The following is a 114,681-nucleotide window of genomic DNA, read 5'->3' as shown; positions in this document are numbered from 1 at the left end:
ATCATCAGCGGCATGATCGCTGGTATCCAGCGTAAAACAGCAACCGAGTTTTCGTTTTTCCTGGCCATGCCCACCATGCTGGCGGCTACAGTCTACGATCTATACCGTAACAGTGCTGCGCTCGACAGCACGCAGATGACTGCCATTGCCGTGGGCTTTGTGGCTGCTTTTGTGAGTGCGCTGATTGTGGTGCGTGCCGTACTGCGTTTTGTGTCCCGTCGTACCTACCGACCTTTTGCCTGGTATCGGATAGCACTGGGTATTGTGGTGATGGTCTGGCTGCTGGCGCGCTGATTAATTGCTTGCGCCTTGCCTTTTCGCCTGGATATGATCCAGTAAACATTCAGGGCTTGGGCTGTGTCGGTAGAAAGTGCAGGCCGGTGGCGTCGATGGCCAGCCATCCGCCACGGTGCGTATCGCCGTGATCGTAGTCCCAGTCAGGCAGCACGTAACGGCTGCGCGCCCGGCCGCCAACATTCTGGTGGTGAACTTGAGGCCTATGGGTGTGGCCATGAACCATGACTACAGCATCGCAACTTGAAAATGCCTGCTCAATGGCCGATGGCGTTACGTCCATGATGCTTGCGGATTTATAGCGATTGGATGCCTTGCTGCGTTGACGCGCCAGATTGGCAATGCGTTCCCGGAGCGGCAAGCTCAGACTCAGAAACAGCCATTGCACGGCCGGGCAACGTACTATGCGGCGAAAGCGCTGGTAGTTGCGATCATCCACACAGTACTCATCACCATGGGAAAGCAGTATTTCGCCGGCATCGGTGCCCAGACATACCTGGTCAGGCAGCAACTGTGCCCCGAGGTGTGTGGTAAGGGTTTTGCTCAGCAGGAAGTCGCGATTGCCTCGCCCCAGCCACAAGGGTATTTTTTCAGCCACTCGCTGAAACCTGGCCAAGGTGTCGGCCAGCCAGGGTGGGGGCGATGTCAATGCGAAATCATCGCCTATCCATGCATCGAAGATGTCGCCGCATAAAATCAAGGCATCCGCCTGAGCGCATGCCTGATCCAGAAATGCATGGAAAGCCTTGGCGGTGGCCGGAGTGTTGGGCCCCAGATGGATATCCGAGGCAATCCAGACCGTTCCGGCGATTGGTAGCTTATTCAACAACCGTGGCTTTCTCGATTATTACGTTTTCAAGCGGCACGTCTTGATGAAAGCCCTTGTTGCCGGTTTTGACCGCTTTGATCTGGTCGACGACCTCAGTGCCTTCGACTACCTTGCCGAACACGGCATAGCCCCAGCCATTAGGCGTGGGGGATGTGAAATTCAGGAAATCGTTGTCAGCCACATTGATGAAGAATTGCGCTGTGGCCGAATGAGGATCGGATGTCCGGGCCATAGCGAGGGTGTAGCGGTCGTTTTTAAGGCCATTGTTGGCTTCGTTCTCGACAGGCGCATGGGTTTGTTTTTGCTTCATGTCGGCATCAAAACCGCCGCCTTGTACCATGAAGTTATTGATGACGCGATGAAAAACGGTACCGTCGTAAAAGCCTTCCTTGACGTAAGTCAGGAAGCTTTCAACAGTCTTGGGTGCTTTTTCGGCATTCAGTTCGATCAGGATTACGCCCTGGCTGGTTTGAAGACTGACGCGAGGATTTGTGCTCATGGATGTACCTTCTGTGGAGTTGGATGAGGCGGCTTGTGCGGCGCTGCCCAGGCATAGGGCGAGCGATGTTGCGCAAGCAATGCTGAAAACACGCAGCGTTGAGCTGAACGTGTTTGAAAAGAGGGAGGTAAAAGACATAGGAGTCCTGTGACGGAAAGTTTGCAACGAGTAGCGAGTTTATTGCGACAGGATGTCGCGTGTCTGTTGGACTCTGGCCTTTGCCTGGCTTGAACCTAGCCGAGAGGCTTCCCCGAATGAGCGCTGTGCCAGCATGAGCTGGACTTCTCCCAGGTTTTCCCTGGCCGTGGCGTAATTCGGGTTGGCCGACAGCGACATCTGCAGGGCTTCGTAGGCCATATCGAGCTGACCTTGCTTGACGTACAGGGCAGCCAGGTTGTTCCAGGGTTCTGGGAGCTCTGGATAGACCGTGGTCATGTGCTGATAGCTGCCGATGGCCTCGGTGTTGCGGCCCAGAGCAGCCAGCGCCCGACCATGCAGGAACATCAATTGCACATCAGTGCCCATGCCACCTTTCTCTTCGAGCTGTGCCGTGCGCTTTTCGATGACTTCCAGTGCTTCCTGGCTTTGGCCCTGGTCCAGCATGTCGCGGATGCGGTCGGTGATTTGCGAGGACGACAATGGAATGTCGGTGTCTATGCTGGGGGTCAGGGCCTCAAGTAGCCTGGCCAGCCCCTTCCAGCCTTTTTCTTCAGCGGGCTGGTCGTGGAAAAGCTTACCGTTACTGTCGGCTTTTTGGGTGGGCGGCACCACTACCTGCAGCCCCGCTGTGATGTCGCTGGCCCGGTGCTGGTCTGGACCTGCGTTCAGCGAGGCGTTAAGATCAACGTGCGGTACAAGACCGGGCACAGATGTTTGTGCCCCTGCTACTTGTATCGATAGCCCGCCGGCAAAAAGGGCAATCATTAATGCGGGACAAGAAATTCGAAACACAGATTTTGCACCTATACGTAAAGGGTGTGTTGCTGGCGGCTTGCTATACTTATCGACCACCATTTTAGCCTTGCTTGCCGTTTTACGCCGAGCAGGCAGTTGACGGGTACCTTGTTTGCAGGGTTCGCCATCGACATTGACCGACAGATATTATTCATACATGCTGCACATTTATAACACTCTTTCCCGTGCCAAAGAGCCGCTGAAAACCGTAGAACCCGGTCTTGTCCGCATGTATGTGTGCGGCATGACGGTTTACGATTTCTGTCATTTGGGGCATGCGCGAATGCTGGTCAGCTTTGACGTGGTGCAGCGTTGGCTGCGGGCTAGTGGCTATCGGGTCAAGTACGTGCGCAATATTACCGACATCGACGACAAAATCATACGTCGTGCGGTGCAGAATGGGCAGCGCATGAGCGAAGTCACGTCATTTTTCATCGATGCCATGCACGCCGATGAGCGTGCTCTGGGGGTGGCTTCACCCGACTTCGAGCCACGTGCCACCGAGCATGTGGGCGAAATGCTGGGCATTATCAAATGCCTCGAACAAAATGGCCTGGCCTACCAATCCGACGATGGCGACGTCAACTACGCAGTGCGTGACTTTCCAGGTTATGGCAAGCTGTCCGGCAAGTCGCTTGACGACCTGAGGGCGGGCGAACGTGTGGCCGTTTCTTCCGGCAAGCGTGACCCTCTGGATTTCGTTTTATGGAAGGCGGCAAAAAGCGACGAGCCTGACGAATCCAAGTGGCCATCCAGCTACGGAGTGGGCAGGCCCGGCTGGCATATAGAGTGCTCGGCCATGAGCCGCGCCTTGCTTGGTTTACCTCTGGATATTCACGGCGGCGGTCCCGACCTGAAGTTTCCACATCACGAAAATGAAATTGCCCAGAGCGAAGGGGCATTCGGCGGTACCCTGGCATCCATCTGGATGCATTGCGGTCCCCTCATGGTCGATTCAGACAAGATGTCCAAGTCTTTGGGCAACTTCCGCACCATACGCGCAACCATTTCGGCCGATGCAAACCTGCCCGACGATCAGTCCAGCTATGGTGCGAATCCGCGCGAAGCCGAGATGCTGCGTTTCTTTATCGTTCGCAACCACTACCGCAGTCAGCAGAACTATGCGCCTGACAATCTGTTCGATGCGCAGAATGCGCTCGACCGCCTTTACCAGACCTTGCACAACGTGCCGGCCGAGGCGGTCCGGATCGACTGGAGCCACCCGGCAGCGCAGGCGTTCCGCGCGGCAATGGACGATGACTTCAATACATCGGGTGCCGTGGCTGCCCTGTTTGAGCTCTCATCTGAAGCAAATCGCAACGGTTCGGGTCGTTCGTCAGGTTTGATGCGCGCGCTGGGGGCGCTGCTCGGACTCCTGCAGTCTGATCCCGCCACCTACTTGCAGTCGCCTACCCGTTATCAACCCGGCAGTGGTAGTGTGCAGGCAGTCTTTACCAGCGAACAGATAGAAACCTTGATCAATGACCGGGCACTTGCCAAGCAAGCGCGCAACTTTGCACAGGCTGACCAGATACGCAAGACGCTGCAAGAAGGCGGTATCGAGCTTGAGGACAAGGCTGGCGGCGTCACGCAGTGGCGTCGGGTCTGAGAGGGGTGGAAAATGTCTGACAGTCGCTCAAGTACCTCACAAGACAAGCCAGAATACTGGGATCAGGCCTCGACCGAGCTCATGGCGCGGGACCGTATTCTGAAGAAGCTGATCCCCCAGCATAAAACCGAATGGCTGGCCCCCTCGGCCACGCCGTTTGTAACCCTGGCGCGTGCTGTGGTGGGGCATCAGATCTCAGTCAAGGCGGCCGATGCCATGTGGCAGCGTTTTACCGATGCCTGCGGTCGCACGCCAACACCCCAATGCATCATTAAGTTGGCTGAAACCGATATTCAGCAGTCAGGCCTGTCCAAGCGCAAGGCCGAATACATTCTTGACCTGGCCGTGCACTTTGCCGAAAAAAAGGTCAGGCCAGCCGCCTGGCGCACCATGACGGATGAAGCGGTTATTGCCGATTTGTGTGCCATTCGCGGAATTGGCCGCTGGACGGCTGAGATGTTTCTTATTTTCAACCTGCAGCGTCCCGACGTGCTTCCGCTCGACGACGCGAGTCTGATCAAGGCAATTTCGTTACACTACTTCAGCGGCGAGCCTGTTTCGCGCTTCGAGGCACGAGAGGTCGCACAGGCCTGGATGCCATGGCGCACAGTCGCTACCTGGTATTTGTGGCGCAGCCTTGACCCGGCTTCTGTGCAGTACTAAAACAGTGAATGCCCTAATCTGGAAAACTAGCTCTTATGCGTAATACCTTCCTGGAATTTGAACAACCCCTTGCCGAGCTCGAGAACAAAATCGAGGAATTGCGCTATGTGCAAACCGATTCTGCTGTCGATATTTCGGAAGAAGTGGGGCGCTTGCAGCAAAAAAACCAGGCTCTTGCCAAAAGCATTTATGCCAAACTGACGCCGTGGCAGACGGCATTGGTGGCACGTCATCCGCAACGGCCTTATACCCTGGACTACGTACGCGAGATATTTACCGATTTCCATGAGTTGCATGGCGACCGCATGTATGCCGACGATCTGTCCATTGTGGGGGGATTGGCCCGGTTCAATGGCACACCCTGCATGGTGGTGGGCCACCAGAAGGGACGTGACACCAAAGAGCGAGCCATGCGTAACTTTGGCATGCCTCGTCCCGAAGGCTATCGCAAAGCTTTGCGCCTGATGCGTCTGGCCGAAAAATTCCGGATTCCAGTCTTTACCTTTGTCGATACGCCCGGTGCATACCCAGGTATTGGTGCCGAGGAGCGTGGACAGTCGGAAGCCATCGGCCACAATCTTTATGCCATGGCCGAGCTTAAGGTGCCTGTAGTTACAACTATTATTGGCGAAGGCGGATCGGGTGGCGCATTGGCCATTGCTGTCGGCGATGTCGTCATGATGCTGCAGTATTCCACCTACGCGGTCATTTCTCCCGAAGGTTGTGCCTCCATCCTGTGGCGTAGCGCCGACAAGGCGTCAGTGGCGGCTGAAGCACTGGCCATTACCGCGCCGCGTCTGAAAGAACTGGGCCTGATAGACCGCATCGTCAATGAACCCGTTGGTGGGGCCCATCGCGATCCCGTTGTCATGGCACGCCAGCTCAGCCGTGCTTTGTCCGATTCATTGCGTCAAGTCTCGGGCATGACCTCCGAGCAACTGATCGAACATCGGCTGCAGCGATTGATGTCCTACGGCCGCTTCCAGGAAGTACGCTAGGGCGCCGGCCCTGCCGGTTCAGGGCACCAAGGTCCATGCTTTCCCCAACTTTCTGGCAGGGTTTTGGTTCGCCCAGCTTGTCCAAAGCCATTGTTGAAGCCATAGCCGCCTTGCCAGCGGCTCCTCGGCGGATTGGCATAGGGCTTAGTGGTGGTGCCGATTCAGCTATGCTGGCGGTACATGCAGCCCTGTACGCCCGCCGTGCAAACATCGAACTGCATTGTTTTCATATACATCATGGCCTGCAGGTGCCAGCTGATGGCTGGCAGGCTCATGTGCACGATCTGGCCCAGATGCTGCAAATTTCGTGTCACACCCGATTCATTCAGGTTGATGTATCGGGTGGTGATGGTATGGAGTCGGCTGCACGGGAAATGCGCTATGCCGCCCTGTACGAGCTGGCTGACCTGGTGGGGTTGAACCATATACTGTTGGCTCATCATCAGAATGATCAGGCCGAAACGGTTTTGCTACGGCTGCTCCGGGGTGCCGGCCCTGCAGGGCTTGCTGCTATGGCACCAGTGATGCAGCGTCAGGGACTGAGCTATATGCGCCCATGGCTGGGTGTTGAGCGCACATTGATTTTGCAGCAGGCTGACGACTTTGCCCATTTGACTGGCTGGGAGCCCGTCAGCGACCCCAGCAACGCTGATGACCAATATACCCGGGCAGCGCTGCGCGAACGCCTGACTCCCGAGCTGAATGAACGTTGGCCCGGATGGCAGGGCATATTGGCGCGTCATGCGCGTCAGAGTGCCGAGGCTGCGGAGCTTCTGCATGAGCTGGCTGAGCAGGACTTTGCCGGCCTGGAGCCTTCGCCCGACATGCACAGCTTTTCATTGCTATGCTGGCGTGCGCTATCAACCGCAAGACAGGCCTTGGTGTTGCGCTACTGGTTTGGGCAGCAAGGCTTGCGCATGCCGACAGACGCTCGTTTGCAAGACCTGATGCGTCAGCTGCGAGGCTTGCATGCTTTGGGCCATGATCGGCATATGCGTGTCAAGCATGGCCAAGTGTGGATCCGATGCGTCAAGGGCCGAGTCTTTGTCGAGCCGGCAGCGTAGCGTATAGGGCTCGGGTGCATGGACCAGGCAGGTAGGGCGTTCAAGCCTGTTTTGATTGTGGAAAAACGTTAAAATAGTCTGTTTTGTCTGTCCTTCCCCTTAAAAACAGAGTAGAAGATGTCCCTGATTGTTCATAAGTACGGTGGCACGTCGATGGGCTCGGTCGAGCGTATCCAGAACGTGGCGCGTCGCGTCGCCAAATGGCATGCCGCCGGCCACCAAGTGGTCGTCGTTCCGTCGGCCATGTCCGGCGAAACCAACCGCCTGCTGGGCTTGGCAAAAGAAATTTCGCCTCAACCCGACTCCCGCGAGCTCGATATGCTGGCCTCCACCGGAGAGCAGGCGAGCAGCGCCCTGTTGGCCATGGCATTGTTGGCAGAAGGTGTTGCCGCACGCAGCTTTACCGGATGGCAGGTGCCGGTGCGCACGGACTCTTCCTATACTAAGGCCCGCATACAGTCCATTGATGATGCCCGCATACAGGCCGAACTCGATTCAGGCCGGGTGGTCATAGTTACCGGGTTCCAGGGCATCGATGACGAGGGCAATATCACGACCCTGGGGCGTGGTGGTTCAGATACATCTGCCGTGGCCATTGCCGCAGCGGTCAAAGCCGACGAATGTCTTATTTTCACTGACGTTGATGGCGTTTATACAACTGACCCACGCGTAGTACCCGAAGCGCGTCGCATGAATGTCGTTTCCTTCGAGGAAATGCTGGAAATGGCGTCGCTGGGCTCCAAAGTACTGCAAATTCGCGCAGTGGAGTTTGCCGGTAAATATCAAGTGCCTGTGCGTGTTCTGTCGTCATTGACCGACCCTTTAATACCGCTCGAAGAAGAAATGGTTTCGGGCACACTTATTACTTTCGAGGAAGATCAGAAAATGGAAGCTGCCGTTGTTTCAGGCATCGCCTTCAGCCGCGACGAAGCCAAACTTACCTTGCTGACCGTACCCGACACCCCGGGTGTGGCCTATTCTATTCTGGGCCCGGTTGCAGCCGCCAATATTGACGTCGATATGATTCTGCAGAACCAGTCCGTCAAAGGCACCACCGACTTCTCTTTCACAGTCAATCGTAACGACTTTACCCGCACACTAGACTTGCTGAACAATCAAATTGGCCCAGCAGTTGGTGCCGGCGAGGTCGTGTCCGATGATAAAGTCTGCAAGGTGTCGATTGTAGGCATAGGCATGCGCAGCCATGTGGGCGTCGCCAGCCTGATGTTCCGTACTTTGTCGGAAGAGGGCATTAATATCCAGATGATCAGCACCAGCGAAATCAAGACTTCGGTCATCATCAATGACAAGTACATGGAGCTGGCCGTGCGTGCCCTGCATAAGGCTTTTGAACTGGATCAGGACAAAACTCAGGCTTGATATGGTTTTATCGGCTGCTGGGCTTCACAGTAAAGCTATGTTTTTGGCTCGGCTTTGGGGCCAGGCTGCAAAGCAGGTTTTTATCGTGCTAGAATAGCGGCCTGTTTCCGGAGACGTGGCCGAGAGGTTGAAGGTACTCCCCTGCTAAGGGAGCATACGGCTTATACCCGTATCGAGGGTTCGAATCCCTCCGTCTCCGCCAACTAGCTGTATACAGCAGTTGATATCAGTATAGAAACCCGCATGTTTAGGCATTGCGGGTTTTTTTTTACTGTCTGTGCGTGGTGGGATATGGGCATATACCGCTAAGGTGGGCGGGCTCTTAAGGATTGACGATGCCGCTACCAATACCTATGCATCAAATAAAAAAGGCCTGGCCCGATCTGAACTGCACCCCAAAAGTTGGACATCAATCCAACCTTTGGGGTGTTTTTCATGGCGAAGCATGATGTGCGATTCAAAGTTGAAGTGGTCAGGCAATATCTTTCGGGGGGTAGTGGCTATCAAGAAGTCGCGACGACCTACGAGGTTGAATGCTCTCAACTGCGTCGTTGGGTGGCGAGCTACAGACTGCACGGTGTGGCGGGGCTAGAAAAAAAGTACAGCGCTTACAGTGCCGAGTTCAAACTGGAGGTTTTGCAGCGCATAGAGCGCGAGGGCTTGTCTGATCGCCAGGCCTTGGCGCTGTACGACATTCGCAATTCAGGGGACATTGGAAAGTGGCGTCGTCAGTATGATGGAGGCGGACTCGGGGCATTAGGACCCCGGCGCAAAGGTAGATCTCCGATGGCCCCAAAACCTCCTGCCAAGGCATCTCCACCCAATGAGCCGCGCACGCAGAAAGAGCTGCAGGAAGAGCTGGCGTACTTGCGCGCGGAGAATGCTTACCTAAAAAAATTGAAGGCCTTATCCGACGCGGAGCGGATCGCAGCGCTGGTGAAAAAGCGCAAGTGATCCAAGGATTAAGGCCAGCCTATCCGCTGAATCTGCTGTTGCGGGTCGCAGGGCTGTCGCGCAGTACGTTCTACTACCATGTCAAAGCGCTGAGTGCACCGGATAAGTACGCCGGCATCATATCGAAGATTCGCGCACTTCATGATCATCACAAGGGCCGCTATGGTTATCGGCGTATCACGGCGGCATTACGCCAGGCAGGGGAACTCATCAACCACAAAGCGGTACAGCGCTTGATGCGAAAGCTCGGTTTGCAGTCGGTGGTGCGACCCAAGAGATATCGCTCTTATCGGGGAGCGGTGGGACGGATTGCGCCTGACTTACTTCAGCGCCAGTTCCAGGCGCAGCGCCCCAATCAAAAATGGGTGACAGACGTGACAGAGTTCCGAGTCAACGGCCAGAAGCTGTACCTATCGCCGGTAATGGACCTGTATAACGGCGAAATCGTGGCATGGCAGACGGAACGGCGCCCTGTACTGCGTTTGGTGACCGCAATGCTTCAAACCGCCTTATCCCGGCTTAAGCCTTCAGAGAAACCGCTACTGCATTCTGATCAAGGCTGGCAATATCAACAAGGCAGCTATCGGAAACTGCTGCAGGATCGGGCTATCATGCAAAGTATGTCCAGAAAAGGCAACTGCCTAGACAATGCTGCAATGGAAAGCTTCTTCGGCACACTGAAGTCCGAGTTCTTCTACCTGAACCGCTTCGATAGTATTGAGCAGCTACAAGCTGGCATCCGGCAATACATTCATTACTACAATCACGAACGTATCAAGCTCAAACTAAAAGGCCTGAGTCCGGTGCAATTCCGAACTCAGGCCTTAAGCCCTTAACCTTTAACTGTCCAACTTTTTGGGGTCAGTTCACAATTCCGAACTCAGGCCTTAAGCCCTTAACCTTTAACTGTCCAACTTTTTGGGGTCAGTTCACATATGACCGGCCAGGCCTTTTTCGCTTCACTGCCCTTGGGTTTTGGGCTTAGTGAAACTTAAGCGGCTTTTTTCAGCGACTTCTTCAGCGCTTTGATCTTGCTCTCGTGCTTTTCTACTTTGGATTGACGAGCTTTGATTTTCTGCTTGATGGATTTAACGTTCTTGGACATGTTGCTTTCCTTACTTTAGCGGCCTACTCAGTGGATTTATGCTTTTTGATAAATGCACGAATAAATAGCCTGATTTCACGAGCGGCTGTGGTGTCCAGTTCTTCGCATACCTGTAGGAACTGTTCGCGCTCGGCGGTGCTGATGCGTATCAGCAGCTGACTATCTTTTTTATTGGGCTTCGCTTTAATGGGTTTATCGGACATTCTGAATACTCAAAAAATTGGAGCTCAAACTCAAAAGATATATGCATTGTATATGCATTTGATATATAAGAAAAGGCATGTACGTCTTGAACGGCATTCTTTGATGACGAGGGTCATAGGGTGTGGCCTTTCGTAAAGGAACACATCATGCACGGGATGATGTTGGGTATGCGGCATTTAAAAGCCGCACCCTATGCGTTGGTAGCCTAATCAGTATCGAATTACAGCGCCAGGCGAGATCGGGCTGCGGCGTAACCTTCTTTCAGGCGCGCGACGATTTCGCTGGTGTCGGGAAGGTCGTCGATTTGCCCTACGCCTTGTCCGGCACCCCAGATGTCCTTCCAAGCTTTCGCCTTGGAGCGGCCATCAGAAAAATTCATTTGAGGCGCATCGCCCTCAGGCAGATTGTCTGGATCCAGTCCTGCACGCACGATGCTTTCGCGCACGTAGTTGCCATGTACACCCGAAAAATAATTACTGTAAATAATGTCGGCTGCAGTCGAGTTCAGCAGTGACTGTTTGTATTCGTCGCTGGCGTTGGCTTCTTGGCTGGCAATGAAGCGCGTGCCGATGTATGCAAGGTCGGCGCCCATGGCCTGAGCCGCCAGAATGCCGTCACCCGAAACGATGGCGCCCGACAATGCTAGCGGGCCTTTGAAGCGCTTGCGTACTTCGCCCACCAAAGCCAGGGGCGACATCCTGCCAGCATGTCCGCCTGCGCCCGCCGCTACGAGAATCAGACCGTCGACGCCGGCATCAATCGCCTTTTGGGCGTGGCGCAGGTTGATGACATCATGCAGGATGATGCCGCCGTAGGAATGGACTTCGTCGATGACTTCACGCACAGGCGCACGCAGGGACGTGATGAGAATGGGCACCTTATGCTTGACGCAGGTCGCCACGTCGCGTTCCAGACGCCCATTCGAGTTGTGCACGATCTGGTTGACCGCCAGCGGCCCGACGATTGCATCCGGATTATCGCGACGATACTGGTTCAATTCTTCGTTGATCTGAGTCAGCCATTCGTCCAGAAGCTCCGGCTGGCGTGCATTCAGTGCAGGAAAGGAGCCGACGATTCCGGCCTTGCATTGCGCCAGGGCCAGCTCGGGATAGCTGACGGTAAACATGGGCGCCGATACAACGGGCAGGGATAAATTCTGCAGAATGGCTGGGAGATGCGAAACAGACATGGAGACTCCGAGTAAATCGATTGATGCGAGCGTACTGATTGCTTGCCGCCGTTTTTATGCGGCACAACAGCGATAGTCTTCAGGCCTGATGGTACAGTGCTTCAAGCTGCGTCAGATGGTAATCGGTGTTACCCAGCAAGTAGTCCGCATAAGTCAGCCGCTTGAAATAATCACCTACTTCCAGCTCGTCGGTCATGCCAATGCCGCCATGCAGCTGCACTGCATTCTGTCCTACATAGCGGCCGGTTTCGGCGATGGATACTTTGGCCGAGGACAGTTGACGGCGGCGTTCGGACGGGTCAGCTTCGCCCAACGCGGCTGCCGCCACATAGGCCATCGAGGCCGCCAGTTCCTGGCGCACCAGCATATCGGCCAGGCGATGCTGCAGGGCCTGAAAGTCAGCCAGTGGACGACCGAACTGTTGGCGCGTCTTCAAGTAGTCGACCGTGATCTCGATCAGGCGCTGCATGGCGCCGGCCGCGTGGGCGCACAGAGCGGCAATGCCATAGTCTATGGCGGCAGCCAGCGCTGCGTTGGCCTCCTGGCCCTGGGCGATCAAGGCTGTTTCGGGCAGCGCCACGTCGTCCAGCGCTATCGTGGCGCAGCGGTCGCCATCGATGGTAGGGTAGTCTTTTAGGGATACGCTGGCCGTGTCTGCCGGTATCCAGAACAAGGCCATGGTGCCATCCAGCACGGCGCTGACGATCAGATGCGTGGCACGCACGCCTTGCCAGACGAGTTTCTTGCTTCCGTTCAAGGTAAAGCCGCCTGCGGCAGCGACGGCCTGGGTAACCGATGGGGTGAGTCCGTTGCATTGGTCGCCTTCCAGGTAGGCCACCGTAGCTATCCATTCACCCGTCACCATACGCGGCAGGCATTCGGCCTGGATGGTGTCGTTGCCGCTGCTCAGCAGGGCTGTAGTTGCCATGACGGTGCTGGGAATCACGGGCTCGGACACCAGGCCGCGCCCGAGTTCGAGTTGGATCGCTGCCATGGTGGCGGGCGATTCGCCGAAGCCGTCGTATTGTTCGGGAACCAACAGGCCTGCTATGCCCAGGTCAACCAGTGCCTGCCAGGCATCGCGGTCCAGTTCGGGCTGGCGCGCCCGCTTGCGCCGCTGTTCGAAACCCCATTGTTCGACCACCAGCCTGCGCAGGCTATCGGTCAGCATGCGCTGTTCTTCGTTGTAGGTGAAATCCATTGTCGCCGTCCGTAAAATAAGAGATTAGCTGCGCGAATGCACTACGCACTAAGCATCATTTTGGCAATGATGCTTTTTTGCACTTCGCTGGTGCCGCCATAAATACTGGTCTTGCGCATGTCGAAGTAGCCTGCTGATGCTGCTGCCGCAAATGTAGGCCCTGGTCCAGCAAAGTCAGCATCGGGCTCCATCCATTCAGGATCGTAAGGCCAGGCATCCAGGCCCATGACTTCCATTTGCAGCATGGCCAGATCTTGCTGAATTTCAGAACCGCGTATCTTCAGGATGGAGGCTTGCGGCCCCGGCCCTTGCTCGTTGTTGGCCGCTACCCGCAGCAACAACATTTCAAGTGCGAGAATGTCGATCTCGATGCGGATGATTTTTTCTTTCAGCCGGGTATTTTGATCGGCAGGCTTGCCGTCCATCAGGGTGGTGGCAGCCAGATGCCTGAGTACCTGGAGTTCCCGATGGCAGTGGCCAATGCCTGCAATGCCAGTGCGCTCGTGGCCCAGCAAATATTTGGCGTAGGTCCAGCCTTCATTTTCCTGACCCACCAGGTTCTCGAAGGGCACCTTGACCTCATCCAGCCAGACTTCATTGACATCAACGCCGCCGTCCAGCGTCCGGATGGGCCGGACCGTGACGCCTGGCTGACGTAAGTCAATCAACAGCATGGAGATGCCCCGTTGCGGCTTGACGTCGGGATCGGTGCGGGCCAGGCAGAACATCCAGTCGGCGTACTGCCCCAGGGTCGTCCAGGTTTTCTGGCCGCTGACCACATAGCCGTCGGCGGTCTTGACAGCCCTTGTCTTGAGCGAGGCGAGGTCTGAGCCTGAGCCAGGTTCGGAATAACCCTGGCACCACCAGTCTTCAACCGTGAGCATGCGTGGCAGAAAACGCTCCTGGAGCGCCTTGCTGCCGTACTTCATGAGCACCGGACCTATCATGCTTAGCCCAAACGGCAGCAGGCGTGGGGCTCCGCCCTTGAGGCACTCAATCTCGAAGATGAGTCGATACAGTGGCCCCCAGCCGGTACCGCCGAACTCGGTGGGCCAGGTTGGTGCGCCCCATCCTTTCTTGGCTAATATGCGGTGCCAGCGTATGTAGTCGGTATTAATTAAGCGTTGGTGCTTGAGGACCTTTGTGCGAATGTCGGCAGGAAGTTCGGCCTGTACAAAGTCCCTGACCTCTTGGCGGAATGCCTTCTCTTTATCGTTCCACGTCAAATCCATTGCTCTGCTCCTGGTTTTTTTTCCACTTTAACCATGCGTCCGACGCATGACAATCTTGCTTTTTAAAACCCCTGGTTCATGAACGACGAACGGTTTTCTGTCTGGTGTGCTCGTGTTTTCGAGTTGAGATGTATGGCCTCGTCAGGTGAGCCTAGGGTAGTGGGCTAAACATCAGCAAAAGGGCGTGTTAATCAAAACAGAATTGCCAAGTCCGATATTTGCAACGAGACTAAAAAAAACAAATAAACATCTATGTCCGCCACCACCGCCTCGCAAAAAATCATGAAGTTCATCCATGAAATCCCGCAGCAGCAGGCCGAACGCCAGCCTGATGCCATCTGCCTGTATCCGGAAGCAGCCGAGCCCATACGCTACGGCCAGCTCTGGCAACACATCGTGGATGCCGCCGACTGGATGCGATCACTGGGTGTATCGAGTGGCCACAAGGTGATGATCGTGGGGGAAAACTGTCCCGAAATGATCGTCATGCTGTTTGCCTGCAGTACCCTGGGTGCCTGGCCGATTAGTGTCAACGCACGCCTGAGCTCGCGCGAAATCGAGACCATTGCCCGGCACAGCGATCCCACACTTACATTCTTTACGGCACGATGTTCTGACGCAGCCAGTGCCCACGCCGAGACCTACGCGGCACAAGCCTGCGAATCCAGGGCTTTTCCGGCCGGGAACAGGGCTGCCCTGCAAAACCCCACCACACCACCTGAGGCGGCCGAGCTAGCTCAAGCGGTGGCGACGCTGGTCTATACGTCGGGCACCACCGGCGCGCCCAAAGGGGTCATGGTCACCCACAAGGGCTTGCTGCATTTCGCAGCTGTGTCGGCCATGTCTCGCCGCATGCAGGCTCATGACATTGCTTACGCAGCCTTGCCTGTGTCGCATATTTTTGGCATTGCCACGGTATTGATGGCCACTTTTCAAGCTGGTGCCAGCCTGGTACTGCGCGCGAAGTTTGACGTGAGTGATGTCCTGGGTTCGCTTGCCGACCCAGGAATCAGCATTCTGCAAGGGGTGCCTACCATGTTCGTGCGTGTGCTGTCGGCAACTACCGGCCAAGGTCCCATTACCGCACCCGCGTTGCGCTATGTGTATACCGGCGGCGCCGCCATGGACATGGCCCTGAAAGCCAAGGTTGAAGCGTTATTCAATCTACCCTTGCACCACGGCTATGGCATTACCGAATACGCGGGTTCGATGTTCATTACCGATATCGACCATCCGCGCCGCGATAGCGCCACCGGCCATGCCGTGGAAGGTGTCGAGCTGCAGATCGTCCTGGATGGCGTACCCGTCACGCAGCCGGGCGACAAAGGCGACATTCTCATACGCGGGCCAGGTACCATGCTGGGCTACTACCGCAACCCCGAACAAACGGCAAAGGCTCTGTTGCCTGGTGGCTGGCTTCATACCGGCGACATCGGTTACGTGGATGCCGACGGCGCTCTGTTCATTACCGGCCGGTCAAAAGACCTGATCATACGGTCCGGTTTCAATGTATACCCACAGGAAGTAGAAGCCGTCATCAACGCTTTTCCAGGAATACGACTGTCGGCGGTGGTGGGCAAACCGCAAGACGATGGCAACGAAGAAGTGATCGCCTTTTACGAACCCGATGCCGGGCAGTCCATAGACTTGCCTGCGCTGGCCCAGTATTTGGTTGATCATCTTGCTCCGTACAAGCGTCCAGCCAGAATGATTGCGATCAAGCAGATCCCGACAACCATGAGCGGAAAGATACAGAAGAATCCCTTAAGGGCTCAACTCTTGAAGGCACCATAAGCGTCTTCAAGGAGGGCTCGTCAACCAAGCAGCAACAATAACAGGAGGCAAACAAGCCCATGCAACTCAAAAAACTATTGCTGTTGACAGCAGGCATCATGGCGGCAGCCAGCGTGCACGCTCAGGCAACATGGCCGGCACAACCTATCAAACTGGTGGTGGGTTATTCGCCTGGCGGTCCCGTAGACACCAGCGCCAGGACTTTCGCCAAATATCTAAGCGATGAGCTGAAGCAGTCAGTGGTCGTGGAGAACCGCACCGGAGCCAGTGGCATGATCGCCGCCGAATCGGTGTCGCGCGCGACACCTGACGGTTACACGCTGAACTTCGTGGCCAGCCCTACGCTGACCATCACCCCGATCGTTCAGAAAAAGCCAATGGATCACGACAAGGACTTTTCCTATATCGGAAACATTGTCGACTACACCAATGTGCTGGTGGTCAATAACGATGTTCCCGTCAAGAGCGTGCAGGAGTTGGTCGAATACGCCAAGAAGAACCCCAATGCCGTCACCTTCGGGTCGGCCGGGGTCGGTGCATCGAACCATTTGTCGGCCGAGCTGCTCAAGCAGAAGACCGGTACCGAAATGCTGCACGTACCATATCGGGGCAACTCGCCGGCCATGGTGGATGTGATCGGTGGCAAGATCACCTTCATGTTCGACATTACCAGCACGGCCAAGAACTATATCGACAGTGGCAAAGTGCGTGCGCTGGCCGTGACCTCGCGTGAGCGTAATGCAGGCCTGCCCGACGTGCCTTCCATGATCGAAGCTGGCGTTGACGACTACGCCGTGACTGGCTGGTATGCCTTGATCGGCCCGGCCGAGTTGCCAGCTGACGTGGTCAACCGCTTGCACGATGCGTTAAAGAGCATTACCAGTAATGCCGATTTTGTAAAAAATATGAAAAATGGTGGCTACACCATAGACTTGTCCGACGGTGAAGAACTCAAGGCCCGCGTCAAGCGTGAGTACGCCATGTGGGACGAGGTGATCGAAAAAGGGAATATTCTGAAAAAATAGACCTGATCTTGACGCCTGAATATGTTCAGGCGTCAAGAGAAATAAGGCCTGGATCCGGTATTGAGTCGGATCCAGGCCTTTTAGCGTGAGTTGACCGTGTTATTTCCTGCCCTGCAATCCCAGCTCTTCCAGGATTTGATCCGTATGCTGTCCGAGCAATGGCGGCGCCATGCGGTACTGGATGGGTGTGTCGGAATAGCGGATGGGATTGGCTGTGCTGGGGGCAGTGCCTGCTACCGGGTGAGGCAGGGTTTTCCAGATTTCACGGGATTTGACTTGTTCGTTGTCAAAAACCTGCTGGATGTTGTTGATGGGTCCGCTGGGCACACCGGCTTTCTGGAGGGACGAAATCCAGTCATCACGCGTGCGCGTTTTCATGATGGCTTCCAGTTCCTTGATCAGCGCCACGCGATGGGTCAGTCGCTGCCGGTTAGTGACGTAATCAGGGTTGTCGGCCAGGTCGGGGCGGCCCATGACCTGGCAGTACGCGCGGTATTGTGAGTCGTTGCCGGTGGCCACGATCAGGTGGCCGTCGCTGGCCGCGAAAACCTGGTATGGCACCACATTCTGGTGCGCATTGCCGGCACGTTCGGGCGCCACGCCCGACGTCATGTAGTTCAGATTCTGGTTGGCCAGCATGGCCACATGGCAATCGAGCAAGGCTACATCAATGTGCTGGCCCAGGCCGCTGCGATGGCGTTCCTGCAAGGCACCCAGCACGGCCACCGTGGCGTACATGCCGGTGAACAGGTCGGTAACGGCTACACCCGCTTTTTGCGGCCCGCCGCCGGGCAGATCGTCACGCTCGCCGGTGATGCTCATGAGGCCACCCATGCCCTGGATCATGAAGTCGTAGCCGGGTAGTGGTGCCATGGGGCCGGTTTGGCCAAAGCCGGTGATCGAGCAGTAGATCAGCTTGGGGTTGATAGCCTTGATGGATTCATAATCCAGACCGTATTTTTTCAGGCCGCCAAATTTGAAGTTCTCAATCAGGATATCGCTTTGCTTTGCAATGTCGCGGATGAGTTCCGCGCCCTCGGGGCTGGCGATATCGATGGTGATGGAGCGCTTGTTGCGATTGGTGCTCAAGTAATAGGCCGCTTCGCTGGTGTCGTTGCCGTCGGCATCCTTCAGAAAGGGAGGGCCCCAACCACGGGTATCATCGCCCATGCCGGGGCGTTCGACCTTGATGACATCCGCACCCAGGTCAGCCAGATTCTGGCTGCACCATGGTCCAGCCAATACTCGGGATAAATCCAATACCCTGATACCGTCCAGGGGGGCCTTGCGTTCACTCACTGTTTTATTCCTGCTATTCCATTACCTAACACCACGATGCCGCGTTCAACGGCTCGTGCCTGAAACTGTACGGTACTGTCGGCGCCCGTCCACATTTCGACCGCTAGTGTTTCACCTGGGTAAAACGGGGCGGAAAAGCGTGTGTTCAGGAATAGCAGCCGGTCGGGATCGTAACCGCACAAGGTTTTAACAATAGCATGTGCGGCGACGCCGTATGTGCACAGCCCGTGCAGGATGGGCTGCGGATAACCTGCCTGCTGTGCGATGACAGGGTCGGCGTGCAGGGGATTCGGGTCGGCGTTCAGGCGATACAGCAATGCGGCCTGCGGCAAGGTCGGCAATTCGCACACGTAGTTGGGCGCGGTAGTCGGTACTTTGGGCAAAGCTTCTGGCGGTACATCGCCTTGCCCAAAGCCGCCGTCGGCGCGACAGAAAGTGGTTTGCTCCACCGTCGCCAGCAGGGCGTTGTTGGCAGCGTTATAGATCTTACGTTCGACAATCACCAGAGCGCCTTTATCGGCTCCCTTGTCAATCACATGCGACACGCGGGTGCGGCCTATGATCTCGCCTGCCGGGGGCAGGGCCTGGTGAAAACGCATGCGCTGTTCGCCATGCACCAGCTTGACCCAAGTGATGCCGGCCTTTGGGTTTTGCATCCAGAAGCCCGGATAGCCAAGCACAGCGGCCATGGACGGAAAGACCTTGAGACCTGCTTCGTAGACGAAAGGCAGTTGTAAGGGATCCAGCGGATCCTGACCTAGCCCGATACTCAGGGCATACAGAATGCTGTCCTTGTCTGTGTAGGTTTGACGGACATCGTCGAAAGTCCAGTTCTTAATCAGCTGGTAGTCCAGTGCCATGGTCTTTCCTTCAGTGCTTAGATGGGATCCCAGCCGATGACTTCGGGCGAGCGTTCGAGCTTGAAGAAGCTGTTCTGCATGGCGGGAATAGCGATCTCGGCAATGCTCTCGGGTGTCCAGCCGTCAGACATGTGTACGGAACGCACAGGGCGTGGCTGGCTGAAAAGCATGATTTCGTTGGCCCGTACGGAAAAGATCTGTGCAGTCACGGCTGCTGCAGCGTCGCTGCCCAGGTAGACGACCAGCGGCGCGATCTTGCCTGCTTCCATTTTTTGCAGCTTCAGGACCCGTGCTTTTTCTTCAGGTGTTTCAGCAGGAATGGAACTGGTCATGCTGGTCCAGGCGAAGGGTGCAATGCAATTGGAGCGCACGTTGAAACGCGACATGTCGAGTGCAATGGACTTGGACAGTCCCACGATGCCCATCTTGGCGGCCGAGTAATTGGATTGGCCGAAGTTGCCAATAAGTCCGGAGGTGGACGTCATGTGCACGTAGGCGCCTGACTCTTGCTCGCGGAAAAACGGTGCAGCCGCACGGCTGACATAGAACGAACCGTTCAGGTGTACGTCCAGGACCTGGGTCCATTCCTCTTCGTTCATTTTGTGGAAGAGGCGATCGCGCAGGTTACCGGCATTGTTGACAATGATGTCGATCTTGCCGAAGGTGTCAACGGCGTTCTGGACAATGTTGTTGGCGCTGACGCGCGTGGCAACGCTATCGATATTGGCAACAGCCTGGCCACCTGCGGCCTTGATCTCGTCCACCACCTTCTGGGCGTGTTCGGCGCTGATGTCGTTGACGACGACGCTGGCACCCGATGCAGCCAGTCCCAGGGCGATGCCCTTGCCGATACCACCTCCTGCGCCGGTCACAACGGCGACTTTACCTTTGACTGATTCACTCATGTTTGACTCCATATTTTTTTGCGATGTGGTTGGCACCGACATAGCGGTGAAAACAGGCCTGTTGGACGCATGGACGCTAGCGACCCGTAAAGCGCGGCGGGCGCTTCTCGCCGAAGGCATGCATGCCTTCCAGGTAGTCGTCTGTATAGCCCAATTCCCGTTGCAGGTCGCGTTCGATATTGATTTGCGCTTCGAGCGAATGATCGCCTGACTCATACAGCGCCTGCTTGGTGGCTGCAAAAGCGCGGGTGGCACCATCGGCCAGGTGGCGATGTACCGATTCAATGGTGGCGTCGAGTTCTTCGTTGGGAATGCAGCGCCAGATCAGTCCCCATTGCGCGGCTGTTTCCGCCGTAACAGGCTCGGCAAACAGAGCGGCACCCATGGCACGCTGCATGCCTACCAGACGCGGCCAGAAATAAGTACCGCCCGCATCGGGTAGCAAGCCTATTTTGGCGAATGCCTGGATGAACTTGGCCGACTTCACGGCGATGACGATATCGCAGGCCAGCGCTACACTTGCGCCCGCTCCGGCAGCGACACCATTGACGATGCAGACTACCGGTACAGGCAAGGCACGCAAGCGCAGCACCAGGGAGCGGTAGTTTTTGTCTATGCCTTCGGCCAGGTCGCGTCGCTGTCCCGGCGGCAAAGGTTTGCGTTCGGATAGGTCCTGGCCGGCACAGAAGCCGCGACCTGTACCGGTAAGGATGACGCCTCGTAAGTCATTGCGCGACTCGAGGAAGGACAGCGCTGCCTTAAGGTCGTCATGCATGATCTGCGTGAAGCTATTCAGGGTATTGGGGCGATTCAACACAATATGGCCGACGCCTTCCTGATAGTTGAATTGAATATGCTGGTAAACGTGAGACATGTTCCCGCCTTTTGCTTCAAGAGCCATAAGCTTAGCGCCTGTCCGTCCGGCGTACCATTAATTACATCAAAAGCGGGGCCTAAGCAAAACAAAATTGCCAAAATTCCAGTTTGCAGGGGACACTGGGGCAAACCCATTAAAAATTCGAGACCCGATATGCTTTCTTCACAAACCAGCCTCGCTGCCGACGCCACGTCGACCGGCGCGGATCTTTACTATCGCAATCAGTTGGACCAGGGCACCTTTCTGATCCAGCGCTGCGCCAGCTGTGAACGCAGCATCTTCTATCCACGCATGATTTGCCCGCACTGCGGTTCCGACCAACTCAAGTGGTTTGCACCGACCGGGCGCGGCACGGTCTATTCCACCACGGTGGTCAGGCGCAAGCCTGAACAGGGCGGTGATTACAACGTGGCGCTGATTGATCTGGAAGAGGGCGTACGCATGATGAGCCGTGTAGAAGGCGTAGCGCCGACCGATGTCACCATCGGCATGCCTGTACAAGCCCAGGTTGCCGACAGCGACGAAGGCAAGCTGGTGGTCTTCAATCCGACAAAGGCATGAGAATGATAGACAAGCGACTTCGAGGCGCCACCGCCATTGCGGGGGTGGGTCACGCCGGTATTGGTTTTGCCACCGGCTATACAGAAATGGAAATTCTGGTCCAGGCGGCCCACCGTGCTGTGACGGATGCAGGCCTGACCATGCAGGACATCGACGGAATTGCAACGGCCAGCGTGGCTGCCACAATGTGGGTCATGCCCGTCATTGAGCATCTGGGCATCAAGCCCACCTTTATCGAAAGCACCATGCTGGGCGGCTCCAGTTTTGTCGCCCACTTGCTGCCAGCCATACACGCGCTGGAGTCGGGCCAGTGCAATGCCGTGCTGGTGTGCTATGGCAGTACGCAACGCACATCCACGCTGAGCCGCGCCGAGATCGGCGCCGTGCGACGTAAACTGGATCCGCAACCTTACGAAATACCGTACAACCCGTTGAATCCGTTGAGCTCGTATGCTTTGGCGGCTGCGCGTCATATGTATCAGTATGGCACCACTCGTGAACAGTTGGCTGAGGTCGCCGTGGCGGCCCGTAAATGGGCGCAACTGAATCCCGAAGCGCTGATGCGCGACCCGCTATCCATAGACGAGGTGTTGTCGGCCCGCATGGTGTCCGACCCGCTGACTACGCGAGACTGCTGCCTGGTCAACGACGGGGCCGGTGCATTCGTGCTGGTCCGCGCAGACCGCGCCAAGTCGCTCAAGCAAAAGCCTGTCTATGTGCTGGGCAATTCGACTGCTGTCTGGAACCGCCAGATTTCTTCCATGGGCGATCTGACCGTGACGGCGGCCCAACAATCTGGCCAACTAGCCTACGACATGGCACAAGTGACACCGGCCGACATCGATGTGGTCGAAGTTTATGATGCATTCACCATCAATACCCTGCTGTTTCTGGAAGACCTGGGCTTTTGCAAAAAGGGCGAAGCCGGAGACTTTGTGAGTAATGGCGGTATTGCCCCGGGTGGCCACCTGCCGGTCAATACCAATGGGGGTGGTCTGTCTTGCGTGCATCCCGGCATGTACGGAATTTTTATCCTGATCGAGGCTGTGCGACAGTTGCGCGGCGAATGCGGCGAACGACAGGTCCAGGGCGCCGAGCTGGCTCTGGTGAACGGTAACGGCGGCACCTTATCGAGCCAGTCCACCGCTATTCTGGGAACGGAGGCCACGCTGTAGTTTGGCCGAAATGAGCCGCTGCTTGAGCATTTTGACTATATCCTTGACCTTCCAACGATGGTAAGGATTAAGCTGTCTCCATATCGAATCAATTACTGGATATAGGAGCATGAACATGCCAAGCATAGATAAGATGCCGGCCAGCGCCATCGAGCTGGAAGTCGATGGCATGAGCTGTGCCTCGTGTGTGGGTCGTGTCGAGAAGGCACTCAAGGCTGTGCCTGGTGTGACGGAAGCTACGGTGAATCTGGCGACAGAACGCGCTTTCGTCAGCGGTGTGGCTGGCATCGAAGCACTCGTGGCGGCCATCGGAAAGGCCGGTTACGACGCTCATACCATTAATACAGGTGTACAGGCCGACGACGAGGCGAGCAGCAAGAAGGACGCGGAACGGGCAGAGCTCAAGCGCGACCTCTTCCTGGCTATTGTGTTGGCGCTGCCGGTGTTTGTGCTGGAAATGGGTTCGCACATGATCCCGGGCATGCACGAATGGATTGAAGCGACCATTGGCATGCAGAACAGCTGGTATGTGCAGTTTGTACTCACTATGCTGGTTCTGGCTATTCCGGGGCGCCGTTTCTACCAAAAGGGCTTTCCCGCCCTGGTGCGTCTCGCACCGGATATGAATTCGCTTGTTGCAGTCGGTACGGCCGCTGCGTTTGGCTATTCAGTGGTCGCGACTTTTGCGCCTGGCCTGCTCCCCGATGGTACGGTGAATGTTTATTACGAAGCCGCCGCGGTCATTGTGGCGCTGATCTTGCTTGGGCGCTTTCTGGAGGCGCGAGCCAAGGGCCGTACCTCCGAGGCCATCAAACGTCTGATCAAGTTGCAGGCAAAAGTTGCGCACATCGTGCGTGACGGCAATATTGTCGACATTCCAATCAATGAGGTCGCCTTGGGCGATATCGTTGAGGTGCGTCCTGGCGAGCGGGTACCGATCGACGGTGAAGTGACCGATGGCCGCAGCTTTGTCGATGAATCCATGCTCACAGGTGAGCCCATTCCTGTCGAAAAAAAGGCGGGCAGTGCTGTGGTCGGCGGAACTGTCAATCAGAAGGGCGCACTCACGCTGCGAGCTACCGCCGTGGGGGGGCAGACCATGCTGGCTCAGATCATTCGCCTGGTTGAGCAGGCCCAGGGCTCCAAGCTGCCGATCCAGGCGGTGGTCGACAAAGTCACGCTGTGGTTCGTGCCGGCAGTCATGCTGGCTGCCTTGCTGACCTTTCTGGTGTGGCTGGTTTTTGGGCCATCACCGGCACTGAGCTTTGCACTGGTCAACGCGGTGGCTGTGCTCATCATCGCTTGTCCTTGTGCCATGGGCCTGGCTACCCCGACCTCCATCATGGTCGGAACGGGCAGGGGCGCTGAAATGGGTGTGTTGTTTCGCAAAGGCGAGGCCTTGCAATTGCTCAAGGACGCCAAGGTTGTAGCCGTCGACAAGACCGGCACATTGACTGAAGGCCGTCCGGTACTGACAGATCTGGAGATGGCTGACGGCTTTGAGCGTAGCCAGGTGCTGGCCGCCGTGGCGACGGTGGAGTCGCGTTCGGAACACCCTATTGCCCGGGCAGTGGTCGAGGCGGCCGAGGCAGAGGGCATTGTCCTGCCTTCCATGACAGATTTCGACTCCGTGACCGGCATGGGCGTGCGTGCGACGGTTGAGGGCGTTCGCGTGCAGGTCGGTGCAGACCGCTATATGCGTGAATTGGGCATCGATATTGACGTGTTTTCTAGCACTGCCGCGCGTTTGGGCGACGAAGGAAAGTCGCCGCTATACGCAGCTATTGATGGCAGATTGGCCGCCATTATTGCGGTGGCCGACCCAATCAAGGCCAGCACTCCTGGTGCCATTCAGGCACTCCACCAATTGGGCCTGAAAGTGGCCATGATTACCGGCGACAATGCACGCACGGCGCAGGCTATTGCCCGGCAACTGGGCATCGACGAAGTGGTGGCCGAGGTTCTACCTGAAGGCAAGGTAGAGGCGGTGCGTCGGCTGAAAGCCACTTACGGTCAGTTGGCTTTTGTTGGCGACGGTATCAATGACGCGCCCGCATTGGCCGAGGCCGATGTCGGTCTGGCGATCGGCAGTGGTACCGACGTGGCAGTGGAGTCCGCCGATGTTGTGCTGATGTCGGGTAACTTGCAGGGCATACCCAACGCGATCGCGCTGTCCCAGGCGACCCTGGGTAATATTCGTCAGAACCTCTTCTGGGCGTTTGCCTACAACACCGCCCTCATTCCTGTGGCGGCTGGTGTGTTGTACCCAGCGTGGGGAGTACTGCTGTCGCCGATCTTTGCTGCGGGTGCCATGGCTTTGTCCAGTGTGTTTGTATTGGGTAATGCACTACGTCTACGCCGCTTCCAGCCGCCGCTGGCGACGTCTGACAGTGTTCATATGGCGGGTTAGGCTCTGGCCCGGATAATCGCCAGAACTGTTATTAATTGTAAATTTTCCAGCTGAAAACTCTTTCTTCGAACCTGCTCCCGATAAACTTCGGCATGACAGAATTGGAGGGGAGGCTCTATGTCACTTACAAAACGCTGCAGTGCTGAATTTTTTGGGACTTTTTGGTTGGTGTTTGGTGGTTGCGGCAGCGCTATTTTTGCCGCCGCCTTTCCTGAGCTTGGTATTGGCTTTATGGGGGTGGCGCTTGCCTTTGGTCTGACTTTGTTGACCATGTGCTATGCCATCGGCCATATCTCGGGCTGTCATATCAACCCGGCTGTGACGTTCGGCCTGGTTGCCGGGGGGCGCTTTCCCGGCCGCGAACTTGTACCTTATGTCATTGCTCAGGTGCTGGGCGGTATTGCTGCAGGGGCTGTCTTGTACCTTATTGCCAGTGGCAAGATGGGTTTTGATGCAAGTAGCGGCTTTGCCTCGAATGGTTATGGCGAGCATTCGCCAGATCATTATTCGCTGATGGCCGCCTTGATTGCCGAAGTGGTGCTGACTGCGTTCTTTTTGCTCATTATCATGGGTGCTACACATAAACGCGGCCACGCCGGGCTGGCGGGCGTGGCCATAGGCCTGTCGCTTACCTTGATTCACCTGATCAGCATTCCCATCACCAACACTTCCGTGAACCCCGCACGCTCGACTGCGGTTGCGCTGTTTCAAGGCAGCTGGGCAGTGGAGCAGTTGTGGCTGTTCTGGCTGGCCCCCATTGTAGGTGGCATTATCGGTGCAGTGACTTATCGCGCACTGCTCGCGAACGAAGACTAAGTGCTGGGTGATCGTGCACTGGCTCAGCCAGCCAGTGCGCGATCCAGGAAGTCCAGCCTGTCTTGCCCCCAGAAAGATTCGCCTTGGTACACATACCAGGGCGCGCCAAAAACCTGCAGCTCGGTCGCTTGCTGCGTGTATTGTTCATACAGTTCGGCGCCGGCCTGGCGTCCGGCATGGAGCGCAGCACCATCCAGGCCCACCTCATTGGCTATCTGAATCAGTGTGCCGGAGTCTGCGATGTCCTGGTTCTCAGCCCACACCGCAGCCAACAGCCTGCCTGACAGTGACAAGGCTTGCGGGATATCGCCTGCCTGGATAGTGGCCGCGATCATCAGGGACGCATGGGTGTCGTCCACAGGAAAGAACTTGGGATGTATATTGAGCGGCAGCTTCAGGTATTGAGACCAGCGTGTCAATTCCTGGATGCGGTAAGCCTGGCGCTGTGGTGCGCGCTTCTCTAAAGGCAGCCCACCCGACAGCGGAAATATTTTGCCTAGATTGGTTGGTTTGGGTTCTATGTTTGCCCCATGGCGTTTAGCCATCGACAGCAATCTTTCATGCCCAAGATAAGTCCAGGGTGATTTGGGAGAAAAGTAGTACTGAATGGTCTTCATGGCAGTTGCCCTCTTGTATGATCGAAAGTGTTCACTGTACTCTGTTAGCTTGATCGTTGTCTGGCGGTAACAAGGCAAGATTTTTGTATTCCTGACACTCATCTCCAAGGAGTAACCATGAAGCGAAAAATTTCCATCACACCACGCAATTTACTGACTGCTTTCGTCATTGCAACAAGTGGTCTGGCACTGACAGCGTGCACTACAACCTTGCCGCGCGACCAGAAAAGCCGTGCAGAAACTATTGAAGACATCAACACCCGCTCAGACGCCGCCGTAAAACGGCTATACGAAGTAGCGCCAGGTTCGCGTGAGCTCGTTTCGCAGGCAGCGGGTGTGCTGATTTTTCCGAAGGTGCTCGGCGCCAGCGTGCTCATCGGTGCGGAGCACGGCGATGGTGTGCTTAGGGTCAAGGGCAAAAACCAGGGCTACTACACCACATCCAGCGGCTCAGTTGGCTTGAAACTGGGTGCGCAGTCCAAGGCCATTATTTTCGTCTTCAAGACGCAAGAAGCGCTGGACAAATTCCTGGCCAGCAACGGCTGGACTGCTGGCGTTGATGCCACGGTTGCCGTCGCCAATATTAGTGCTACTGGCTCTGTTGATTTGAACACGCTGAATGAACCTGTGGTCGGTTTCGTCATGACGAATGCCGGCTTGATGGCAGGAGTTTCTCTGGAAGGCACCAAGGTTCAGCGTCTTGAGGAAAGCAGTACAAAAATGCCGGCTCAAGACAATTAGCCTGGAGTCGTGTAGTCATATGTAGCGTTCGCAAAACAAGATATTAAATACTGTAATAAAAAGAACGTGTCATATTCGCTACTTGCAGCCTGCCTAGAATTTCATCACTTTTGCAAGAGCCCCGTCGATGACGGGGCTCTTGATGACTGCTATACAGATGAGATCCGATGGCTGCGCTTGCTGACCTATTCAACACCTTCGCTACGTCTTCGTCCTGCGGCGAGAACCTGGAATACAGCCCTGAATTCCTGGCTTTGCAACAGGCAGTAGCAGGAAAGCCTGAGCAGCAATTCGGCTCAACCATTATTCCCGAACAGGCGCCCGACTGGGCTTTGATCGAGCGTGAAGCCGCTGAACTGAGCGAGCGGACCTGTGATATCAGAATAATTGTGCTGCTGACGCAAGCCTGGACCGAGCTGAAGGGCTTGCCAGGCTTTGCCGACGGCATTCAGCTATTGGCTACTGTGCTGGATCGCCACTGGGATCATGTATACCCACTATTGCTTCTCGATGGCGAGCACGATCCCATGCCTCGCATGAATGCCCTGGTGGCATTGGGGGATAAGCAAGGTGCGGCCCGCAGCGTCCGCTCGGCGTCACTGTTGCATGGAGCGCATGGGCAGATGTCGGTGCGGGAGGCCGAGGCTTTGCTGGAAGGCAGCAAGACGCAGTCCGAAACCTATCCGGGTGGGCGTCCTCGACTGGTGGAGGCTTTGCGCCATGCACGTCTGCTTGAGGCGCCAGAACTGCTGGCTGTGACGCAGGCGCTGGCCGGATTGCAGGCTATTGAAGATACCGTGACATTCCGCATCGGTTCAGAGTGGGTGCCTGATTTCATGAGTGTGCGGCGCACTCTAGCCATGATTGCCAGCGTGACGGAAGCAGCTGTGGAAGCGATACAGCCGGATGCCGCGCCCTCGTCAGGTTCGGACATGGACTCGGGGTCTGTCGATGCTGCAGAGCTGCAAGACAGCGCAGGTATGCGATCGGTCGCGGTGGGCGCCTGGCGCGAGGCCGTGATTCAAACAAGGGACGATGCACTGCTGGCACTTGAAAAAGCATCGCTCTATTTCGAGCGCTACGAGCCCAGCCACCCGGCGCCTTTCCTGATTCGACGGGCACAGCAGACCATACCCCTGGATTTTTACGAAATGCTGAAGAACCTTGCCCCTCAGGGCCTGGATCAGTTCGAGGCTTGGGTGCCTAAAAGCGGTGCGGAATGACGGAGCTACCTGATTCCGGTACGAGTTTAATTAATGACCCTGCTCAAGGAGTGTTGCATGGCGACCAATAAAAGTGGACAGAAATTTGTAGCGCGTAACAGGGCGCCACGCGTACAGATCGAGTACGACGTTGAAATTTACGGTGCGGAGCGCACCATCAATTTGCCGTTCGTCATGGGTGTCATGGCGGACTTGGCGGGCAAGTCGACGGAGCCGCAACCCGAGGTGGCCGAGCGCAAGTTCATGGATGTCGATATCGATAATTTCGATGACCGCATGAAGGCCATCAAGCCGCGAGTGGCATTCCATGTGCCCAATACGCTCACCGGTGACGGCCAATTGGCAGTGGACATTGAATTCAACAGTATCAATGATTTTTCTCCCGCAACGGTAGCGAACAAGGTGGATGCCTTGAAGAGTCTGCTGGATGCCCGTACAGAGCTGGCCAACTTGCTGACTTATATGGATGGCAAGACCGGTGCCGAAGAGCTGATAGGCAAAGTGCTGGAAAATCCGGCCTTGATGGGTGCCCTCGCCGCAGCCCCAAAGCCGCGCTCCGAGGAGACCGGTGAACATAGTGACGGCGATTGCGCCGCTAACCAGGCTTGATACGGAGCCCGTTTCATGAACACACAAACCCAGAATACCGCCTTGCTGGAATTGCCGGAAGATCAATACCTTGAGCAGGCCGATGGCTTGTCGGCCCTGCTGCAGAAAGAGTTCAAGCCGAAAACGGATCAGGCAAAAGAAGCTGTCGAGCATGCTGTCAAGACACTGGCGCAGCAGGCCCTGGAGCATTCGGTGACCATGTCTTCCGATGCCTACCAGTCGATTCAGGCGATTATTGCCGAGATAGACCACAAGCTGTCCGAGCAAGTGAATCAGATATTGCACCATGAGCAGTTCCAGCAGCTCGAAGGCGCCTGGCGTGGCCTGCATTACCTGGTCAACAACAGCGAAACCGATGAGATGCTGAAGATCCGGGCGATGTGCATTACCAAAAAGGAATTGGGACGCACGCTCAAGCGCCATAAGGGCGTGGGCTGGGACCAAAGCCCCATATTCAAGCGCGTCTACGAAGAAGAGTATGGTCAGTTTGGTGGCGAACCTTTGGGCTGCCTGGTGGGTGATTATTACTTCGACCACAGTCCGCAGGATATCGAACTGCTGGGTGAGATTTCCAGGATATCCGCTGCGGCGCATTGTCCCTTTATCTCCGGAGCATCGCCCGATGTCATGCAAATGGATTCCTGGCAGGAGCTGGCCAACCCGCGTGACCTGACCAATATATTCACCAATACTGAATATGCGGCCTGGCGTAGCCTGCGTGAGTCAGAGGACTCCCGCTACGTGGGTCTGGCCATGCCTCGCTTTTTGTCCCGGCTGCCTTATGGTGCGCGCACCAATCCGGTGGATGAGTTCGACTTTGAAGAGGAGACCGACGGAGCTAGTCACGATCGTTATACCTGGTCGAATTCAGCGTATGCGATGGCGGCCAATATCAATCGCTCGTTCAAAGAGTTCGGCTGGTGCACTTCCATACGCGGGGTCGAGTCGGGCGGTGCTGTCGAAAACATGCTGTGCCATACCTTTCCCACGGACGATGGTGGTGTGGACATGAAGTGTCCCACTGAGATCGCTATCAGCGACAGGCGCGAGGCTGAATTGGCCAAGAGCGGTTTCATGCCGCTGGTACATCGAAAGAATTCTGATTTTGCTGCCTTTATTGGTGCACAGTCGTTGCAGAAGCCGGCTGAATATTACGATGCCGACGCAACAGCCAACGCACGCTTATCAGCGCGATTGCCTTACCTATTTGCCTGCTGCCGCTTTGCGCATTACCTGAAATGCATAGTGCGCGACAAGATCGGTTCCTTCCGCGAGCGCGATGATATGGAGCGCTGGCTAAATGACTGGATCATGAATTACGTGGATGGCGATCCGGTCAACTCGTCACAGGAAACCAAGGCGCGCAAGCCTTTGGCTGCTGCGGAAGTACAAGTGCAGGAGCTGGAGGACAACCCTGGTTATTACTCTGCCAAATTCTTTCTAAGACCGCACTATCAGCTTGAAGGGTTGACAGTCTCTTTACGGCTGGTGTCCAAATTGCCTTCGTTGAAGCAGAACGAGAGCTAATCGGACGACAGTCAGTACCACGAAGCCGAGTGTGCCAGGCAGTCTCGAACGGCGCTCATCATTTTTCATTTTAAATTTTTTACCAGAGGTGTTTTATGGCAGTAGATATGTTCATGAAGATCGATGGCGCCAATGGCGAATCGAAGGATGCGAACCATAAGGATTGGACCGACATTCAGTCGTTTTCCTGGGGTGCCACTCAGCCTGGCGCGATTACTTCTGGCGGCGGCGGTGGTGTAGGCAAGGCAAATTTCAATGACCTGCATGTGGTTGCCCGCATCGACAAAGCTGCGCCGGCTGTCATGAAGCACTGCGCCAACGGCAAACATCTGAGCAAGATCGAGTTGTCGCTATGCAAGGCTGGCGGTAGCCAGATTGAGTATTCCAAGATCACGCTGGACGATGTGCTGGTGACTTCGGTGCAGATTGCCGCCGACAATGAGTCAGAGGCGGTACTGGTGAACTATGCGTTCCAGGCTGCCAAAGTCAAGCAGCAATACTGGGAGCAGACGGAGTCGGGTGGCAAGGGCGCCGAAAGTCTGGTTGCCTGGGATATCAAGCAGAACAAAGAAGCATAAGTAGAAAACAGCCGGACAGCAGGGCGATAGCGCTTGTTGTCCGGTTTCTTGTATATAGGCGATAGAGATGACGATCAGAGCGCATGGCGGCAAACTTCGCGGCCCTGGTGACGACCCACGTATTGCACGCGACCGCCTGCAGCCGGCCTTGCTGGATCGTTTGACGGACGATGCACCCAGGCAGTGTGCCGAATCTCAGCAAGGTATGCTGACTCATGCTCAATTGCGTCTTGCCGTGCTGCGTGACCTGAACTGGCTGCTCAATACCGTCAGCATTGAATCGTCCCACGATCTGGCCAACTGCGGTCATGTCAGGAAATCAGCGCTCAATTTTGGCGTTCGCGCCCTGGCGGGCAAGCGGATGTCGGAAGTGGATTGGGTCGACCTTGAGCGCGCCATTACCGAGGCAATCATTCATTTTGAGCCGCGTATCCTGGCCGATACTATTTCCGTCCAGTGCATTACCGACACCGATGTGCTGGAGCACCATAATATTTTGAGTTTCAAGATCAAGGGCTTGCTTTGGTGTGTGCCTTATCACCAGGAATTCCTGTTCCGCACCGTCATGGACCTGGAGAGTGGTCATATCGATCTTAGCGATATGGGCGGCCACTGATGCAGCCCCGTCTGCTTGAGTATTACAACCGCGAACTCGAATACCTGCGCGAGCTGGGTGCCGAGTTTGCCGAACGTTATCCTAAGGTTGCCGGGCGTCTGGCCATGAACGGCACCGAAGTGGCAGACCCTTATGTAGAGCGTCTGCTCGAAGGTTTCAGTTTCCTGACGGCGCGCATCCAGATGAAGATGGATGCCGAATTTCCACGGTTTTCCCAACGTCTGATGGATGTGGCCTATCCCAATTATCTGGCTCCGGTTCCTTCCATGACCGTGGTGCAGTTTGCGCCCAGCATGAATGAAGGAACGTTGGCGACCGGTTTTCGCTTGCCGCGTGGCACTATATTGCGTGCGGGGTTAACGCCCGGGGAGCAGACCCGCTGTGAGTTCTCCACCGCTCATGAACTGACCTTGTGGCCCATACGTGTTGAAAGCGCAGAGCTGACGGGGCCGCCGGCAGATATTCCTTTGAGTCGGCTGGGTTTGTCCGGGCGCGGTTCGCCCGTGCGTGCGGCACTGCGCATACGCATTGCATTGTGTGGCGGCTCCCTGCTGCACGAGCTGGATCTGGATCAGTTGATGTTCTATCTGAACGGCCAGGATGTGCAAATGAGCCGTTTGCTCGAGTTAGCGGTAGGTCACACGGTTGCCGTGCTGTGTCACGATACCGACCGTCCCGTGAACAGACTTGAGCGCTTGCCTAGATCAGCCGTCCGTCATGAAGGTTTCGATACAGCGCAGGCGCTTTTACCTGCCGACGCGCGCCTGTTCCAGGGCTACCGTCTATTGCAGGAGTATTTTGCTTTTCCTGACCGCTACCGCTTCTTCAGCATTAACGGACTCAGGTCAGCATTGAAACGCGTTGGCGCCAGCCAGACTTGCAAGTCCTTTGAGCTGACCGTCCTGCTCGACAGCAGCGTACCTGAACTGGAAAATCTGATTACGGCAGAGCATTTGGCTTTGCACTGTACGCCAGCCGTCAACCTGGTTTCAAGGCGGGCAGATCGTATTGCCGTCAGCACGCGTGAACATGAACATCACGTGGTAGTCGAGCGTTCCAGCCCTCGGGACTATGAGGTGTTCAGCGTGAACAAAGTCATAGGTCATATCTCGTCGGATGAGCAGCGGGAGTTTCGTCCCTTTTATAGTTCGGTTGAGAAGGATGGTGGCGACTATGGCGCTTATTTTTCGGTTCGCCGTGAAGCCCGTGTGCTGTCTGACATGGGGAAGCGCGAAGGTACGCGTACGGCCTACACCGGCAGTGAGGTATTTCTTTCTCTGGTAGATCGCAATGAAGCGCCGCATTCTGAAAAACTGCGCCATCTGAGTGTTGAAACCTTATGCACCAATCGCGATCTGCCATTGTTGCTGCCTCGTGGAGGCGAGAGCGATTTTTCACTGCGCATTTCCGCGCCTGTGGCGTCGGTACGTATTCTAAAAGGGCCGACCAAGCCACGGCCGGCACTGACCGACAGTGCCGCAACCTGGCGTTTGATCAGTCATATGGGACTCAATTATTTGAGCCTGGTCGATATAGATGAGCTGAAGGGTGCGCATGCCATGCGCGAGTTGCTGGGTCTTTACACCAATATGGCCGATGCCGCGACCAGCCGGCAGATTTCCGGCATCAGGCGTATTCGCATCAAGGCGATGCACCGTCATCTGCCGGTGCCCGGCCCTTTGCTGATGGGGCGGGGGGTGAAAATCGACGTCAGCCTGGATGAAACGGCCTTTGCCGGCATTAGTCCCTTCATGTTTGGTGCTGTACTGGAACATTTTTTTGCCCGTCATGTTTCTATCAACATGATGACGGAAATGTGCTTGTCGACGCTGCAACGGGGGCAGATTGCGAGCTGGCCGGTTCGCCTGGGCGGACGCCCGGCGGTGTAAAGGCCAAGCCATGCGCAGTGTACACAGCGAAATAGAACATACTTCGGGCACTGGGTTTGATGCGGCCGGGATTGATCCTGTCGGCTTGCCCGAGGGGTTCTGGGAAGACTTGAGCGACAACCCCTACGCCCATGACTTGTTCCGTGTGCTGCGATGGCTGGATGCTAGGGCGGGTGCGCGCAAGCCTCTGGGGCGTGCCGGTACGCCACGGGATGAACCCTTGCGCATGCGGCAAACTCCCAGCATGGCGTTTGCCCCTTCTACGCTCTCGGCAGTGTCTTGTGATGATGCTACGGGTCTGCGTGAGCTGTCCATATACAGTTTTGGCCTGTTTGGTCCGAATGGGCCTTTGCCATTGCACCTGACAGAGTATGCACGAGGGCGATTGCATCATCATGGCGACGATACGCTGACAGCCTTTGCGGATCTTTTTCATCACAGGCTGATACTGCTGTTCTACCGTGCCTGGGCTGATGCCCAGAGCACGGTGAGTCTGGATCATGCCGGCGAGCGGTTCAGCCGGTATATGGCCAGCTTGCTGCATATGGATACTGATGGACGGGATAGTGTTCCGAATCACGCCAAGTACTACATGGCAGGCCATCTTCTGCGGCAGACGCGTAACCCGGAGGGTCTGCAGCAAATACTACATACCTACTTCGCCGTACCGGTTCATATCCGTGAGTTCATTCCTCAATGGATACGCCTGGAATCCGGTCAGCAATTGATGCTGGGCGATACCGAATCTGCATTAGGGCGCAGTACCTTGCTGGGTGTGGCAGTACGCGATGCGCAGCACAAGTTCCGTATTGAGCTCGGCCCCTTGCGCATAGGGTCTTATATGCAGTTCCTGCCGGGTGCCAGTAAAGCCCAGCAGCTGCTGGATTGGGTGCGCCAGTACGTCGGCCTGGAGTACGAATGGGATGTACAGCTGGTATTGGACCAGCGGGATGTGCATGGGCTGGCCTTGGGGCAATCATCACCACTGGGTTTGTCGACTTGGCTGGGTCTGCGTGATCAGCAGCAGGGCGATGCACGCGATGTATTGCTGAATCTTGAACAACGCATGGGGGTTGCCTGAAAGCAAACGGGCGGCACTATGGCGCAAACCTGAATTAATTCATTGATAAAGTTGGAACCATGTCAGACATAAGCCGTGTAGAACTCTTTGGTAAGCTGGGTGATGTCATGTACCGGACGCTTGATGGCGCCACGACATTTTGCAAGCTGCGTCATCATTCACATGTTGAACTGGTGCATTGGCTACATCAGCTGCATCATGCCAGGAACACTGACTTGCACGCCATCATGGCGTATTTCGCGCTGGATGCCGCAGCTGTTGATGCCGGTCTTCTTAAGGCTCTGGATCAGCTACCGCAAGGCACCGGCTCGGTTTCCGATCTGTCAGGACATATCGACGAGGCCGTCGAAAGGGCCTGGATATATGCCTCGCTCAAGTACAGTATGACGCGCATACGCAGCGGGCATCTGATGGCGGGCTTGCTGAAAACATCCAACTTGCGCCATGTGCTGTTTGCCATCTCTTCCGAGTTCAAGAAAGTGGTTCCCGACCTCTTGCTCATGAAGTTTGACGAGATTGTGCAAGGTTCGGCGGAGCAGGATGCAGCGGTGCAGGTCCCGCAGCAGAACGCCGGCGACGCGACGCAGGGAGCGCTGGCCCTGGCGCAGTATGCCGTGGATCTGACTGCTCGCGCCCGGGCGGGCCAGATTGATCCGGTTTCAGGGCGTAATGAGGAAATCAGGCAAATCATTGATATTCTGATGCGGCGGCGCCAGAATAACCCCTTGTTGACTGGCGAAGCCGGAGTGGGCAAAACGGCGGTTATAGAAGGGTTGGCACTGCGACTGGCACAAGGGGATGTGCCACCCGCTTTGCGCGATGTATCGCTGTACATGCTGGACCTGGGTTTGCTGCAAGCAGGTGTGGGAGTCAAGGGCGAGTTCGAGGCCAGGCTGCGCTCCATCATCGATGCCATACAGTCCAGCGAAAAGCCCATTGTGTTGTTCATCGACGAAATACATACGCTGGTGGGCGCGGGCGGTACTGTGGGTACCGGTGATGCCGCCAATCTGCTGAAGCCGGTTCTGGCCCGCGGAGAGTTGCGCACCATAGGTGCCACGACCTGGGCGGAATACAAAAAATACATAGAAAAAGATCCGGCGCTTACGCGCCGCTTTCAAGCCGTACAAATTGCCGAACCGTCAGAAGAGCAGGCTGTTGTCATGTTGCGAGGCCTGGCCCGGACTCTGGCCGAACACCATAAAGTACTGCTGCTTGATCAGGCCATCGATGCGGCGGTACGTCTGTCTTATCGCTACATACCCGCCCGTCAGCTACCAGACAAAGCTGTTGCCTTGCTGGATACGGCGTGCGCACGGGTCGCTGTCAGTCAGCATGCCGTACCGGCTGACGTGGAGGATTGCAGGCGTGAGATTGAGGCACTGGGAATCGAACTGCAGATGCTGGATAGGGAACAGCAACTGGGCATCGAACATGAGTCCCGCAATGAGCAAGTTCAAGCGCAACTGGATACCAGCCAGGAGAGGCTGGCGGAGCTGGACGGCCGGTGGCAGGCAGAGCATGCTTTGGTAACGCAGCTTCATGGATTGCAATCGGCCTTGCATGAAGCTGCACCGGCGCTTGATGAGCAGGCACGCTTGCGGAAGGAGCTTGATGTGCTACGCCGACAGCTTGCCGAGCACCAGGGCGAGACACCGCTTATTTTTCCTGCGGTCGACGCGGCTGCCGTGGCAGCGGTGGTTGCAGAGTGGACCGGTATTCCGGTGGGGCGGATGCTGCGTGATGAGGCTGTTTCTGTGTTGCAGTTGGCCGATACGCTTGAGAAAAGGGTAGTGGGGCAGCGACATGGGCTTGATGCCATCGCCCGGCGTATAGAAACTTCGCGTGCCAAGCTCACGGACCCGAACAAGCCCGTGGGTGTATTCCTGCTGTGCGGGCCTAGTGGTGTGGGCAAAACGGAAACCGCTCTGGCGCTGGCCGATACCTTGTACGGTGGTGAACAGAATGTGATTGCCATCAATATGAGCGAGTTCCAGGAGCCCCATACTGTATCGACGCTGAAGGGTGCGCCGCCGGGTTACGTGGGTTACGGCGAGGGCGGCGTACTGACGGAAGCTGTACGGCGACGCCCTCATAGCGTGATTCTGCTCGATGAGGTCGAGAAAGCGCATCCGGATGTGCATGAAATTTTCTTCCAGGTCTTTGACAAGGGCTGGATGGAAGATGGTGAGGGCCGCTACATCGACTTCAGGAATACGGTCATTATCCTGACCTCGAATGTTGGGTCCGACCGCATGGCAGCCATGTGCCGTGACACCGAGCAGTTGCCGCCGCCTGATGAGCTAAGCCAGGTCTTGCGCCAGCCTTTGCTGCAGATGTTTCCTGCCGCCTTGCTGGGGCGCCTGATTGTTGTGCCATATTACCCGCTGCCAGACAATATGCTGGCGCAGATTGTGGCGCTGCAGTTGGAGAGGATACAGGCCCGTCTGATGGACCATCATCAAGTACAGATGACGGTCCAGCCGGAAGTCATTGATCTTATTGTGGAGCGGTGTACCGAAGTTGAATCCGGCGGACGGATGATAGACAGCATACTGAGCAATACTGTGCTGCCCAGGGTCAGTCGCGAACTGCTGGCCGCAGCCGCCGCAACACGGGATATTTCAGCTGTCTCATTGACGGCTGAAGAAGGTGAGTTTGTCTACCGGTTTTCGTGACGTGTTTCGCTGACGTGCCCCTGTGCCAGTGCCTCGTCGATCAAACTCTTGCACTGCGGCCCCAGGGGATCATCCAGATTGAGGGTGCTGGGCGCCGGGTTGCTGAAAATATGGCTGTCGTGCTGTTCGGGTTCGGTGTCCAGGGGTCCGTATGCCAGGCCACCATAAGTGTGTGATTGATGATCTTCCTGTAGTTGTTGTATGGGATCGGGGTGGTTGCGCGGCGCTTGGGACGTCAATTGAAAAGGATGCAATTCGCTGGCTTCGGCGGACTGTCCCACGGGCAACACGCCTGGTCCATCCAGCAACTCCTTGAAGATGTCGGCGCTGCCTGCTTCCTGGATAGTCTGGCCGGATGCCAGGTCGGGTGCCGGCGCAGCCCGCAGCATATAGTCACCTATCAGCAAGGTGTCATCGCAGCTTATGGGCATTTCCTGAAGCAGGGACAAGGCCTGGCCATTGATCACAATGTCGGTCTGACTCGAGACGTTTTTCAGACTCAAGGCGCCATCCTGAATGCGTACAACCGCCTGGATACGTCCTACGCGCGCATCTTCACTGAGCAGCAAGTGATTGCCTGGGCATCGGCCGATTGTGCCGCCCGGCTCGGTAAATTCAAAAGTGGCGGCCTGCGCGGTAGGAATATGGGTGGCAACTAGCTTCATGTTGTCTGGCCGCCTGCATGGTTCTTGGCTTCTGTAAACACGGGGCCCCACATGGGGTGGCTGCTCTCGGTTTCCGCCAGCTCGAAGTCCGGGTAGCGCTGAAGCAGTCTGTCGAAGCTGCGCCTGCACTGAACGGTATTGTTTTGCAGGCAATAGCTGAATGCCTGCAGCTTCAACGCAGGTATTTGAATGCTGGGCGGTGCACTTTGCAGTTCTACTGATAAGCCCACAGTCTGGGCAACCTGCGCATAGTTTCCTGCGTTGTAGTCTTGTTCAAGAGCGGCCAGTGCTTCCTTTTGTGCGGGCGTGGCTGCCGTTGAGGTGTCAGGCCCATGGGCGCAAGCGCTCACTAGCAGAGCAGCCAGCAGGGCTGCCATGGGCGTCAGTGTTTTGATGGTCATTTTCTTCAAATTGTGGTTGTACAGTTCCTGACATCCTAATCACTCAATATGTCGCTTTTCTTACGTAAGCTGTCGCCTGGGGCTGTAAGGGCTCTTTTTATGTTTTCCTGATGTAAATGAAGTAAGACTCTGTAGGTGTCATGTAAATGTCTTCTGTCTTGTGTTTGATAGCGGTCTTGATCCGTAACGCGAACCAGACGAGACAGGACACGACTGCATGACTTCATGGTTGAACACACATCTTCCTTCCATTGGCGATTTTTGCCGCCGAGCCACTCCAAAGGTTCGGTATGGGGGCGTTGTTCTACTTTGTGTGGTACTGGCCGGGTGTGCGGCAACAGCCAGTCGCCTGGCTGTGCCTTATGTGGTCGAGCTCCACGCCATGCCCGATGTGAACCCCGGCGTGACCGGCGAGGCAGCCCCCATACAGCTGACGGTATATGAACTGAAATCCATCAGCAAATTTCAATCGACGGGCTATTTCGGCCTGCAGGGTGACGCTCACGCAGCTCTGGGTGATGAGTTGCTGGGTGTTAGCCGGGTCATCCTGAAGCCAGGAGAATCGGAAGTCATTACCCGGCCGGGCGATATCAGTGCCAGGGCCCTGGGTATTGTGGCGGGTTATCGAGAACTGAATTCCAGCCAATGGCGCATGCTGGTCGAGTTGCCCGATTCCAGGCGCACAAACATCTACAAGTTCTGGCAGTTTTCGCCAGGAGAGAAACGCCTCAGGATCGAAGTCGGAAAGCATGGCATGACGCTGATTTCCGACGATTGAGGGTGCCCGGAATCCGATAGCCGGCAATCCAATAAATCAATAGCGAAGCAAAGATAGACAATGGAAAGAAAGAAGGTAGTGTGGTCCGAGGGTATGTTTTTACGCCCTCATCATTTCCAGCAGCTGGAACGGCATCTAGAACATCGGAACAGTATCCATACGGAGTGTGCAGCAGGTGTGTTCTGGGGGTTCAAAACCCTTGAGCTGGATCCTGATGCCCTGGCGCTGGGCAAAGTGTCCTTGCGGCAGGCGATGGGCGTCTTTCCTGATGGGACGCCTTTCGATTTTGACTCTTCGGACGACGCACCCGCGGCACTGGATCTGCCCGCTGGTACGCACCACAAGAAGGTCATGCTGGTCATACCCAGGCAACGCCGTGGCGGACAGGATGTGTCGTTTGAAGACGATAGCGACAAGCTGGCCCGTTATTGCGTCAGGGAAGAGGAAGTCGCCGACTCAAGCGCGGTGGCACTGGGGCCTGCGGTATTGCAGCTCGGGCATTTGCGTTTACGTCTGATGCTGGAAGATGATGTGGACGGTGAGTGGCTGGCCCTGGGTGTTGCTATTGTGCTTGAGCGCCGTAGTGACAACCGGTTGTTGCTGGATCAGACTTATATCCCGCCGACATTGGCAGCCGGCTTTAATACGGTGCTGCGAGCATACACCCATGAGCTCTATGGCCTGCTGGAGGCACGCAGCGAATTGCTGGTGCGGAGGCTGGCCGAGCCAGGGCGGGGCGGCGTATCGGAGGTATCGGAATTCTTGCTGCTTAAAACCATCAATCGCTATCGTGGCGCATTGTGGCATGTGCAGCAGTTGGAAACCTTGCATCCGGAGCGGCTGTTCCATGATTTGTTGATGCTGGCCAGTGACTTGGCTACGTTCTCTACCGAGGAGCGGCGCCTTGTGTCGTTCCCGGCCTACCTTCATGATGATCTGGCTTCCAGCTTCACGCCTCTGATGGTATTGCTGCGCCGTTCCCTGTCGGCCATTCTCGAGGACAAGGCCATACAGATCCCGCTTGAAGAGAAAGGACAGGGCGTTCGGGTGGCGCATATCAACGACCTGGATATGCTACGTACGGCGGGCCTGGTGCTGGCCGTGCATGCGCAGATGCCATCCGAACTGACGCGTACGCGTTTGCCCGCACAGGCCAAGCTGGGACCTATAGAGCGTATTCGTGATCTGGTGCATTTGCAGTTGCCCGGGATTGCCTTGCGCCCTTTGCCTAATGTGCCCAAACCCCTGCCTTATCACGCGGGCTATATCTATTTTGAGCTGGAAAAGAACGGTGAGATGTGGAAGCAGTTTGAGCGTACTGGCGGATTGGCCTTGCATCTGGCTGGCGACTTTCCCGGGCTTCAACTTGAATTCTGGGCAATACGTGAATGATGCAAGGAAGCTTTTCCATGGCCTCGTTAAATGATGGTTTGGGCAATACCGGGTATCTGGAAGACGCCGCTATTCCTCCACAACGTGAGGAACGTTTATGGCCCGGTGAACATGTGTTCTCGGGATCGGATAACGCGCTCGTGGCAGCAGCCAATTCGCTATTGGTGCTCATACCGCAGATCCGCGCTACGGCAACACACCCTTCGCCCCAGTTGCTGCGCGAGCACTTGCTGGATGAAGTGCGGCAGTTCGAGATGAGGGCGCAGCAGGCCGGCATACCGAATGAAACCATACTGGGAGCCCGCTACTGCCTGTGTACCGCTCTGGACGAGGCGGCGGCGCTCACTCCCTGGGGCGGAGGGGGAGTGTGGTCGGCCCATAGTCTGCTGGTGACTTTTCATAATGAAACCTGGGGTGGCGAAAAATTCTTTCAGTTGCTTGCCAAGCTAACGCAAAACCCCAGGCAGCATATCGATTTGCTCGAGCTTTTGTACTATTGCCTGCTGTTGGGGTTTGAGGGCAGGTATCGGGTGGCGGACAATGGCCGCAGCCAGCTTGATACAGTCAGGCAAAGATTGCTGCTGATATTGCGTGATGTGCGCGATGAATACGCAAGTCCGCTGTCACCGCATTGGCACGATGCGCCATTACTGGCTCAGGTCAGGCGGCTGCCTATACCTTTGTGGGTATTCGCCTCGATTGCTGCAGCCATAGGTTTGCTTGCCTATTTCGGACTGAACTGGCGCCTGAGCGGTTACTCAGATGAAGTGTATACAGCCATGTCCGAACTTCAGCCGCCTGTGTTGCCTGCGCCGGCCCCCAAGGTGGTTGATCCGAAGCCTGTACCGTTCGGCCAGGCGCTGACGGGTTTCCTGGCGCCAGAGATCAGGGAAAACCTGCTGGCTGTGCGCAATGAAGCGGATCGCAGCGTCATCATTCTTCATGGCGATGGGTTGTTTACATCGGGATCGGATGAGTTGCGATCCGAGTACATCCCTGTTCTCTCGCGGGTTGCCGATGCCTTGAATCAATCACAGGGCAGCATTCTGGTCAGCGGCTACAGCGATAACGTGCCTATAAGAACTGTCCGCTTTCCTTCGAATTGGGAGCTTTCACAGGCACGCGCTGATGCGGTCAAGGCTTTATTGCAGGAGCGTCTGTCGCAGCCTGATCGGGTTCGGGCCGAAGGGCGGGGCGACGCTAACCCTGTCGTGCCCAACAACACACCCGCCAATCGGGCACGGAATCGCCGGGTTGAAATTACGCTGTTGGTTTCTCCTGTTGCCGTTGGGGGCCAAGAACCCGCTGCAAGAAGGGGGCAGCCATGAGCAGCTTGTTCAGTTTTCTGCTGAGTCGAGGGCTATGGAGCTTTTTCGGCCTGCTGGCATTGGCATTGTTGATATGGGTTGCGGGTCCGCTTCTGGCCTTTGGGGCAGTTCGGCCACTGGAGTCTGAAACCGTCCGCATCACTGTCATTGTGGCCATGTTTGCGTTGTATGTGTTGCGCTTGTTGTGGCGCAAATGGCGTGAAGGTCGCCTCAATGCACAACTGCTGGGGCAGTTGCGTCGACCCGCAAAGAAGGTGGCAGCCGAAGAGCCCGGGCAGAGCCCCGAGGTAAAGGCACTTTCCGAGCGTTTCGACGAGGCCATAGAGCTCCTGCATAAGATGCGCTTCGATGGCAAGTCCAGCCGTCTGCCTCTGGCGCGCTTTTCGCGGCAACACTTGTACCAGCTACCCTGGTATGTATTCATAGGAGCGCCTGGGTCGGGCAAGACCACCGCCCTGGTCAATTCGGGTCTGAACTTTCCCTTGGCGGATCGCTTTGGCAAGGTGGCCTTGCGAGGGGTCGGCGGAACCCGTAATTGCGATTGGTGGTTTACCGATGACGCTGTGCTGCTGGACACGGCCGGGCGCTATACCACTCAGGAAAGTGATCCAACGGGTGACGAAGAAGAATGGAAGGGTTTCCTGAAACTGTTGATACGCTATCGAGGACGCCAGCCTGTCAACGGTGTGATGCTCACGGTCAGCATAGAAGACTTGCTCTCGTCGTCCGATACCGAGCGGGTGCAGCATGCCGCCGTGTTGCGCCAACGCCTGCAAGAGCTGCGCGAACAACTAGGTATCCAGTTTCCCGTGTATGTACTGGTGACCAAGTCGGACCTGATGTCCGGCTTCAATGAGTATTTTTCATCGTGCAGCAGGGAGGCGCTCAAGCAGGTCTGGGGGTTTACTTTTCCCTATGCGAGGCTGCAGGCTGAAGGGTTCAATCTGCAGGAATCGTTCAATGCCGAGTACGACCTTCTGAAGCAGCGTTTGTATGCTGGCTTGCCCGATGTAATGAGCGCTGAGCCAGATGAGTCCCGGCGTGCGCTCGCTTATCTGCTGCCACAACAGTTTGCCGGCCTTCAACCCATATTGGGTCACTTTCTGAGTGATGTGTTCGCGACGTCCAGATTCGAGTCGTCTTTACTCCCACGCGGTGTGTACTTCACCAGTGGTACGCAAGGCGGGCGGACTTTCGATCATGTTACGGGCCAGCTAAAACGCTATCTGAAGATTGATGGCCTGTCGAGCGTAAGCAGCGCAGCAGGAGGATCGGCCAATGGGAATGGCCGCAGCTACTTCCTGCAAAATCTATTGCAGAAGGTGATATTTTCTGAGTCGGGTCTGGCTGGGCGCAATATGAAATGGGAGCGCCGCTATCGACGTTTGCAATGGGGGGGCTATGCAGCGGTTGGTGCCTGCTTGCTGTTGTTGCTGATCGGTTGGGCCAATAGCTACCGGAACAACAGTCAATATCTGAAAACCGTGCAAGGGCGGATTCCTGAGGTCGAGGCGCTGGGCCGGGAGATCAAGCTTGATGCCTCGGGTGATGTATTGGGCCTGCTGCCTTATCTGGATGCATTGCAAGCATTGCCTGCCGGTAACGGCTTTGAGACCGACGATCCGCCTTTCAGCTATGGTTTCGGCCTTTATCAGGGAGACAAGATCCAGGCGGCTGCAGATGGCGCATATCGGGTCGCGCAAGATCAGGTGCTTGTTCCGCAGGTGTCGCAGCGGATTGCCACGGCGCTGAGAGCGGCTCCCGCAGATGATCTGGAGTATTCCTATGAGGCCTTACGTGCTTACCTGATGCTCTACGATGCCCAGCGCTATAACCCGGATTTCATGCATACCTGGCTTTTGTCCAATATGCGCACCTTGCTGGCGGAGGGGTACACCAGAAAGCAGTATGGACAATTGTCAGGACATTTGCGCCGCCTGGTGGGCAGCCGGGTGCTGACGTCGCCCTTTGCCAAGGATGAGGCGCTGATTGCGCGGACGCGTACCAGCCTTGATCAGCACGCTTTGTCCGAACGGGCCTACAGCCGTTTGAAGCGGCTGTTGCTCAATGATCAGATGCCGGATACGACATTTCTGGACCTGGGTGGACCATCCGCCATGTCCGTATTTGCTCGTGTCAGCGGTAAGCCATTGAATGAGGGCATTCCTGGCCTTTATAGCTATAAGGGTTACTGGGAAAGAGTGGACAAGCAGGTAGGCGAGGTGGCGGCCAACCTCCGGCGTGACGACCGTTGGGTGCTGGGTGTGGACGCCACTCAAGGCGAAGGAGCCATACCTGATGAGCAACTGATTGCCGATATCCGCCGCTTGTATCTGGCGGACTATGTCAGGAACTGGGACATGTACTTGGCAGACCTGACCCTGAAGCCTGCTCAGACATTGTTGCAGAATATAGAAACGGCCCGTACGCTTTCTAGCGCCAATTCGCCACTGGTCCAGTTGATTCAATCGGTCGCCAGAGAAACGACCTTGCTGCGTGACAGTGAATCTGATGAGCGTTCGCTGGTGGACCGCGCCAAAGACAAGGTGAACTCGACACAAAACTCATTGGAGCGCATGTTCGGTTCTGTTGTGCCGGGCGATCCTACGCGAGCGGTGAGTTCCGGAGAGCGTATTGAGGCAATGGTTGACAGGCATTTCAGCGTCTATCGCAATCTTTCCTCGGCGCCACAGGGCGGGGCGGCACCCATAGCGGCGACAACGGATCTGATCAACGATCTATATGTGTATCTGACGGCGTCGGATGCCGCTTTGCGTAGCGCCAGTTCCTTGCCCACTTCCAGTGTAGTAACACAGTTGCAGGCTGAGGCGGGGCGGCTACCCAAGCCAGTGGGTGGCATGCTGACCCAGTTGTCCCTGCATGCATCCAATGAAGTTTCAGATGTAGAGCGCCAGCAACTAGGGCGTGTCGTTTCCGCCAACCTGGGTGTTTTCTGCAGACAGGCAATTGCTGGGCGCTATCCATTCTCATCCAAATCCAGCCGGGATGTGGCTCCCAATGACTTTGCGCGCCTGTTCGCGCCGGGCGCCATGATGGACGATTTCTTCCAGAAGAAACTGGTGAATCACGTTGATATGTCGGGCTCGCGCTGGCGCTTCAAGCCAGGTGTGGATGGGGAGCCAGGTGAAAAGGCAAGCTACCTGGATGCCTTCCAACGCGCCAGCATCATACGCAGTGTCTACTTTACTGCGACAGGAACGGAGCCATCCTATCGTGTCTCGATACGGCCCCTGCATATGGATACTGATATTACGCAGTTCATCATGAATGTGGATGGGCAAACCGTGAGCTATGCCCACGGACCCCAGGTGGGCACGACGGTGCAATGGCCAGGAACCCGGGGAAGCAATCAGGTCAGCATCGAACTGCTGCCGCAGGTTGGCGTCTCGGGGCTTTCCGCCACGGGCCCGTGGGCGCTTAACCGTCTGCTGGACAAGGCGAGTCTGAAGCGAGGCCCTTCGCCCGAGATAACCATTGCTTCGTTTTCGATAGGGGGTAGGAAGGTGGTGCTGGAACTCAGTGCCAATACAGTGAAAAGCCCATTTCGGCTCAGTGAGATGCAGGGCTTCAGCTGCCCGGGAAAAGGATAGAAAGCCATGTGGAATCGGGATGTCGAAGCTTGGTGGGGCGCTGTGGGCTGGTACGGAAAAATGCCGGCCAATGGTGATTTTGTGCATAGGCGGCTGAGTCGCGAGCTGATGCAGTGGTGGGACAAATGGCTGCAAATGGGTGTGGCAGGCATGCGCCAGAGAGATGCCGCAAGTATTGAAGCAGCTTATCAGGATGCGCCACTGTGGAACTTCGCCATTCCGGCCGGTTTGGGCTCGGGAGCAGTGCAGTTGGGGTGCATGGGTCCCAGTCGTGATCGGGTGGGACGTTGTTATCCACTGGCCATTGTGTTGAGCGTGCCCGAGCAGGATTTTGGGCCTGCTGTACTGACCGGAGCAAGTGGGTTTTATCGACAACTGGGGATCAGCCTGCTGGCTGCCTTGCGTCATGGCTGTAATCCAGAGCAGTTCGACCAGTCTTTGCGTCAGGCTTGTCTTGAGATCAACACCATGGTCCGGGAGCAACGGCCTGCAGTGGCTGATCCTGGTGCAGATATCCTGAGCGTGCTCAATGTTGGCCATGGTTCACCTTTGTTGGTGGGTGACCACGACGAACTAGGCTGGAAGGACTTGCCATCGTTTTTCAATCCGAGCTCACACACCAGCTATTGGTGGACCAACACCATAGAGGGTTCAGCCTACAAGAGTCACGTTCATGGCGGGGCGCTCAATGCCACCTTGTTCAATAAACTGTTTATCTCCCACGCGGGCTACCGATGACGACAGGCACTGTTCATTCCAGCGGGATTCCTTTAAGCCGTAGCGGCTGGCTGTCTGCCGGCTATATGCTGACTCAAGCCGATCTTGAAAAGTGGTTGGCCCAATTATGCCGCGCACTATTGCCCTTGCATGAGCAAAATAAGCTGTATGGGGTTGTTGCGCCCGATCATGTCTTGTTGGATTCTCAGGGTTGCATGCAGATAACTTCCGGGCATGTGGTGCCAGTGGACAGTCGCGCGGCAAGCCATGGTCTGCATGAAGAGGTTAATCAGGGATACGCCGCATTTGAGCAGTACGTTGATGACCCCGCCTGGCCACAAGGGCCGTGGACGGATATCTACGGCATGTCCGCGCTGACACGCAGCTTGATTCTGAAGCAGACGCCACCTGATGCTGTGCAGCGCATGATTACGGATACCTGTGTACCTTTGCAGGAGATGGGTTTGCCCGGTTATTCGCCTGAGTTTCTAGGCGCAATAGATCAGGGTATGTCTTTGCTGCCGCAGCAGCGTTTTCCGAGTATCGATGCGTTTGCCGAAACCTTAGGGTTGTCGCAGCTTGCTGCAAGCCCCTCGACCGCAGCGCACGTTCCCATTGATGCGGGCAGGTCCGACAACGAAAAGAGGAAAGCACCGATCTGGATGATCGCGTGCGTGGTAATCGCACTGATCGCCACGGGCGCGTATTTGATGCGTGAACAGAGCACTGGCATGCAGGTGAACGCTGTACCGCAGGTGCACGAGGCCAAGCTGCCGCATGCGCTGGAAATGGCGGCCGCGCCTGAGTCTGAAGCAGATCCGGCACCAGAGCCTGTGACCACTGCCGACCGCTCGCCTGAACCCAGGCCAGTGGTGAAAGCCGCTACTCCCATAGACATGGAGGCGCATGAGGCTGCCAGGATCGTATTGCTCGCTGCCGAACAGGAAGCTGAAACCAGTGAGGAGACTGCGTTGGCTGACGCGGCCAGCGCTAATGTTCGTGTTGACCTGTCGATCAAGCCCTGGGGCGAAATCTTCATTAATGGCGCATCTCAGGGCGTATCGCCACCTTTGCGGTCTTTGTCCTTAAAGCCTGGGGAATATCGCGTAAGCATCGTGAACGGCAAACTGCCACCGCAGCAGCAGACCTTAACCGTACGTGCGGGCAAGCCGGCTCAGCTTGCCCATGATTTCGAGTCGGGAGACTGAGGCAGGCTTAATGCATCAATTTATCAAAAAGTAAAAAGGGTAAAGAAGTATCCATGTCATCAAACTGATGTTTTGCTTTTCCATACTGCCGAGTGATCGATTTTTCATATATTCGCAAGACAGGAGAGCCAGTCAATGAGAGCCGCCGCCAAACCAGGAGTCGTACTGCAATATGATCCGGTGCAATTGCTGGGCACGGTGATCCGGATGGAAGCGGGCGGATATTGCGTGGTGCAATGCGAAGCGACGGAATGGCGTGTTCAGCGAGCCGCCAGTTGCCTGCTGGTCCCGGCGGTTGGCGATACGGTGCTGATCAGTGGACCCATTCCGAAGCAAACCTATCTGATTGCGGTCATTCATCAGTCTGAACCCAGTACCGCCCGCCTGGAAACACAGGGTCATATGGTGATTGCCTGCCCACGAGGAAATATCTCTGTGCAGGCCGGACACAGTGTCACCTTGCAAGGTGACGAGGACGTGGTGCTGGATACGGCGGTACTGCACATGCGGGTCAACAAGGCGGAATGCACGGTAGGCGAGCTGGACTACATGGGGACCGGCGCGCGGGTCAGCGTCTCGGCGGTTCGCCTGATCGGCAGCGCCTGCGAAGTCGTGATGGACCGCATTTCGCAATTGGCGCATCAGGTGTTTCGTCTGACCGAGGATACCGAGCAAGTCCGTGCGGGCCGTATCGATTATCAGGCAGAACACACAGTGCGCTTGCACGCACAGCATACGTTGTTGACCGGTACTGATCTGGTCAAGGTCGACGCTGATCAGATACATATGGGCTGAGTCAAAGGCAGCCAGACGCATGCAGGAGAAAAACGCGTGAATCGTACCGTCAAAGTCAGCACATCATTTCCCGGCGATACCTTGATCTTTCGTTCGCTCCACGGAGAGGAAGAGCTGTCAACCCTGTTCGAGTTCGAAGTGGAGATGTTGTCTGAGTCCCATTCGCTTGATCTGAAGCAGTTGCTGAGCCAGCCGCTGACCATGAGTATAGATTTGGGTTTATCGGGCACTCGCTATCTGAACGGACAGGTCATACGCTGCAAGCTGATCGGCCGCGCCAGCGCGACTTCGCGCTACTACATCTATCGTGCCGTTGTGCGCCCGTGGTTGTGGTATTTGACGCAAACCACCGACAGCAAGATATTCCAGGAAAAGTCCGTACCAGAAGTGATTCGTGAAGTGCTGGCCGATTATGAGTTTTCCAGCGAGTTCAAGTTGAGCGGCAACTATCGTACCTGGGAGTATTGCGTCCAGTATCAGGAAACTGACTTTGCCTTCATCAGCCGCCTGATGGAGCACGAGGGTATTTATTATTGGTTCCGACATGAGGACGGCAAGCATGTATTGGTGCTGACGGACGACATGTCTCAGCATGATCCTTATCCCGGCCTGGACTCATTGCCGTATATAGGGCCAGACCGCGTCGTGCAAGCCGACAAGGAGCACATTTCCCGTTGGGAGCCGGCAGAGCAGGTTACGCCGGGCAAGTTCGCCACAGTGGACTACGATTTCAAGAAACCGGCGGCCAGCCTGGATGCGCTACGCAGCAATCCAGGCTCGTATGCAAACGGCGACCTGGAGGTGTACGAATGGATGGGCGGCTACACCGAACCCGACCAGGGTGAGCACTATTCGCAGGTGCGTCTTGAAGCACTGCAGGCTCAGCAGTCTCAGGCAACAGGGCATAGCAATGCGCATGCGCTTGCACCCGGCCGCCTGTTAACCTTATTCAACCATCCGCGCCAGGCCGAGAATCGCGAGTACCTGATACAGAAAGTGGTGTATCACGTGCGGGAAAGTGATTATGCCAGCGCCGAAGGCGACATCAGCCAGTTCGAGGTCGATTTTGCCGTGATTCCCTCCAGCCTGTCATTTCGTCCTGCCCGCGTGACGCCTTTACCGCGTACCCACGGACCTCAGACGGCCAAGGTGGTGGGCAAGCCTGGCGAACAAATCTGGACTGACCGCTATGGCTGCGTCAAGGTGCAGTTCCGCTGGGACCGCTACGGGCAAACTAATGAAAACAGCTCCTGTTGGGTACGTGTGTCCAGTCCTTGGGCAGGCGGCGGCTTTGGCGGTATTCAACTCCCGCGTGTCGATGATGAAGTGATTGTCGACTTCATAGGCGGTCATCCAGATCGCCCCATCATCATTGGCCGGGTCTATAACGCCAGCAATATGCCGCCCTGGGATTTGCCTGGCAATGCCACGCAAAGCGGTTTTCTAAGCCGCTCCAAGGATGGCGACCGCAATGCTGCCAACGCTTTGATGTTCGAGGACGTGGCCGGCGGCGAGCGCATCTGGCTGCATGCAGAGCGCGATTTGACGACCGAGGTTGAGGCCAACGAGTTGCACACGGTGGACGGTGATCGCAATACGGTCATTATGGGCAATGACACATTGACCGTCATGAGTGCGCGCACCAGCACGACTCAGGGCCAGGAAACTGAAACCTTCATGGCGGGGGCGGATCGCACGGTGACCGGCGCCGTCAACGAGACCATTACTGGTGACGAAACGCGCAGTGTGACGGGCAATGTGATCGAGACCATCAAGGGCAACGTCGATGAAACCATTACCGGCAATCTGACGCAGACCACGACAGGCGATGTGACGCGCACGATTACCGGGCCTGTGGTCGACACCACCACCGGGACGGTGGATGAAACGATTACCGGCGACCATACGCAGACCACCACCGGGACCGTAGCACGTACGATTACAGGTGACACGACTGACACCATAACGGGCACTGTCACCCATACCGTAACTGGCGACACCACCAGCACCCTGACGGGCACTTTGACTAAAACCGTGACTGGTGCGGTCACGGTCAATGCGGATGCCGGCGTTACGGTGACCACGCCTTCGTGGACACTGAACAACACCGGACCCACTGCTTTTTGGCAATCGAGCTATGCGAGAGGTACACCGGCCAGGTTCACGGTGACCGGCGCCGCGGCTGATGTGTGGGGACTCAGGGGACAAGCCTATGCCCTGAACTTGCAATACGCAGTGGTCAAGCTCGATTTCTTTGATTTCAAGAATGACAGCGGACAAATTGAGCTCACCCAGAAACTGGTCAAGCTATCCGGGACTGCTGCTGCCAAAATCAGCACGGGCGGTTTGAACCTGTACACCAAAGTAATGAATATTTTTATGTAAGGCAGGCATGAAAAGCCGGATACAAGAACAGACCATGATCAGGAAGCCGGGAACGACCATGCCAAATAGCATCATGATCGTGCTTGGGGTGGCGGTATGCGCCGCAGTGTTTTGCGTTGTCATGATGCGTGCGCTGATCACCGAGCACACGCATCCGGCGTGGTTCTGGGTGATCCTGGGTTTTTCTCTGCTGATGTTTGTTGTGCTGACCTTGGGGTTCCTGCCTCGGCCGGAAGAAAGACTGGCTGACAGGCTTGGCCGCGACAGCACTGCAGTCCAGACCACGGCCAGGATCGTGGCCTTGGATCGCAGGGGTGCCGAGGAAGGCCACACCATGCATCGCACCGGACTGACTCTGACGCTAGCGGTCAAGGAGCATGGCGGAAGTGAACGCGCTGCCAAGCTGATCGTTTGGGTGGAAGACGCTTTGTTGCCCAGTTTTGCCACGGGCGAAACGATACATGTGCTGTACGACCCTGAAGATCCGGCTAAGTTGGCCATCGATCGGCGTCATACGCCAGTCCAGGTTCAGTAGTGCCAACAGGCTCAGGCCGCAGGAGTCCTTGCAAGACATGCGTATTATCAAGCCGCTAAGACTGAGTATCTTGAGTCGTCCATACCAGTATCGCAGGCAGCATCAATTAGGCGTTGCCATATTGGCCATGACCACGCTGGACGCTGATCCGGGTCTGGTGATGGAGGCTGATGTGTGGAAGATTTCCGGCGAAGAGCTGGACGAGGACGAGGTGCTGGACCTGAGCATACCCAAGCCGTGTGCCGAATTTCTGGTGTCGGGCAAAGCCTGGTCACATGATGCGTCCGAACCGGGGCGGGTGGCCGTCAGGGCGCGTGTTGATCACCTTGAAAAAAACCTGATTGTGCATGGTGACAGGCATTGGGTGCAGGGCGGCATGAGCCCTGCTGGTGTTGTGCAAGGCGTACCTGTGAACTGGCGTCACACCTACGGTGGCTCTGGCTTTGCTGAGAATGAATGTGGCATGGGATCGGTGCGTGGCGCCGATGGAGTGTGGCATATACCGAATGTAGAAGCGCTGGATCAGCGACTTAGGCGTGAAGGTCAGCTTGGCAAACCCGTATCGTTTGGGCCGATTTCTCCCACCAGGCCCCGTCGCTTCAAGCTGGCAGGCGGCTATGAAGATCGTTGGCTGACTGATGGTTTTCCTGGCTTGCCCGATACGCTGGATCCGCATTTCTTCAATACAGCGTCGGCTGACCAGTGGTTTGTCAAGCAAGCCGAGCTGGCGCCCGCGGCCGAGTACGAGATATGGAATATGCACCCGAAGCAGTCCTGCCTGCAGGGCCGGCTGCCGGCCCTGCGCGCGCGATGCTTTTTCCAGCGCCACGGCGCTGAGGATCTGGAAGAAATCAGCATGCGGCATACCACGGCCTGGTTCTTTCCCGACCGTGAGCGGGTGTTGCTGATTTTTCATGGCGCCGTGCCTTTGACAACGGATGACGGTTCCGAGATCGCCTGCATCATGCCGGCACTCGAATCCCTTGATGAGGAAGCGCGCAGCCCGGAACACTATCGCAAAGTGCTTAAGCAACGCCTGCCTCGTGATACGGGCGCGCTGTATGCCTTGCGCGACAAAGACCTGTTGCCGGAAAACATGCTCGACAACAGTGATTTTCAACAAGCCAGCAGTGGTGTATTGAGCAGGCCGCAGATAGTCAACCAGCGCCAGCGGGCCGCAACGCTCAAGCAAGACATGCTCGCCCGTGTTGAATCGGCAGGCCAGAATCCCGCTGATTATCAGCTGGACAGTGATGAGTGCACGCCGCTGGAGTCCATGGATGATCTGCCCGACTATGCACGCAGCATGCGGCGTAAGACCCGTCTCATGAAAGTTGACATGCTCAGGAAAAAACGTGCCGCTGAAGAGCAGCACAAAGAAGCGTTTCAGGACCTGCCGCAAGCCAAGCAGGCCATGGATGAGGCAAGTGGTGGCGCCGCGGATAAACCGGGAGGGCCTCCTCGTCTGCATCAGGATGAAAGCATGATGACACTGCGCAGCATGGCGCGTGTAGCAGAAGCGAAGGGCGCCGGTGGTATGAGTGTGGCGCAGTTTGAAGCCATGCGGGACGACGCGCAGGCGCAATTGGGCAAGTTGTATCGCTATGCGGCACATCATCAGTCTGCTGCCGAGCCCGCCTTGGGCGGGCGCAGTGTGCGCATGCGTCGCAGAGTGCAAGCGCTAATGCAGGGCAGCCGTGATTTATCAGGCCTGGACCTGACAGGCATAGATCTGTCAGGCCTGGATTTGTCGTATGCCCGATGCCATGGCACATGGATGGAGCGGGCCAATCTGAGCGGAACGACGCTGACAGGCGCCGATCTGACGCGAGCCGTGCTGGCGCGGGCGCATTTTTATGAGACGGATTGTCGTGGCGCCATTCTGGATGAGGCCAACCTGGGTGAAGCTCTGGTTCATGCAAGCATTTTTGATGAGGCACGCTTTGATACGGCCATACTGGATCGAGCCGTGTTTACGAAAACAAGCTTTGTGAAGACGGTCTTCAAGCGCTGCGTACCGTCCGGTATAGAGTTTGAGGACTGCCGTTTTGATCAGGCCAGCTTCGATAGCGTGACCTTCTGGCAGCAATCCCGTTTTGAACGCCTGGCCTTTCCCGAGGCGACCCTGCACCGCGTGGCCTGGGTCGAATGCGGGCTGGACAACATGGACTACAGCGGTGCCAGCCTGACCGCCTGCGCCTGGGTACAGAGCGTTTTCTCTAGCCCAGCACACTATGTGCAAAGCCGGCTCAAGACTTGTTGTGCCGTGCTGACGGAGCTGACGGCCGCCCAATTTACCGATGCCTTGCTGGATGAGTGCAGCTTACGCAGCCTCAATCTGGATAAGGCAAATTTCGACGGTGCGCGGCTGAAGAATTGTGACTTGTCTGAAGCCAGCCTGCGCGATGCGAGCTTTGTGCGCGCCGATGCGTGTGGCTCCTTATTCATGGAAACGGATTTGACCGGAGCTGACCTGCGCGACTCCGACCTGATCGATGCGCTGATGCAAAAAAGTGACTTTCGATTTGCCGACCTGAGTGGAGCCAACCTGTTCCGAGCAGATATCTCCCAGTCCTTGCTCGAGTCCAGCACGCGCACGGCCGGCGCTTATACCAAGCTGGCAAAAACCTTGCCCAAGGCGCCGCAGGCGGGGGGCAGGGCATGACACCTGAGCTCTTGCGTGCGCGCATCAAGGGCGGTGAACCCTTGATGGATATGGACCTGCGCGATCTGATCCTGACCCCGGGAGATTATGCCGGTGCGATCTTTATGCGCTGTGACTTACGTGGTGTAAACCTGGCAGGGCTGGACTTGCGCGACAGCCAGTTTATTCGTTGTCAGTTGCAGGACACTCTCTGGGATGGCGCGCAACTGGACCAGTGTGCGTTTCATGGCTGCGATGCCAGCGGCGCCACGATGCGTACCGCTCGTATAGAGGAGATGACTTGGTCGGAAAGTGTGGCTACCGGCATGGATATGAGCGGGACACAATGGGTATCGGTCAATGTCATCAAGACGGACATGACGGGCGTCTGCCTGGCGGATACCAGCCTGAAACAAAGCAGCTTTACCGAATGCATATGGGGCAAGGCCGATATGAGCCGGACCCGACAAGAGCAAGTGCTCTACTTATATGGCGATTTAACGCAGGTCATGCTGGAAGATGCGTATTGGGATGGTGTGGTGTGCGTGGAGTCTGACTTGTCAGGCCAGGATTTGGGCGGCCAGACGCTGCAGCGCTGCCAATTGACCGAATGCCATCTTGAGGGCTGCAATTTTCAGAATGCCTTGCTGGAGCAGACCAATTTCAAGGGTGCCCACATGCGCGGCGTGCAACTGAGCCATGCGCGTGCGTCGCGTGCCATGTTTGTACACGCTGACTTGCAGGATGCCTATTGCCAGGGCGGGCAATATATGCAGAGTCTGTGGGCTGATGCTCGCCTGGACCAGGCTGACTTCAGCGGCGCTGACCTGACTCAAGCCATATTGCATCGCACGCGCTGCGACGGCACGTCCTTTGCGAACGCTGAGCTGGAGTACGCCGATTTTTCTTATGCCGACGTGTCGCGTGCCGATTTTCGAGGTAGCCGTTTCATGCGTACGCAGTTTCATCGCGCATTGATCGCGGATACGCATTGGGGAAATCGAGCAGGCGTGCTGGAAAAAGACCCTCTTTTGTTTGACGCGGAACAGTGGTCCGCGAAGCGTCCCACCGCGCCCCGGGCGGGTTGGTGAAAGGAAGCCATACGTATGTTTGCAAATTGCCAGTTGATGGGGCTGGACCTGGCCTTTCCCGATATCTGCAAGACGCCGCCGGCCCTGCTGCCTATTCCGTATCCGAATCTGGCCCTGGGACCCATGGGTATTCCGAATGCCTGGAATATTCTGCTGATGGGTATGCCGGCGCACAACCTGCTGACCACTATCCCGCTGACCAATGGTGACAATCCGGGCCTGGCGCTGGGCCTGATTTCGCCATCGGTCATGGGGCCTTCCCGTCACATTACTTGTGTGCCTAATGTTCTGTTCAAGTGCATCCCGGCGACACGTCTGACCAGCCTGGCTGTACAGAATCGATGCAATGCATTGGGTATGCGCGTGGTACCCAGCCAGATCAAAGTGCTATTGCTTGGAGCAGGTGGTGGAGGCGCTGCGGCAGGGCGTGGCAAGGGCGGTGGCGGTGGGGCTGGCCGAGGAGGCAAGGGCGGGAGCGGTAACGCAGGCAAGGCTGCCAAAACCGGAAAGCAGGCCAAGACTGCGTCGGGCAAAGGTACACCCCGCAAAAAGAGTTTGCGCGAACAATATCTGGGCAGGACGCCAGGGAAGAAGTCCAAGACCGGGCGAGCGGTGCAGGACAAAATGCGGGCCGAGAAGAAGCTGCGCGAAAATCGTCGGGGCGAGACCGAGTTTAAGGCGTCCAATGACAAGTGGTATCCGCTAAAAAATGCAGATATGGCACATAAAACAGATGCCGTGTCATGGTGGAACAGTATAGGGCGGAAGTTTAAGCCCAAATCGCCTGAAGTCAGACGTTGGATGCGTGATCCGGACAACTACACACTGGATCATTTCAGCTTGAATCGTTCTGCAGGCGCTAAACTTAAAGAAACTTATTTGCCGCCGTTGTAGGCGGTCAGGAAAATAGCATGTCAGATGTTTTACCCTTGCCTCCCGAGGCAGAAGAAAAGCTCTATGAATATGGCGCGCTGAGCCGTGAGGCTGAAGAAGCAGGAGATGTCGCCACGGCTGAAAAGTATGTCCTGGCCTGCTGGAGCTGCATTCCCGACCCCAAGCTGGACTATGATCATGCCCAATCCCTGACGGCAGATATCGTCATGTTTTATCGCGATATCGGGCAGCCGCAAAAGGCGAAAGAGTGGTTGCCGTTGGCGTGTGAAGCCTATGGGCCAGAGCCCGACCCTTATGTCGAGTTTATTGCAGCCACCGTTCATTACCAGGCCGGAGAACTGGATGAGGCTTTTGACCTGTTCGACGGCTTGTTCAAATCCTACAAGACCCGTCCCTTCCAGGGCGAGAAGCCGGAGTATCTGGCTTTCTACATGGATAGGGCAAAGGCACAGAAGCTCTCCAAGTAACGCAGCATTATGTTTCGGATGGCTGGCGAACAGCCATCGCACTCGGTACGATCAAGGATACACATGGAACCAACAGAACTTCCCGACGAACTCTACGAGCAGATCGAAAGTCTGTCGGAAGCAGGCAATGAGTGCAGCGAAGAAGAGGATCATGAGGGCGCCATAGAAAATTGGCGGCAGGCGCTGGCCTTGTTGCCCGAGCCTCAGATGGACTGGGAAGCGGCAACCTGGCTGTATGCCTCCCTGGGCGATGCCTATTATCAGTCTGCAGACTATGAAATGGCCAAGGATGCTTTGTACACCGCATTGAATTGTCCTGACGGGCAGGCCAATCCGTTTATTCACTATATGCTGGGCAAATCGCTACTGCGCCTGAACGACGAAGGCGCCATTGATGAACTGTTGCGTGCCTATATGCTGGATGGGGTCGATATTTTCGACGGCGACGAAGAAGAAGGCCCCGACTGCCTGCAGTTGCTCGAAGAGCGAGGCCTGGTAGACGAGTAGGAGGCCGATTTACGATTTTTGGCTTGAACAGGTCAGCATCCTGCCGGTGGCGGTACACTGTGTATCTCTGAATATGGCGGGGCCATTGTCATGAAACTTGTTGAACCAATACTGGGATGGCAGGATGAAATAGCCGCCATTCGACGTGATCTGCATGCTCACCCCGAACTGGCCTATCAGGAAAACAGAACCTCCGATATTGTGGCGCAGCAGCTGGAGTCCTGGGGCATCGAGGTACATCGCGGGTTGGGTGTGACCGGGGTGGTGGGTGTCATACCTGGCACATCCAATAACGGGCGTTCAATAGGGTTGCGCGCCGACATGGACGCCTTACCCATGCAAGAGAGCAATACCTTTGCTCATGCCAGCACTTATCCAGGAAAAATGCATGCCTGCGGCCACGATGGTCATACGGCCATGTTGTTGGCGGCAGCACGTTATTTGGCTCAACATCGTGATTTTGAAGGTGTGGTGTACGTCATTTTCCAGCCGGCCGAAGAGGGCCATGTAGGTGCCCGCCGTATGATTGAAGACGGTCTGTTTACCCGTTTTCCCATAGAGGCAGTGTTCGGCATGCACAATTGGCCCAGCTTGCCTGTAGGCAAGTTTGGTGTTTGTGTGGGGCCTATCATGGCATCCAGCAATTACTTTACCGTGCGTATAACAGGCAAGGGTGCTCATGCGGCCATGCCACATATGGGTGTCGACCCCATTATGGCGGCCACCAATCTGGCTCAGGCCTTGCAAAGCATTGTCACACGGAATCGCAATCCTTACGACCCAGCTGTCCTGAGCATTACTCAGATCCATGCCGGCTCGGCCGATAATGTCATTCCGGATACGGCGGAACTGCGCGGTACAGTGCGCACCTTTACCGAGGAAACGCTGGACATCATTGAGCAGCGAATCCGTGAGCTGGTACACAGCATCAGCGAAGGTTATGGTTGTACCGCCGACTTTGCTTTTGATCGTAAATATCCGCCCACTATCAATCATCCCAAAGAAACAGCATTCAGCGTTCAAGTGCTGAAGGACCTGGTTGGCCCTGAAAATGTCGATGCCGAGGTTCAGCCCGCCATGACGGGTGAAGACTTTGCCTTGATGCTGAAAGAGCGGCCAGGCTGCTATCTATGGATAGGCAATGGCCAGGGTGATCATCGGCTCCCAGGACATGGCGAAGGGCCTTGCACCTTGCACAATGCCAGTTACGACTTCAACGACGAACTTATTCCCATTGGTGCCAGTTACTGGGTGCAGTTGGCGCGGCGCTGGTTGGCGACGGCTCATTCCATTTAGTTATAAAGAAATGATTATGTTGTCGTTCTGGTATGAATGAATCTTCATTATCCTAACCCCATAGCCTGGGTAGGCCGTCCCGCGCGATTTGTTTTTTAAACGGCGCCGCAGAAGATGGGTATGTCCAAAATTTATGTGATTCATGAAAACTCGACCTGGGTCGAGCCTTTGCAGGCTGCCTTTCGAGAACTGAACTTACCTTATGAAGAATGGTTTCTCGACGAAGGCAAGCTGGATCTCTCCGAACCGCCGCCCGAGGGAGTTTTTTACAACCGGATGAGCGCTTCGTCGCATACTCGCGATCATCGCTATGCGCCCGAATACACGGCAGCGGTACTGTCGTGGCTCGAGTCGCATGGCCGACGCGTCGTGAACAACAGCCGTGCCTTGCAGCTGGAGGTCAGCAAGGTTGCACAGTATGCAGCACTGTCGAACTACGGTGTCAGAACGCCCCGTACCATTGCCGCAGTGGGCAAGCCGCACATTATCGAAGCGGCCCGGAAAATGACGGGCTCGTTCATCACCAAGCATAATCGCGCAGGCAAGGGGCTTGGTGTGCAACTGTTCCATAGTGTTGAAGCGTTGCAAGACTATGTGAACAGCGATCAGTTCGAGCCTTCCATCGATGGCATAACCCTGATCCAGCAGTACATTCGCGCGCCCCAGCCCTATATAACGCGTGTCGAGTTTGTAGGCGGCAAGTTCCTGTATGCCGTGCGTGTCGATACCTCGCTGGGCTTTGAGCTCTGCCCGGCAGATGTCTGCCAGATCGGCGATGCATTTTGCCCGGTGGGCGAGTCCGCGCCGGCGGCCGCCGCGCCCCGTTTCGAGATTATCAAGGGCTTCGATAGCCCCATTATCCAGCGCTACCAGCGGTTCATTGCCGAGAACGGCATTGGTATTGCGGGTATCGAATTCATTGTTGATGAAATCGGTGAAATCTACACCTACGATGTCAACACTAATACCAACTACAACAGCGATGCGGAAGCCGTCGCCGGCTTGTACGGCATGCGCGCGATTGCCCAATACCTGGGGCAGCAACTCCAGGACGTAAACACCACGCTGCGTAACGCTCAGCCGGTGCCGGCAGTCGCCTGACCGGCCCATCCCTTCTTTTTAAGGCGTCCGTCATGTGCCGCCTTGAAGGCGGCTGCGTCCCTGGCTGAGCAAGGTCTTCAGTGTCTGCCAGCCTTTAGGGTCGTCGGCCATGGACACGGCCAGCCTGAACCGGGAAGAGGGTGCCTGAACCGGTGAAAACAAGACGCCGGGCGCGAACAAAACGCCGGCTGCTGCCGCCTTGCGTGCCAGCGTCTCGGTATCCATGCCGCAGTCCGCCCACACAAACATTCCGGCGTGCGGTTCTTGCGGCACTGAACAATCTGCCTGCAGCAGCATCTTGATGCATTGGTCGCGAGCATGGTCCACGCGAGTGCGTAATCGTTCCACATGACGTCGATATTGGCCTTCTGCCAATATGCGATGGAGCACTTGCTCTCCTAATTCTGGCGTGGTGAGCGCGCCCAGCAGCTTGGTGTCGACCAGTTTATCGATGAGGGCAGGCGAGCCTGCCACAAAGCCGACCCGCAGGCTGGCTGCCAGCGTTTTGGAATATCCTCCCACCAACAATACCCGGTTCAGGCGGTCCAGGGACGCCAGGCGTACAGGTGCCGTGGGATGGAAGTCGGCGTAGGTGTCGTCCTCGATCAGCAGGAAGTTGAAACGCTCGGCGATGCGTAGAGTTTCGTAGGCTACCCCGGCCGATAAGGTGTGACCGGTGGGATTGTGAACGGCGGTATTCACAATGAACAATTTGGGTTGATGTATTTCAGCCAGATGCGCCAGAGCTTGCGTATCGGGTCCGTCTGCCAGGCGAGGCACACCGATGACTTTTGCGCCCAACGCCGTCAGGCGGCCGAATATCACGAACCAGCCTGGGTCCTCTACAAGCACGGTATCACCAGGCCTGATGAGGCTGCGTGAGATCAGGTCCAGACCATGTGTGACGCCGGCGACGGTCATCAGATGGTGTTCGGGATGAGCCGGCACGTCTTGCGCCTGCAGGGACAATGCGATTTGCTGGCGCAGGGCTTTAAGCCCTTTGGGCACGCCGTAGCCCACCAGGCTGCGGCCTATGCTGCGCCCAACGGTGCGCACGGCTGCAGCAACCATCTCGTGGTCCATCCAGGAGGCTGGCAGCAGGCCGGCACTGCCAGGCAAGCTGGTTAACGCATCTTCACGGAACATGCTGCGCAACAAGAATGCGGTGTCAAAGGCGGCATCGGGTGCCAGATTTGGCGCGGTGGCGGATACGGACAGCGAGGCGGCGGGAGGCGATACGTAAAAACCTGAGCCGCGCCTGGATTGGATGATACCTTGGGCCACCAGGCGGTCATAAGCCTGGACGATGGTAAAACGACTCAAGCCCGACTCGTCGGCCATGGTCCTGACAGACGGAAGGCGCATGCCCGAGCGCAGGCCATGATTCCGTATCCGGAAACCAATGTGTTCTACCAGTTGATCCACCAAAGAGATCTGGGAGCCCCTGAGCGGTTTCCAGGAAGTATTCATTTACTTGAAAGTGTCATGGTATTGATACCAGGCCAGATTGGTTACTGAACTGGAATATTGTATAGGTACTGTATTGGTTTTACACGCTAGTATGCAGACTGAAATCATCGCCTGCATAAGTTTTCCTACCATGATGACGAACAGCGTATTACTGTCTTTGGCCGTGTTTGCATTTGTGAACTCCATCACCCCGGGTCCGAATAACGTCATGTTGACGGCATCGGGGTCCACTTTTGGTTATCGTCGCTCGCTGCCGCACATGTTGGGCATTACGTCGGGGGTGGCCCTGATGCTGCTGCTGGTGGGGGCGGGTCTGGGTACGGTATTTGATGCCATGCCCATGCTGTATACGGCACTAAAGTATGCAGGCGCCGTTTATTTGCTGTACCTGGCCTGGCGTATTGCGCGGGCAGGCGCCATTGACAGCGGTCAAGCACGAGGCAAACCGTTTACCTTTATCGAGGCGGCTGCCTTTCAGTGGGTCAACCCCAAAGCATGGGTGATGGCGGTGGGCATCGTGGCGGCCTATATGCCACAGGAAAATTTCTACTGGAACCTGGCGTTGGGCACGCTGGTGGTGTCGTGCGTCAATTTTCCAAGTATCAGCGCCTGGACTTTGTTCGGCAGCGCCGTAAGACGCCTGCTGCACCGACCGCAGTCGGTGCAGCGTTTCAATATCGCCATGGCGATATTGCTGGTGGCCTCGCTTTATGGCGTGGTGTCGGTGTGATCAGGGGTGGTGACGGCTGCTGGTGCAGCAGGTTCCGCTACGGATGAGTCTCCTGCTGCTTTGTCATCCCCTGCGTCCGGCTTGACGGCCTCTTTCTTGCGCGACCGTATTGCATGAGAGCGCCGGCGATCCGCCAGTTGCCTGGCATGCTGGGCGTCGGCCGCAGTGACCTCGCCGGCAGCTTCGCCATTCAGGTCCAGTCGAGCTGCGCCTTCTGTCATGCATGCCCAGTATCGGCTGCCCTGGCACCAGGTCTTGACGGCCTCTTTGATTTCGGCATTGCTAAGCTTCAAGGCCTCGGCCTGAGCGTACAGGTCTTTATGTATACCCAGTTTCAGTGGCAGCTTGGGCGCGGGTTTTTTTGGAAAGGCCCGCGGGAATTGTCTCTGGAGCCGGGAAATGGTGATGACCACGGGGTCGACAGGAGTTTCCTGCGCCGGTTTGCGACTGGTTTTGCGCGCGCCTTGGGGCGTCTTGCGGGTTTTCCGTTTTTCCTGCTCAGCTTGCGCGACCAGCTCGCGCTTGAGCGCGGCAAGTTGTTCAAATCCCATAAGGCAATCAATCCATGAAGTATGAACCGCGAATTGTAGCAAGCCCGGTGGTGTAAAGTCTTGGACTATCATCAAGAATCTTATGGAGACCCTCGCCATGTTCAAAGTCTATGCCATCGATGGCATTACGCCGGTTGTTGATCCTGGCGCCTATGTGCATCCATCCGCAGTGCTGATAGGCGACGTCATTGTCGGGCCGGGTGTGTATATAGGCCCACTGGCGAGTTTGCGAGGTGACTTTGGCCGCATCACGCTCAAGGAAGGCTCCAACGTCCAGGATGGCTGCATTATTCATGGCATCGCTGAAAACGATACGCTGGTCGATGTGGACGGACATATAGGGCATGGCGCCGTGCTGCACGGCTGTACCATAGGGCGCAATGCATTGGTCGGCATGAATGCCGTGGTCATGGATAGGGCAGTCGTAGGTGAATCCAGCATTGTGGCTGCCATGGCTTTCGTAAAGATAGGGCTGGAGATCCCGGCGCGCAGTCTGGTGGTGGGTTCACCTGCGCGTGTTCTGCGCGAGCTGAGTGATGCCGAGATTGCGGGTAAAACTTTTGGCACCCGGCAATACCAGCGCCTGACAACCCGCAGCCTGGAAACCATGCAGGCTGTGCCGCCTCTGTCGAGCGTGGAAGAAAATCGGCCACGCCTGACACCAGAACAAATCAATCCGTTGGATTAATGCAGATTCTTTCGGTGCAGGATGTGGCTTGAAATGCAGTTTCGGGCTTAGTCGAAAACGTCGGGATTGAGGAGAATCGAGCGGTCAAGGTCATGGATATCGGTGCGGCCGCAGAAGCCCATGGTGACATCCATTTCGTTGGCCAGCATCTGCAGGCAACGATACACGCCTGCTTCTCCCATGGCGCCAAGTGAATACAGGAAGGCACGGCCCACCATGGTGCCTTTGGCACCCAGGGCAACAGCCCTGATCACATCTTGTCCCGAACGAATACCGCCATCCATCCATACTTCGATTTCCTTGCCGACGGCCTGAGCAATGCCCGGCAGGGCAGAAATGGAAGAGGGTGCGCCATCGAGTTGACGGCCCCCATGATTGGATACGATCAGGGCATCGGCACCCGACTCGACGGCCAGGCGGGCATCCTGGGCGTCCATGATGCCCTTCAGCACAAGCTTGCCTCCCCAGCGTTTCTTGATCCACTCGATGTCAGCCCAGCACAGGGCCGGATCGAATTGTTCTGCCGTCCATGACGACAGCGAGGATAGATCGCTGACGCCTTTGGCGTGGCCGACGATGTTGCCAAAACTGCGGCGCTTGGTGCCGAGCATGTTCATGCACCAACGTGGCTTGGTTGCGAGGTTGATCAGATTGGCCAGAGTAGGCTTTGGCGGAGTCGATAGCCCGTTTTTGATGTCTTTATGGCGTTGGCCCAGTACCTGCAGGTCGAGCGTCAGGACCAAGGCCGAGCAGTTGGCCGCTTTGGCGCGATCAATCAGACGCTCCATGAAATCACGGTCGCGCATCACATAGAGTTGAAACCAGAAGGGCTGGCTTGTGTGCTTGGCGATGTCTTCGATTGAGCAGATGCTCATGGTGGACAGGGTGAAGGGAATGCCGAACCGCTCGGCGGCCTTGGCACCCAGAATTTCGCCATCGGCATGCTGCATGCCGGTAAGGCCTGTAGGGGCAATCGCGACAGGCATGGCTACATCTATGCCTATCATCGATGAACGCAGGCTGCGCTTGCTGATGTCCACCGCGACGCGCTGGCGAAACTTGATCTTATGGAAGTCCGCCTCGTTGGCGCGGTAGGTGCTTTCCGTCCAGGAGCCTGAGTCGGCATAGTCGTAGAACATTCTTGGCACGCGCCGCTCGGCCAGTTGGCGAAAGTCTTCGACGCAGGTAATCTTTGCAGGAGTGGACAAGGAAAGTCTCCGGATATTCGTTTAAGGTCTTGGGCTACTGTGCAGTGCTGACATTGTTACGCAAGCAAGCCGTGGCTGCCGGCGAAATAATGCATCGTAATTCAAAATACTACAAGTTCAGGCCAGGCGCAGGTCTTCAACTTGGCTGGCATGCACCAGCAAGGCCTGGTGGCCGGACCACCATATGACACGCGCTACACGCGTTTGTCGGGCGATTTCAAGGGCTTGCCCAGCATCGCTTTCCAGGAAATGGGTGTGGCATCTGGCCAGTATGGCCTGTGCCTTGTGCGCGGCGGTTTGTTCGGCGCTGTACAGGCTTTCATTGCGCATGATGAGTGGGCCGTGAAAGCCATGACGGCTCAGCCAGGCCTGTGTGCGCTCGCGGTCTTGCTCGGGGCGGCCAGTAATAATGGTGATGTCTGTCAGGCTCAGCCCGGGCAGTGTCTTGTTTGGCAGCAGCAGGTCGCGCTGAGCCAGTGTGTCTTGCAAGGCTTGTGCGTAAAGATGCTCCGGCAGGTCCATCAGTAGAATGCCATCCAGGTCTATGGCCCATGAAGCGTATTCATGCTCGGGTTTGGCGGGTTGATTTCCAGTTTGGTCGAAGGCAGCGCTAATGGATGCTTGTTCCCATGGGAACCAGGCGCGCATGCCTGCAGGTATTTCCTGGCCATAGTCGGGCCGGATGCGCGAATCGGTGTCGTAGGCCAGTGTGAATACTTTTGTATCGTGGCCCAGTTGCTGCAGAAACGCCAGGCTGTCGCTCAGTGTGGTTCCTCGTCCCGCAATATCTTCGACCAGCAGTATGCGGGATGGGGCGCCAGGTTTTTGGTTTGTATACCAGGAAACGCAGCGGTCGGCACGAGAATAGGACAGGGCGTACAGGGGCAGACTCAAGCCCATGGATGCCATGAGACCTGGCACCATGCCACCGCGCGCAATGGCGACGACTGCATCGAATTGCAATGAGCGCCATTGTGGAAGGTATTCCGCAATGGCGATTTCCACGCGGGAATAATCGTAAGGATAGGCACTGCGCACTGGATTCATGGGCCGCGACCAGGCTGTTTAGAACACCTGAAGTATAAGCGAGGTGTATCCGCTTCCTGGATAGCGTGCCCGGACCGGTACCTGGCCGCTTGCCAACTCGAACCGCTGCGTACAGGCGAGCAATGACTCCATGATCAGCTTGAGCTCCATGCGGGCCAAAGGTGCGCCAGGACACACATGTATGCCAGCGCCGTAGAGCAAATTCAGCGAGGAATCGCGGTCGGGGTGGAATTCGTCGGGATCGCCAAAAACAGTTTCGTCGCGGTTGGCAGAGGCCCAGAGTATGGAGATGCGGTCGCCTGCTTCCAGGTGCCGTCCCCCTAGTGCTACCGGCCGTGTTGCGATGCGCCGATTGGCGATAAGCGGAGCGTGTATACGCAGAATCTCGTCGATGGCAGGAGGCAAAAGCTCTGGCTTTGCGCGCAGTTGGTCTTGCAGTGCGGGGCGAGCGGCCAGATAGTGTGCAAGGATGCCGACCGATGCTGCAATCGTGCTCAGTTCGCCTACCGTCCAGTTGCGCAGAATGCTGATCAACTCAGGGTCGCTCAATGGTCTGCCATTCACCTGCTCGTGCGTCAGCCGGGTCGTGGTGTCGTCCGGAGCTTGGGCTCCAGCCCGGCGTCGCTCGTTGATCAGGGTCAGCATATAGCCGTCGAACTCTTGGGCGACCCGGCTGATGGCGGCGCGGTCTTTGGATAGCGTGGCCTCGTGGTTTTTTCGAATCCAGTTGCGCAACGGTTGATGCAAGGTGGTTGGCCATCCCATGAAAGCGCACTGGACCTCAAGTGCGTAAGGGTGTGCCACTTGCGCCATGATGTCTATCGGGCCTAGGCCCAGGTTGCCCACCAGGTTTTGAGCAATGGCCTCGCAGGCAGGCTTGAAGTCTGCCATAGCTTCGGGGCCGAAATAGGGTTCGATGAGTTGTCTGAAAGACGTATGCTCGGGAGGGTCCATGCCGTTGGGTACAGACACATGTGATGAAACCTGGCTGCTGAAGGTTTCGTGGTCGTTCAGTATGCGTACGGCTTCGGCATGCCTGAAGACGGACCAGTGCAGATATTCGCTGTGGGCGACGGGGCATTGCTTGCGCATGGTGTCGTAGGCGGCGATCTGGTCTTGTAGGGTTTGCTCGTCGCGTGGATCCCAGTCGTAGGCATGAGGACAGACTTGGCTCATTGTGTTTCCGGTTTCTTTTGCTTGGGTAAGCAAGAATAATGCGCCCATGCGAAAGAGCTGGCTTTGACCTGGAGCAGATAAAGGTCAATTAGCACACTGCGAGACTACAAACAGGAAGGGGCTTCCCGAAGGAAGCCCCTAAATCTGGCGCGGCTGGCAGGATTCGAACCCACGACCCCTTGGTTCGTAGCCAAGTACTCTATCCAACTGAGCTACAGCCGCTGCAAAAGAGGCGTAACTATAACATGGAATTTTTTACTTGTCTTGTGACCGGGTTGCCGGTGTGACGGTGGGGGGGCTAGAGAGCGGGGGAACTTGTTGTGTCTATACGACAGTGATCCATCTGTTTTATTTTTTCGAAATATAGGAATTTCCCCTTATATAGAAGCGCAGGGGTTTGTCAGCCCATTCGCCAGCATAGTCGACGCCGACACGGGGTCGTTCGGCAATGTCGATGGGCATGGCGGCGGGATCTTCAGTAATAAATAAGCTGGAGCTGCACAGGTCGTGGCCGTAGTGGCTTTTATCTATGCCCATGGCCTTGCATAATCTGCCTGGTCCACTGGCGTTGACAGTCAGTCCGGATACTGGCTCCAGAGCCCGCAACAATACCGCTGCACCGGTGCCATCGGCCTCGGTAACCACATTCATGCAGTGGTGCATGCCGTAAATCAGGTAAACGTAGACATGCCCGGGCGGGCCAAACATGACTTGCGTGCGGGGTGTGATGCCTTTGGAGGTATGCGCGGCCAGGTCGTGAGGCCCCAAATAGGCCTCGACTTCGACTATCTTTCCAATGAGCTCGCTTCCATTAAATCGGTGCACCAGGAGTTTACCCAGTAATTCGTGGGCTACCAGAGAGGTATCCCTATCGTAAAAGGCGCGTGGAAGTGCTTGCATTTGGTCAAAACAGAAAGTTGTTGTTACTTAATACAAGATAGTCTAAAAAAAACAGTAAAAAGTGGCTGAATATCCTGTTATTCAGTTGACTGTCCTTATCCTTCTCTATACTATACGAATCTAGATTTTCAAGTTCGTTGAAGTTAGTACAATCCAGTACCTGTTGCACAGTACTTTTTTGCTCAAATCTCTACACCTTGACAGTCTTCTATAGGGCATGTCGCTCATTATTTTTAGGGATTGCAAAAATGCAAACAGAAACTGGTATTGTTAAATGGTTCAACAACGAAAAAGGCTTTGGTTTCATCAAGCCTGAGTCGGGTGGCAAAGATTTGTTCGCGCACCACACCGACATCATCGGCACCGGCTTCAAGTCGCTCGAAGAAAACCAACGTGTTTCCTACGTAGCCGCCGAAGGCCAGAAGGGCCCACAAGCCAAGTCTATCCAGGTCATCTAAGCCTGTTCAGATTTTAAAAAAACCCACCGCAATGCGGTGGGTTTTTTATTGCGCGCTCGATAAACAGTGGTGCAGCTGGCTCGGTTATTGCATGTCATCAGGCAAATCGGCTTGATCAAGCATTGCTGCCAGTAGCTCAAGATGGTGGTCTTTTTCGTTGGCAGGCAAAAACGAGGCAAGCAGGCTGTTGCGTGCCAGCTCGGCCAGTTCTTTGCGGCCCAGGTTCAGGTATTCGGCACAAGCAAGATAGTTGTCGGCCACATAGCCGCCAAAATAAGCCGGATCATCAGAGTTCACCGTGACCAGCGCACCCTGCTGCAACATGCGTGCCAGATTGTGCTGCTGCATATCATCAACCACACATAGTTTCAGATTGGACAGAGGGCATACTGTCAGGGGAATGGCGTCGTTGATCAGGCGTTGCATCAGTGCGGGATCCTCTTCGCTACGGACGCCATGGTCTACACGTTCCACCTGCAATAGATCCAATGCGTCGCGCACATAGCTGGCCGGCCCTTCTTCTCCGGCGTGGGCGGTCAGGCGAAATCCCAATTCCTTGCAGCGGGCGTACACCCGGGCGAATTTTTCTGGTGGATTGCCTCGCTCGGCCGAGTCCAGCCCTATAGCTAGCCACAGATCGGCGTATTGTTCGCGCAAGGCCAGGGCTGCGGTCAGGGTGGTCTGCGCCTCTTCTTCGGATAGATGTCGAAGAAAGCTCAGAATCAGATAGCTACTGATACCGGCAGTGTTGCGCATTTCACGCAATGCTCTCGCAATGCCTGAAAATACTGTTTGAATGGAAACACCGCGCTGTGTATGAGTTTGAGGGTCGAACATGATTTCCGCGTGGACGATGCCGTCTTGCTGCGCGCGGCGCATATAGGCCATGGTCATGTCATAGAAATCATTTTCCGTAATCAGTACGCTTGCGCCGGCGTAATAAAGATCCAGAAAAGACTGCAGGTCTTCGAATTGGTATGCCGCACGTAATGCGTCTATGGACGCGTAGGGCAAGGCGATGCCGTTGCGCTGGGCTAGCTGGAATATCAGCTCGGGTTCCAGCGTACCTTCGATGTGTAGGTGCAACTCCGCCTTGGGCAATCGCTGGATAAAGTCGAGAAGTGTTGGGGTGGAAGGGTTGTCAGACATGGTTTTTTGTAGGCCTAGGGTAATTACCAGCTTCGATCTGTGATCACAGTTGTCTAGTATCTAGTATTTGATTGGCTCAATATAAGGTAAATCCATGAAGGTTGCAGTGATTGGCGCCGGGCTTATTGGCCAGGCTTGGGCTATTGTGTTCGCGCGCGGTGGGTGTCAGGTGCGATTGTGGGATGGTGATTCTGCGGCATTGGCGCGTGCGCTGAAGCTGCTTGAGCAACAAGTCCATGAACTTGAAAACAAACAGCTTTTAAGTGACGCGGCAAGTGTGCTTGCACGGGTTCAAACCGTGTCCAGCCTTGAGGAAGCGCTGGATGGTGCCGGCTACGTTCAGGAAAATCTGCCTGAAAGACTGGAGGTAAAGCAAGAAATCTTTGCAGCCATGGATCGCCTGAGTCTTCCCGATACGCCACTGGCAAGTTCAACGTCCAGTATTCCGGCTTCGGCCTTTACAGAGGATTTGCCTGGCCGGCATCGTTGCTTGGTCTCGCACCCCGTCAATCCACCCTATCTGATTCCTGTCGTGGAGTTGTGCGGTGCGCCCTGGACCGATGCCGCAACCCTGGAGCGCACCAGGGGCTTGATGGAAAAAGTGGGCCAGAAACCGGTGACTTTGCATAAGGAACTGCAAGGATTTGTGCTGAATCGCTTGCAGGGTGCATTGCTGCGCGAGGCTTTTCGCCTGGTGGAGAGCGGCTGTGTCAGCGCCGAGGATCTGGACGTGACAGTCAAGGACGGCCTGGGGCTGCGATGGTCGTTTATGGGGCCATTCGAAACCATCGACTTGAATGCGCCGGATGGCGTGCAAGACTATTGCACACGCTATGGCGGCATGTACGAATCGATTGCTCAGGAACAGACCGGCACAGAGCCCTGGTCTGCCGAGCTGGTCGCTGATGTCGATCAGCAGCGGCGCGCTCTGTTGCCTGGTTCCGAGTTGTTGAATCGGCGCATATGGCGCGACGAGCGCTTGATGGCATTGCTGCTGCATAAAAAGCAAGTAGATACTGCTGATTTGAAATAAGGCCAGCATCCGGTTCACGCCGGCAACAGGAGGGGATATGTTCGATCTGTCAGGTCAGGTGGCTTTGGTCACCGGCTCGTCGCGAGGTATAGGTTATGCCGCAGCCAGAGCACTGGGGCTTCAGGGTGCAACTGTTGTCTTGAATGGTCGCAGCGCAAATACGCTGGACGCTGCAGCGGCGGCACTGCAAGAGGAAGGTGTCAAGGTGCAGATTGCACCCTTTGATATTCTCGACATAGACCAGTCCATTGCCGCTGTCGATGCAGTGCGCGATAGTCTGGGAAAGATCGATATTTTATTTTCGAACGCAGGCATACAGCATCGTGAGCCTTTACTGTCTTTTCCGCAGCAGGAGTTCGAACGTATTATTTCCGGCAACCTGACTGCCCAATGGGCCTTGGGCCGGCACATTGCAGTTGGCATGGCGAAGCAGGGTTACGGACGCATCATCTTCACCGGATCCATCACTGCCATACGAGGCAAGCCGCAAATAACAGCTTATACGGCGGCCAAAGCCGCCTTGCACGGTATGGTCAGGCAATGGGCGGCGGAGCTGTCCGAGGCCGGCATTACGGTCAACGCCATTGCCCCAGGCTATGTGGCTACTGAATTGACTCGTAACCTATGGGGCGACGAAGCCTTCAATACCTGGCTACAAGAGCGGGTCCCGCAAAAGAAATGGGGCGAGCCTGACGATATTGCTTCTGCAGTGGTATTCATGGCGGCGCGTGAATCCCGCTTTGTGACGGGGCAGGTGCTGGCGGTGGATGGTGGTCTGTCATCTTGCATGATGTAGGCTGAAGCAAGGCCGTCCGTCCGCATGAATGCCGGCGTATCGCGTATTATTCGGCCATGACCAAAAACGTCCGCCGCAGCACGATTGCCGATGTGGCACGCCAGGCCGGTGTGTCCAAGGCTACGGTGTCGCGCTTTCTCAATCATCGAGATACCTTGCTCTCGCCTGAAATAGCCCGTCGGGTCGAAGCCGCCATCGCTCAGCTGGGCTATTCGCCCAGTCCTATGGCGCAGGCCCTGAAGCGAGGACGCTCACGCCTGATAGGCCTGGTTGTGGCCGACATTACCAATCCTTTTTCCGTTGCGGTACTGCGTGGCGCCGAGCAGGCCTGTCGCGAAGCGGGCTATCTGGTGATGCTGTTCAACATGGGTAACGAAGGAGACCGCGAAAGCGCCGGTTTGCAAGCCCTCTCGTCTTATAAGGTTGAAGGTTTCATATTGAATACCACGGGGCACGATCCGGGCGCGGCACTAGAGGCGGCCAGACAGGGCAAGCCCATTGTGCTCGTCGATAGACGCCATGAGGGGCTGAATGTCGATTTTGTTTCGCTCGACAACCAACACGCCATTGCACTCAGTTGTCGGCATTTGCTGGGCGCCGGATATCGCGAGCTGATGCTGATAACCGAGCCCCTGGACAAGGTGAGTGCCCGCATAGAACGCAAACAGGCCTTTCATGATTTTGTCCAGACCCATGCGGACGAAGTATCGGGATGCGATGTTGAAGCGCAGGACCAGACCGGACTGATCGAAGCCCTGAAAGCTTTGCGGGGCCGGGCGGCCGTTGCGACAACGGGCTGTCCGGGAGGCGGTGTACCGGCTGTCATTGCAGCCAATGCAGTCGTCACATTGCGTGTGATTGAAGCCGTTGCGCAATTGGGCTGGCGTTTGGGCCACGAGATCGGGTTGCTGGGTATTGATGATACGCCGTGGGCGCCTTATATCGGACCTGGCATCAGTACTGTGGCCCAGCCTACGACCGAACTGGGCCGCCTCACCGCTCACTGTCTGATACAGCGTTTGCAAGGCTTGGATGGACCCGCCAGGCAAATGTTGTTGAAAGGCAAGCTCATGGTCCGTGGTTCGACGCGTACAGGCCGGGGGGCAGAGCCGGCTTAGCGCTTATCTGCCTTGCTTTACCGCGAGGCCAGACATGTCTGAAAAATGGCCAAAAACTGTTTTTGGCCAACTACTGATATAATTTTCCGCTATTTATACTGAGTTATGAAACCGGTTTCATTGGCAGCAGCCAGCTTTTACCTAGCCCGATACATGGATTCATGCCTTGCAGTAGGTATTTGTTCTAGTGCGGTATGCTTGGCTCGCCGGCAACACTCAAGGTTCAGATAACGTGAATTACACCTTTCAATTTGGTCCGGTTTTCGACGCCTGGCCTTTGCTGCTACGTGGCACCTGGATGACGATCCAGTTGTCCTTTATGGCAATGCTGCTGGGGTTGCTGCTGGCTATTGTTTGTGCCTGGGGCAAAACGGCGGGGCCGACGCCGCTGCGCTGGCTGATCAAGATCTATATTGAAGTCATACGCAATACGCCGTTCCTGATTCAACTGTTCTTCTTTTTCTTTGCGTTGCCCGCGATAGGCGTGCGTTGGTCGCCTTATACGGCGGCCTTGATTGCCATGGTATTCAACCTGGGCGCATACGCCACAGAGATTGTACGTGCCGGCATTGAATCCATACCCAAAGGTCAGATTGAAGCCGGGCTGGCTTTGAATCTATCGCGGCTGGAGGTTTTCCGCTTTGTGGTGCTCAAGCCGGCCTTGAAAGCCATTTATCCCGCCCTGACCAGCCAGTTCATTCTGCTGATGCTGGCTTCCAGCGTGGTATCGGTGATTTCCGCCGACGACCTGACGTCTGTAGCGGCCAATCTGCAGTCCGAAACTTTTCGCAGCTTTGAAATCTATATTGTGGTCACAGGCATTTATCTGCTGCTGACCTTGGCTTTCACGTTGGTGTTCCGCATGGTTTACCAGTGGGGCCTCAACTACCCGGACCGTCGATAATGCGTACTTTTGGCTATTCCGATTTTTGGTTCATTCTTGAAGCCGCGCAATGGACGATAGCGCTATCCCTGATGGCTTTTGTTGGCGGCGGCATTGTGGGATTGATCATCGCGCTGTCGCGCACCAGCGATAGCAAGCTGGCACAATCCCTGTCCATGGGATTCATTCAGCTGTTTCGCGGTACGCCGCTGCTGCTGCAATTATTTCTGGTATTTTTTGGTGCCCCGGTCATAGGCCTGGACATCAACCCGTGGTTAGCTGCGGCAGTGGCCCTGACACTGAACAGCGGCGCCTTCCTGGGTGAAATCTGGCGTGGCTGCATCCAGGCAATTCCACGTGGCCAATGGGAGGCCGCCGAAGCATTGGGCCTGAACTATCGTCACAAAATGCGCGATGTCGTACTGCCGCAGGCCCTGAAAATTGCTGTGCCACCAACGGTGGGCTATTTGGTCCAGATTGTCAAAGGCACTTCGCTGGCGGCAATTATTGGGTTCACTGAGTTGACCCGTGCCGGTCAAATCATCAATAACGCCACTTTTCAGCCCATGGTGGTGTTTACCGTCGTTGCCGTTATCTACTTTTTTCTGTGCTGGCCGCTTTCCATGCTGGCTTCGTACATGGAAAGACGTCTTGCCCTGTCGCTGGCGCGATAGGTAAGTCCGTTCGGTTTTTCTCAATTTTTTAGTCCAACCCGGAGACACGATATGTTTTTGACTAAGAAGATTCGCCACGTTGCTGGCGCCGCCCTGTTGGCCACTTGCACCGTATTCGCGCTGGGTAGCAGCGCCGCCGTAGCTGAAACCATCGATCAGGTGAAAGAAAAGGGCGAGCTTACCGTCGGTATGCTGGTCGATTTTCCTCCTTATGGCATTTTGAACACCGAGAACAAGCCCGATGGCTATGACGCCGATGTAGCGCGCCAACTGGCCAAGGACCTGGGCGTCAAGGTCAATATTGTTCCCGTCACCGGCCCCAACCGTATCCCTTTCCTGCTGACCAATAAAGTTGATATGTTGGTGGCTTCGCTGGCTATCACTCCCGAGCGCGCCAAGCAGGTTCAGTTTTCTGATCCTTACTCTGCCGCACAGATTGTCATGTTCGGTGGCAAAGACACCAAAATCGCCAAGCCTGAAGACCTTTCGGGTCTGCGCATAGGCGTTGCGCGTGCCAGTACGCAAGATATTGCGGTGACCAAGGTAGCCCCCAAAGATGCCAACATCCGTCGCTTCGATGATGACGCGTCTGCCATGCAGGCCTTGCTTTCCGGTCAGGTTGATGCCATTGGATGCTCCACGACGGTAGCCGGACAAATCGCCAAGCGCGCTCCTGATCGTTTCGAAAACAAATTCGTATTGCTGCAGCAGGAAATGGCTGTTGCCATGCGTCCTGGCGAGCCCAACACGCTTAAGGCCGTTAATGATGCCGTTCAGAAAAACATCGAGAACGGTGAATTCAGCAAGCTATTCGAAAAATGGCTGGGCTCACCGCTGCCTGAGCTGAGCAAATCCTGATAGGCAAGAGTTATTCATCATGACTGACACGCAGACGACACCGGCTGCCGATCACGCACATCGTCCCGCCAAGCTTGGCGGGACGATTATCGAGATCCAGGCGCTCAATAAGTGGTACGACCAGTTCCACGTCTTGACCGATATTGACTTGACCGTTGCTGCCGGTGAACGCATCGTCATTTGCGGGCCGTCCGGCTCGGGAAAGTCCACTCTTATCCGGTGCATCAATGGCCTGGAGAAAATACAGAAGGGACGTATTGTCGTTGACGGTATCGACCTGACGGCCAAGGCTGGAAATATCGACGCGATCCGGCAGGAAGTCGGCATGGTGTTTCAGCAATTCAACCTGTTTCCGCACATGACGGTGTTGCAGAACTGCATGCTGGCGCCCATGCGCTCTCGTGGGATCAGCAAGGTTGAAGCTGAAGCGCTGGCCGTGAAGTATCTTGAGCGGGTACGGATAGGCGATCAAGCCCATAAGTATCCCAGCCAGCTTTCGGGTGGACAGCAACAGCGTGTGGCCATTGCGCGTGCCTTGTGCATGACGCCCAAGGTCATGCTGTTCGATGAGCCGACCTCGGCACTTGATCCCGAAATGGTCAAGGAAGTGCTGGACACCATGATCAGTCTGGCCGATGACGGCATGACCATGCTGTGTGTAACGCACGAAATGGGTTTTGCACGCAGCGTGGCCGACCGGGTGATTTTCATGGCTGATGGCACCATCATCGAGCAGTCGCCACCCGAGCAATTTTTCAGCAACCCTACGCATGAAAAAACGCGCAAATTTCTGGGCCAGATTCTGAATCACTGATATGTCATCACCACAGCAGGTGTTTGTCTCCCTGGGGTCTTTTGGCGCTGCCGAAGTCAGCCGTCACGGCCAGAATTGGTTTGTGCGTTTATGCCACGATGCCGGCGCCGACGGCGTCGAGATCCGCGGCGAATTGCTGACCGGGGCTGATGACGAACTGCCCATGCTTGCCGCCAATGTGCGGGGCCTGGGCCTTGCCTGCGTCTATTCAAGTCCTGACATGCTGTGGGACAGCCAAGGCAAGCTGGTGGAAAAACATCTGGAAAATGGATTGTCTGCCGCTAGAACGCTAGGTTCCAGCGTGCTGAAGATGTCCATAGGCGGCTTCAAGCCAGAGGCGTCGGCCAATACGTTGCGGCATCTGGCGGCATGCCTGGCCGGGCAGAGCGTTGAGCTGCTGATTGAAAATGACCAGACTGAGACCGCCGGAACATTGACTGCGCTGCAACGATTCTTCAGTAGCGCAGACGAGGCGGGGCTTAAACTGGGCATGACTTTCGATATGGGCAACTGGCACTGGAATGGCGAGTGTCCCCTGCAGGCGGCCGAGGCTTTTTCCGAGCGTGTACGCTACGTTCATTGCAAAGGCGTGCAGCGTCAGCCTGCCCGGTGGGTCGCCGTTCCTGTTGTGGAGTCCGCTGCGCCATGGCGAGCCTTATTGCGGGCCATGCCCCGGAGTCTGCCGCGTGCCATCGAATATCCATTGGCCGGCGATGACTTATTAAGTATTACGCGTAACGCGATCCGGCAGTTGCGCTCTTTGGAGACGAGTTAAGTGACTCAGGCATTGGATGTAGTGACCTTTGGCGAAGCCATGATGCTGCTGGTCGCGGATCAGCCTGGTCCGCTGGAGCAGGTTCAGGGGTTTATCAAGCGTACGGCAGGCGCCGAAACCAACGTGGCCATCGGTCTGGCACGCTTGGGTGTCAAAGTGGGTTGGGCCAGTCGTCTGGGTGCGGACTCTATGGCGCGTTATCTGCTGGCCACCATGGAAGCCGAAGGCATCGATTGCTCCCATGTGGTGTGCGATGCGCAGCAACGCACCGGCTTTCAGATCAAAGGCAGAGTAACTGACGGCAGTGACCCGCCGGTTGAATACCACCGCAAGGGTTCGGCAGCCAGCCAGATGAGGGTCGCTGATATCGATGAAGCCTGGCTGTGCAGCGCACGCCATCTTCACAGCACAGGCGTATTTCCCGCGATTTCCGAAAATTGCTATCAGGTTGCGGCCAAGACCATGAAATTGATGCGGGCTGCCGGCAAAACGGTATCTTTCGATCCGAATTTGCGTCCCAGCTTATGGCCATCCACCGAAAGCATGCGCGATGGCATCAATGCCTTGGCTTTTTCCGCCAACTGGCTGTTCCCAGGCATAGCAGAAGGGCGCTTGTTGACTGGCCTGGATACGCCTGAGGATATTGCGCGCTATTATCGTGATCAGGGTGTAGGCCTAGTAGTGATCAAGCTGGGCGCCGACGGCGCGTACTTTGATTCGGGCGACGAGCAAGGTTATGTGGCTGGTGTTCCGGTACAGACGGTCATCGATACCGTGGGTGCGGGCGATGGCTTTGCTGCTGGTGTGATGAGTGCCTTGCTTGAAGGCAAGCCTTTGCGTGCTGCCGTTAAGCGGGGCGCCTGGATAGGTGCGCGGGCCGTTCAGGTCGTAGGTGATACCGAAGGTCTGCCTACCCGTCAGGAACTGGAGCAAGCGGGTCTATGAGCCGGAAACAGGTCCTGGTTTACCGCGAGCTTCCCGTCGACCAGCTGGCGCGCATTCGGCTGGAGCACGATGTCGTGGTGGCGAATCCGCGGATTGCAGGTCAGCAGCAGGCTTTTCTTGATGCGCTGCCTGATGCGCAAGGCATGATAGGTTCCAGCTACACGATTGATGAGGCCTTGCTGGCACAAACGCGCCGGCTGGAAGTGATCTCCAGCATATCGGTTGGTGTCGACAAGTTTGATCTTCCCGCTTTGCAACGACAGGGTATTGCCTTGTGCCATACTCCCGGTGTGCTGACCGACACGGTTGCTGATCTGATTTTCACGATGGTGCTGGCAAGCAGCCGGCGCATTCTGGAATTGGGCCGCTATGTGCAGCAGGGGCGCTGGAAGCGCAGCATAGCCGATGACCAATTCGGCTGGGATGTGCACGGAAAAACACTGGGCATATTGGGATACGGCCGTATTGGCCGTGCCGTGGCGCAGCGTGCAGCCATGGGCTTCAATATGCCGGTGCTCTACCACACTCGCACACCGGTGCCGAGTGGGCTGCCTGAAGGCAAGGCGCATGCCGCCAGCCTGCATGAAGTTCTGGAACAGTCGGATTTTGTCGTAGTGGTGTTGCCGCTGACCGGCCAAACGCTAGGGTTGATTGGCCCTGAAGAGTTTGCCTTGATGAAGCCTGGCGCGATACTAATCAATGGCGGGCGTGGACCTGTTGTTCAGGAGGAGGCCCTGCTGGATGCCCTGGATCGTGGAACGCTGCGTGCAGCGGGACTGGACGTTTTTGAAGTCGAACCCTTACCCGCTGATTCGCCACTGATTGACCACCCCAAAGTACTGGCGTTGCCACACGTAGGTTCGGCAACGCATGAAACACGCTTGGCCATGTCGAATATGGCCACCAGCAACTTGCTACTGGCTTTGCAAGGTAGGCAGCCGCTGGCTGCCTACCTGCCGGGCACAAATAAATAAGCGCCTATCAGCGGATTTCGCAGGCCTGCTTTGCCAATTGGGTGATGACCTCCCATTGCTGGCCCAGGACGGCTTCCGGGGGGGTCAACCATGAGCCACCCACACACTTCACATTGGACAAAGCCAGATACTTTGCAGCATTGCCGGCGTTGATGCCACCCGTTGGGCAGAATACGATGTCGGGCAGCGGCCCTTGCAAGGCCTTCAGTAGAGCAACACCACCCACCGCTTCGGCAGGGAATAGTTTTTGTACGGTAAAGCCTTGGTCGGCCGCGTACATGGATTCGGATGCTGTGGCCACGCCGGGCAAGAAGGGCAGGCCAGTTGCCTGAACGGCTGCGGCAATGTCGGCGGTAAGCCCCGGGCTGACGCCAAAGCGGGCACCTGCCTTCACGGCTGCATCCCATTGCCTGGCGTTACGTATAGTGCCCACGCCTACCAGTGCTTCAGGCACTTCCTGACTGATGGCGGTGATGGCCTGCAAGGCAGCATCTGAACGCAGGGTGATCTCGAGGCTGCGTACGCCGCCAGCCACCAGCGCCTGTGCCAGTTCGACGGCAGTATCAATATTCTGAATGACAATAACCGGCATGACCGGGCTTTGTTCGAGTAACTCAAGAGCGTTCATTAATTTCTCGTTGTAGGAAAAGGGGGGCAGAGGCAGGGTCAGGACCGGTAGGCGGCCACTGCAACCATAGCCCAGGCAATCAGGAAGGCCGCTCCGCCGATAGGGGTGATGGCGCCCAGCCATTTTGTATTGGTCAGGACCAGGGCGTATAGGCTGCCGCTGAAAATCAATATACCGGCAAACATCACGCTGCCGGACAGGTTGAGCAGTGGCGAACCCAGGCGGGTTCCCAGAGCGGCAATGGCCAGCATGCCCAGACCGTGTATCAGCTGGTACAGCACCGCCGTTTGCCACACGGACAGCATGTCGGGTGTGATGATGCGTTTCAGTCCGTGTGCACCGAAGGCGCCGGCTCCGACGCCCACCAGCAAGGTCAGGGCTGCAACAATAATCAGTTGGCGATCGGTCATGGTTTTTCCAGTGTCATCGAAACAAAATGGCGTGCAAACAAGAGCCGGCCAGCGGGTATGCCGGCAAGCCATAACTTTAACCCATCACGCAGGTGTCGGGCTGTCACGACGATGCATGGTGCTATGATGATTTCAGGTCTTTCTGAATGCCGCCAGAGCGGCATGCGAGGTGCATCATGGGCTGGACGACACACGAGGTCACCAACCAGGTTCCTGAGCTTGGCGACTACAACCTGTATTCGAGCGACATCGCCCTGCAAGAGGGTGTCAGGCGAGAAGGAGGACAGTCTCGCGAAGACGCGCTGCTGCACTATGGCGAGCGCCTGGGCAAGACGGAAACCTTCGCCATGGCCCACGAGGCCAACCGCCACAGACCCGAACTTGAATCCTACGACAGGCAGGGCCATCGGGTCGACCGTGTCCGCTTTCACCCGGCCTGGCACCGTTTCTTGCGCATGGCTTTTCTGGAGGGCATGCACGCCAGTGCGTGGTCTGCGCCAGGAAAAGGGGCCCATGTGGCGCGCGCCGCTATCTATCTGATGCACGGTCAGCTTGAAGCAGGCTCTTTATGCCCGGTTACCATGACATCGGCCGCTATTCCCGTGCTCAAGCAAGAGCCATGGTTCGATACGCTCGCTCCTTTGCTCTACTCAACGCGGTATGACGAGCGCGATCTGCCCTTGGCGGATAAAACTTCAATGATGGTTGGCATGGGTATGACCGAGAAGCAGGGTGGATCCGACTTGCGCAGCAACACAACGCGTGCTGTCCCGTTGGGAACAGGTGGTCGCGGCATGCCCTATCGCCTGACAGGCCACAAATGGTTTTTTTCCTCGCCAACCTCCGATGCACATCTGGTGCTTGCCGGCCATGATGAGGTGTTTTCCTGCTTTTATGTGCCCCGCTGGCTCGATGACGGAAGCAGGAACAGCGTGCATATACAGCGCCTGAAGAACAAGATGGGCAATGCATCCAATGCCAGTGCCGAGGTAGAGTTTCAGGATGCCACAGGGGTTTTGGTCGGTGAGGCGGGGCGGGGCATCGCCACACTGGTCGAGATGGCTTCATATACCCGTCTGGATTGTGTGCTGGGCAGTGCAGCCTTGTTGCGCCAGGGGTTGGTGCAGGCTTTGCACCATGCGCGTTATCGGGTGGCCTTTGGACGCCTATTGAACGAACAGCCGCTCATGCAAAGTGTGCTGATGGACCTTAGCCTGGAAAGCGAGGCGGCCACCATATTGGCCCTGCGTCTTGCCCGCGCGTTCGACGATACCGACAACGATCCGCTAGAACTGGCTTATCGCCGTCTGCTGACACCTGCGGCAAAGTTCTGGATTTGCAAGCGGACGATTGCCGCGCTGGGTGAGTGCATGGAGGTTTGGGGTGGCAATGGCTATATAGAAGACGCCCCGATGGCCAGGCTTTATCGCGAAGCACCAGTCAATTCCATCTGGGAGGGTTCGGGCAATGTCATGTGCCTGGATGTGTTGCGCGGGCTAAAACGCCATCCCGAACTGGCCGTCGTCCTGCTAGACAGCCTAGAGAGCGACTGCGCCGACGAGCCTGTCCTTAAACAGCGTGTTGCCAGTTTGCTGTCCCTGCTGACTCTGGCAGGGCCGGATCAAGAAGCGGCGGCCCGATATATTGCCCAAGAACTGGTCCTTCTGGTTCAGGCCAGCCTTTTGCGGCGGCACGCGCCTCTGGCACTGGCCGATGCCTTCATCCACAGCCGCTTCCAGCTGGCAGGGCGTGTGTACGGTGCGCTGCCGGCGCCGCTGGCCCTGCGTACTGTGCTTGAGCGTAGTTGGCCTGTGTAAGCGTCTGAGTTCAGTCGAACCAAGTTCACATCCGGATAAACCACCTTTTGCCAGGACACGCTACCACCTATAATCGTTGCGCCGCGTAGCGGTAAAGCTTTCTCTTATCCATAGACCGGAGTACAAGTGAATAGAGTAACGAATACGTTGGTACGCCGGCTGGTTGATGCCCTGATGGGGCGTCGTTGGGCTCAGCTATTGCTTGCTGCTGTTGCGCTGGTGCTCGCGGCGCTGGGCTGGTTACCCAATCCAGGCTCCAACACCCAGGTGCAAGCTAGCGCCGCCGCCGAAGATGGAGCATCGTTCAAGCTGACGGGGCGCGTAGTGCGTGTAGCCGACGGCGACACCTTCACCATGCTTATCAATGGCAAACAAGAACGCATACGCATGTCCAGCATCGATGCACCCGAAGTTACCAAAGACCGCGAGCGCCCAGGCCAGCCTATGGCACAGGCCTCACGCGATGCCCTGACAAGGTTGATCAGCGGCAAAACCATCTCGGTACAGTGTTTTGAGCAAGATCGCTATGAGCGAAATATTTGCGATGTGCCGCTGGACGATGGCATGACGGCCAATCAGAAACAGGTGCAGGCCGGCATGGCCTGGGCCAATATGGAAAAACGCGGAAAATTCATGCGGGACTCCAAACTGCCCGACCTCGAACAGCAGGCCCGCGGCAAACGCCTGGGTATCTGGCAAGAAGGCAAACCCGTTCAGCCTTGGGTCTGGCGTTATCAATGCTGGCAGAAGCAACAGTGCTAGGACTATGGCGTTTTGTTTCCAGTCTGCTGGGTGCACTGCTGGTGTCGGTGTTGCTGGCTGCTTGCTCGCGCAGTCCGGTCAATAGCCCCTACGAGCAGGCGCAACTACAGGAAAATATCCTGTACACGGCGTTTACACAGCGCTCGCCCAAATACCTGGATCCGGCCAGTTCCTATTCGGCCGACGAAACGCCTTTTACCTATTCCATTTATGAGCCCTTGTATGGGTATCATTATCTGGCTCGTCCCTACAAGCTGATACCCAGGGCGGCAGCGGCTATCGACCCGCCTGTCTATCTGGATGACGAAGGCAATCGCTTGCCGGATGACGTGCCGGGCGCGCAAGTGGCCGTCAGTGTGTACGATGTGCGTATCAAGCCAGACATCTTGTTTCAGCCACATCCCGCCTTTGCCCGTAGCGCTTCGGGTGAATACGCTTATTGGCCGTTGTCACCTGAAATCCTGCAGGGCAAGTACAGCATTACCGATTTCGAGCTTACGGGTACGCGCGAGCTTGTTGCCGATGACTATGTCTATGCTTTCCGCCGTCTGGCCAGTCCACGTGTGGTTTCCCCCATATACGGCGTGATGGCCTCGCACATCGTCGGTTTGCGTGAGTACGGTGACCGGCTGAAGCAAGCCGACCAAGCGCTGCGCCAGCAAGAGGGCAGCGATGCCAGACGTGGCTGGCTTGATCTGCGACAGATAGGCTTTGATGGTGTGCAGGCCATTGATGACCACACTTTGCGGATCAAGGTCAAAGGCAAGTACCCTCAGTTCAAATATTGGCTGGCCATGACTTTTACGGCGCCTGTCCCCTGGGAGGCCGACCGCTTCTATCATCAGCCCGGCATGGCCGAGCATAATTTTTCTTTGAATACCTGGCCTGTGGGCACCGGCCCCTACATGATGGCCGAATCGATTGTTAACCGTCGCCATGTGCTGGCGCGCAATCCCAATTTCCGTGGCGAACCTTATCCTTGCGTAGGTGAACCCGAAGATCGGGCAGCTGGCCTGCTGGACGATTGCGGCAAGCTCACTCCATTTGTCGATCGCATCGTATTTTCCCTGGAAAAGGAGAGCGTCCCCCTGATGGGCAAGTTTCTTCAGGGCTATTACGATCTGCCGCAAGCGGATCGCGGCGAGTACGGTGTGGCCATGAGGGTGGCTGCGGGCGACTCTGCTGAAAAAGCGGCACTCTATAAAGATCATGGCCTGATTCTTCGCAGTACGACGGAAGCGCAACAGTATTACTTGGGTTTTAACTGGCTGGACCCCGTCGTGGGTTTGGGCGACACGCCCGAGCAGCAAGAAAAAAACCGCAAGCTCAGGCAAGCCATCAGTATTGCCTTTAATTGGGAGCAGTATGTTTCGATCTTCCTGAACGATGAGGGGCAGGTAGCACATGGTCCGGTGCCTCCTGGAGTCTTGGGCTACCAGAAGCTGCCGGCAGGCTATAACAGCCAGGTTTATGAGCTTCAGGATGGCCGTGTCGTGCGGCGCCCGTTGGACGATGCCAAGCGCCTGCTGGCTGAAGCAGGCTACCCGGGCGGCAGGGATGCCAAAACAGGAAAACCGCTGATCCTGCATTATGATTCCGCCGGGGGTATGGGCTCCAGTGCCACGCTCGACTGGATGCGCCGGCAATTGGCGAACATCAATGTCCAGCTTGAAGTGCGGGCTACCGATTACAACCGCTTCCAGGACAAGATGCGTAATGGTAGCGCGCAAATGTATATGTGGGGCTGGGTCGCTGACTATCCCGATGCCGAGAATTTTCTGTTTCTGTTGTACGGGCCTAATGCCAAGGCAGACAACGGTGGCGAGAACGCATCGAATTACAAGAATCCGGAGTATGACCGGCTATTCGAGCAGATGCGTTTTCTGGATGATGGGCCCGAAAAGGAGGCGCTGGTGCACAAAATGGTTGCCATTGTTCAGCATGATGCGCCCTGGATGTTTGGCTATTTTCCCAAATCAGGTGGCGCATACCAGGCGTGGGTAGGCAATGCCAAGCCTACGCAGATGGTGCGCAACACTCTCCAGTATTACCGCATCGACGCCGACATACGTGCACAAAAGATCAAGGCCTGGAATGTTCCCGTCTGGTGGCCATTATGGGTGCTGGCTGCCTTGTTGGTGCTGGGGGCGGGCCTGGCCTGGCGTATGGCACGAATCCGCGACCGTGCAACGGCTTTGGACCGGAATAATTCTGTGAGACGCCCATGATTCGCTACATTTTTCGTCGGCTGCTCTATGGCGTCCTGATACTGATAGGAGTCAATTTACTGACCTTTGTTCTATTTTTTGCTGTCAATACGCCTGACGATATGGCTCGTTTGTCCATAGGTGGACAGCGTGTGAGTCAAAGTGCCATCGATCGCTGGAAGGCTGAAAGAGGCTACGACAAACCGCTGTTCATCAATACCGAAGCCGATGGTACGGCCAAATGGACGGATACCATCTTCTATAACCGATCCATTCCTTTACTGCGTTTCGATTTCGGTTTTTCCGATGAGGGCCGCGACATAAGCCATGAAATCAGCCAGCGCATGGGCCCCAGCCTGGCATTGGCTTTGCCAACCTTCATCATGGGCTTGTTCGCCTGCATTGCCTTTGCGTTGCTGCTGGTTTTTTTCAAAGGGACCAGGCTGGATTTTGCGGGAGTGGTCATTTGCGTGGTGATGCTGTCCATCTCGGGCCTGTTTTACATCATTGCGGGACAGTGGCTTTTCGCGAAAGTGCTGCGATGGGTACCCTATTCAGGTTTTATCGACGGCTGGGAAAGTTGGCGATTCCTGGTACTTCCAATATTCGTCAGCATTATTTCGGGTCTGGGGGCACAAACGCGCTTTTACCGTACCCTGTTTCTGGAAGAGGCTGGCAAGGATTACGTGCGCACCGCACGCGCCAAGGGTTTGTCCGAGCGCCTGGTACTGTTCCGGCACATTTTGCGCAATGCCATGCTGCCCATTCTTACAGGTACCGTGTCGGCCATACCACTGCTGTTCATGGGCAGTCTGATTTCTGAGTCTTTTTTTGGCATTCCCGGTCTGGGCAGCTACACCATCGATGCCATCAATGCACAAGATTTCTCCATTGTCCGTGCCATGGTATTTCTGGGGTCGGCCTTATATATCGTGGGTCTGATATTGGCTGACATTTCGTACACACTAGCTGATCCGCGGATCCGGTTCGAGTAAGGCCATGCCAAAATTCGTCTTTCTGTGGACCGATGTCTTTGTCTTGCTGCTGGTGCTTGCACTGGTGGCCTATATATTTCGTGTAAGCCGTAGCGCCTCCTTACGTTCGGCCTGGCGCAGCGTGGGCCAGACGCCTTCGGCCATGTGCGCTGCCGTAGTCCTGGCATTTTTTGTAGCGTTGGGTGTGCTTGATTCCGTGCACTATCGCCCCTTGCTGCCGCCGGTGGCCGGCCACACCGCGGCAGCGCAAGCCGAACCAAGCTATTCACCGGTGTTGCGTTCGGCACTTGATGATTTGCTGACTTTGACGCAGTTGGCTGCACGTGAAAACACCTACTCGGCACCGCTGGCAATACGTCAGTTCACCAAAGAGACTGAAATCATCGACGGGCAGCCTGTCAGGGATTTTCCGCGTCTGAAGCATGCCGGTTTGTTGCTGCAGGACGAGGCTGACCATAAAGCGGATGTCTACCGTCGCGGTGCGCAGGGTGCTGCCGTGGGTTTGGTGCTTTCCTTGCTGACAGCAGGTTTATTGACCTTGTTCCAGGCCAGGCGAGGTGACGGATGGGGACGGGCATGGCAAGCGTGGTGGCGTGGCGAGTCAGGTGTGCCGTGGCGTCCGATGTGGATCACCCTGAGTCTGATTTTGCTGCTGGCATCCCTGGCCGTGTCGATCGGTGCCAATTACCATGTACTGGGTACCGACCGGACGGGTAACGATGTCTTGTGGCAATGCCTCAAAAGCGTGCGTACAGCGCTGGTGATCGGCACCTTGACCACCGTTGCGATGCTGCCACCGGCGCTTGTGTTCGGAATTGCCGCCGGATACTTCAAGGGCCGTGTCGATGACATTATTCAGTACATCTACACCACGCTGACCTCCATACCGGGTGTCCTGCTTATTGCTGCTTGCGTGCTGATGATGCAGGTTTATATCGACAACAATCCCGGACTGTTCGACACAGTGGCTGCCAGGGCAGACCTGCGTTTGTTCCTCCTGTGCCTGATTCTTGGTCTGACTGGGTGGGCTGGCCTGTGCCGTCTGCTGCGCGCTGAAACCTTGAAGTTGCGCGAGCTGGAATATGTTCAGGCCGCGCGTGCGTTTGGTGTAGGGCATGTCCGCATCATGCGCCGCCACCTTTTACCCAATTTGATGCATATCGTGCTGATTACGCTGGTGCTGGAGTTTTCCAGCCTGGTGCTGTACGAGGCAGTCCTGTCTTACCTGGGTATCGGTGTGGACCCCAGCATGCCCTCATTCGGAACCATGATCGATGCAGCCCGCCTGGAAATGTCACGCGATCCCATGATTTGGTGGAATTTGCTCGGTGCCTTCGTCTTCTTGTTGGCCCTGGTGCTGTCGGCCAATATATTTGCCGATGCCGTACAAGATGCTTTCGATCCCCGCATGCGCCGGTTCAGAACGCGACGCGCGACTGTCGTCGAGGAGGCACGTCCGTGAGTCAGCCTATGACATCAAGCCAGGTCTATGGGCCCGGTGCTGGCCAGCCCGTGCTGTCGGTCCATGATCTTTCTGTCCAGATTACCAGTGACGCCGGCACTGCCCAGGCCGTTAAATCGTTGGGTCTGGCCATAGCGCAGGGTCAGACATTTGCACTGGTAGGTGAGTCCGGTTGCGGCAAAAGCATGACAGCCCTGGCTTTGCTGCGCCTGTTACCTGAGGCGGGCCGGATCGCTGCGGGCCGAATTCAACTTGGGCAAACCGAGTTGAATAGTCTGTCTGAACAAGGCATGCGTAAGGTGCGAGGAGGGCAGGTAGGCATCATATTCCAGGAGCCTTCCACCAGCTTGAATCCGGTACTGACAGTAGGGCAGCAGTTGTTTGAAACCTTGCAGGTACATACCTCTTATCGTGGAAAAGCGTTAAAACAGCGCGCTGCCTGGTGGCTGGCGCGGGTCGGCATCCCCGACGCAGAAAGCCGTTTGCAAGATTATCCTTTCCAGTTTTCAGGCGGGCAGAAGCAGCGCATCATGATCGCCATAGCCCTGGCAGCTGAACCTCGGTTGCTGATTGCCGACGAGCCCACCACAGCGCTGGACGTGACCGTACAGGCACAGATATTGAATCTGTTGGCAGACATTCAGAAAGAAATGGGCCTGGCTATTCTGCTTATCACCCATGATCTGGCAGTCGTCAAGAATGTAGCCGACCATGTAGCATTGATGCGCTCGGGCGAAATTGTTGAAACCGTTGATGCGGCAAATTTTTTTGCATCGCCGCGCCATCCTTATGCGCGTGAATTGCTGGCCGCTATTCCCACATTCGCCAAGCGAGGCCAAGCCTTGTCCGCCAGCAGTTCGCATGCTTCGGCGACACCTTCGGCCAGCTCAACTGATGAGGGTGTCGTCAGAGCGGCGAAGCAGGGGGCTTCAGTAGCGGGGGAGCCGCTGCTGGCGGTGCGCAACTTGTCGGTGGCTTACGCGCGCAAACAAGGATGGTGGCAGCGCGGTGGCTCGTCCATCAGCATAGTAAAGGATGTCAGCTTCGACCTTAGGGCTGGGGAGACGCTGGCTTTATTGGGCGAGTCGGGTTGTGGCAAGACGACCACAGCCAAAGCTTTGTTGCGTTTGCTGGATAAAACGGCGGTGGTGGAGGGCCAGGCCAGCCTGGCTGGCACCAGTCTGCTCGATGCGTACGGCAGGCGCTTGCAGCGTTTGCGTCAATCCATACAAATCGTTTTCCAGGACCCTTATGCCTCGCTCGACCCCCGCATGCTGGTGGGTGAAATACTAGATGAAGGTATAGCGGCTTTGCGCCCCGAACGGTCACGCCAGCAGCGTCAGGCGCAGATACGAGCGTTGCTTGATCGAGTAGGCTTGCCCAACAATACAGCAAGCCGCTATCCGCACGAGTTTTCGGGTGGTCAGCGCCAGCGTGTCGCGATCGCGCGCGCATTGGCGGTCGAGCCCGCCGTGCTGGTTTGTGATGAACCCACCTCAGCACTTGATGTTTCAGTGCAGGCGCAAATACTCGATTTACTGAAATCTCTGCAGGCTGATTTCAATATTTCTTATCTCTTTATTACGCATAATTTTGGTGTGGTTGAATACCTGTCTGACCGGATTGCCATCATGCATGATGGCCGGATTATCGAATCCGGCACCACGGAAAGCGTCCTGACTTCGCCGTCTCACCCTGAAACTGCCCGCTTGCTGGCGGCGGTTCCCCGTTTATAGGCGGCAAAAACCATTGTGTTCTTTAGTAGAAACGGAGTATTGGGTGCTGTTACGACTTCGCGTGCTACGGCCCTGGCATCCTGCACAGCCCTCAATACATCGGGCTTAAAGCGGAGAATGGCTGAGGCCACCTATAATGGCCATGGCGCTTGAAAGGCATAGTGCCAGGCAGTAATGATCTTGTGCCTTGAATTTGGGCATTACGCCCGCATATGGTTGTTATGTCATTAAAAGTTTTCGATCTTCAGTGCGACCAAGACCATGTCTTTGAGGGCTGGTTCGGCTCGGCTGACAACTACGAGTCACAGCAGGCCGGCGGTCTGCTCAGTTGTCCTGTCTGCAACAGTCGTCAAATCAGCAAAAAGCTGTCGGCGCCCAGGCTGAATGTCAGCCATATCAAAGAAACGGCTGCACCAAGCGCTGGGGCAGGCAATGCGGTGGCTGCGCCCAGTTCAAGCCAGGTGGCACAATTGCAAGCTCAGGTTTTACGCCATATTCGCCAGATGATACGCAGCACTGAAGATGTCGGTGTGCGTTTCGCGCAGGAAGTACGCAGCATGCACGAAGGCGAGACTGAAGAGCGCGCCATACGGGGTGTTGCCACGCAGGAAGAGCGCGAAGAGCTGGCCAATGAGGGCATCAGCGTGATGCCCATACCCGACTTTCTAGACGACGAGCGCCTGCAATAAGCCCACAGACGCAAGTATAGAAAGGCAGAATGTAAAAAAAGCGGCTGATGCCGCTTTTTTTACATTACCCGGCTGCGGTATTCCCCGGTGCGGGTATCGATCTCGATTTTGTCGCCGATATTGCAGAACAGTGGGACGGCGATTTCCATGCCCGTGTTGGTCTTGGCAGGTTTCAGCACCTTGCCGGACGTGTCGCCCTTGACGGCAGGTTCGGTGTAGGTGATTTCGCGCACGACAATAGTGGGCAAAGAAACCGAGATGGCGCGACCGTCGTAGAAAACGACTTCCACGGTCATGCCTTCTTCAAGGTAGTCCAGTGCATCGCCCATGCTTTCGGCTTCGACTTCGTACTGGTTGTACTCTTCGTCCATGAATACATACATGGGATCCGCAAAGTACGAGTAGGTGCACTCTTTATTTTCAAGTACGACGATTTCAAATTTTTCGTCAGCCTTTGAAACCGATTCGCTGCCCGAACCTGTGAGCAGATTCTTGAATTTCAACTTGACGACAGCCGAGTTGCGGCCTGACTTGTTGTATTCGGCTTTCTGTACGACGAGCGGATCGTTGCCGACCATCACGACGTTACCAACGCGCAGTTCTTGTGCGGTTTTCATAAATTTAAAAACTCCGGGGTTTCAAGTGCTCCGCCAGATACTGCTGCCGGGCCGAAGCAAGACTTACTAAACCGAGCATTTTAACCGTTTCGTCGTCCAAGCGCTTGAGCGAGGATGAAAAATCCTCGCTCAAGTGTTGATGGGCTTATTTGGCAGCGCCTGTCAGGGTGCTGTAGCTATTCATTAGATTACGGTAATCGGGAATGTGGTTTGAGAACAGGGTGCCAAGCCCCTCGATGTCGTTACGCCAGTCACGGTGCAGTTCGCAAGCGGCGCCGAACCAGGTCAGGATTTGTGCGCCAGCCTGCTCCAGACGGGTCCAGGCCGCTTGTTGGGTCATGCTGTTGAAGGTGCCGGATGCATCGGCAATGACGAATACGTCGAATCCTTCTTCCAGGGCAGACAGCGCCGGGAAGGCCACGCATACCTCAGTCACGACCCCCGCAATGATGAGTTGCTTCTTGCCTGTGGCCTTGACGGCCTGGAGGAAATCCTCGTTATCCCAGGCATTGATCTGGCCGGGACGAGCAATGTAAGGCGCATCGGGAAATTTTTCCTTTAACTCAGGCACGAGCGGGCCATTGGGGCCGTCTTCGAAGCTGGTGGTGAGAATGGTGGGTAGCTTGAAGTATTCAGCCATGTCCGCCAGAGCCAGTACATTGTTCTTGAACTTGTCCGGGTCGATATCGCGGACCAATGACAGCAGTCCGGTTTGGTGGTCTACCAACAATACGGCAGCGTTGTCTTTGTCGAGACGTACATAGGGTTTCTTGCTCATGGAGCTTTCCTTGCAGAGTAGGGGGGGCGAAAAAGTACGAGATGATCAAGGGTGAGCGCCGGTTTCGCCCAAGCCGTGCTCGATCGGTGAAATATGGCCAAACCGGCCACTACGAAAGTCTGCGAAAGCTTGCTGGATCTCTGCTTCGGTGTTCATGACAAAAGGGCCATGACCCACCACAGGCTCGTCAATCGGTTCGCCCGACAGCCACAGTAGTGTGGCATCGTTATTGGCTTCCAGGTGTACAGTGCTGCCGGCACGTTCCATATGTACCAGTTGGCCGGCACGGGCCACTTCCTGCCCATTGACGAGTACTGTGCCACGCAGTACGACGAGCGCCAACGTATGGCCGGCACGGGCCGTCAGCGTTGTGGCAGCCGAGGCATTCAGGCGTATATCCCATACGTCAATGGGTGTGAAGGTCCGTGCCGGACCAAGAGCGGTGTCGTACTCGCCCGCAATCACGCGCAGGTGGCCGGCGCCATCGGGCAAGGCCATGGCCGGAATGTCGCGGTCCAGAAGCGTCTGATAGCCTGGTGCGCCCATCTTGTGCCTGGCAGGCAGGTTGACCCATAGTTGCACCATCTCCAGTGGCCCGCCGCGGCGGGCGAATGCGTCGGAATGAAACTCCTCGTGCAGGATGCCGGAGGCTGCCGTCATCCACTGCACGTCGCCAGGGCCGATGGTGCCGCCTGCTCCGGTCGAGTCGCGATGGGCGACTTCGCCGTCGTAGACTATCGTCACGGTTTCGAATCCGCGGTGGGGGTGTGTGCCAACGCCGCGCCGAGTGGTGGTGGAGGCGAAGACTTGCGGTCCGGCGTGATCCAATAACAGAAAGGGACTCAATGCCTTGCCGTGATCACCGTAGCTGAATAGGGAGCGCACCGGAAACCCATCACCGACCCAATGTGGACGTGGGGCTTCGTAGACGCCGAGGATTTTTTTGAGCATGGTTCTCTCCATTTGCAGAATCACCCGCTTGCGGCTTGATGTGATTCGTTGAACATGGAGACTAGTGTAAATTTAGAACGATATTCCGAATAGGGCGTAATATTCAGTCTCATCGTTCTATTTTTAAGACTATGAAAATACCAGACCTGAATGAGCTGTACTACTACGCCAAAGTGGTGGAGCATGGCGGCTTCGCGCCGGCGGGGCGCGCTCTGGGTATCCCGAAGTCTAAGCTGAGCCGCCGGGTGGCGCTGCTGGAAGAGCGCCTTGGTGCACAGCTTTTACTGCGCTCGACGCGCAGCTTTACCGTCACGGAGGTGGGCAAGCGCTACTACGAGCATTGCCGGGCCATGTTGACGGAAGCTGAGGCGGCGGAAGAATTTGTGGCGCTGACGCATGCCGAACCTTGCGGGGTGGTGCGTATAAGCTGCCCCGTCGCATTGCTGGCTGCGCGAGTCGGCAGCATGCTGGGCCAGTTCATGGCGCAATATCCACGTGTCGTGCTGCACGTGGACGAAACCAATCGACGCGTGGACGTCGTGGGCGAAGGCATGGACCTGGCCATCCGTGTACGTCCACCACCATTACAAGACAGCGATCTGATACTCCGTATCCTGGCCGAGCGGCGGCAATACCTGGTGGCCGCACCAGAGTTGATGGAGCGTTGCGGCCGGCCCTCCGGTCCCATGGACTTATCAAGCTGGCCGAGCCTGGATATGGGGGCGCCGCAAGAAACCCACCGCTGGCTGTTGCAGGGACCGGACGGTGGACGCGCCGAGGTGCGCCTCACTCCGCGCTATGTCACGCAGTCTATGGTGGCCCTGCGTGATGCCGCCATCAGTGGCGTGGGCGTAGTGCAATTGCCAGCCATGTTTATCCGCGATGAGCTGGATGGCGGCATGTTAGTCAGGGTCCTGCCCGACTGGGAGCCGCGGGCGGAGGTCATTCATGCCGTCTATGCGTCGCGTCGAGGCCAATTGCCGGCCGTGCGTTTGTTGCTGGATTTTCTGGTGCAGGCATTTCGGGACATCTCGGAAGAGTAAGGAATAAGTCCCCCGTACACAATTATTGTGGTCAATCTTGATGCGTCAGCGGAACGGGCGCCGGAGCGTCTTACTAGCCGACATTTGTCTTGCGGGCTTTGGCAAACGTCACCAGTTGACCGGCCAGGTCCGGTAACTGCGTAAGCTGGCGGCTCCAGGCTGTACTGGCACCTTGCCACTCGGTCCAGGCGGACGAGGCCAGGGCCTGCTGCAGCAAGGTACCGCAGGCCTGATCATTGTGCTGATTCCAGGCTTTCAGCAGGTGGGCAATGGGTGGCCTGAACGGCGACAGCGCAAGCCATGCATCCAGTTTCACCATGTGGGCATCGTCCTCCTGCGGATAAATATGCCAGAGCAGAGGCTTGCCGGCCCATAGGGCGCGCACCAGCGAGTCTTCGCCGCGCACACAGTTCAGGTCGCTGCTCCAGAGCAAGCGGTCGAAATCGGGTTGGCTGACGAAGGGCATGCCGTGAACGTAGACAGAGCCATGCTGTCCGCGGGCCAGTTCAGGACACACTCCCGAAGGCACCAGAATGATGGATGGTGTTGCGTCGTTTGACAGGGCGTGCAGCAAGCCGGCAGTGGGCAACCCGGGATAGGCGAACAGCAGGATTTGTCTTGCGCCCGCATGCAGTTGTGCAATACGGGCTTCGGGCAGGCCGATGTCGCGCAGCAAGCGGTGTCGCTGGGCAGGGTCGGCCAGCCAGGCATCGCGATCCGCCAGTAGGCTTTTTTCGCGCAGTAGCCCGCCGGTAGCTGGCGTGAATCCGGGAAAGAAGAAGGCTTTGCTTAGGCCATTGGCTTGCAGCGAGGGCAGCGCGTGGCAGGACTCCACCCACGGCTCGGCACTCAGGTATTCCAGATTGATCCAGAGACTGCGTCGCTCGATCATGCGTTCAATAAAGTGGGGTGGCGGATCGCAGGCAAAGGCCTCGATGACAATCTCATGGGGCATCAGGTCGGGCGCTGCCGATGTCCAGTGCACAATGTCCACGCCCGCCAAGGAGGCGGGATCTGCCACAGCGTTCAGTCTTGGTTCGATACGTGCAAAGCTGTGCAGGTCATCCACCCAAAGACGGACCGCCTTGACGCCGGTTGTGCTAGCCAGTTGTTTAGCAAGACGCCAGCACACACCGATGTCGCCGAAGTTGTCGACAACCCTGCAAAATATATCGAAGCTCAACCGGCCCATTGGGTCCTGTCAACGGCTCTCGGCCCTAGTGGAAGTGAATCGGAGTCAGATCTGTTTCTTCGGGCAGCTCAGGATGCAGCATCTCGCCGATGGCATTGGGGAAATATGGGGCGCCGCAGTCGTCGCAGAACTCGGGGGTATAGACGCCAGGCAGGCGGCGGATGTCGGACACACCCATTTCCTTGAGTAATGCCGCAATTTCGTCGGGTACATCGATATGGCCGGCTTCCAAACCGTCGGATGCGGCTTCTTCTTTACTGAGTACGGGCCAGATGCAGCCATAGATGACTTCGTTACCCTGGTGGGTGCTGAAACCTATGCGGTATTCTTCGATGGCGCTGTCGCCACAGCCTGCAATGACTGCTCGTAGTTCGCCGCCAGCCAGTTGTGCCGCGGTTTGCAGCCATGTGACCGCCGCCTTGAGGGCCAGCGGACGTATGCGCCGGTCTGCTTCGCGGCTGTTGACGTAATAGGCATCGGGTTGCAGGAACTCTACATGGCATCCTGTAAATAGTGGGGCCAGGATAGCAGTGCTGCTTTCTGCCCAGGACTCATGGCATTGCTCCCGTGATACAAATGTATTGGCGTCTTGCCTGGTCTGCCAGCGAAACAAGGGCTGACCTTTGGGAACGACAATGACACCCACCAGAAAGCGGGCGTCGGCCAGCAGGCTTTCAAGTTCGCTGGGCAGCTTGATTGGGTGCGCTTCATTGCTGATGCCCAGAGCCTGTTGGACCAGATGCTGTATCCAGGCACGAGTTTCCTGAAAGGTTTGCGGCATTTGGTCGAAATTGACCAGACGGGGAACCATGGCAAGCCGGGCATCGGGCGCCACCACGCAGGCCTGCATCTGCGATATCAGGCCATCAAGCTGCGTCTCAGTGAGTTCGCCCTGCGGAAGCTGATAGCGGGTCCAGGCCACCAAAGGCGCTGAAAACAGCAAGGCATCGTATTCGACGCCTTCATGCGTCAGGCTGGTGGATTCGGAAAGAGTTTCGGCTTGCTCGACCAATATTTCGTAGGCATTGATATCGGTGCCAAGCAGATGATCCAGTGCGGTTTCAACTGTCTTGTTCTTTTTGGCAAGCAGGATTTTATTTAACTGAACGGCCAACAGGCCTTCCCAGTATATGTCTTCCAGCCGGCTTCCGGAGCGAGCCAGCGCTTCCGTCAGGGTCAGAAGACGTTGTGCATCGCGGGATAAACGGGGCGGCGTAGTAGCAGGCATAAGGATGCATCAAAGGTGTAGCGAATAATCACACTAGTGTACCGCTTTCATCCTGGCGTCAGGCATAGCGCAGCACAGGCATGAGCGCAAAAAAAGCTCCCGATATGTATCGGGAGCTTTTGTCGCCAAAGGCGTTCAAGTCATCAGACGCTGACCGAGTCGGCGATTTCCTTGAAGTCTTCGATTTGATCGAAGTTCATGTAGCGGTAGATTTGCTCGCCATTGTCATTGAGCACGCCCATGTCGGCCATGTATTCCTCGCGAGTAGGGATGCGACCTAGGCGCGAGCAAATGGCGGCCAGTTCGGCTGAGCCCAGGAATACATTGGAGTTCTTGCCCAGACGGTTGGGGAAGTTGCGGGTGCTGGTGGACATGACCGTGGCGCCTTCGCGCACTTGGGCCTGGTTGCCCATGCACAGCGAGCAGCCCGGCATTTCCATGCGAGCACCTGCGCCGCCCAGGACACCGTAGTGACCTTCTTCAGTCAGCTGCTTCTGGTCCATTTTGGTGGGAGGAGCCACCCACAACTTGGTGGGGATGTCGCGTTTGCCTTCCAGCAGCTTGGAGGCTGCGCGGAAGTGCCCGATATTGGTCATGCAGCTGCCGATGAAAACTTCATCGATAACCGTGCCAGAGACGTCGGACAGTGTTTTGACGTCGTCAGGATCGTTCGGGCAGGCAACGATGGGTTCGTGCACGTCGGCCAGATCAATGTCAATGACAGCCGCGTATTCTGCGTCGGTATCGGGTTCGAGCAACTGGGGATTGGCCAGCCAGGCTTCCATGGCCTTGATGCGGCGACCCAGAGTACGCTCGTCTTCATAGCCATTGGCGATCATCCATTTCAGCAAAGTGATATTGCTGTTGATGTACTCGATGATGGGCTCTTTGTTCAGGCGTACGGTACAACCGGCTGCAGAACGTTCGGCCGAGGCATCGGTCAGTTCGAAGGCTTGCTCGATCTTCAGGTTAGGCAGGCCTTCGATTTCAAGGATGCGGCCCGAGAAGATGTTTTTCTTGCCTTGCTTGGCAACAGTCAGCAGGTCTTGCTTGATGGCATATAGCGGAATCGCATTGACCAGGTCGCGCAGGGTGACGCCAGGCTGCATTTCACCCTTGAAGCGCACCAGTACCGACTCGGGCATGTCCAGAGGCATGACGCCTGTGGCAGCCGCAAAAGCCACCAGACCGGAGCCTGCGGGGAAGCTGATACCTATGGGGAAACGGGTGTGCGAGTCGCCACCGGTACCCACGGTGTCGGGCAACAGCATGCGGTTCAGCCACGAGTGGATGATGCCATCGCCAGGACGCAGGGAAACGCCGCCGCGGGTGCTGATGAAATCGGGCAGTTCGTGATGTGTTTTGACATCGACAGGCTTGGGATAGGCTGCAGTATGGCAGAAAGATTGCATGACCAGATCAGCCGAGAAACCCAGGCAGGCCAAGTCTTTGAGCTCGTCGCGCGTCATGGGGCCAGTGGTATCCTGGCTGCCGACCGAGGTCATTTTGGGTTCGCAGTAAGTACCGGGGCGAACGCCTTGGCCTTCAGGCAGACCGCAGGCGCGGCCAACCATTTTTTGTGCCAATGAAAAACCCTTGCCGGAATCGACGGGATTTTGCGGTAGGCGGAATAGCGTGGAAGCGGGAAGACCCAGCGCTTCACGTGCCCTGGCCGTCAGGCCACGTCCGATAATAAGTGGAATACGTCCACCCGCACGAACTTCGTCGAACAGGACGTCGGACTTGACCTGAAACTCTGCAACGACTTTGCCGTTTTTCAGGGCCTTGCCTTCGTAGGGACGCAGTTCGATGACATCGCCCATTTCCATTTCTGAAACGTCCAGCTCGATAGGCAATGCACCGGCGTCTTCCATGGTGTTGTAGAAGATGGGTGCAATTTTGCTGCCCAGACAGACACCGCCGAAGCGCTTGTTGGGCACGAAGGGGATGTCTTCGCCGGTAAACCACAAAACCGAGTTGGTTGCGGATTTGCGCGACGAGCCTGTACCGACCACATCGCCCACGTAGGCGACCAGATGGCCTTTTTCTTTGAGAGCTTCAATGAACTGGACAGGACCGCGCTTGCCGTCTTCTTCGGGCTCGAATGCGGCGCCATCACGGCGGTTCTTGAGCATGGCCAGAGCGTGCAACGGGATGTCGGGACGCGTGGTGGCATCAGGTGCCGGCGACAAATCGTCGGTGTTGGTTTCGCCTGGAACCTTGAATACGGTGATGGTCAGGCTTTCGGGGACCTCGGGGTGGCTGGTGAACCATTCGGCATCGGCCCAGCTTTGCAAAATGGCTTGTGCGTACTTATTGCCATTCGTAGCCTTTTCCTGGATGTCGTGAAAGGCATCGAATACCAGCAGGGTTTTCTTCAGGCCTTCGGCAGCAACCGGAGCCAGCTCGTCGTTATCGAGCAACTCGATCAGTGGGCCAATGTTATAGCCGCCCAGCATCGTGCCCAGCAGTTCGGTGGCGTGCTTGCGATCGATCAGGGAGCAAGTTTCTTTGCCCAACGCAATGGCCGCCAGGTAAGAGGCCTTGACCTTGGCTGCGTCGTCAACCCCTGCGGGGACACGGTGGGTGAAGAGGTCGAGCAGAACGCCTTCTTCGCCTGCGGGCGGTGCCTTGAGCAGCTCGATCAGATCAGCGGTTTGTTGCGCGGACAGCGCAAGAGGGGGAATGCCCAGCGCGGCGCGCTCGGCCACGTGTTGGCGATAATTTTCCAGCATATGCATGCCCTTGATTCTAAGAGAGTTGGGAATGAAGTGACCCCTCAATTGTAAGGTGAAGCTGCGTCGGAAGCAAATGTCTTATATCTTATATAAGACTTGAGGGGCGGCACTGTAGCTTTAAAGGGAAAACATGCAAGCAATAGGCATGCCACGATTTGTTTAAAAGCTTTGTCCAGTGCAAATCAGGCAAGTAACGGCTGATATTGTGGATTTTTCTGGATGTAGGCGGCTACATAGGAGCAAACTGGCCGTACGAGCCAGCCATGGTCGTTGGCGGCTTCGAGAGCGGCCTGGGCCAGATCGGCAGCAATGCCGCGCCCGCCTACCGCTTCGGGCACACCTGTGTGCAGTATCGACATGACGCCATTCTGAAGCTCGTATACCAGCTCGCAGGATACCCCGTCTTCGACCCATTCAAAGCGTTGTGCGGCTTGATCGTGTTGTACAGCGCGGCTCATAGTGTGAAAGTCCTGGAGATAAAGAATATTTGTTGAAATCAGGCCATTTTCAGGAGGATCAAGGCCCATAGCACCAGCATGGAGGCCAGGCCGACAAAGCAGCCACCCCATAAGCCGACCAGAGGCCATTTGATATGGATGGAGACGTCGGCGGGTTGCACATGAGCCAGGCGCTGGTTAGCGTCACGAATAATCCAGAATTTGGATTTGGGAAAGCTCAGACGCAAGAAATAGTCCAGCAAAATGGCTGCTTTGATGCTCAATGGAAAGCGTGCCCATGGGAACTTGTCCAGATAAGGGTGACGCAAGGTCTGATTGGTGATGCGCAGCCGAAAAAGAAACAGTACGCCCGCCGACACGACTGTTGTCAGGAAACAGGCAACCAGCAGCGTAAAGGAAAACGGCAGGGCATAGAAGGCAAGGTTGTCAAACATTTATCGGGTAGTAGAGCATTATCAATTACCCGATTGTACCGGTACCTGCCGGTACATTTTCTGGAGTGCACCTTTAAAGCAGACGAGCTTGCCTTGCTTGCCTCATGCTACGTACAAATCGACATATTCTTGAACCGGCATGCGTTCCAGAACCTGCTGGCCCATGGATGCATCGAGTATCCGTTGCTGTTGTTCGGCCGGAAAGCGGCGTGACAGATTTTTGCGGAACTTGGCCTCCAGCAGCGGTATACCCTCGTTGCGACGACGTTTGTGGCCGATCGGATACTCGCACACCACCTCGTCCATGATTGTTCCGTCATTCAGCTCAACAGTGAGCGCATTGGCGATTGAACGCTCTTCGGGGTTGTGGTAACTGGCGGTAAAGGTGGGGTCTTCGGTACAGATGATCTTTTCGCGCAAAGCGTCGATGCGAGTATCCGCGGCGATGTCATCTTCGTAGTCGGCTGCCGTCAGACGACCAAAGATCAGGGGTACCGCCACCATGTATTGTATGCAGTGATCACGGTCTGCCGGATTATTCAGCGGCCCTTTTTTGTCAATGATGCGGATGCAGGCCTCGTGGGTACGAATGGTGATCTTTCGGATGTCGGCGCTGCTCTTTCCTGCCTGAATCAGTTTCTGATGGAGAGCCATGGCGCATTCGACGGCGGTCTGAGAATGAAACTCAGCCGGGAAGGAAATCTTGAACAGTATGTTTTCCATGACATAGCTGCCATAAGGACGCTGGAACCGGAAGGGTTGTCCTTTGAACGACACGTCGTAGAAACCCCAGGTGGGCGCCGACAAAGCAGACGGATAGCCCATCTCGCCCGTCTTGGCCATGAGGGCCAGACGTACTGCACGGCTGGTGGCGTCTCCTGCCGCCCAGCTTTTGCGGCTGCCTGTATTGGGAGCATGACGATAGGTGCGCAGACTTTGTCCATCTACCCAGGCCAGTGAAACGGCATTGAGCGTTTCTTGCCGGCTCAGGCCCAGCATGAGTGAAACAACGGCTGTTGATGCTACTTTGACCAATACGACGTGATCAAGACCGACCTTGTTGAATGAATTTTCGAGTGCAATGCAACCCTGAATTTCGTGTGCTTTGATCATGGCAGTCAGCACGTCGCGCATTGTCAGGGGTGGCTTGCCGGCAGCGACGGCAGAGCGCGAAAGCCAGTCGGCCGTTGCCAATATGGCACCCAGATTGTCTGAGGGATGGCCCCACTCGGCCGCTAACCAGGTGTCGTTAAAGTCAAGCCAACGGACTATTGAGCCGATATCGAAAGCCGCTTTGACCGGATCAAGCTGGAACTGCGTACCGGGTACTTTGGCACCGTTGGGTACGACTGTGCCGTCTACGATGGGGCCTAGCAGTTTGGTGCAGGCCGGATACTCGAGCGCTTCGAGGCCGCAACCCAGGGTATCGATGAGGCAGTGGCGGGCGGTGTCGTAGGCGAGTGGGGAGGTAATGTTGTATTGCAGGGCATAGTCGACGATGTCGACCATGACTTGGTCCCATTCAGGGCGGGAGGCTGAAGACATGACAAGGGCTCCAGGTATGGGTGGTTGGCTGTAACCACTATACGCTCTGGTCAGATGCGAAGCCAATAAGGCCATTGGTGCTTTATGGTTGTATCTGGTGGGCGGCTTTGTTTTTGGTTTCTTGAGAAAGGCCCGTGAACAGGCGCTGTTCCGGCTAGGGCTACCCGCTACAACAGCCTGAGTTAAGAACAAAAAGGCTTCCCAGGAAAACGATAACCCCGACCAGATCGGCCCTCATAAAAAAACCCCGGCATAACCGGGGTCGTAGCGCTAGCTCTACAACAAGCAAGGGTCAGCCCTGAATCACCTCTCCGGGCACCCGCACCCATCCTTCCATCAGCACCCGTGCACTGCGGCTCATGATGGCCTTCTTCACCTTCCAGTCGTTGCCATCTTGCACCGCCTCGGCGCCGACCCGCAAAGTACCCGAAGGATGGCCAAAAGTGACCGCCTGACGTTCTTTGCCACCCGCCGCCAGATTGACCAGCGTACCAGGAATGGCTGCGGCGGTTCCGATGGCGACCGCCGCCGTTCCCATCATTGCGTGATGCAGCTTGCCCATGGACAAGGCGCGCACCACCAGATCAATGTCTGCACCAGCAACCGGCTTGCCACTGGACGCCGTGTAATTGGCCGGCTTGCCGACGAAAGCCACCTTGGGCGTATGCTGGCGCTTACCGGCTTCGCTCAGATCAGAGATAAGACCCATGCGCAACGCGCCATGAGCTCTGATGGTTTCGAACATCGCCAGGGCCTTGTCATCGCCATTGATGGCTTCCTGCAGCTCCAGGCCCGTGTAGCCGATGTCACTGGCATTGACAAAAACGGTCGGGATTCCCGCATTGATCATGGTTGCCTTCAGGGTACCCACCCCCGGAACCTCCAGGTCGTCGACCAGATTTCCCGTGGGGAACATGGCGCCGCCGGCGCCGTCCTCTTCGGCGGCCGGATCCATGAACTCAAGCTGAACTTCTGCGGCAGGGAAGGTCACCCCATCGAGCACAAAATCGCCGGTTTCTTGCACTGCACCCTGCGTCATGGGTACATGCGCAATAATCGTTTTGCCGATATTGGCTTGCCAGACACGTACCGTGGCAACGCCGTCCTGGGGAATGCGGCTGCTGTCTACCAGTCCGTTGCCGATGGCGAAAGGCCCCACGGCCGCAGACAGATTGCCACAGTTCCCGCTCCAGTCGATAAACGGCTTGTCGATGGAAACCTGGCCGAAAAGATAATCAATATCGTGATCGGGACGGCTGCTTTTGGACAGGATGACCGTTTTGCTGGTGCTGGACGTGGCGCCACCCATACCATCGGTGTGCTTGCCGTAGGGATCGGGGCTGCCAATCACTCGCAGCAGCAACGCATCGCGGACGGCACCGGGAACTTGCGCGGCTTCCGGCAGGTCTTGCAGTCGGAAAAAAACGCCTTTGCTGGTGCCGCCGCGCATATACGTGGCGGGTATCTTGATCTGGGCCTGGTGTGCCATGGATGTTCCTTTTTCTACTTTCCTTAATTGGCTGTTGCCGATTCGATGAAGTCCTGGGCAAAACGCTGCAACACACCGCCGGCTTCATAAATTGAAACTTCTTCGGCTGTGTCCAGACGACAAGTGACAGGCACCTCGACGCGCTCGCCATTCTGACGATTGATGACCAGAGTCAGCGTAGCCAGTGGGGTCGGCTTGCCTAATACATCGTAGGTTTCAGTGCCGTCGATATTGAGTGTGTTGCGGTTGGTGCCGGACTTGAATTCCAGCGGCAGCACACCCATACCCACCAGGTTGGTGCGGTGTATGCGCTCAAAGCCTTCGGCGGCAATCGCCTCTACACCCGCCAGGCGCACACCCTTGGCGGCCCAGTCGCGTGAAGAGCCTTGCCCATAGTCGGCGCCCGCCACAATGATCAGTGGTTGCTTGCGCTCCATATAGGTTTCGATGGCTTCCCACATGCGAACGACTTTGCCGTCTGGTTCGATACGCGCCAGCGAGCCTTGCTTGACTTGCCCATTTTCCTGCACCATTTCGTTCAGGAGCTTGGGGTTGGCAAAGGTAGCGCGCTGAGCGGTCAGGTGGTCACCCCGGTGGGTGGCATACGAGTTGAAGTCTTCTTCTGGCAAGCCCATCTTGGCCAGGTATTCGCCCGCTGCGCTGCTTGCCAAAATGGCGTTCGAGGGTGATAAATGGTCAGTCGTGATGTTGTCGCCCAACACGGCCAGGGGACGCATGCCCTTGAGCGTGCGTTCGCCTGCCAGAGCGCCTTCCCAATAGGGAGGGCAACGAATATATGTGCTTTGCGGACGCCATTCGTACAAGGGATTGAGCGCTTCGCCCTGGGCGACGCTGGCAGCAAACATAGGCTCGTAAACCATACGGAACTGCTCAGGCTTGACACTGGCTGCCACGATGGCATCGATCTCTTCGTCGGTGGGCCAGATGTCCTTTAGCGTAACAGGCTTGCCGTCTTGATCCGTGCCCAGAATATCTTTCTCGATATCGAAGCGGATGGTTCCGGCAATGGCATAGGCAACCACCAGAGGTGGCGAGGCCAGGAAAGCCTGCTTGGCGTAAGGATGGATGCGCCCGTCGAAGTTACGGTTGCCAGACAGTACCGCCGTCGCATACAGGTCGCGCTCAACCACTTCTTGCTGGATCTTGGGATCAAGCGCGCCGCTCATGCCATTACAGGTCGTGCAGGCAAAGCCCACAATGCCAAAGCCCAGCTGCTCGAGTTCGGGCAGCAGTTTTGCATCTTCCAGGTACAGTTGCACTGCCTTGGAGCCGGGGGCCAGCGAAGACTTGACCCACGGCTTGCGAGTCAGGCCACGCGCATTGGCATTGCGCGCCAGCAGGCCAGCGGCAATCACGTTGCGCGGATTGCTGGTGTTGGTGCAACTGGTGATGGCAGCGATGATGACAGCGCCATCGGGCATCAGGCCGGGTTCGTTCTCCACCACGCCGGAAATACCGCGCCCGGCCAGCTCGGATGTAGGTACGCGACGGTGCGGATTGGAGGGGCCGGCAATATTGCGTGTGACGGAAGACAAGTCGAACTTGAGCACGCGCTCGTATTGAGCCGTTTCCAGGCTGTCGGCCCATAGTCCGGTCAGCTTGGCGTAGTTTTCCACCAATTTGACTTGTTCGTCGTCGCGGCCCGTCAGTTTCAGGTAATCGATGGTTTGCTGATCGATATAGAATAGGGCGGCAGTGGCGCCGTATTCAGGCGTCATGTTGGAAATGGTTGCGCGGTCGCCCAGCGTCAGTCGGGCTGCGCCTTCGCCATAGAATTCCAGATAAGACGAGACGACTTTCTGGCTGCGCAGGAATTCGGTCAGGGCCAGCACCAGATCGGTGGCGGTAATGCCGGGCTGCAGCTTGCCGGTCAGCTCGACGCCGATGATGTCGGGCAGGCGCATCCACGAAGCACGGCCCAGCATCACGCTTTCGGCTTCCAGGCCGCCTACGCCGATGGCGATGACGCCCAGTGCGTCTACGTGCGGTGTGTGGCTGTCGGTGCCAACCAGGGTGTCGGGGAACGCTATGCCATCACGGGCGTGAATGACCGGCGACATGCGCTCGAGGTTGATCTGGTGCATGATGCCGTTGCCTGGTGGGATCACGTCGACATTCTTGAACGCTTTCTTGGTCCAGTTGATGAAGTGAAAGCGATCGTCGTTGCGACGGTCTTCGATGGCACGGTTCTTGGCGAAAGCATCTTTGTCGAAACCGCCATGCTCAACGGCCAGCGAGTGATCGACAATCAATTGGGTGGGGACTACCGGGTTGACTTGCGCTGGATCACCGCCTTGCTGGGCGATGGCCTCGCGCAGGCCGGCCAAGTCAACCAGCGCAGTCTGTCCAAGAATGTCGTGGCAGACGACGCGGGCGGGGAACCACGGAAAATCCAGGTCGCGTTTGCGTTCAATGAGCTGTTGCAGCGATGCCGTGAGGGTATCGGGATCGCAGCGGCGGACCAGATTTTCGGCCAATACGCGCGAGGTGTAAGGCAGGGTGGCGTAAGCACCAGGCTGAATGGCTTCGACCGCTGCGCGCGTGTCGAAGTAATCCAGCTTGGTGCCGGGCAGGGGTTTGCGGTATGCAGTGTTCATGACGGTCTAGCGTTTGTCCAGTGGAACGAACTTCTGATCTTCCGGGCCGACATAATTGGCGGTCGGGCGAATGATTTTGTTATCGATGCGCTGCTCGATGATGTGGGCTGACCAGCCTGCTGTACGGGCAATTACGAACAAAGGTGTGAACATGGACGTAGGCACGCCCATCATGTGGTAAGACACCGCCGAAAACCAGTCGAGGTTGGGGAACATTTTCTTGGCGTCCCACATGACTTCTTCCAGGCGCTCTGCGATTTCGTACATCTTGGTGTTCTGCTGCTTTTTGGACAGCTTGCGGGCGACTTCCTTGATGACTTTATTGCGTGGATCGGAAACCGTGTAGACCGGGTGTCCGAAGCCAATCACGACTTCTTTGTTTTCCACGCGACGACGAATGTCGGCCTCGGCTTCATCAGGCGTTTCATAGCGCTTCTGGATTTCGAAGGCAACTTCGTTTGCGCCACCATGCTTGGGGCCGCGCAAGGCGCCGATTCCGCCCGTAATGGCAGAGTACATATCGGAGCCGGTGCCGGCAATCACACGGCTGGTAAAGGTGGATGCATTGAACTCATGCTCCGCATACAGAATCAGCGACGTGTGCATGGCACGAACCCATTCATCGCTGGGCTTTTTACCGTGCAGCAGATGCAGGAAGTGGCCGCCTATGCTGTCGTCGTCGGTTTGCACGTCGATGTAGTGGCCATTGTGGCTATAGTGGTACCAGTACAGTAGCGCCGAGCCCAGATTGGCCATCAGGCGATCTGCGATGTCGCGTGCATCGGGCAGGTTGTGGTCGTCTTTCTCGGGCAGGATGCAGCCGAGCACCGAGACGGCCGTGCGCATGACATCCATGGGATGGCTGGCAGCGGGCAGGGCTTCAAGGGCGCTTTGGAGTTGAGCGGGAAGACCACGCAGTTTGCGCAGCTTTTCTTTGTATGCGTTCAGTTCCGACTTGTTGGGCAGCTTGCCGTGTATCAGCAAGTGGGCGATCTCCTCGAATTCGCTGGTTTCAGCCAGGTCAAGGATGTCGTAGCCTCGGTAATGCAGGTCGTTGCCGCTGCGTCCAACGGTGCACAGGGCTGTGTTGCCAGCCACCACACCGGACAATGCTACGGATTTTTTGACTTTGGGCTTGTTTTCTTGTGTTTCGGCGTTTGCCATGTCGCAACTCCTGAAAAGGTTATTTCGATTTGCCTTGCTGGAACAGGGCATCGAGTCGGGATTCAAATTCGTGGTAACCGATGCGATCATAAAGCTCGTCTCGGGTTTGCATCATGTCGACAACATTTTTCTGGTGGCCGTCGCGGCGTATGGCTTCGTATACCGTTTCGGCTGCTTTGTTCATCGCGCGGAAGGCTGACAGCGGATACAGTACCATGCCGACCCCGGCTGATTCGAGTTCATCAACGGTGAATAAAGGCGTCTTGCCAAACTCGGTAATATTGGCCAGCACTGGCACATTCAAGGCTTTGGAAAAGCGTTCGAAAGTGGCCAGATCGTAAGAGGCTTCGGCGAAGATGGCGTCCGCACCGGCTTCGACGCAGGCCGCGGCGCGTTCCAGGGCGGCGTCTACGCCTTCGACAGCAATAGCGTCGGTACGCGCGATGAGGAAGAAATTGCTGTCGGTACGTGCATCTACCGCGGCCTTGACGCGGTCAACCATTTCCTGGGCAGTCACGATTTCTTTTCCTGGGCGGTGGCCGCAGCGCTTGGCGCCAACCTGATCTTCAATGTGACAGGCGGCTGCACCGAACTTGATCAGGCTCTTGATGCTGCGGGCGATATTGAATGCCGAAGGGCCAAAACCGGTATCGATGTCTACCACCAGAGGCACATCGCACACGTCAGTAATGCGTCGTATGTCGGTCAGTACATCGTCCAGCGTATTGATGCCCAGATCGGGCAAGCCCAACGAACCTGCGGCAACACCGCCGCCAGACAGATAAATGGCTTTATAGCCTGCCCGCTTGGCCAGCAGCGCATGATTCGCGTTGATGGCACCAATAATTTGTAGTGGACGCTCTTCTTTCAAGGCTTGGCGAAACGATGCGCCGGCTGAGGTGGGTTGGGAAGTAGTAGGCACGTAGGGACCTCTCTGTTCAGTGATGGAGTAATGGCGTAGCCATTGGCGAATGACAGGATTAAAGCAATAAGCATGCCAGTTATCCTGATCTTGCGCTCAACACCAGGATATTCGCTAAGTGATAGTAGCAAAAAGGAAATTCCATGACTGTCAGGGGAAAGTTTTTTACGAATAAATGGCATGTTGTTTCAAATATGAAATAATAACGTTTCATGTTTCATTGATTCTGAAATAATTGAGGTGGATATGGCATTTTTTCCTGCTCTAGGGGGCTCTCGGCTGCGTATTGCGGCGGTTGGTTTTCTTGGCTTGCGCGCCTTGCTCGAAGAGCTGGCTCCCGGCTACAGTTCCCTGGCAGAAGTCGTGATTCTGGATAAGGCATACGGCGACGCGGTGGAAAGCATTGCCCATCTCAGGCAGGCGGGTGGTGTGGATGCGGTGGTGTCCGCCGGTTCCAATGGCAGTTTTTTGCGAGAGCACCTGGATTTGCCTGTCGTATTGGTCAAGCCTGGGGGCTTTGATGTCATGCAGGGGCTTGCGCGCGCTTCGGGCAAGGCGCAGCGGCTTGCTGTGGTCACATATGGCGAAGTGCCGTCCGAGCTGGCCCATTTCAACGAGCGATTTTCCCTGCAAGTCGATCTGCGCTCCTACACCACTGAAGAAGAGGCGGAAGCCTGTGTGCAGGAGTTGGCCGCCTCGGGGACTGAGGCTGTGGTCGCTCCCGGGCTGGTGGTTGATCTGGCACGATCCTACGGCCTGGAAGGAGTTTTGCTGTATTCGCGCGGTGCTGTGCGCGAAGCCATGGAGGGCGCTGTTGAAGTTGCGCGTATTGCCCGCCTGGAAGCGGCAAAACGCGAGAAACTCAGCACGATATTAGGGCATCTCAAGGACGGCGTCGTCGCGGTAAACCTTGATGAACGCATAGAAACGATCAATCCCGAAATGGAATCCATTATCGGCCTGTCGGCCGCGCAGCTTATTGGTCAGCGGCTGGGAGACGTGCGCAGCGAGCTGAGTCTTGCCGGCACCTTGCGTACCGGCGAGGCCGTCGTCGAGCAGGTCCAGCAGGTCAACGGCAAGACGGTTGTCGTCACGCGCATGCCCATCGTCGAGCAAGGTCGGCAGACCGGCGCAGTGCTGATTTGCCAGGATCCGATCGCCATCCAGCGCCTGGACCGCAGCTTGCGATCACGTGCCCAGCCCGGCTCGCGTCATGCCCGGTATGGATTGTCCAACTTGATAGGGCAAAGCGAGGCGCTGCAGCGAGTCAGGCAACGAGCCCGGACCTGCGCGCAAAGCAGTGCAACCGTCCTGATCGTAGGCGAGAGCGGCACGGGTAAGGAGTTGCTGGCGCAGGGCATACACAATGCCAGCGCACGCCAATCGCAGCCCTTTGTGGCCATCAATTGTGCTGCCTTTCCTGAGACCTTGCTGGAAAGCGAGCTGTTCGGCTATGTGGATGGCGCGTTTACCGGGTCCAGCCGCGGTGGCAAGGTTGGCCTGTTCGAAGCGGCGCATACGGGTACGATTTTTCTTGATGAGATCGGCGACATGCCGTTGCCGCTGCAAACCCGCTTGCTGCGGGTGCTGCAGGAAAAGGAGGTGCTGCGCGTCGGTGCCACCGAGCCTACTCCCGTGGATGTGCGGGTGATTGCCGCCACCCATCGCAATATGGAGCAGCAGGTGGCCCAGGGCGAATTTCGCCAGGATCTCTATTACCGGTTGAATATCCTGCTGGTGCATTTGCCTCCATTAAGAGCGCGGCTGGCTGACTTGCCCATGCTGGCCAGCCATCTCGCCGACAAGATCGCCACCCGTTTGAACAATCGGAAATTGGCCGACGAAGGGCTGATAAACGTGCTGGTAGAGGCGGCGCAGGGGTATGACTGGCCGGGAAATATTCGTGAGCTCGAGAACCTGATAGAACGGACCATGGTGTTTCATGAGCCGTTGCGGATGGGTGGTCCCGTTACGCGGGAGGCGTTGCAAGAAATTGCACCCGAACTTTTCTCTTTGCGCGACGCCAAGCCGTCGCAGGCCTTGCGCAGCAGCCGCGCAGAGGCGGAACTGATGCTCCTGCGCGATGTGCTGAATGAGTGCGGCGGCAATCGGGAGCTTGCCGCGGAACGATTGGGTATCAGTCGCACGACTTTATGGCGCAAGCTCAGGCGGTTGAATGAGTTGAAACCATGATTTTTGTTCACAGGGTGGCCGTGTGCCAGGCTGGTGTGAGCCATGGTGTCATGGCTCACGTATGATTTCGACTTGAACGGAAAAAAGAGGGGCTTGAAGACATGAAACAGGAACAATGGCTGGGGGCGCCCAGTGCCACCCGATCGGTGGTGGTGGGTGGTGGCACCATGGGTGCGGATGTGGCAGTTGTTTTGCTGCGCGCCCGCAGTAAAACCATCATTGTTGAGCCCGCGCAGGCTTTGCATGCCGGCCTATGCAAGAAGGTCGCAGAGAACCTGCAGGCCATCGATCGTGGTGATCACATCAGCCTGCTGGATGTGGTTGTGTCGATAGATGATATTGCCTGGCAAGAGGTCGGCCTGGTGATCGAGTGCGTACCCGAGTCGCTGCAAATCAAGCGTGATTTGTTCAAGGCCCTGGCCGAGAAGGCGCCCGCCCATGCCTTGTTGACCAGTAACAGTTCCAGCTTCCCGATCAGTCAGATTGCGCAAGGATTACCTACTCAAGAGCGCATGATGGGTTTGCATTTCTTCATGCCTGCCCATATCGTTCCTTTGGTTGAGGTGGTGTTGGGCAGCGCCACAGACCGCGTTGCCGCTGACGCCCTGAGTACATTCATGAAGCGTTGTGGGTCTGTGCCTATTCTGGTGCGCAAAGATGTGCCCGGATTCATAGGCAATCGTTTGCAGCATGCCTTGGGTCGCGAAGCCTTTTCCCTGATTCAGGAAGGAATAGCGACGCCGGAAGATATCGATGCCGCTGTGCGATTTGGTTTCGGTTTTCGCTATCTGGCTGCAGGTCCTGTGATGCAGAAGGAGCATGCGGGCCTCGATGTGCATGCTGCGGCGGCGGCTACGATTTATCCCTCCTTGTCGAATGCGGCGGTGCCGCCCGCGGTACTTGCAGATAAGCCCAAGGCGGGGCATCTGGGCATGAAGACTGGACAGGGGTTTTATGTCTGGGATGAGCAACGCATTGCCATTGAAAAACAGCGCTATACCCGTGCGCTGCAGGCCAGCCTGCGCATTCTTGCCGAAGACCTGCCGCCCATCGAGCCCTGATCCGCGTTGTCCAGACAAAAAAACCTGGATTCGGCGTTATGCCGAATCCAGGTTTTTTTTGAGTGGCTTGTTTGAACTGCTTACTTCAGCAGGTCTTGAACGCCGTCGCGCTCTTCAAGCAGCTCCTTCAGGGTGAAGTCCATGCGCTCGCGCGAGAAGGCATCGATTTCCAGGCCTTCGATGCGGGTGTATTCGCCATTCGCGGTCGTGACAGGTACGCCGTAGATGATACCTTCGGGGATGCCATAGGAACCGTCGGAGGGTATGCCCATGGTGACCCATTTTCCGTTCGAACCCAGAATCCAGTCGTGTACATGGTCGATTGCCGCGTTGGCGGCTGAAGCGGCCGAGGACAGGCCGCGCGCATCAATGATGGCGGCGCCGCGTTTGCCGACGGTAGGGATAAAGGTATCGCGGTTCCAGGCCTCGTCATTGATCAGGCCGTCAAGGCTTTCGCCGCCTACAGTGGCAAAGCGGGTGTCGGGATACATGGTGGGCGAATGGTTGCCCCAGACGATGAGTTTTTCGATGTCGGCAACGGGTTTGCCTGATTTGGCGGACAGCTGTGACAGGGCGCGGTTATGGTCCAGGCGCAACATGGCAGTGAAATTCTTCGCGGGCAGGTCGGGGGCGGACTTCATGGCGATATAGGCGTTGGTGTTGGCGGGGTTACCGACCACCAGCACTTTTACATTACGGCTGGCCACGTCATTCAACGCTTTGCCTTGGGCAGTAAAGATTTGTGCGTTCACCTGCAGCAAATCTTTGCGTTCCATGCCGGGGCCACGGGGACGGGCTCCTACCAGCAATGCTACGTCGGCATCTTTGAACGCTTCGCGCGCGTCGCTGTGTGCCGTCATGCCGGCCAACAAGGGGAAGGCGCAATCGTCCAGTTCCATCATTACGCCTTTCAGCGCTTTCTGGGCTTTTTCGTCGGGAATTTCAAGTAGTTGAAGGATGACGGGCTGATCCTTGCCGAGCATTTCGCCTGAGGCGATGCGGAATAGCAGGGCGTAGCCGATTTGGCCGGCAGCGCCGGTAACGGCGACACGCATAGCGGGTTTGGACATGAACTATCTCCCGGTAGATGTTGAAAATGAATGAGTGAAGAGACAACAGACAGTGTAATTCTTTTGAGGGCGGTCTATATGCGGCTGGCGATAGCCATGCAGGGATCAGGACGCGCTTGTGCCGCAAGCAGCGGCGCTGTGGCACAACGCGGTAGCGTATCTAAAAACCAGCTTCCAGTCAAATCTTATATCTTATATAAGAGTGTTAGACAGAAACCTCCAAGCATGCGAAAATAGCGGGCGTTTCACAAGCATTTTTCACGCTGCGCTATTTGCCATCCTATAAAAGTTTTCTAATGTCTGACGCTCCCCTAACTGATCGTGGTCAGGTCGCTGAACGTGCTGCCAGCAGCGCTGCGTTCAGCCCGTTATACCAGCAGATCAAGGGCTTGCTGCTGCAAAGCCTCGACAGAGGCGACTGGAAGCCGGGCGAAGCCATACCCAGCGAGCTCGAGCTGGCTGCGCGCTTTCAGGTCAGCCAAGGTACGGTGCGCAAGGCTATCGACGAGCTGGCCGCCGAAAACCTCCTGCTGCGACGACAAGGCAAAGGTACTTTTGTGGCCACGCACCACGAGGCCAAGGTGCGCTTCCGTTTTTTGCGCCTGACCTCCGATGATGGCAAGCAGGCGGTGTCCGGTAGCCAAATCCTTGGCTGCCAGCGGGTCAAGGCGCCAGCCGATATAGCGGCTTTGCTTGAGCTTCGAAGCCCAGACATGGCGGTCAATATTCGTCGTCTGCTGTCCTTTGACCAGGTTCCCACTATCCTTGATGACATCTGGCTGCCCGCTGCAGTGTTTCGCGGACTTACCGCCGAAACCCTGGCCAGCTACAAGGGTCCGCTATATGCCTGGTTCGAATCCGAATTTGGTGTCAGCATGGTGCGGGCCGACGAAAAGATCCGCGCCGTCAATGCGGGTGCCGAAGCCGCACAACTGCTGCAAGTCGAGCCGGGCAATGCCTTGCTCCAGGTCGAACGTGTCTCGTACACGTATGGTGATCGTCCCATGGAAGTGCGCAGGGGGTTATACGTAACAGAACGGTTCCATTATCGAAACAGTTTGAATTAAAAGGGTCTTTTCGTCGATTTGGTGGATCAGCCTTAAATCGGCGAAAATGCTCGTAGCGCTTTGCAATAAATTATTTTGTTTAACTCGAGGCCATCATGTCCGATTCAGCTTCAAAGCCGCGTCCGCAGTATCGCAATCTCAGCGTACCGCAGATCCTGAGCTACCATCTGCCCCTGGCAGGAAAATCATCCATCATGCACCGCGTCAGCGGCGCCTTGTTGTTTCTCTGTATTCCGCTGGTTATTTTGCCGCTGTTCGCGCTTAGCGTGGGCTCGCCCGAAAGCTTTGCCAGCATACAGGCCTGGGTAGCCAACCCCTTGTGCAAGCTGGTCTTGCTGGTCCTCATCTGGGGTTATCTGCATCATTTCTGCGCAGGCATTCGTTATCTTGTGCTCGACTTGCACATTGGTAATGACAAGCATACGGCCCAAAAGACGGCAGGTGTGGTGTTTGGTGTCAGCCTGGCGCTGACCCTGGTGTTTGGTCTTAAATTATTTGGGGTGTGGTAATGGCTCAAGAACGTATTGGTGTACGGCGTCACGTCGTAGGCGCACATTACGGCACGCTCGATTTCCTTGCACAACGGGTTACCGCCATCATCATGGCTGTTTACACCCTGGTGCTGCTTGTGGGCATCCTGTTCACGCCCGAGCTCAACTACGAAGGCTGGCGTGGCTTGTTCACGTTCACCTGCCTGAATCTGCCTCTGGGACAAATGCTGGCGACGCTGGCCTTCATCTCGCTGGCCTGGCATGCCTGGATAGGCGTACGCGACATCTGGATGGACTACGTTCGTGCGGCTGGCCTGCGCCTGTTTCTGCAGGTTCTGACCTTGTTGTGGTTGGTCGGTGCCCTTGTCTATTTCGCAAAAATTCTCTGGAGTTTATAAGCCGTGGCTGCTGTCAAAAATTCCTTACCCCGCCGCCAGTTTGATGTGGTGGTCGTAGGCGCCGGTGGGTCCGGCATGCGTTGCTCATTGCAACTGGCGCAGGCCGGCTTGTCGGTCGCGGTCTTGTCCAAAGTCTTCCCCACGCGTTCGCATACGGTGGCGGCACAGGGCGGCGTCAGCGCTTCCCTGGGCAACATGAGCGAAGACAACTGGTATTGGCATATGTACGATACCGTCAAAGGTTCCGACTGGCTCGGCGACCAGGACGCCATTGAATTCATGTGTCGCGAAGCGCCCAATGCCGTCTACGAGCTCGAGCATTTCGGTATGCCGTTCGACCGCAACGCCGATGGCACGATTTATCAGCGCCCATTCGGTGGCCATACGGCCAACTTCGGCGAAAAACCGGTCCAGCGCGCCTGTGCCGCCGCCGACCGTACCGGCCATGCCATGTTGCATACGCTGTATCAGCGCAACGTTGCGGCCCGTACGCAGTTCTTTGTTGAATGGATGGCTCTCGACTTGCTGCGCAACGAGGCAGGTGACGTCCTGGGCGTCACTGCGCTCGAAATGGAAACCGGCGAAATCTATGTCCTCGAAGCCAAGCAGACAGTCCTGGCGACCGGCGGAGCTGGCCGTATCTGGGCAGCGTCTACCAATGCTTTCATCAATACCGGAGACGGCCTGGGCATGGCCGCGCGTGCCGGGCTGCCTTTGCAGGATCTCGAGTTCTGGCAGTTCCACCCCACAGGCGTAGCCGGTGCGGGCGTGCTCATCACCGAAGGTGTGCGAGGCGAGGGCGGTATTCTGCTTAATAAAGACGGCGAGCGCTTCATGGAGCGCTATGCGCCCACGCTCAAAGACCTGGCGCCGCGCGACTTCGTATCGCGCTCCATGGACCAGGAAATCAAAGAAGGCCGTGGTTGCGGCGACGGCAGCTATGTCGTGCTCAAGCTTGATCATCTGGGGGCTGAAACCATCCAGAAACGTCTGCCGTCCATCCGTGAAATTGCCATCAAGTTTGCCAACGTCGATCCCATCAAGGATCCCATCCCGGTTGTGCCCACGATCCATTATCAAATGGGCGGCATACCCACCAACATTTATGGCCAGGTGGTCAGTTACGCCAATGGCGAAACCACGCCAGTCAATGGTTTGTATGCCATCGGAGAATGTGCGGCGACCTCCGTTCACGGCGCCAACCGCCTGGGCACAAACTCCTTGCTCGACCTCATTGTGTTTGGTCGTTCAGCGGGCAATCACATTGTGGGCACGCACCCCGAGAAGCAGCACGCTCATCAGCCCATACCCGAGTCGGCCATCGACTACTCGCTCGATCGCGTCAACAAGATCGAGTCGCGCACTTCCGGCGAGAAAACGCAAGATGTCGCCAATGCCATGCGCATGTCCATGCAGCACCATTGCGGCGTATTCCGCACGCTTGACCTGTTGGCCAAGGGTGTCGATTCCATCGAGGGTGTTGCCCAGCAAGTAGACAATATCTACTTCAAGGATAAATCCAAAGTCTTCAATACGGCTCGTGTCGAGGCGCTTGAAGTCTCCAACATGATTGAAGTGGCCAAGGCAACGACCAAGTCGGCAGCCAATCGCACTGAAAGCCGCGGTGCACACGCACTCAGCGATCACCCCGAGCGTGACGACGAAAACTGGTTGCGTCATACCTTGTGGTTCTCCGAAGGCAGCCGTCTCGAATACAAGCCGGTCACCATGAAGCCGCTTACCGTAGACAGCTTCCCGCCCAAAGCGCGGACCTTCTAAGCAGGATATCGAAATGAGCCAAAAACGTATCGTCAAATTTGAAATCTATCGCTACGATCCCGACAAGGACGAGCGTCCATACATGCAGAAGCTCGAAGTCGAGCTCCAGCCTACCGACAAGATGCTGCTCGACGCCATCATCCGCATCAAGAACGATGTCGACGACAGCCTGGCACTGCGCCGCTCCTGCCGTGAGGGGGTCTGCGGCTCCGACGCCATGAACATCAATGGCAAGAACGGCCTGGCCTGCACCACAAATCTGCTCGAGCTCAAAGAGCCTATCGTGCTCAAGCCGCTGCCAGGTCTGCCTGTCGTGCGCGACCTGATTGTCGACATGACGCATTTCTTTAATCAGTATCATTCGATCAAGCCTTTCCTGATCAACGATCAGCCGCCACCCGAAAAAGAGCGTCTGCAAACGCCCGAGGCGCGCGAAGAGCTCGATGGTCTCTACGAGTGCATTCTGTGCGCTTGTTGCTCGACCGCCTGCCCATCTTTCTGGTGGAACCCCGACAAATTCGTTGGCCCGGCTGGCCTTCTGCAGGCATATCGCTTTATTGCTGACAGCCGCGACGAGGCTACTGGCGAGCGTCTCGACAACCTCGAGGATCCTTACCGCTTGTTCCGTTGCCACACCATCATGAACTGCGCTGATGTCTGTCCGAAGGGGTTGAACCCATCCCATGCCATCGGCAAGATCAAAGAAATGCTGGTTCGTCGTGCAATATAAGTTCCTGGGCTGCTGATGAGCAAGTTATCAGAGCTTGAGCGCGCACGCCTGCGCTGGCGAGCGCGCCGTGGTCTGCTCGAAAATGACCTGATCATCACCCGGTTTCTGGATGAGTACGAAACCGAGCTGACCGATACCGATGTTTCTGCCTTGTCTTTGCTTTTCGAGATGGGTGATAACGAGTTGCTTGATGTATTGCTGGCCAGAACAACGCTGTCCGGCGTGTACGACACGCCGGATATTCACAGACTGGTCGAACAAATGCAGAAGCTGTAATTTTTAAGGAAGAATGTGATGCAATTGTCAGATAAAAAAGCCACGCTATCGTTCTCGGATGGTAGCGCGCCGATAGAGTTCCCTGTGTATCAGGGCTCCGTCGGTCCTGATGTCATCGATATCCGCAAGTTGTATGGCCAGAGCGGTATGTTTACCTACGACCCCGGCTTTATGTCGACCGCTGCATGCGAGTCGGGCATTACCTATATCGATGG

104 protein-coding genes, 2 tRNA genes and 1 pseudogene (2 of these 107 running past the window's edge) are annotated in these 114,681 nt (G+C 56.4%); 69 read left to right on the top strand and 38 right to left on the bottom strand.

The annotated features are described in order from the left end of the window. Positions 1-294 carry the 3' portion of an undecaprenyl-diphosphate phosphatase gene (locus ERD84_RS13790; RefSeq protein ID WP_130040246.1) on the top strand. 585 nt of this gene lie to the left of the window's left edge, so 294 of the gene's 879 nt are visible here — the last part of the coding sequence; its start codon lies beyond the left edge, outside the window; its stop codon occupies positions 292-294. Between the two features lie 49 nt (positions 295-343). Here ERD84_RS13790 and ERD84_RS13785 read toward each other — a convergent pair whose 3' ends face one another. The 3 genes from ERD84_RS13785 to ERD84_RS13775 all read right to left on the bottom strand — a co-directional run bounded on the left by ERD84_RS13785 (position 344) and on the right by ERD84_RS13775 (position 2,573). Beyond that, positions 344-1,120, bottom strand: a complete 777-nt coding sequence (locus ERD84_RS13785) for a UDP-2,3-diacylglucosamine diphosphatase (RefSeq protein WP_130040245.1) — start codon at positions 1,118-1,120, stop codon at positions 344-346. Then, on the bottom strand, positions 1,113-1,622 hold the full coding sequence (locus ERD84_RS13780) for a peptidylprolyl isomerase (RefSeq protein WP_130040440.1): 510 nt from the start codon (positions 1,620-1,622) through the stop codon (positions 1,113-1,115). Before ERD84_RS13780 ends, ERD84_RS13785 begins: the two co-directional genes overlap by 8 nt. Before the next feature lie 177 nt (positions 1,623-1,799). Beyond that, a complete protein-coding gene (locus ERD84_RS13775; protein WP_245150703.1) occupies positions 1,800-2,573 on the bottom strand; it encodes a tetratricopeptide repeat protein in 774 nt (257 codons plus the stop codon). A 160-nt stretch (positions 2,574-2,733) separates the two neighbouring features. On the opposite strand from ERD84_RS13775, the gene cysS reads away from it, so the two are divergent. The 7 genes from cysS (at position 2,734) to ERD84_RS13740 (ending at position 10,080) form a co-directional block, all read left to right on the top strand. Next, on the top strand, positions 2,734-4,185 hold the full coding sequence (gene cysS, locus ERD84_RS13770; protein WP_130040243.1) for a cysteine--tRNA ligase: 1,452 nt from the start codon (positions 2,734-2,736) through the stop codon (positions 4,183-4,185). 12 nt (positions 4,186-4,197) lie between these two features. Further along, the gene (locus ERD84_RS13765; protein ID WP_130040242.1) at positions 4,198-4,848 is read left to right on the top strand and encodes a DNA-3-methyladenine glycosylase family protein; all 651 of its coding nucleotides are present in this window, start codon (positions 4,198-4,200) and stop codon (positions 4,846-4,848) included. A 35-nt stretch (positions 4,849-4,883) separates the two neighbouring features. Beyond that, positions 4,884-5,846, top strand: a complete 963-nt coding sequence (locus tag ERD84_RS13760; protein WP_130040241.1) for an acetyl-CoA carboxylase carboxyltransferase subunit alpha — start codon at positions 4,884-4,886, stop codon at positions 5,844-5,846. Positions 5,847-5,881: 35 nt separating this feature from the next. Then, positions 5,882-6,910: a tRNA lysidine(34) synthetase TilS gene (gene tilS / locus ERD84_RS13755; RefSeq protein ID WP_130040240.1), complete on the top strand. Its 1,029-nt coding sequence runs from the start codon at positions 5,882-5,884 to the stop codon at positions 6,908-6,910. Between the two features lie 117 nt (positions 6,911-7,027). Then, complete coding sequence (locus ERD84_RS13750) at positions 7,028-8,290, top strand: aspartate kinase (protein WP_130040239.1); 1,263 nt, start codon at positions 7,028-7,030, stop codon at positions 8,288-8,290. Positions 8,291-8,399: 109 nt separating this feature from the next. Beyond that, a tRNA-Ser gene (locus tag ERD84_RS13745) sits at positions 8,400-8,492 on the top strand. A 233-nt stretch (positions 8,493-8,725) separates the two neighbouring features. After that, positions 8,726-10,080, top strand: a protein-coding gene (locus tag ERD84_RS13740) for an IS3 family transposase (protein ID WP_130040238.1) whose coding sequence is annotated in 2 segments (ribosomal slippage) — positions 8,726-9,217 and positions 9,220-10,080 — 1,353 coding nt in all. Because the reading frame shifts where the segments join, the coding sequence is not laid out codon by codon here. Between the two features lie 292 nt (positions 10,081-10,372). On the opposite strand, the gene ERD84_RS13735 is transcribed toward ERD84_RS13740, so the two are convergent. The 4 genes from ERD84_RS13735 to ERD84_RS13720 all read right to left on the bottom strand — a co-directional run bounded on the left by ERD84_RS13735 (position 10,373) and on the right by ERD84_RS13720 (position 14,175). Further along, a complete protein-coding gene (locus ERD84_RS13735; protein ID WP_130040237.1) occupies positions 10,373-10,552 on the bottom strand; it encodes a hypothetical protein in 180 nt (59 codons plus the stop codon). Positions 10,553-10,773: 221 nt separating this feature from the next. Beyond that, positions 10,774-11,742, bottom strand: a complete 969-nt coding sequence (locus tag ERD84_RS13730) for an NAD(P)H-dependent flavin oxidoreductase (protein WP_130040236.1) — start codon at positions 11,740-11,742, stop codon at positions 10,774-10,776. Positions 11,743-11,821: 79 nt separating this feature from the next. Next, a complete protein-coding gene (locus ERD84_RS13725) occupies positions 11,822-12,943 on the bottom strand; it encodes an acyl-CoA dehydrogenase family protein (protein WP_130040235.1) in 1,122 nt (373 codons plus the stop codon). A gap of 41 nt (positions 12,944-12,984) precedes the next feature. Next, a complete protein-coding gene (locus ERD84_RS13720) occupies positions 12,985-14,175 on the bottom strand; it encodes an acyl-CoA dehydrogenase family protein (RefSeq protein ID WP_130040234.1) in 1,191 nt (396 codons plus the stop codon). 252 nt (positions 14,176-14,427) lie between these two features. Here ERD84_RS13720 and ERD84_RS13715 point away from each other — a divergent pair, with 252 nt between their 5' ends. Together ERD84_RS13715 and ERD84_RS13710 are read left to right on the top strand one after the other, a co-directional pair. Continuing rightward, positions 14,428-15,969, top strand: coding sequence for a class I adenylate-forming enzyme family protein (locus ERD84_RS13715; protein WP_180001940.1), 1,542 nt, complete (start codon positions 14,428-14,430; stop codon positions 15,967-15,969). Positions 15,970-16,028: 59 nt separating this feature from the next. Then, entirely contained in the window at positions 16,029-16,994 is a 966-nt protein-coding gene (locus tag ERD84_RS13710) for a Bug family tripartite tricarboxylate transporter substrate binding protein (RefSeq protein ID WP_130040233.1), read from the top strand. Between the two features lie 99 nt (positions 16,995-17,093). Here the strand turns inward: ERD84_RS13710 and ERD84_RS13705 are convergent, their stop codons facing one another. From ERD84_RS13705 to ERD84_RS13690, 4 genes are all read right to left on the bottom strand, one after another. Next, a complete protein-coding gene (locus ERD84_RS13705; RefSeq protein ID WP_130040232.1) occupies positions 17,094-18,293 on the bottom strand; it encodes a CaiB/BaiF CoA transferase family protein in 1,200 nt (399 codons plus the stop codon). After that, positions 18,290-19,153: a MaoC/PaaZ C-terminal domain-containing protein gene (locus ERD84_RS13700; protein WP_130040231.1), complete on the bottom strand. Its 864-nt coding sequence runs from the start codon at positions 19,151-19,153 to the stop codon at positions 18,290-18,292. The genes ERD84_RS13705 and ERD84_RS13700 overlap by 4 nt, the downstream gene beginning before the upstream one ends. A gap of 17 nt (positions 19,154-19,170) precedes the next feature. Beyond that, positions 19,171-20,058 carry an SDR family NAD(P)-dependent oxidoreductase gene (locus ERD84_RS13695; RefSeq protein ID WP_130040230.1) on the bottom strand — a complete coding sequence of 296 codons (888 nt, stop codon included), beginning with the start codon at positions 20,056-20,058 and terminating at the stop codon, positions 19,171-19,173. A gap of 76 nt (positions 20,059-20,134) precedes the next feature. Beyond that, positions 20,135-20,932 (bottom strand): enoyl-CoA hydratase-related protein, encoded by a 798-nt coding sequence (locus tag ERD84_RS13690; protein WP_130040229.1) that lies wholly within the window; start codon positions 20,930-20,932, stop codon positions 20,135-20,137. A 156-nt stretch (positions 20,933-21,088) separates the two neighbouring features. Between ERD84_RS13690 and ERD84_RS13685 the strand changes: the two genes are divergently transcribed. From ERD84_RS13685 to aqpZ, 4 genes and pseudogenes are all read left to right on the top strand, one after another. After that, on the top strand, positions 21,089-21,496 hold the full coding sequence (locus tag ERD84_RS13685) for a Zn-ribbon domain-containing OB-fold protein (RefSeq protein ID WP_130040228.1): 408 nt from the start codon (positions 21,089-21,091) through the stop codon (positions 21,494-21,496). A gap of 2 nt (positions 21,497-21,498) precedes the next feature. Further along, a complete protein-coding gene (locus ERD84_RS13680; RefSeq protein WP_130040227.1) occupies positions 21,499-22,671 on the top strand; it encodes a thiolase in 1,173 nt (390 codons plus the stop codon). 154 nt (positions 22,672-22,825) lie between these two features. Beyond that, positions 22,826-25,081 (top strand): annotated as a pseudogene (locus tag ERD84_RS13675) (heavy metal translocating P-type ATPase); the annotation flags it as partial. Between the two features lie 117 nt (positions 25,082-25,198). Further along, on the top strand, positions 25,199-25,897 hold the full coding sequence (gene aqpZ, locus ERD84_RS13670; protein ID WP_130040226.1) for an aquaporin Z: 699 nt from the start codon (positions 25,199-25,201) through the stop codon (positions 25,895-25,897). A 23-nt stretch (positions 25,898-25,920) separates the two neighbouring features. Here the strand turns inward: aqpZ and ERD84_RS13665 are convergent, their stop codons facing one another. After that, positions 25,921-26,514: a 2-hydroxychromene-2-carboxylate isomerase gene (locus ERD84_RS13665; protein ID WP_130040225.1), complete on the bottom strand. Its 594-nt coding sequence runs from the start codon at positions 26,512-26,514 to the stop codon at positions 25,921-25,923. 117 nt (positions 26,515-26,631) lie between these two features. On the opposite strand from ERD84_RS13665, the gene ERD84_RS13660 reads away from it, so the two are divergent. The 9 genes from ERD84_RS13660 (at position 26,632) to tssH (ending at position 37,456) form a co-directional block, all read left to right on the top strand. After that, on the top strand, positions 26,632-27,255 hold the full coding sequence (locus tag ERD84_RS13660) for a BPSL1445 family SYLF domain-containing lipoprotein (protein WP_130040224.1): 624 nt from the start codon (positions 26,632-26,634) through the stop codon (positions 27,253-27,255). Between the two features lie 167 nt (positions 27,256-27,422). After that, positions 27,423-28,478: a type VI secretion system protein TssA gene (gene tssA / locus ERD84_RS13655; protein WP_130040223.1), complete on the top strand. Its 1,056-nt coding sequence runs from the start codon at positions 27,423-27,425 to the stop codon at positions 28,476-28,478. A 57-nt stretch (positions 28,479-28,535) separates the two neighbouring features. Then, the gene (gene tssB / locus ERD84_RS13650; protein WP_130040222.1) at positions 28,536-29,087 is read left to right on the top strand and encodes a type VI secretion system contractile sheath small subunit; all 552 of its coding nucleotides are present in this window, start codon (positions 28,536-28,538) and stop codon (positions 29,085-29,087) included. Positions 29,088-29,102: 15 nt separating this feature from the next. Then, on the top strand, positions 29,103-30,614 hold the full coding sequence (gene tssC, locus ERD84_RS13645; protein WP_167667475.1) for a type VI secretion system contractile sheath large subunit: 1,512 nt from the start codon (positions 29,103-29,105) through the stop codon (positions 30,612-30,614). A gap of 95 nt (positions 30,615-30,709) precedes the next feature. Continuing rightward, positions 30,710-31,192, top strand: coding sequence for an Hcp family type VI secretion system effector (locus ERD84_RS13640; RefSeq protein ID WP_130040221.1), 483 nt, complete (start codon positions 30,710-30,712; stop codon positions 31,190-31,192). Positions 31,193-31,259: 67 nt separating this feature from the next. Then, positions 31,260-31,808: a type VI secretion system baseplate subunit TssE gene (tssE, locus tag ERD84_RS13635; protein ID WP_130040220.1), complete on the top strand. Its 549-nt coding sequence runs from the start codon at positions 31,260-31,262 to the stop codon at positions 31,806-31,808. Continuing rightward, a complete protein-coding gene (gene tssF, locus ERD84_RS13630) occupies positions 31,808-33,697 on the top strand; it encodes a type VI secretion system baseplate subunit TssF (RefSeq protein WP_130040219.1) in 1,890 nt (629 codons plus the stop codon). Before tssE ends, tssF begins: the two co-directional genes overlap by 1 nt. Positions 33,698-33,707: 10 nt before the next feature. After that, positions 33,708-34,778: a type VI secretion system baseplate subunit TssG gene (gene tssG, locus ERD84_RS13625; protein ID WP_130040218.1), complete on the top strand. Its 1,071-nt coding sequence runs from the start codon at positions 33,708-33,710 to the stop codon at positions 34,776-34,778. Between the two features lie 59 nt (positions 34,779-34,837). Further along, positions 34,838-37,456 carry a type VI secretion system ATPase TssH gene (gene tssH / locus ERD84_RS13620; protein ID WP_130040217.1) on the top strand — a complete coding sequence of 873 codons (2,619 nt, stop codon included), beginning with the start codon at positions 34,838-34,840 and terminating at the stop codon, positions 37,454-37,456. Here the strand turns inward: tssH and ERD84_RS13615 are convergent. Together ERD84_RS13615 and ERD84_RS13610 are read right to left on the bottom strand one after the other, a co-directional pair. Continuing rightward, positions 37,441-38,121 (bottom strand): FHA domain-containing protein, encoded by a 681-nt coding sequence (locus ERD84_RS13615; RefSeq protein ID WP_130040216.1) that lies wholly within the window; start codon positions 38,119-38,121, stop codon positions 37,441-37,443. The genes tssH and ERD84_RS13615 overlap by 16 nt on opposite strands. Continuing rightward, complete coding sequence (locus ERD84_RS13610) at positions 38,118-38,522, bottom strand: TssQ family T6SS-associated lipoprotein (RefSeq protein ID WP_130040215.1); 405 nt, start codon at positions 38,520-38,522, stop codon at positions 38,118-38,120. The genes ERD84_RS13615 and ERD84_RS13610 overlap by 4 nt, the downstream gene beginning before the upstream one ends. Before the next feature lie 217 nt (positions 38,523-38,739). Here ERD84_RS13610 and tssJ point away from each other — a divergent pair, with 217 nt between their 5' ends. The 16 genes from tssJ (at position 38,740) to ERD84_RS13530 (ending at position 59,271) form a co-directional block, all read left to right on the top strand. Further along, positions 38,740-39,300 (top strand): type VI secretion system lipoprotein TssJ, encoded by a 561-nt coding sequence (gene tssJ / locus ERD84_RS13605; RefSeq protein ID WP_130040214.1) that lies wholly within the window; start codon positions 38,740-38,742, stop codon positions 39,298-39,300. 60 nt (positions 39,301-39,360) lie between these two features. After that, positions 39,361-40,692, top strand: coding sequence for a type VI secretion system baseplate subunit TssK (gene tssK / locus ERD84_RS13600; protein WP_130040213.1), 1,332 nt, complete (start codon positions 39,361-39,363; stop codon positions 40,690-40,692). A gap of 17 nt (positions 40,693-40,709) precedes the next feature. Next, on the top strand, positions 40,710-42,020 hold the full coding sequence (locus tag ERD84_RS13595) for a DotU family type VI secretion system protein (RefSeq protein ID WP_245150702.1): 1,311 nt from the start codon (positions 40,710-40,712) through the stop codon (positions 42,018-42,020). Next, positions 42,017-45,631 (top strand): type VI secretion system membrane subunit TssM, encoded by a 3,615-nt coding sequence (gene tssM / locus ERD84_RS13590; protein WP_130040211.1) that lies wholly within the window; start codon positions 42,017-42,019, stop codon positions 45,629-45,631. The genes ERD84_RS13595 and tssM overlap by 4 nt, the downstream gene beginning before the upstream one ends. 6 nt (positions 45,632-45,637) lie before the next feature. Further along, complete coding sequence (tagF, locus tag ERD84_RS13585; protein WP_130040210.1) at positions 45,638-46,369, top strand: type VI secretion system-associated protein TagF; 732 nt, start codon at positions 45,638-45,640, stop codon at positions 46,367-46,369. After that, entirely contained in the window at positions 46,366-47,556 is a 1,191-nt protein-coding gene (locus tag ERD84_RS13580; protein ID WP_130040209.1) for a serine/threonine-protein kinase, read from the top strand. The genes tagF and ERD84_RS13580 overlap by 4 nt, the downstream gene beginning before the upstream one ends. A gap of 135 nt (positions 47,557-47,691) precedes the next feature. Beyond that, positions 47,692-48,351 (top strand): DUF3540 domain-containing protein, encoded by a 660-nt coding sequence (locus ERD84_RS13575; protein WP_130040208.1) that lies wholly within the window; start codon positions 47,692-47,694, stop codon positions 48,349-48,351. Between the two features lie 36 nt (positions 48,352-48,387). Next, positions 48,388-50,736 (top strand): type VI secretion system Vgr family protein, encoded by a 2,349-nt coding sequence (locus tag ERD84_RS13570; protein ID WP_130040207.1) that lies wholly within the window; start codon positions 48,388-48,390, stop codon positions 50,734-50,736. A gap of 58 nt (positions 50,737-50,794) precedes the next feature. Next, positions 50,795-51,271 (top strand): DUF3592 domain-containing protein, encoded by a 477-nt coding sequence (locus ERD84_RS13565; protein ID WP_130040206.1) that lies wholly within the window; start codon positions 50,795-50,797, stop codon positions 51,269-51,271. Positions 51,272-51,308: 37 nt separating this feature from the next. After that, the gene (locus tag ERD84_RS13560) at positions 51,309-53,936 is read left to right on the top strand and encodes a DUF2169 family type VI secretion system accessory protein (protein WP_167667473.1); all 2,628 of its coding nucleotides are present in this window, start codon (positions 51,309-51,311) and stop codon (positions 53,934-53,936) included. Then, positions 53,933-55,006 (top strand): pentapeptide repeat-containing protein, encoded by a 1,074-nt coding sequence (locus ERD84_RS13555; protein WP_130040204.1) that lies wholly within the window; start codon positions 53,933-53,935, stop codon positions 55,004-55,006. Before ERD84_RS13560 ends, ERD84_RS13555 begins: the two co-directional genes overlap by 4 nt. A 15-nt stretch (positions 55,007-55,021) precedes the next feature. Beyond that, on the top strand, positions 55,022-55,900 hold the full coding sequence (locus tag ERD84_RS13550; protein WP_130040203.1) for a PAAR-like domain-containing protein: 879 nt from the start codon (positions 55,022-55,024) through the stop codon (positions 55,898-55,900). 17 nt (positions 55,901-55,917) lie between these two features. Then, positions 55,918-56,367, top strand: coding sequence for a hypothetical protein (locus tag ERD84_RS13545; RefSeq protein ID WP_130040202.1), 450 nt, complete (start codon positions 55,918-55,920; stop codon positions 56,365-56,367). Positions 56,368-56,430: 63 nt separating this feature from the next. After that, the gene (locus ERD84_RS13540) at positions 56,431-56,874 is read left to right on the top strand and encodes a hypothetical protein (protein WP_130040201.1); all 444 of its coding nucleotides are present in this window, start codon (positions 56,431-56,433) and stop codon (positions 56,872-56,874) included. Positions 56,875-56,964: 90 nt separating this feature from the next. Then, entirely contained in the window at positions 56,965-58,170 is a 1,206-nt protein-coding gene (locus tag ERD84_RS13535; protein ID WP_130040200.1) for a M20 aminoacylase family protein, read from the top strand. Positions 58,171-58,290: 120 nt separating this feature from the next. Continuing rightward, positions 58,291-59,271: an ATP-grasp domain-containing protein gene (locus tag ERD84_RS13530; protein WP_130040199.1), complete on the top strand. Its 981-nt coding sequence runs from the start codon at positions 58,291-58,293 to the stop codon at positions 59,269-59,271. 30 nt (positions 59,272-59,301) lie between these two features. Here the strand turns inward: ERD84_RS13530 and ERD84_RS13525 are convergent, their stop codons facing one another. After that, a complete protein-coding gene (locus tag ERD84_RS13525) occupies positions 59,302-60,741 on the bottom strand; it encodes an aminotransferase-like domain-containing protein (RefSeq protein ID WP_167667471.1) in 1,440 nt (479 codons plus the stop codon). A 130-nt stretch (positions 60,742-60,871) separates the two neighbouring features. Between ERD84_RS13525 and ERD84_RS13520 the strand changes: the two genes are divergently transcribed. Beyond that, entirely contained in the window at positions 60,872-61,471 is a 600-nt protein-coding gene (locus ERD84_RS13520; protein ID WP_130040198.1) for a LysE family translocator, read from the top strand. Here ERD84_RS13520 and ERD84_RS13515 read toward each other — a convergent pair. After that, the gene (locus tag ERD84_RS13515; RefSeq protein WP_130040197.1) at positions 61,450-62,022 is read right to left on the bottom strand and encodes a ProQ/FinO family protein; all 573 of its coding nucleotides are present in this window, start codon (positions 62,020-62,022) and stop codon (positions 61,450-61,452) included. The two genes, ERD84_RS13520 and ERD84_RS13515, sit on opposite strands and share 22 nt — an antisense overlap. Positions 62,023-62,119: 97 nt before the next feature. On the opposite strand from ERD84_RS13515, the gene ERD84_RS13510 reads away from it, so the two are divergent. Beyond that, positions 62,120-62,710: a phenylacetic acid degradation protein PaaY gene (locus tag ERD84_RS13510; protein ID WP_130040196.1), complete on the top strand. Its 591-nt coding sequence runs from the start codon at positions 62,120-62,122 to the stop codon at positions 62,708-62,710. Positions 62,711-62,757: 47 nt separating this feature from the next. On the opposite strand, the gene ERD84_RS13505 is transcribed toward ERD84_RS13510, so the two are convergent. From ERD84_RS13505 to ERD84_RS13485, 5 genes are all read right to left on the bottom strand, one after another. Next, positions 62,758-63,918, bottom strand: a complete 1,161-nt coding sequence (locus tag ERD84_RS13505; protein WP_130040195.1) for an alpha-hydroxy acid oxidase — start codon at positions 63,916-63,918, stop codon at positions 62,758-62,760. A 117-nt stretch (positions 63,919-64,035) separates the two neighbouring features. Next, positions 64,036-64,965, bottom strand: a complete 930-nt coding sequence (locus ERD84_RS13500; RefSeq protein WP_130040194.1) for a hypothetical protein — start codon at positions 64,963-64,965, stop codon at positions 64,036-64,038. An 18-nt stretch (positions 64,966-64,983) separates the two neighbouring features. Then, complete coding sequence (locus tag ERD84_RS13495; RefSeq protein ID WP_130040193.1) at positions 64,984-66,141, bottom strand: cytochrome P450; 1,158 nt, start codon at positions 66,139-66,141, stop codon at positions 64,984-64,986. Between the two features lie 145 nt (positions 66,142-66,286). Then, positions 66,287-66,363, bottom strand: a tRNA-Arg gene (locus tag ERD84_RS13490). A gap of 126 nt (positions 66,364-66,489) precedes the next feature. Next, positions 66,490-67,041: a DNA-3-methyladenine glycosylase gene (locus ERD84_RS13485; protein WP_130040192.1), complete on the bottom strand. Its 552-nt coding sequence runs from the start codon at positions 67,039-67,041 to the stop codon at positions 66,490-66,492. Positions 67,042-67,289: 248 nt separating this feature from the next. Between ERD84_RS13485 and ERD84_RS13480 the strand changes: the two genes are divergently transcribed. After that, positions 67,290-67,499: a cold-shock protein gene (locus ERD84_RS13480; RefSeq protein WP_013741470.1), complete on the top strand. Its 210-nt coding sequence runs from the start codon at positions 67,290-67,292 to the stop codon at positions 67,497-67,499. Positions 67,500-67,583: 84 nt separating this feature from the next. Here ERD84_RS13480 and ERD84_RS13475 read toward each other — a convergent pair whose 3' ends face one another. Then, positions 67,584-68,648, bottom strand: coding sequence for an adenosine deaminase (locus ERD84_RS13475; RefSeq protein WP_130040191.1), 1,065 nt, complete (start codon positions 68,646-68,648; stop codon positions 67,584-67,586). Positions 68,649-68,742: 94 nt separating this feature from the next. Here ERD84_RS13475 and ERD84_RS13470 point away from each other — a divergent pair, with 94 nt between their 5' ends. The 10 genes from ERD84_RS13470 (at position 68,743) to ERD84_RS13425 (ending at position 77,518) form a co-directional block, all read left to right on the top strand. Continuing rightward, positions 68,743-69,681, top strand: coding sequence for a 3-hydroxyacyl-CoA dehydrogenase (locus tag ERD84_RS13470; RefSeq protein WP_130040190.1), 939 nt, complete (start codon positions 68,743-68,745; stop codon positions 69,679-69,681). Between the two features lie 37 nt (positions 69,682-69,718). Continuing rightward, complete coding sequence (locus ERD84_RS13465) at positions 69,719-70,477, top strand: SDR family NAD(P)-dependent oxidoreductase (protein ID WP_130040189.1); 759 nt, start codon at positions 69,719-69,721, stop codon at positions 70,475-70,477. Positions 70,478-70,533: 56 nt separating this feature from the next. Further along, positions 70,534-71,595, top strand: coding sequence for a LacI family DNA-binding transcriptional regulator (locus ERD84_RS13460; RefSeq protein ID WP_130040188.1), 1,062 nt, complete (start codon positions 70,534-70,536; stop codon positions 71,593-71,595). 232 nt (positions 71,596-71,827) lie between these two features. Beyond that, a complete protein-coding gene (locus tag ERD84_RS13455; protein ID WP_130040187.1) occupies positions 71,828-72,499 on the top strand; it encodes an amino acid ABC transporter permease in 672 nt (223 codons plus the stop codon). Beyond that, positions 72,499-73,152, top strand: coding sequence for an amino acid ABC transporter permease (locus tag ERD84_RS13450; protein WP_130040186.1), 654 nt, complete (start codon positions 72,499-72,501; stop codon positions 73,150-73,152). Before ERD84_RS13455 ends, ERD84_RS13450 begins: the two co-directional genes overlap by 1 nt. A gap of 51 nt (positions 73,153-73,203) precedes the next feature. Further along, positions 73,204-74,010 (top strand): transporter substrate-binding domain-containing protein, encoded by an 807-nt coding sequence (locus ERD84_RS13445; protein ID WP_130040185.1) that lies wholly within the window; start codon positions 73,204-73,206, stop codon positions 74,008-74,010. A 19-nt stretch (positions 74,011-74,029) separates the two neighbouring features. After that, complete coding sequence (locus tag ERD84_RS13440; protein WP_257215269.1) at positions 74,030-74,824, top strand: amino acid ABC transporter ATP-binding protein; 795 nt, start codon at positions 74,030-74,032, stop codon at positions 74,822-74,824. A gap of 1 nt (position 74,825) precedes the next feature. Next, the gene (locus ERD84_RS13435; RefSeq protein ID WP_130040184.1) at positions 74,826-75,599 is read left to right on the top strand and encodes a sugar phosphate isomerase/epimerase family protein; all 774 of its coding nucleotides are present in this window, start codon (positions 74,826-74,828) and stop codon (positions 75,597-75,599) included. Then, positions 75,600-76,544, top strand: coding sequence for a sugar kinase (locus ERD84_RS13430; protein ID WP_130040183.1), 945 nt, complete (start codon positions 75,600-75,602; stop codon positions 76,542-76,544). Then, positions 76,541-77,518: a 2-hydroxyacid dehydrogenase gene (locus tag ERD84_RS13425; protein WP_130040182.1), complete on the top strand. Its 978-nt coding sequence runs from the start codon at positions 76,541-76,543 to the stop codon at positions 77,516-77,518. The genes ERD84_RS13430 and ERD84_RS13425 overlap by 4 nt, the downstream gene beginning before the upstream one ends. 7 nt (positions 77,519-77,525) lie before the next feature. Here the strand turns inward: ERD84_RS13425 and eda are convergent, their stop codons facing one another. Beyond that, the gene (gene eda / locus ERD84_RS13420) at positions 77,526-78,146 is read right to left on the bottom strand and encodes a bifunctional 4-hydroxy-2-oxoglutarate aldolase/2-dehydro-3-deoxy-phosphogluconate aldolase (RefSeq protein ID WP_130040181.1); all 621 of its coding nucleotides are present in this window, start codon (positions 78,144-78,146) and stop codon (positions 77,526-77,528) included. A gap of 38 nt (positions 78,147-78,184) precedes the next feature. Further along, the gene (locus ERD84_RS13415) at positions 78,185-78,556 is read right to left on the bottom strand and encodes a DUF423 domain-containing protein (protein WP_130040180.1); all 372 of its coding nucleotides are present in this window, start codon (positions 78,554-78,556) and stop codon (positions 78,185-78,187) included. A gap of 176 nt (positions 78,557-78,732) precedes the next feature. On the opposite strand from ERD84_RS13415, the gene ERD84_RS13410 reads away from it, so the two are divergent. The 7 genes from ERD84_RS13410 (at position 78,733) to ERD84_RS13380 (ending at position 88,224) form a co-directional block, all read left to right on the top strand. Continuing rightward, positions 78,733-80,373, top strand: coding sequence for an isovaleryl-CoA dehydrogenase (locus ERD84_RS13410; RefSeq protein WP_130040179.1), 1,641 nt, complete (start codon positions 78,733-78,735; stop codon positions 80,371-80,373). 126 nt (positions 80,374-80,499) lie between these two features. After that, on the top strand, positions 80,500-81,135 hold the full coding sequence (locus tag ERD84_RS13405; protein WP_245150701.1) for a thermonuclease family protein: 636 nt from the start codon (positions 80,500-80,502) through the stop codon (positions 81,133-81,135). Continuing rightward, positions 81,129-83,363, top strand: coding sequence for an ABC transporter substrate-binding protein (locus ERD84_RS13400; protein WP_371743180.1), 2,235 nt, complete (start codon positions 81,129-81,131; stop codon positions 83,361-83,363). The genes ERD84_RS13405 and ERD84_RS13400 overlap by 7 nt, the downstream gene beginning before the upstream one ends. After that, positions 83,360-84,337, top strand: coding sequence for an ABC transporter permease (locus tag ERD84_RS13395; protein WP_130040177.1), 978 nt, complete (start codon positions 83,360-83,362; stop codon positions 84,335-84,337). Before ERD84_RS13400 ends, ERD84_RS13395 begins: the two co-directional genes overlap by 4 nt. Positions 84,338-84,341: 4 nt before the next feature. Next, positions 84,342-85,799: an ABC transporter permease gene (locus ERD84_RS13390; protein WP_130040176.1), complete on the top strand. Its 1,458-nt coding sequence runs from the start codon at positions 84,342-84,344 to the stop codon at positions 85,797-85,799. 8 nt (positions 85,800-85,807) lie between these two features. After that, a complete protein-coding gene (locus ERD84_RS13385; protein WP_130040175.1) occupies positions 85,808-87,535 on the top strand; it encodes an ABC transporter ATP-binding protein in 1,728 nt (575 codons plus the stop codon). 221 nt (positions 87,536-87,756) lie between these two features. Then, on the top strand, positions 87,757-88,224 hold the full coding sequence (locus ERD84_RS13380) for a DUF1178 family protein (RefSeq protein WP_130040174.1): 468 nt from the start codon (positions 87,757-87,759) through the stop codon (positions 88,222-88,224). Positions 88,225-88,283: 59 nt separating this feature from the next. Here ERD84_RS13380 and efp read toward each other — a convergent pair whose 3' ends face one another. The 3 genes from efp to ERD84_RS13365 form a co-directional block, all read right to left on the bottom strand. Further along, positions 88,284-88,841: an elongation factor P gene (gene efp, locus ERD84_RS13375; RefSeq protein ID WP_130040173.1), complete on the bottom strand. Its 558-nt coding sequence runs from the start codon at positions 88,839-88,841 to the stop codon at positions 88,284-88,286. Positions 88,842-88,986: 145 nt separating this feature from the next. After that, positions 88,987-89,619, bottom strand: a complete 633-nt coding sequence (gene ycaC / locus ERD84_RS13370) for an isochorismate family cysteine hydrolase YcaC (RefSeq protein ID WP_130040172.1) — start codon at positions 89,617-89,619, stop codon at positions 88,987-88,989. Between the two features lie 45 nt (positions 89,620-89,664). Further along, positions 89,665-90,570 (bottom strand): pirin family protein, encoded by a 906-nt coding sequence (locus ERD84_RS13365; RefSeq protein ID WP_130040171.1) that lies wholly within the window; start codon positions 90,568-90,570, stop codon positions 89,665-89,667. A 131-nt stretch (positions 90,571-90,701) separates the two neighbouring features. Between ERD84_RS13365 and ERD84_RS13360 the strand changes: the two genes are divergently transcribed. Beyond that, on the top strand, positions 90,702-91,613 hold the full coding sequence (locus ERD84_RS13360; RefSeq protein WP_130040170.1) for a LysR family transcriptional regulator: 912 nt from the start codon (positions 90,702-90,704) through the stop codon (positions 91,611-91,613). Positions 91,614-91,686: 73 nt separating this feature from the next. On the opposite strand, the gene earP is transcribed toward ERD84_RS13360, so the two are convergent. From earP to prpB, 10 genes are all read right to left on the bottom strand, one after another. Continuing rightward, the gene (gene earP / locus ERD84_RS13355; protein WP_371743177.1) at positions 91,687-92,796 is read right to left on the bottom strand and encodes an elongation factor P maturation arginine rhamnosyltransferase EarP; all 1,110 of its coding nucleotides are present in this window, start codon (positions 92,794-92,796) and stop codon (positions 91,687-91,689) included. 34 nt (positions 92,797-92,830) lie between these two features. Further along, entirely contained in the window at positions 92,831-94,033 is a 1,203-nt protein-coding gene (locus ERD84_RS13350; protein ID WP_130040168.1) for a DUF2863 family protein, read from the bottom strand. Between the two features lie 143 nt (positions 94,034-94,176). After that, complete coding sequence (acnB, locus tag ERD84_RS13345) at positions 94,177-96,768, bottom strand: bifunctional aconitate hydratase 2/2-methylisocitrate dehydratase (protein WP_130040167.1); 2,592 nt, start codon at positions 96,766-96,768, stop codon at positions 94,177-94,179. A gap of 185 nt (positions 96,769-96,953) precedes the next feature. Continuing rightward, a complete protein-coding gene (locus ERD84_RS13340) occupies positions 96,954-97,229 on the bottom strand; it encodes a GNAT family N-acetyltransferase (RefSeq protein ID WP_130040166.1) in 276 nt (91 codons plus the stop codon). Between the two features lie 38 nt (positions 97,230-97,267). Next, positions 97,268-97,663, bottom strand: coding sequence for a hypothetical protein (locus ERD84_RS13335; protein ID WP_130040165.1), 396 nt, complete (start codon positions 97,661-97,663; stop codon positions 97,268-97,270). A 102-nt stretch (positions 97,664-97,765) separates the two neighbouring features. After that, entirely contained in the window at positions 97,766-99,208 is a 1,443-nt protein-coding gene (locus tag ERD84_RS13330; RefSeq protein WP_130040164.1) for a bifunctional 2-methylcitrate dehydratase/aconitate hydratase, read from the bottom strand. 292 nt (positions 99,209-99,500) lie between these two features. After that, positions 99,501-100,697, bottom strand: a complete 1,197-nt coding sequence (prpF, locus tag ERD84_RS13325) for a 2-methylaconitate cis-trans isomerase PrpF (protein WP_130040163.1) — start codon at positions 100,695-100,697, stop codon at positions 99,501-99,503. 23 nt (positions 100,698-100,720) lie between these two features. Then, positions 100,721-103,315, bottom strand: coding sequence for a Fe/S-dependent 2-methylisocitrate dehydratase AcnD (gene acnD / locus ERD84_RS13320; RefSeq protein ID WP_130040162.1), 2,595 nt, complete (start codon positions 103,313-103,315; stop codon positions 100,721-100,723). A 6-nt stretch (positions 103,316-103,321) separates the two neighbouring features. Beyond that, positions 103,322-104,479 carry a bifunctional 2-methylcitrate synthase/citrate synthase gene (gene prpC / locus ERD84_RS13315; RefSeq protein WP_130040161.1) on the bottom strand — a complete coding sequence of 386 codons (1,158 nt, stop codon included), beginning with the start codon at positions 104,477-104,479 and terminating at the stop codon, positions 103,322-103,324. A 19-nt stretch (positions 104,480-104,498) separates the two neighbouring features. Further along, on the bottom strand, positions 104,499-105,401 hold the full coding sequence (prpB, locus tag ERD84_RS13310; protein ID WP_130040160.1) for a methylisocitrate lyase: 903 nt from the start codon (positions 105,399-105,401) through the stop codon (positions 104,499-104,501). Between the two features lie 246 nt (positions 105,402-105,647). Here prpB and prpR point away from each other — a divergent pair, with 246 nt between their 5' ends. Both prpR and ERD84_RS13300 read left to right on the top strand, forming a co-directional pair. Further along, positions 105,648-107,594, top strand: coding sequence for a propionate catabolism operon regulatory protein PrpR (prpR, locus tag ERD84_RS13305; protein ID WP_130040159.1), 1,947 nt, complete (start codon positions 105,648-105,650; stop codon positions 107,592-107,594). 101 nt (positions 107,595-107,695) lie between these two features. Beyond that, positions 107,696-108,655, top strand: coding sequence for a 3-hydroxyacyl-CoA dehydrogenase family protein (locus ERD84_RS13300; RefSeq protein ID WP_130040158.1), 960 nt, complete (start codon positions 107,696-107,698; stop codon positions 108,653-108,655). An 80-nt stretch (positions 108,656-108,735) separates the two neighbouring features. Here ERD84_RS13300 and ERD84_RS13295 read toward each other — a convergent pair whose 3' ends face one another. Then, a complete protein-coding gene (locus ERD84_RS13295) occupies positions 108,736-109,725 on the bottom strand; it encodes a malate dehydrogenase (protein WP_130040157.1) in 990 nt (329 codons plus the stop codon). A 296-nt stretch (positions 109,726-110,021) separates the two neighbouring features. Between ERD84_RS13295 and ERD84_RS13290 the strand changes: the two genes are divergently transcribed. The 7 genes from ERD84_RS13290 to gltA all read left to right on the top strand — a co-directional run. Continuing rightward, positions 110,022-110,792 carry a GntR family transcriptional regulator gene (locus tag ERD84_RS13290; protein WP_130040156.1) on the top strand — a complete coding sequence of 257 codons (771 nt, stop codon included), beginning with the start codon at positions 110,022-110,024 and terminating at the stop codon, positions 110,790-110,792. Positions 110,793-110,887: 95 nt separating this feature from the next. Continuing rightward, on the top strand, positions 110,888-111,301 hold the full coding sequence (gene sdhC, locus ERD84_RS13285; protein WP_130040155.1) for a succinate dehydrogenase, cytochrome b556 subunit: 414 nt from the start codon (positions 110,888-110,890) through the stop codon (positions 111,299-111,301). Further along, positions 111,301-111,681, top strand: coding sequence for a succinate dehydrogenase, hydrophobic membrane anchor protein (gene sdhD / locus ERD84_RS13280; protein WP_130040154.1), 381 nt, complete (start codon positions 111,301-111,303; stop codon positions 111,679-111,681). The genes sdhC and sdhD overlap by 1 nt, the downstream gene beginning before the upstream one ends. A 3-nt stretch (positions 111,682-111,684) precedes the next feature. Further along, positions 111,685-113,460 (top strand): succinate dehydrogenase flavoprotein subunit, encoded by a 1,776-nt coding sequence (sdhA, locus tag ERD84_RS13275; protein WP_130040153.1) that lies wholly within the window; start codon positions 111,685-111,687, stop codon positions 113,458-113,460. A 13-nt stretch (positions 113,461-113,473) separates the two neighbouring features. Then, the gene (locus ERD84_RS13270; RefSeq protein ID WP_130040152.1) at positions 113,474-114,190 is read left to right on the top strand and encodes a succinate dehydrogenase iron-sulfur subunit; all 717 of its coding nucleotides are present in this window, start codon (positions 113,474-113,476) and stop codon (positions 114,188-114,190) included. Between the two features lie 15 nt (positions 114,191-114,205). Beyond that, complete coding sequence (locus ERD84_RS13265) at positions 114,206-114,466, top strand: succinate dehydrogenase assembly factor 2 (RefSeq protein ID WP_130040151.1); 261 nt, start codon at positions 114,206-114,208, stop codon at positions 114,464-114,466. Between the two features lie 18 nt (positions 114,467-114,484). Beyond that, on the top strand, positions 114,485-114,681 hold the 5' portion of the coding sequence (gltA, locus tag ERD84_RS13260; RefSeq protein WP_130040150.1) for a citrate synthase. 1,108 nt of this gene lie beyond the right edge of the window; 197 of the gene's 1,305 nt are visible here — the first part of the coding sequence; the start codon lies at positions 114,485-114,487; its stop codon lies beyond the right edge, outside the window.

This window comes from Pollutimonas harenae (genome assembly GCF_004153685.1).
Lineage (GTDB): Bacteria > Pseudomonadota > Gammaproteobacteria > Burkholderiales > Burkholderiaceae_B > Pusillimonas_C > Pusillimonas_C harenae.
The sequence above is the reverse complement of the archived record's forward strand: the minus strand, read 5'-3'. Positions and strand labels throughout refer to the sequence as shown.

Excerpts from the sequence above, each read along its gene's own strand:
- ERD84_RS13780 (WP_130040440.1), bottom strand. The coding sequence starts at position 1,622 with ATGAGCACAAATCCTCGCGTCAGTCTTCAAACCAGCCAGGGCGTAATC.
- cysS (WP_130040243.1), top strand. The coding sequence starts at position 2,734 with ATGCTGCACATTTATAACACTCTTTCCCGTGCCAAAGAGCCGCTGAAA.
- ERD84_RS13765 (WP_130040242.1), top strand. The coding sequence starts at position 4,198 with ATGTCTGACAGTCGCTCAAGTACCTCACAAGACAAGCCAGAATACTGG.
- ERD84_RS13760 (WP_130040241.1), top strand. The coding sequence starts at position 4,884 with ATGCGTAATACCTTCCTGGAATTTGAACAACCCCTTGCCGAGCTCGAG.
- tilS (WP_130040240.1), top strand. The coding sequence starts at position 5,882 with ATGCTTTCCCCAACTTTCTGGCAGGGTTTTGGTTCGCCCAGCTTGTCC.
- ERD84_RS13750 (WP_130040239.1), top strand. The coding sequence starts at position 7,028 with ATGTCCCTGATTGTTCATAAGTACGGTGGCACGTCGATGGGCTCGGTC.
- ERD84_RS13735 (WP_130040237.1), bottom strand. The coding sequence starts at position 10,552 with ATGTCCGATAAACCCATTAAAGCGAAGCCCAATAAAAAAGATAGTCAG.
- ERD84_RS13730 (WP_130040236.1), bottom strand. The coding sequence starts at position 11,742 with ATGTCTGTTTCGCATCTCCCAGCCATTCTGCAGAATTTATCCCTGCCC.
- ERD84_RS13725 (WP_130040235.1), bottom strand. The coding sequence starts at position 12,943 with ATGGATTTCACCTACAACGAAGAACAGCGCATGCTGACCGATAGCCTG.
- ERD84_RS13720 (WP_130040234.1), bottom strand. The coding sequence starts at position 14,175 with ATGGATTTGACGTGGAACGATAAAGAGAAGGCATTCCGCCAAGAGGTC.
- ERD84_RS13715 (WP_180001940.1), top strand. The coding sequence starts at position 14,428 with ATGTCCGCCACCACCGCCTCGCAAAAAATCATGAAGTTCATCCATGAA.
- ERD84_RS13710 (WP_130040233.1), top strand. The coding sequence starts at position 16,029 with ATGCAACTCAAAAAACTATTGCTGTTGACAGCAGGCATCATGGCGGCA.
- ERD84_RS13700 (WP_130040231.1), bottom strand. The coding sequence starts at position 19,153 with ATGGCACTGGACTACCAGCTGATTAAGAACTGGACTTTCGACGATGTC.
- ERD84_RS13695 (WP_130040230.1), bottom strand. The coding sequence starts at position 20,058 with ATGAGTGAATCAGTCAAAGGTAAAGTCGCCGTTGTGACCGGCGCAGGA.
- ERD84_RS13690 (WP_130040229.1), bottom strand. The coding sequence starts at position 20,932 with ATGTCTCACGTTTACCAGCATATTCAATTCAACTATCAGGAAGGCGTC.
- ERD84_RS13685 (WP_130040228.1), top strand. The coding sequence starts at position 21,089 with ATGCTTTCTTCACAAACCAGCCTCGCTGCCGACGCCACGTCGACCGGC.
- ERD84_RS13680 (WP_130040227.1), top strand. The coding sequence starts at position 21,499 with ATGATAGACAAGCGACTTCGAGGCGCCACCGCCATTGCGGGGGTGGGT.
- aqpZ (WP_130040226.1), top strand. The coding sequence starts at position 25,199 with ATGTCACTTACAAAACGCTGCAGTGCTGAATTTTTTGGGACTTTTTGG.
- ERD84_RS13665 (WP_130040225.1), bottom strand. The coding sequence starts at position 26,514 with ATGAAGACCATTCAGTACTACTTTTCTCCCAAATCACCCTGGACTTAT.
- ERD84_RS13660 (WP_130040224.1), top strand. The coding sequence starts at position 26,632 with ATGAAGCGAAAAATTTCCATCACACCACGCAATTTACTGACTGCTTTC.
- tssA (WP_130040223.1), top strand. The coding sequence starts at position 27,423 with ATGGCTGCGCTTGCTGACCTATTCAACACCTTCGCTACGTCTTCGTCC.
- tssB (WP_130040222.1), top strand. The coding sequence starts at position 28,536 with ATGGCGACCAATAAAAGTGGACAGAAATTTGTAGCGCGTAACAGGGCG.
- tssC (WP_167667475.1), top strand. The coding sequence starts at position 29,103 with ATGAACACACAAACCCAGAATACCGCCTTGCTGGAATTGCCGGAAGAT.
- ERD84_RS13640 (WP_130040221.1), top strand. The coding sequence starts at position 30,710 with ATGGCAGTAGATATGTTCATGAAGATCGATGGCGCCAATGGCGAATCG.
- tssE (WP_130040220.1), top strand. The coding sequence starts at position 31,260 with ATGACGATCAGAGCGCATGGCGGCAAACTTCGCGGCCCTGGTGACGAC.
- tssF (WP_130040219.1), top strand. The coding sequence starts at position 31,808 with ATGCAGCCCCGTCTGCTTGAGTATTACAACCGCGAACTCGAATACCTG.
- tssG (WP_130040218.1), top strand. The coding sequence starts at position 33,708 with ATGCGCAGTGTACACAGCGAAATAGAACATACTTCGGGCACTGGGTTT.
- tssH (WP_130040217.1), top strand. The coding sequence starts at position 34,838 with ATGTCAGACATAAGCCGTGTAGAACTCTTTGGTAAGCTGGGTGATGTC.
- ERD84_RS13615 (WP_130040216.1), bottom strand. The coding sequence starts at position 38,121 with ATGAAGCTAGTTGCCACCCATATTCCTACCGCGCAGGCCGCCACTTTT.
- ERD84_RS13610 (WP_130040215.1), bottom strand. The coding sequence starts at position 38,522 with ATGACCATCAAAACACTGACGCCCATGGCAGCCCTGCTGGCTGCTCTG.
- tssJ (WP_130040214.1), top strand. The coding sequence starts at position 38,740 with ATGACTTCATGGTTGAACACACATCTTCCTTCCATTGGCGATTTTTGC.
- tssK (WP_130040213.1), top strand. The coding sequence starts at position 39,361 with ATGGAAAGAAAGAAGGTAGTGTGGTCCGAGGGTATGTTTTTACGCCCT.
- ERD84_RS13595 (WP_245150702.1), top strand. The coding sequence starts at position 40,710 with ATGGCCTCGTTAAATGATGGTTTGGGCAATACCGGGTATCTGGAAGAC.
- tssM (WP_130040211.1), top strand. The coding sequence starts at position 42,017 with ATGAGCAGCTTGTTCAGTTTTCTGCTGAGTCGAGGGCTATGGAGCTTT.
- tagF (WP_130040210.1), top strand. The coding sequence starts at position 45,638 with ATGTGGAATCGGGATGTCGAAGCTTGGTGGGGCGCTGTGGGCTGGTAC.
- ERD84_RS13580 (WP_130040209.1), top strand. The coding sequence starts at position 46,366 with ATGACGACAGGCACTGTTCATTCCAGCGGGATTCCTTTAAGCCGTAGC.
- ERD84_RS13575 (WP_130040208.1), top strand. The coding sequence starts at position 47,692 with ATGAGAGCCGCCGCCAAACCAGGAGTCGTACTGCAATATGATCCGGTG.
- ERD84_RS13565 (WP_130040206.1), top strand. The coding sequence starts at position 50,795 with ATGCCAAATAGCATCATGATCGTGCTTGGGGTGGCGGTATGCGCCGCA.
- ERD84_RS13560 (WP_167667473.1), top strand. The coding sequence starts at position 51,309 with ATGCGTATTATCAAGCCGCTAAGACTGAGTATCTTGAGTCGTCCATAC.
- ERD84_RS13555 (WP_130040204.1), top strand. The coding sequence starts at position 53,933 with ATGACACCTGAGCTCTTGCGTGCGCGCATCAAGGGCGGTGAACCCTTG.
- ERD84_RS13550 (WP_130040203.1), top strand. The coding sequence starts at position 55,022 with ATGTTTGCAAATTGCCAGTTGATGGGGCTGGACCTGGCCTTTCCCGAT.
- ERD84_RS13545 (WP_130040202.1), top strand. The coding sequence starts at position 55,918 with ATGTCAGATGTTTTACCCTTGCCTCCCGAGGCAGAAGAAAAGCTCTAT.
- ERD84_RS13540 (WP_130040201.1), top strand. The coding sequence starts at position 56,431 with ATGGAACCAACAGAACTTCCCGACGAACTCTACGAGCAGATCGAAAGT.
- ERD84_RS13535 (WP_130040200.1), top strand. The coding sequence starts at position 56,965 with ATGAAACTTGTTGAACCAATACTGGGATGGCAGGATGAAATAGCCGCC.
- ERD84_RS13530 (WP_130040199.1), top strand. The coding sequence starts at position 58,291 with ATGTCCAAAATTTATGTGATTCATGAAAACTCGACCTGGGTCGAGCCT.
- ERD84_RS13525 (WP_167667471.1), bottom strand. The coding sequence starts at position 60,741 with ATGAATACTTCCTGGAAACCGCTCAGGGGCTCCCAGATCTCTTTGGTG.
- ERD84_RS13520 (WP_130040198.1), top strand. The coding sequence starts at position 60,872 with ATGATGACGAACAGCGTATTACTGTCTTTGGCCGTGTTTGCATTTGTG.
- ERD84_RS13515 (WP_130040197.1), bottom strand. The coding sequence starts at position 62,022 with ATGGGATTTGAACAACTTGCCGCGCTCAAGCGCGAGCTGGTCGCGCAA.
- ERD84_RS13510 (WP_130040196.1), top strand. The coding sequence starts at position 62,120 with ATGTTCAAAGTCTATGCCATCGATGGCATTACGCCGGTTGTTGATCCT.
- ERD84_RS13500 (WP_130040194.1), bottom strand. The coding sequence starts at position 64,965 with ATGAATCCAGTGCGCAGTGCCTATCCTTACGATTATTCCCGCGTGGAA.
- ERD84_RS13495 (WP_130040193.1), bottom strand. The coding sequence starts at position 66,141 with ATGAGCCAAGTCTGTCCTCATGCCTACGACTGGGATCCACGCGACGAG.
- ERD84_RS13485 (WP_130040192.1), bottom strand. The coding sequence starts at position 67,041 with ATGCAAGCACTTCCACGCGCCTTTTACGATAGGGATACCTCTCTGGTA.
- ERD84_RS13480 (WP_013741470.1), top strand. The coding sequence starts at position 67,290 with ATGCAAACAGAAACTGGTATTGTTAAATGGTTCAACAACGAAAAAGGC.
- ERD84_RS13475 (WP_130040191.1), bottom strand. The coding sequence starts at position 68,648 with ATGTCTGACAACCCTTCCACCCCAACACTTCTCGACTTTATCCAGCGA.
- ERD84_RS13470 (WP_130040190.1), top strand. The coding sequence starts at position 68,743 with ATGAAGGTTGCAGTGATTGGCGCCGGGCTTATTGGCCAGGCTTGGGCT.
- ERD84_RS13465 (WP_130040189.1), top strand. The coding sequence starts at position 69,719 with ATGTTCGATCTGTCAGGTCAGGTGGCTTTGGTCACCGGCTCGTCGCGA.
- ERD84_RS13460 (WP_130040188.1), top strand. The coding sequence starts at position 70,534 with ATGACCAAAAACGTCCGCCGCAGCACGATTGCCGATGTGGCACGCCAG.
- ERD84_RS13450 (WP_130040186.1), top strand. The coding sequence starts at position 72,499 with ATGCGTACTTTTGGCTATTCCGATTTTTGGTTCATTCTTGAAGCCGCG.
- ERD84_RS13445 (WP_130040185.1), top strand. The coding sequence starts at position 73,204 with ATGTTTTTGACTAAGAAGATTCGCCACGTTGCTGGCGCCGCCCTGTTG.
- ERD84_RS13440 (WP_257215269.1), top strand. The coding sequence starts at position 74,030 with ATGACTGACACGCAGACGACACCGGCTGCCGATCACGCACATCGTCCC.
- ERD84_RS13435 (WP_130040184.1), top strand. The coding sequence starts at position 74,826 with ATGTCATCACCACAGCAGGTGTTTGTCTCCCTGGGGTCTTTTGGCGCT.
- ERD84_RS13425 (WP_130040182.1), top strand. The coding sequence starts at position 76,541 with ATGAGCCGGAAACAGGTCCTGGTTTACCGCGAGCTTCCCGTCGACCAG.
- eda (WP_130040181.1), bottom strand. The coding sequence starts at position 78,146 with ATGAACGCTCTTGAGTTACTCGAACAAAGCCCGGTCATGCCGGTTATT.
- ERD84_RS13415 (WP_130040180.1), bottom strand. The coding sequence starts at position 78,556 with ATGACCGATCGCCAACTGATTATTGTTGCAGCCCTGACCTTGCTGGTG.
- ERD84_RS13410 (WP_130040179.1), top strand. The coding sequence starts at position 78,733 with ATGGGCTGGACGACACACGAGGTCACCAACCAGGTTCCTGAGCTTGGC.
- ERD84_RS13395 (WP_130040177.1), top strand. The coding sequence starts at position 83,360 with ATGATTCGCTACATTTTTCGTCGGCTGCTCTATGGCGTCCTGATACTG.
- ERD84_RS13390 (WP_130040176.1), top strand. The coding sequence starts at position 84,342 with ATGCCAAAATTCGTCTTTCTGTGGACCGATGTCTTTGTCTTGCTGCTG.
- ERD84_RS13385 (WP_130040175.1), top strand. The coding sequence starts at position 85,808 with ATGACATCAAGCCAGGTCTATGGGCCCGGTGCTGGCCAGCCCGTGCTG.
- ERD84_RS13380 (WP_130040174.1), top strand. The coding sequence starts at position 87,757 with ATGTCATTAAAAGTTTTCGATCTTCAGTGCGACCAAGACCATGTCTTT.
- efp (WP_130040173.1), bottom strand. The coding sequence starts at position 88,841 with ATGAAAACCGCACAAGAACTGCGCGTTGGTAACGTCGTGATGGTCGGC.
- ycaC (WP_130040172.1), bottom strand. The coding sequence starts at position 89,619 with ATGAGCAAGAAACCCTATGTACGTCTCGACAAAGACAACGCTGCCGTA.
- ERD84_RS13365 (WP_130040171.1), bottom strand. The coding sequence starts at position 90,570 with ATGCTCAAAAAAATCCTCGGCGTCTACGAAGCCCCACGTCCACATTGG.
- ERD84_RS13360 (WP_130040170.1), top strand. The coding sequence starts at position 90,702 with ATGAAAATACCAGACCTGAATGAGCTGTACTACTACGCCAAAGTGGTG.
- ERD84_RS13350 (WP_130040168.1), bottom strand. The coding sequence starts at position 94,033 with ATGCCTGCTACTACGCCGCCCCGTTTATCCCGCGATGCACAACGTCTT.
- acnB (WP_130040167.1), bottom strand. The coding sequence starts at position 96,768 with ATGCTGGAAAATTATCGCCAACACGTGGCCGAGCGCGCCGCGCTGGGC.
- ERD84_RS13340 (WP_130040166.1), bottom strand. The coding sequence starts at position 97,229 with ATGAGCCGCGCTGTACAACACGATCAAGCCGCACAACGCTTTGAATGG.
- ERD84_RS13335 (WP_130040165.1), bottom strand. The coding sequence starts at position 97,663 with ATGTTTGACAACCTTGCCTTCTATGCCCTGCCGTTTTCCTTTACGCTG.
- ERD84_RS13330 (WP_130040164.1), bottom strand. The coding sequence starts at position 99,208 with ATGTCTTCAGCCTCCCGCCCTGAATGGGACCAAGTCATGGTCGACATC.
- prpF (WP_130040163.1), bottom strand. The coding sequence starts at position 100,697 with ATGGCACACCAGGCCCAGATCAAGATACCCGCCACGTATATGCGCGGC.
- acnD (WP_130040162.1), bottom strand. The coding sequence starts at position 103,315 with ATGAACACTGCATACCGCAAACCCCTGCCCGGCACCAAGCTGGATTAC.
- prpC (WP_130040161.1), bottom strand. The coding sequence starts at position 104,479 with ATGGCAAACGCCGAAACACAAGAAAACAAGCCCAAAGTCAAAAAATCC.
- prpR (WP_130040159.1), top strand. The coding sequence starts at position 105,648 with ATGGCATTTTTTCCTGCTCTAGGGGGCTCTCGGCTGCGTATTGCGGCG.
- ERD84_RS13300 (WP_130040158.1), top strand. The coding sequence starts at position 107,696 with ATGAAACAGGAACAATGGCTGGGGGCGCCCAGTGCCACCCGATCGGTG.
- ERD84_RS13295 (WP_130040157.1), bottom strand. The coding sequence starts at position 109,725 with ATGTCCAAACCCGCTATGCGTGTCGCCGTTACCGGCGCTGCCGGCCAA.
- ERD84_RS13290 (WP_130040156.1), top strand. The coding sequence starts at position 110,022 with ATGTCTGACGCTCCCCTAACTGATCGTGGTCAGGTCGCTGAACGTGCT.
- sdhC (WP_130040155.1), top strand. The coding sequence starts at position 110,888 with ATGTCCGATTCAGCTTCAAAGCCGCGTCCGCAGTATCGCAATCTCAGC.
- sdhD (WP_130040154.1), top strand. The coding sequence starts at position 111,301 with ATGGCTCAAGAACGTATTGGTGTACGGCGTCACGTCGTAGGCGCACAT.
- ERD84_RS13270 (WP_130040152.1), top strand. The coding sequence starts at position 113,474 with ATGAGCCAAAAACGTATCGTCAAATTTGAAATCTATCGCTACGATCCC.
- ERD84_RS13265 (WP_130040151.1), top strand. The coding sequence starts at position 114,206 with ATGAGCAAGTTATCAGAGCTTGAGCGCGCACGCCTGCGCTGGCGAGCG.